Below are 106,869 nucleotides of genomic sequence, written 5' to 3' on the forward strand. Positions count from 1 at the left end.
TGCGCTCGCCGCACAAGATCAAGTTTGGCGTATCCGGCTGCACCCGCGAGTGTGCCGAAGCGCAAAGCAAGGATATCGGCATTATCGCCACGGAAAATGGCTGGAACCTGTATGTCTGCGGCAACGGCGGCATGCGCCCGCGCCACGCCGAACTGTTCGCCACCGATCTGGACGACGAGCAGCTGTACCGCACCATTGACCGCTTCCTGATGTTCTACGTGCGTACCGCCGATCGCCTCCAGCGTACCTCGGTATGGCGTGAAAACCTCGACGGTGGCCTGGACTACCTCAAGGAGGTCATCCTGGACGATAGCCTGGGCATCAACGACGAGCTGGAGCGTCAGATGCAGACCGTGGTGGATACCTACCAGTGCGAATGGGCGGATGCCATTAGCGACCCAGAGAAGCTCAAGCGCTTCAGAAGCTTCGTCAACGACGACCGCCCCGACCCGTCGATCATCATGACCAGTGAGCGCGGCCAGCTTCGTCCCGCTTGATCGACGCGTTGACTGACTCTGAATAAAAACGAGGTACCTCATGACCGCACCGGCAATGAAAAAAGCGATGGACACTGTGGATTCCGAAAACACTATGACGTGGCAAAAAGTCTGCACCCGAGCCGATCTGGTGGCGTTCTCCGGCGTGGCCGCCTGGCTTGAAACCCCAGACGGCGCCGCCCAGGTGGCGATCTTTTATCTTCCCGACCAGGGAAATGAGCTTTTCGCGCTGGATCATCACGATCCTTTTTCAAACGCCAACGTGATTGCCCGGGGGATTGTGGGCGACCTTAAGGGCGCGGCGGTGGTCGCCTCGCCCATCTATAAGCAGCACTTCCGCCTGGAAGATGGGCAGTGCCTGGAGGATGAGGACGTCAAACTGCGTACCTGGAAGGTCGAGTTCAAAGGTGAGGAAGTATGGATTGAGGGGTAGTGCCATCCCCCTCGTTAACGCGCGCTGCTGTTATACTGTCGCTTTTATCAAGCTCACAGGGCAGTGGCGTCATGAAAACCGAGTCTCGTACCTTAGCCTTTTCCGCCTTCATGGCATTGCTGATCGGCTGTGCAGGCATTGCCGCCACACTGGCCTCCAATTCCCAGGCGATTCTGCTGGATGGATTGTTCAACCTGATCTATTTCGGCGTGGCGCTGGTCACCATCAAGGTCAGCCGCCTTGCCACCCGCCCGGATAGCGAGTCGTACCCGTTCGGCTACAGCTACTTCGAGTCGCTGGTCAACCTGTGCAAGGGACTGTTGATCTTTGGCGTGTCGATATTCGCCCTGGTGGATGCCATTGCGGCGTTGCTGACGGGCGGACGCGCTATTGCGGCAGGTATCGCCATCGCTTACGCCCTCTTTGCGACCGCCGCGTGTTCACTGACGGCCTGGGTCATGCGCCGCAGTCTGCGCTCGGTCAGCAGCCCGCTGGTGGAAGCCGACAAAGCGAACTGGGTCGTCAACAGCGTTATTTCAGCATCGGTCCTGGCTGCTTTTTGCCTGGTGCTGATCTTCGAAAAGCTCAATTGGCAAAGCGTACTCACTTATATCGACCCACTGCTGGTCATTGCCGTGGTTGTCTTGTGCATGGGGGTACCGGTGCGCATGGCCTCCCAGGCATTGAAGGAACTGCTCAACAAGACGCCAGAAGAAGCCCTTGCAGAGCCAGTTCATCAGGCCGTCGGGCGTGCACTGGCGGATATCGAGACTCAAGAAGTGCGCGTGCGCATGGTACGCCCCGGTCGCCTGCTGTATGTCATTGTGCACGTGGTATTACCCACTACCCCTGACATTTCCATTGTGGCCCAGGACAAGCTGCGGGCGAAAGTCGATGAAGAAGTCAGGCGTTACTATTCCCCCGTGGTTTGCGACGTGGTGTTCACCGCCGACACACGCTGGGCGGCGCCATCTTGTGGGCTGCTGGTTGAGACATCCCGCTAAACCACTCAAGCTGCGGTATGCCCCAACTCAAACGCATAGCGCGCTGACCGTTTGACCAGCCAGGCTGCCGCACTAACACCCACCAGCAGCACACCGCCGAACAGCGTTAATGCGGCTGAGTGGCCGATGGCGTCGACCAGAACGCCCGTCACCACCACCGGCAGGCTGAACCCTATATAGGCCATTAAAAAATACCCCGCGCTGGCCTCGTTAGGTATGTCTTTTGCGATAGCCAACACACCACTCAACCCACCTAAATAAATAAACCCGTAGCAAGCACTACTGGCTCCGAGCGTGCCCGCTAATACGGCCGCTAAATAGCCTTCAATAGCGCCCCACGCGATCAGGCCGTATGACAAGGGTAAAATACATAAGCCCAGCGCCGTTGCGCGACGCGGCGGGAGTTTTCTCGCCCAGGGTTGAAACAGCACTCCGCCGCTGCAAACGCCGAAAGTGGCGAAACCACTCCAAGCACTTAATCCATGTTGGTTAAGCGTGGAGGGTAAAATGGCAATCACCAACCCCACCGTGGCCCACGCCAGCAAAATCGCCACCCCATAGCCTAGCGTACCGCGTGGGTAAGCTGGCAAACGCCACAGGGTGCGCCCTGTAGATCGGGCTGTCTCGTCTGGCAGGGAAATGACCATCATCAACGCCAAGCCAGCAGCCCCTAGGTAAATCCAAAAGCTGGGTGGTGTGACACTGGGCGCCCAAAGTATAAAAATGCTGGTCACCGCTGCCCCCAAGCCAAAGCCCAACGCTGTGCTGGCGGTCACATAATGCGTGGATGTCTGTTGAGCGTGGCGTCCCACCAGCATTTGCATATAGCCAGGCGCGATAGCCGTCGTGAAAGCGGTGCCAATGCCCAGCAGAAATCTTGCAAGAGCAAGCGCCCATAGTCCCGGTGCCACTAGCATTAACGTGGTGGCTATCAGGCACAGTAGAAGAGCCAGAAGAATTAACGGCTTGCGCCCTACTCGGTCGGCCAGACCGTTGAGCCCCAGCAGCACCGGCATAATGCCAGCAACGTAGCAGGCAAAGGCAAGCGTTGTGGCCCCAACACCCAGGCCATCACGCGCTGCCAACGCATCATAAAGCGGAGCGGGTAAATTAACCGCCGTCGTAATCATGCATAACGCGAACGACAGGCGAAACGCTTGGTAACGATTCATGGCAATATTCCTCTATACAATCAATCGAACCGTTACCCTCGCAGTTCTGCTGGCCAGCAGTAAGGTACACTTAGCCGCTATTAGCAAGACACTGTTTCGCCCTTTTCATGAACAGTTTAGGTGGACAAGTTTGTTATGAAATTCTCGATAGACCGGTGCGCGTCCACCCCCGTTGCCAAACAGCTTGAAGAGGGCATTCGTCAATGGATCCAGCAACATGACGCGACGGGTGGACGTCGCCTACCCTCGATACGCCATTTAACGGCAACACACGGCATCAGCCGCAATGCGGTCATCGACGCTTACGAGCAGTTAGTGGCACTGGGGCTTGTGAGATCGCAACCTGGCTCGGGGTTCTATGTAGCGGATAACGCGCAGAAGCTGGTTCAACCCGCGTCATCAACGCCATTGGACGAAGTGACAAATGGCTTATGGGGCGTGTTTAACGCCGATGAAAAGACGCTGAATCTGGGCTGCGGCTGGTTGCCTAACGATTGGCGCGAAGGGGAAGACCTCACTTACGCCATTCGCCAGGTCACGCGAAAGAGCCGTTCAGGTATTTTCGAGTACAGCACGCCGCAAGGGCCCCAGGTCCTGCGTCAATTGATAAAGGAACGCCTTCGCAACCTGACGATTGATGCTAGCGAACAGCAAGTTGTCACAACCGGCGGTGGCAGCCATTCGCTCGATTTATTAGTGCGCCTATTGCTGTCACCTGGCGATGTGGTGTTTGTTGAATCACCGGGCTATTACAACTTTTTTGGATTACTGCATTTGCAGCGGGTTCAAGTCATTGGCGTCCCTCGCTTAGCCGATGGGCCAGATATCGAGCGATTGGCCGACCTGCTCAATCAGTACCGTCCTAAACTGTTCTATACCAACAGCGTGTTTCATAACCCAACGGGCAGCACGTTAGCCCCCGCCATTGCTCATCGAGTATTACAACTTGCGGCTCAATACAATTTTCAGATTATCGAAGACGATATCTATGCCGATTTCCAACAAGCACCGACACCCCGTTTAGCAACGCTGGATGCCCTTGACCGCGTGTTCTATCTGGGGAGCTTTTCAAAAAGCCTATCCTCCTCACTGCGCGTCGGATTTATCGCCGCACCCGCCACCTGGGTTCAGCGCTTGGTGGATATCAAGATGTTAACCAGCATTTCTGCGCCCCACTTTGCAGAACAGGTCATCATCACCATGCTGCAAAATGGCAGCTATCGAAAGCTGACTGAACGGCTACGTAGTCGACTTTCCAATCAGATGTCGATCGCCCTGACCCAGTTGAAGCAAGCTCAATGGGAAATATTTACCGAGCCGACAGGCGGGATGTTCATTTGGGCAAAGCCGCCTGCTACGCGGCTTGAGACAATTGAGGCAACCGCAAAAAAATGTGGTGTGACACTTTCGCCTGGGCATTTATTTCTACCGGACCATCAAGCCACCCCTTGGTTACGTCTCAATGTTGCTTACATGCAGGACCCAAGAGCCAAGGCGTTTATCGAGGCCGATAGTCAGGAAGCCAACTAAAAAGCGGCCCGCAGGCCGCTTAACGTCATCATTACCTCTGGGATAATACAAAATACACCGTTATGACTTCCCTGCTGGCGGGGTTGATGGCGTTTCTGACTTCACCGGCCATACATCGTCATCGACCAGCTCGGGGCGTTTGAGCACCGAGGGATGAAAGATCGGCTCTTTGATGCCCTCTCGGCGTTGGCGCTCGTAGTCTTTGAGCACCGACACGGCGATGGGCCCCATGATCAGGATGGCAAACAGGTTGGTGGTGGCCATCAGCCCCATCGCCAGGTCGGCGAAGTCCCATACCACGCTGAGCTCGGCCACTGAACCAATGAGCACCATGGCGATGATGACAACTTTAAAGACGGTGACCGCTTTTTGCGCATGACGGCGGAACAGGTACTCGATATTCACCGCAGAAAACGAGAAGTTGGCCAGAATCGAGGTGAAAGCGAAGAAGAAGATGGCCACGGCGATAAAGATTTCCCCGAAGCCACCCAGGTGATCGACCATGGCGTCCTGGGTAAGCTGAATACCTTCGATGCTATCCCCCGCTGATTCAGACAGTAGCCGTTCGTACACGCCGGAAAGCAGGATCACGACCGCCGTACAGCTGCAGATCACGATGGTATCGACAAACACCCCGAACGATTGAACCAGCCCCTGGGCGGCAGGGTGTTTGACCGTGGCCTGGGCAGCGGCGTTGGGCGTCGACCCCATACCGGCTTCGTTGGAAAACAGACCGCGCTTGATGCCGTTTTCCATCGCTGCCTTGATCGCATAGCCCGCGGCGCCACCCACGGCAGGACCAAACCCGAAGGCGCTCATCACAATCAGCGAGAGCATATCCGGCACAGCGGAGAGGTTGGCAAACAGAATCCACAGCGCGACCAGCAGATAGGCAATCGCCATGACGGGGACGATTTTCTCAGCGGTACGCGCTACGGACTTGAGCCCGCCATAAATCACCAGGCCCGCCAGGACCGCAATAACGACCCCGGTTAACCAATTGGGTACGCCAAAGGCGCCATTCATGCCCTGGGCTATGGTGTTGGACTGGGCAGCGTTGAATGCCAGGCCATAGGCAATAATCAAAAATACCGCAAAGAGCGACCCCAGCCAGCGCCATCCCAGGCAGCGTTCGATATAGTAGGCAGGCCCGCCGCGAAATACGCCATCTTCATTACGGTGTTTGTAAACCTGGGCCAGCGTGGATTCGATGAAAGCGGTTGCGAAGCCCACCAGCGCCGTCACCCACATCCAGAAAATCGCCCCCGGGCCGCCAATCCATAACGCCAGCGCCACACCGGCAAGGTTGCCGGTACCAATACGCGCCGCCATTGATGTAGCAAAGGCCTGAAAACCGCTCACCCCTTCGCCGGCGCCCCGGGCCGTTACCGTGACGCGGGCCATATGGCCGAACATACGAAACTGCATGCCACGAGTGATGATCGTGAACCACACACCGGCGCCCAACAGCAGGTACACCAGAATATAGCTCCAGATAAAGTCGCTGACCGGCATCATGACGGCATAAAGGCCATCACGCAGCGGGCCGAGTACCGATTCGAGAATTTCCATGGCCATGCTCTCCAGATTGCTGAATAACGGCGGGAAGTGCCTTGCCCCGCAAGCGAGCGGTAGTCTAAATTCGCGCTCTTATTCGAGTCTAGTCAGTTTTTATTCTTGTCGCATCGTGGTCATTCTGGAGACTTACAGGCCCACCACCCAATCTGACTTAAACAGCGGCGGGCTGAACTCATCAGGATAGCCGCCAGGATTGGCAATAATTCTTGTGCCCTCGCGGCACATATCGACTGGCTCATGGACATGGCCGTGTACCCATAAATGCATTTTGCCCATTAGCTGTGGAAGATGAGATGCAAATGCAGGCGAAAGCGTATCGCCTGTGTACTGGTCAGGGATGCATTCACGCATTGGGGCATGGTGGCTAACCACGACCTTGGGGCCGTCAAACTGATCGTCGAGTGACGCTGTCAGCCAGTTCAAGGCCTCTTGGTGCAGCGCTTTACTTGCCCCGGGGGTCATGATGGTACCGGGATGTGATTCGACAATACGAAAATCAGGCATATAGCGCTTCGCTTTTGTGACCGTGTCTTCTGGATTACGTGTCGGGTTGTCAGCGTAAAGGGCAAAGTCTGTCCATAGCGTTGTGCCGTAAAAACGCACCCCATTGAGGGTGACGGCACGATTGTCCAGAAGCTCAATATCGAGCCGTTCGGCTTCGAGCGCCAGCTCTTCACGCAATAATGGCAGGCAAGTCCCGTAAAACTCATGGTTGCCGGGTACATAGATAATCGGCGTGTCAGGAAAGCGCTGCCGGGCCCAGGCCAAGCCTTCACACTGGCGATGGATATCTCCGGCCAGCACGACGACATCGGCCTCAACATCAGGCAATTCTCGGTGACCGTCAAAAAACTCCAGATGAAGGTCCGATAAAATTCGCAACCGCATCCATTTTCTCCTTTCTTTAATCAAGGCAAAACCCAACACCGCCCGATCCCTAATGGCGGTGCCAATACGACCGTTTGAAAATACTTTGCTGCAGTGCAGCAAAGTCGCTATACTGACGTTGTAGTCCGAATAGGAGGGCCACACATGTCTATATCCAATGTATTCTCGACGCGGGATAGCGAAGTACTCAATTTCTGGACACAGCGCGCATATTGGCAACGCGCCGCCAGTGATGCCCTCGCGGATTATTGCGAGTCATTGACTTATTCCTTGCCCCGTTAGACCAAAAGAGAATAATCGAAGCCGAGCTTATGCTCGGCTTTTTCATCTTGTGAAAAGCTTTTCCATCCAATGACATAGCCTGTTTAAGCCAGAATTGTAAGAATATGCTTACACACGTAAGCCAAAAGACTACGTTTTAAGTACTAGATTGCTGGTAAAAAAGTCCTTAATATCGTTTTTCCGCTAACCATGTTGCGAAGCAGCGCGGCTATTTCTATAACACCACGTTTCCACTCGCCACTCAGGAGTCAACCCCATGCCGTTATCACTCAACGGGGCCAACGTTGATGTTCTCGACGTATGGGCCTCGCGCGCCGAGAAACAGCGCGCTGCGGTAGATGCCATCGCGGCTTACCTAAGCTAGTGACGAACGCCTCTTGATGAGGCGTTTTTTATAAGTCCAATAGATCTGAGCTGTCGGTATCGGTCAACTGCGCCAGGAAAGCTTCCTGCAGGATATACATGCGTTTTACGTCGCGGTATTTGCCATTGATAAAAAACTCCTTCACCAGATGCCCTTCCTCCACAAAGCCGCTCTGCTGATACAGGTGGATCGCCTTAATGTTCTCCACTGCCACGATCAGAAATATCTTGTGTAAATTCAGGATGGTAAAGGAATAATGCAACGCTTGGTGAATCAAGGTCCGAGCAAAGCCTTGGCCCTGATAGTCCGGCGCAATAATGATCTGAAACTCCGCGCTACGGTGAATATAATTAATTTCAATTAACTCGACCAGGCCAATGGCGTTGCCCCTACTGTCCTCGGCAACGAAACGCCGCTCGGCATTGTCATGGATATGCTTGTTGTACAGTTCCTCCAGCTCATCAAAGGACTCATAAGGCTCTTCAAACCAGTACGACATGATGCTCTGGTTGTTATTGAGCTGGTGAACGAAACGCAGGTCGTTGCGCTCCAGGGCACGGAGCTTAAGGTCGGGTGCTGCCATTATTAACGCCTTATCCAAGTCTTTACGCTAGCGTAGCGCTTTTCGCGCTTGTACGGCATGCAGTATGCTCAAGAAAATGTTGTCGTCATTAATCCCGCCGCTCAGGAGATGCCCATGATTGATCTACGCAGTGACACGGTAACCCGCCCCTCCTCTGCCATGAAAGACGCCATGATGGCCGCCCCTGTGGGTGACGATGTGTGGGGCGATGACCCGACGGTCAACGCATTTCAAGCCAATCTGGCCGAGCAGGCAGGTAAAGAAGCCGCGTTGCTGTTTCCCAGTGGCACACAAAGCAACCTGGTGGCGCTCATGGCCCACTGCGAGCGCGGCGATGAGTACATCGTTGGGCAGTCGGCCCATACTTATCGCTACGAAGGCGGCGGTGCAGCGGTCTTGGGCAGCATTCAGCCACAGCCCATTGAGAACGCAGCCGATGGTTCGCTGCCGCTGCAGAAAATCAGCGCTGCCATCAAAGCCGACGATTTTCACTTTGCACGCACCAAGCTACTGGCGCTGGAAAACACCATTGGCGGCAAAGTGCTGCCTGCCGACTACGTATTGAAGGCCACCGAACTGGCACGCGAGCGCGGCCTGGCAACGCATCTGGACGGTGCACGACTATTCAATGCTGCTGTTGCCACCGAGACCTCGCTCAAGCAACTGTGCCTACCGTTTGACAGCGTGTCGCTATGCTTTTCAAAAGGCATGGGCACCCCTATTGGCTCGGCCCTGGTGCGGTTCGCAAGCACTGATCGACCGCGCACGGCGCTGGCGTAAAGTGGTGGGTGGCGGCATGCGCCAGTCAGGCATTATCGCCGCTGCCTGTCAGTATGCGTTGGATCATCACATGGCGGACTTAGCCGACGATCACCGCCGTGCAGCGCGCCTGGCAGAAGGTTTGGCGAGGTTGCCGGGCGTCGAGATTACCTCCCAGGCAACTAACATGGTATTCGCGCACTTTCCCGACGAACACGTTCAGCCGCTCTCCGCCTGGCTCAAAGAGCACGGCATTTTGATTGAACTACTCTACGCCACGCGCCTCGTCGCACACCGCGATATCAGCGATGAAGATATCGACAAGGTTACCGCAGTGATGGAGGCCTATTTTAGTCGCCACGGATGACTAGCTGGCGTTAAGCGCAAGATGCACGGCAATCCCAGCCATCATCAAACCAATCAGGCCATCGATAGTGCGCCACGCAATGGGCTTTGAAAGCCAAGGCGACAGTGCGGCACCGCCCCAGGCCAGCAAGCTAAACCACAGTATGGAGGCGGTGGAGGCCCCCGCCACAAAAACCCCGGCGCTCTCCTGCTGAGCGCCAATGGCAGGGATCAGCAGCAGCGTGTCCAGGTACACCTGAGGGTTGAGCACTGTGACGGCAAGGGTCGCGAAAATCACTTTGGTTAAACTGCGCGCCTTGCCCGCTTCCGCGTTCAGCCCCTGCCGCCCGCTAACGGCTCTAAACAGTGCCTGGGCCGCCAGCCAGCTTAAAAACACCACACCCACCCAGCGCATGACCTCCATAGCGCTGGGCATCGTCAGCAGGAAGGCGCTCACCCCAAACATCCCCGCCGTGAGCAGAATAATATCCGCGCTTATACACAGTCCTGCCGACCACCAGTGGTACTCACGACGAATCGCCAGCCCCAGGATGTAGGCATTCTGCGCGCCAATCGCCATGATAATACCGCCGCACACCACCAGTCCGGTGATATAACTTTCCCACATTGCCCTGCTCCCATTGCCGGAATTAGCGTCGTGTTGATAAATCCTGGCACTAAGGTAACGGGCAGCACTGATAACTAAAAATCATCCTGCTAATGGGGTATTAGTTTTTCTTATTTAAAAAAATTCCTCAGAGACTGCCTGAACCAGCCAATGGTGGAACTGATTTTAGCCATTACGATTTCACTCATTCACCCTCGCCACCGCATCGCGGCTGGCCGCTTCCCGCTGCTCACCGGTGAGTTCGACCAAATGCCCCTGGCGCATTTCCAGCAGGCGGTCGGCCTGGTCGAAGTAATGATCATCGTGGCTGATGACCACCAGCGTCTTGCCGAGTGCCCTTAGCTGCGGCAATAGCTCGCGGTAAAAGACTCGCCGGAACTGCGGGTCCTGGTCGGCGGCCCACTCGTCGAGCAGCAAGAGGTCGCGCTGCTCGGCCACCGCCAGCAGCATCGCCAGGCGCTTCCGCTGCCCCTGGGAGAGGTTGGCGTTGGTGACTCGATCGCCGTCAAAATCGAGCTTGCTGTGCATGCCCAGCGCTGCCAGCCACTCTTCCATCAGCGCCGGGTCGGGTGACTCGCCCGCTGGGCCGATCAAGCGGTCAAACAGGTGCAGATCGGTGTAGATCGCCGAGATGTGCTGGCGATAGGTTGTCCAGTCTTCCTCCTGAAGCGGCCTGCCATCGACCCTTATACAGCCGCTTTGGGGCTGGTATAGCCCAGTCAGAAGCCTTGCCAGGGTCGACTTGCCGCTGCCGTTACCGCCGATCAGAAATAGCACCTCGCCGCGTTTTAACGTCAGATCAATAGGGCCAATGGCAAAACCCGGCCGCGCCTCTTCCGCGGGGTATCGATAGGTGATTTGATCCAGCGCCAGCGTTTGCCACTCATGACGCTGGGTAGAATGTCCGAACGGTTCGTGGTGTTCGGCCAGATCGAGCGAGCTAATTTTTTCGAACGCTACCCGGGCGTTGATCAGCGGCGGAAAGGCGCCAATGGCCTGAATCAGCGGCGCGCGCAGAAATAGCAGCGTGAGCGAGAAGGTGGTCGCCACCTGCGCCGACGACCAGCCGAGGCCATTGGCCAGGAAGAACACCACGCCGATGGCGCCCAGCATCATGATGTTGAACCAGTTCACCGCGCTGAGATGGTAGGTATCGCCGCGAATGATATGGTGGCGATACGCTTCGGCGTTGGGGGTGTAAACGTCACGGTACAGCCACTCGGCGCGGTCGCGATTGAGCGCCAGTTCTTTGCGCCCTTCGATCACCGACTGGTAGTCCTCATAGAGGCGGTCTTCAGCATCGCGCAGCTTGGCCATGTGCCGATAGACCTTCGCTACCAGGCGCATGCCCACCAGAATCGTAAAGATCACCCAGAGCGCCGTCACGGCCAGCATGGCAGGGGCGAGCCAGGCCAGATAAAGGGTCACGCCCGCCGTCAGCACCCCACCCTGCACCAACTCCGGCAGGCGCACGAAGGCCACAGTGATATAGCGCACGTCACTGGATAAGCTGGCCAGCAACCGTGCACTGCCAATCTGTTCGATACGCTCGATATCGGTATCCAGAATGCGCTTGATCAGCTGCCCCCGCAGCCTATAGACGAAGTGGTGACCCAGGGTGGTCAAGGCTAATTGCGAGGCCAGGGTGATCGCCAGCAACAACGCCACCAGCGCCAGAAACTCAGGCAGGATTCGCCAGGGATCAGCGAAGGTGCCTAGCATCCGTTCATTGATATAGGCAATGACCCCGATGCCAAGGCCAGCGCTGACCAGGCTGAGCACCACCACCGCCACGAAGGGCCAGCGGTAATCACGCCAGACAATCCTCAACAACTCCATGAATAGGGCTCCTTGGCGATTCGGGGGTTAGCGCCGACGCTTGGTCGGCTTGTTTTCAGGTTTGAGTGGGCAGCCGCCACACAGGGGTTCGCCGGGCAACCTGTATTTGATGCAGCACAGGCGCCTCACCCTGGACGGCGTCTCAGCGCCCAGTTCAAGATAACGTACCGGCTGGTAGAGCGGATTGCGCCGCCCATCGGGAAGCGTCCTGGTGTCGAGATAATCCAGCAGCGGCTCACCCGCGCCAGTAAATTCCGGGTGCCGGGAGCAGGTCTTCCCCACAAACTCCACATAGTGACCAAGGTTGCTCCAGAACACCTTTTCAGACAGCCCGGAGACCACCGCCAGCGCTTCGATGAGCGGTGCACAGTGGTCATCGAATAGGCGGCTGAATCGCGCCTGGGGCGCTTTGGACGCCAATGGCACGCCCCCGTGGGGCAGCCAGATACGCGCGGTCTGGCCCTTATCGCCAAGCGCCAGCCGCAACGCATCCCCACCCACCGGTAAGTCGTAACCCAATAACAGATTGGCCACCAGCGTCGGGATCGAGACACTGCTGAAATGAAACTTCGACCAGATCGACGCAATGGCTTTGGGGTCAGCATCGTCACCGTGGCTGCGGCCATAGCGCGCCAGTTGCTCAATCAAGAAGCCTCGATCCAGCAACGCAGAGGCCGCCAGCGTCGGCTCATCAGGCGGACCAAACGCCGGGGCCTTCATGTTATCCAGCGGCGGCTGGCGGTAAAGCGCCAACAGCGCCTCCGCAGGATCTGCCGCTGCCAAAAGCTCACTCGGTTTGGTCGCCATGTTATTCATAGCCGCCGCAGCCCCCACATAAAGTAAGCCCCGCCAATCAAGGAGGCGACCAAGCCGGCCGGTATCTCATACGGGAAAATGATTTGGCGCCCCACCCAGTCCGCCAGCACCATCAATAGCATACCGATCAGCGCAGCCCCCAGCAGATGCTGCCCTGCCCGGGAGAAGCCGACCAGGCGCGCCATATGCGGCGCCAGCAGGCCAATAAACGAAAGCGGCCCTACCACCAGAGTGGCGCAGGCGGTGAGTAGCGCCACCAGTACCAGCAACGCCAAACGGGCGCGGTTGAGGTTGACCCCCAATGCCCGCGCGGTGGGTGCCCCCAAAGGCAGGATATCCAGCCAGCGGGTCAACGGCAGCGTCACCAGCGCCAGCGCGGCAGCGATTACGCCGACGATCACCGCATTGGTGATATCCACATAGTAGGTAGAGCCCGCCAGCCAGGCGATCACCTGCTGGCCACGTGGATCGCCACCCGCCAGCATCACGCTGCGCACCGCATCAAACAACGCACTGACCGCCACCCCGGTGAGCAGCAAACGCTCCGGGAGATAACCACTCTTGCGGTTAATGCCCACCAACACCAGCAGCGTCGCAAAAGCCCCCAGGGTACCTACGCCAATCAGCATCATATTGGTGGGCGCAGGCAGAAGGAAGATGCCCAGAATCAGCGCAATGGCACAGCCCCCGCTGATACCCAGCACTTCGGGGCTGGCCATAGGGTTGGCGGAAAGGCGCTGGAGAATCGTCCCGGCAGTCGCCAACATTAAGCCACTGGCGGCGGCCGCCATCACCCGGGGCACGCGCCACTGCATGACGTTCCAGTTATCAGGCGACAGCAAATACCAGCCATCAACTCCCTGTCCAACCAACAGACCAAGCAGCGTAGCCCCCAGAAGCGCGAGGATTAAAGCGGTGGCCAAGCGGGTAGGTGCGGGGTGGCGATGGGCGAAAACACCCGCCCCTTTCGGCGGCTGGTCGCCCTGCAGCTTCAGGCGTGGAATCAACCACATTAACAGCGGCGCCCCTAGGGCACCGGTAATTGCACCCGTCGGCACAAAGGCCGCCACCATCCCACCGAACTGCTGCAGCAGCAGATCCGTGGTAGCCAGCAGCACGGCCCCCAATAGCGTCGACCAGAGCAGCCGCGGTCCCAGGCGCCGCGCACCAGCCATGCGCACGATATTGGGCGCTGCCAAACCGATAAAACCGATGATGCCTACCACGCTGACAATGCTGCCGGTAATGAATACGGCCAACCCCATGCCCGCAAAGCGCAGATAGGCAAGCGATACCCCCAGGCTCTTGGCGCTGGCATCGTCAAGCTCCAGCACCGCCAGAGGGCGCAGCAGGAACCAGGCGGCGACACAGCTAATCGCCAGCCGCGGCCAGAGGGTGGCAACGCCGTCCCAGCCGTTTTGCGCCAGAGAACCCGCCCCCCAGATCAGCAGCCCCGAGAGCGCCTCGTGGTTGAACAGCAGTAGCGCCGTAGACAGCGCCCCCAAGTACAGATTGACCACCAAACCCGCCAGCACCACCACGATCGGCGCCAGCCCGCGCCGCCAGGAGAGCAGGAAAACCAGCCCCACTGCCAGCGCGCCGCCTAACAAAGCCACCCATTCGCGGCCAGCCACCAGCAGGCCCGGCGCCAGCAAGGTGGCGGCCATCAACGCCAAATTAGCGCCCGACGCCACTCCCAGAGTAGTGGGCGACGCCAAGGGGTTGCGCAGCACCTGCTGCATGAGCACGCCTGCCAGCCCCAAGCCGCCCCCGGCCAGCAGCGCGATCGAGAGGCGCGGCCACCAAGCATAGTGAAGCAGCAGCTCATCAACGTTCTCGAAGGAAGGCGCCACTAATGCCTGTAGCCCTATCGTAATTCCCCCTTGGCCCTGCAGGCCCAGCCAAAATAGCACCGCCATCGGCAGGCTAAGCAACAGGCAGGCTTTCGCGGGCGACATGCCTCCCACCCGATGGGCAACTTGCGAGGCGCCTAGCATAGTGGACACCCTCTTGTGAACACCGAACAGCTCGCCACGCGGGGCATAATAGGCAACAGCGTCATTGTCTAAGCCTTAATCGTTCAGGAGGTTAATGATTAAATTATTGACAACGATTCTAAATGATAATAATTAGCACTACAATTGACTCCTTATATAAAAAGGAGGCATCACAATGGCAACCAAACCGAGCTACCGGCTTTTTGATATCACCCTCGCCCGGCGCACCCAAGTCAGCGCCTCATTAGTCAGGTTTACTTTCACTGGCCCGGAAGTCAGCCAAATGGCGACCTACGCCCCGGATCAGCGCGTCAAGCTGTTCTTCCCCGAAGGCGGTGGCAGTCTCGACCCGCTGTTTGAGATCGCCAAGCTGGAAGAGCACGACTGGTACGGTGCCTACCGCGCACTGCCGGACGCCCAGCGCCCCTCTGCGCGCACCTACACCATCCGAGCCCTTCGCCCAGAGAAGGCTGAGGTGGACATCGAATTTGTACTCCACGGCGACAATGGCCCCGCGTCGCGCTGGGCAATGCGCGCCCGTCCCGGTGACCGACTCGCCATGACGGCCCCCGACGCCAATGCGGAAGGCCCCAAACTGGGCTTTGAGTGGAAGCCACCCCAGAACGTGCGCCGAATCCTGATTATCGCCGATGAGACCGCCCTCCCCGCGGCGGCTGGCATCCTGGAAACCCTCGATGACCTGCCGCTCAAACCCAGGGCCGAAGCGCTGTTCGAAGTGCCCCGCAGCGACGATGTCCAGCCGCTGCCCCAGGTCGCCAAGCTGAACTGGCTGGCCCGCGAGGCTGAGCCCGACTGCCAACACGGTGAGCTGCTGATGAGAGCGTTGCGTGATATCGATTTGCATACGGAAATTCAAGCACTAGGCGGCACGCCTGCTAACACCACTACCAGCGCCACGACCAACGACGAAAGCGACGATGAGGACGGCCCGCTCTGGGAATCCGCCACTCTGGACGATAGCGCGCCCTTCTACGCCTGGATTGCTGCTGAAACCAAGGTCGCCATGGAGCTGCGTCGCTACTTGGTTAACGAGTGTGGGCTACCCAAAAAGTACGTCACCAGCATGGGCTACTGGCGCAAGGACAAAGCCAATGGATAAAGGTGCAGTAAACGGCACAGCGCTCAGCAGTGATCACACAAGCAAGCCAGTTCAAGCGACCATTGGCTGGCGAGACAGCCCCAGCCACTACGGACGCATAAGCCGTACACTGCACTGGCTGACCGCCGCGCTGGTCACGCTGCAATTTACCGTGTTGCTGGCCTGGCGAGGGATGGGCGAAAACGCTATCACGCTCTTTTTGGCGAGCATCGGGCCTCATGGCTCCTTGGGTTTTATGCTCCTGATCGTAACCCTGACGCGACTTGGCTGGGCATGGGTCAACCGCAAGCAGCGTCCTCCGCAGCCGCCTGGATGGGGTGGTCGCATGGCGCGCCTTGTACATATCGCCTTTTATGGGCTGCTGATTTGGCTACCCGCTTTTGCCATTCTGCGTCAGTACGGGCGTGGCGGGGCGCTGCGCTTTTACGGTATGGAGCTACTGCCCGAAGTCGAGCGCGACATCACCTGGATGACCGCCCCCGCCGCTCTTCTCCACGGCCCACTCTCGTGGCTGCTGTGTGGGTTGGTCATCGGCCATATCTCGATGGCGCTGATTCACAGGTTCTGGCTCAAGGACAAGGTATTGGCGCGGATGGTGTCAAGTGGCCACTGAGGGTGCCACCTCCACCTCAGCGTCAGCCGACTGCTCTGGTGCCAACAGCTTACCGCTCTCCAACCGCACCAACCGATCCGCGAGGTGGAAATAGCGGTCATCGTGGGTGATGACCAGCACCGCCTTGCCCATGCGTTTTAGCTCGGGCAATACCTCGCAGTAGAACACTTCCTTAAATAACGGATCCTGATCCGCCGCCCACTCGTCAAACACCAAAAAGAGCCGATCCTCAAGGTAGGCAACCACCAACGCAAGACGCTTACGCTGCCCCTGGGAAAGCGACTGGGTAGTGAAGGCACCGTTCTCAACCCGCACCTTGTGCTGCAGGTGCAGCTTGGCCAGCAGGCGGTTGCCCTCTTCGTCGAGGTCTTCCCGCGGCGCTTCCAGCAGGCGCTCGAAAAGATGGAAGTCTGAAAAGACGACAGAGAAGAGCTGCCGGTAAGCATCCCAACCATCTGCCTCGACACGCTCGCCATTGAGCAATACCTCGCCACCCTCCGGCGGGTAAAGTCCCACCACGACTTTGGCCAGCGTGGTTTTACCGCTACCGTTGCCCCCCACCAGAAAGACCACTTCCCCCGGCGTAAAGCTCAGATTGATCAGCCCCAATTCAAAGACGTCATCGCTCTGCTCGTGATAGTACTGATGGGTGACGTCGCGCAATTCGAGATGTTGAAAATCAGGCACCTGAGGTGATGTTTGCCGCTCCTGCCCCTGGGGCATCTCGCGGGTGATGTCATCGATGCGGCTAGCGGCGACCCGCGCCATATTGATCCGCGGAATATTGATCAGTAAGCCTTCCAGGGGCGTCACCATATACACAAAGACCAGGGCAAAGCCGGTCATGACCTGGGTTTGGTTAGGCCCATTGCCCGCCAATACAAACAGCACCAGGCCAATAAAAGCGTACATCAGGAACTGCCCCCAACTGGTCGAGATCACGAACAGCGACATGCCATGGGTACGCAGCCGCCGCACGCCTTCAACCGACGCTCCCAGTACCTGATTCATGAACGTGTGGCGCTTGTCCTGATGCAGGCGAAGCTCTTTCGCCCCATCGGTCAGCGCACGGAAATGCCCAAATAAGCGATCCTGCTCTGAGGACGCACTCTGGAGGTAGTGAATAGCGCGTAAGTGCACCAGGTGATAGCCAACAGCGCCCAAGCCAATCACTCCCAGTGCAAACAAGAACACCTGCCATGACAGCATCGCCAGGTAGCCCAAGCACCCCACCACGATGACCGTATTGGTCAATATCACCGGCAAGCTAACGAACAGTACCGCCACATTGTTGCTGTGCTCGGTGAGCGCTGACTGGATCCGCGCACTGCCCACGCGCTCGAACTGAGCAAAGGGGGTCTCAGCCACACACTGGGCGACAAAACTACGCAACTCAGCCAGGGCACGCTGCCCTAACCGCTCAAACAGCGCCGTCGACACCATTCGACAGAGCATTAACGCCACAGCAATACCCGCGAAGGCCCAAGCCGCACTGGCATGACTGGCGGCATCGCTGGTCAACGCGGCATTAATTTGGGCAATCAGCAGTACGCTGAAAAGCCCCGCGAGAATACTGGCCAGCGCAGCGGCGGTCATCAGCCCGCGGGTTCGACGAATCAGATAGACAAGCACGTTCACCTCGTTGGGAAAGCAATTAGAAAGCGACACCTATCCATACAGACGAATCGTCAACCCCAAAAATTAACCCATATTTATGTAAACAAACCTCATTCTCATTCGTCTTTAGATAAGGAAATCAGTAATAACGCCTTTTTGTTGATATTTAATAGGAGCGTAGCGGTGTCCCGTTCTGTCCAGGCACAACCCCAGGTACACGTACCTTCCGAAAGCCACACGGTGGCCTCGCTGCTCTCACGCCCCGAGGGCTACACCTATCAAGTCATTGGTGATACCACCACGCAGTCGCTGATCGTAAAGGGTGATCACGAACGTCTTGAATGGTCATTAGTGGACGATAGCAACACCTTGACGCTGCGCTGGCCGCAGCGCTCAGCGCCACCACTCCCGGCATTGCTTGCCGCTATCGAGGGGGCTTTTGCCGTTTACCCTGGCAGTGTTGCGCTACGCCTTCAGCTACCTAGTGCTTTGCACACCAAGCTGTGTGCCACTGGCGTCGCGGTGAGAGATAGCCACGGAGCGCTGTGGGCCTATGCGGAGCTCTTTTGGCAGTTACCGACGCTTTGGCTTACCCCACCACCCACGCGCCCTTACCCGCAGCAGCCCATATTGGAGAATGGAAAACGACACCCACGTCGCCCGCCGCGCCCCAGTGGCACGGTGTATCAGCGCCATATTGCCTGGCTGGATGCCACCCTGAGTTTTCGCGTCCTTGACCTGGAACAGGACCTTGAACGCTTCAACCGCTGGATGAACGACCCGGTCGTCGCCCATTTCTGGGAAGAACAGGGGGATTTGGCGCAGCATCGCGAGCGGCTGGAAAGCACGCTCCAGAATCCCAGCGTGGTACCGCTGATCGGCTGTATCGACGGTGAACCCTTCGGGTATTTCGAGACTTACTGGGCCAAGGAAGACCGCATCGGCGCTTATTACGACGCCGATGATTTTGACCGCGGCTGGCACGTGCTGATCGGCGAAGCCGCTTTTCGCGGGCGGCCCTATGTCGCGGCCTGGCTGCCCTCTATCTCGCACTATTTATTCCTGGACGACTGCCGCACCCAGCGCCTGGTGATCGAGCCCCGCGTGGATAACGCCAAGATGCTGCGCAACCTTGCCCAGTGCGGTTACGCCCATGTGAAGGTGTTCGATTTCCCCCATAAGCGAGCCATGCTCGGCATGCAGCTACGCGAACACTTTTTTAACGAGCGCAGCTGGATTCCGCTGCCGCCCCACCCTGGGTCAGCGCCACGACCCGACCCACGCTTCACCTTATAAACACGTCAGCCACGAGGACGCTTATGCATATTCACGACTTGATCGGCATCGGTTTCGGCCCTTCCAATATTGCCCTGGCCATTGCGCTCGACGAACAGCGCCAGGCGGGGAACGCACGGGATGCCTTCTTTATTGAGCGCCAGCCCTGCTTTGCCTGGCACCCGCATATGCTGCTGGACAATGCCCATATGCAGATCTCTTTCCTCAAAGACTTGGTCACGCCCCGCAACCCAGGCAGCCGTTTCAGCTTTCTCAACTATCTTCACAGCAAAGGCCGTCTGCAGGACTTTATCAACCTGCAGACCTTCTTCCCCAGCCGCCACGAGTTCAATGACTACCTGAGCTGGACGGCCAGCCACTTTGAACACCAGTGCGCCTATGGAGAGGATGTATTTGAAGTACTGCCCGAAACGGATAACGACGAGGTCGACTACCTTCGCGTGCGTTCACGGGATGAGAGCGGTGCGGTGCAGGAAAGGCTCACCCGTTCACTGGTGATCAGCGTGGGCGGCGCGCCCAATGTGCCTGAATGCTTCGCCGGCCTAAAAGACGACCCGCGGGTCTTCCACTCCAGCCACTACCTTCGTGAGCTGGCCAAGCAAGACGCCCCCAAACGCATTGCGGTGATCGGTGCTGGCCAAAGCGCCGCGGAGATATTCCTGGATCTGCACGGCCGCGAAGGCATTCAGGTGGATCTTATTAGCCGAGCGTGGGCCTTTAAGCCCTCGGACGATAGCCCCTTCGTTAACGAGATTTTCAATCCCGAATACACCGACTATGTGTTCAACAACCCCACTGGGCAGCGGGAAGCGTTGCTGCAGGAGTACAAGAGCACCAACTACTCAGCGCCTGACTTGGCGTTGATTCAGGAAATTTACGATGTGTTCTACCAGCAAAAAGTGACCGGCCAGGCCCGCCACCGCTTCCGCCGCCGTCATGAGGTCATTGGCAGCGAAGCAACTAACGAAGGCGTCGAGCTCAACGTGCGAGACCTGGAGACGGGCCATACGGATATCACCCGTTACGACGCCGTGGTGTTAGCCACCGGCTATGTACGCGACACCTATAAAAAGCTACTGGCCCCGGTTGAAGACTACCTATCTGACTTTGCCGTCAACCGCCACTATCAGCTTTACACCAAGCCTGAATTCAAACCGGCTATTTTCCTGCAGGGAAGTTGCGAGCCCACCCATGGCTTGAGCGACACCCTGCTGTCGATTTTGGCGGCGCGGACAAGTGAGATTTGCGAGGCACTCGATCAGACAACCGCCTTGTCTACCTCATCCCCCTGTAAGCAAGAAGTTCCCGCGCCGTAGTGCCCAACCCCGGTGTTCACAAGGTGTTGACATCGGGTTACAGCTATGCATAATACAAACAATAACAATTAGTATTTACAAAAAGCCAAAACGATATACATCCAAGGAGAACACTTGTGAATCAACCTACTTTCCGCAAGCGGTGGTTAACAGCCGCTGTTGCTGTTGCTGCCTGCAGCTCGTCAACGGCGGTGCTTGCTCAGAGTAATACAAATTTATCGACAGACCGTGATGGCAGCGAGCTGTCTACACTTACTGTCACCGGGGAGCGCTTACCCTTCGGTATGACCGAAAATAGCAATTCCTATACGAGTGAAAGCGCTAGTATAGGTTTGGCTTCAGAGTCTGTTAAGGAAACACCGCAGTCGGTAAGCGTTGTGACACGTGAACGCTTGGATGATCAAGGGACGACCTCCCTGTCTGATGCCATGCGCAATGTGACGGGCATCACCGTTCGCGAATACGGCCCAAATCAATATGAAATTAAAGCACGAGGCTACAATATTGGCTCATTTCTAGTAGATGGTAGTCCAATTCAAGATACGGGTAGTGCCTGGGAAAGCGCTGGTGTATTCGATACGGCTTTGCTCGATCGTATTGAAGTGCTTCGCGGTCCTTCGGGCATTCTTCAAGGTGCTGGCGAGCCTAGTGGCACCATCAATCTGGCCCGCAAACGCGCCCTAGCGGAATCTCAAACATCTGTATCATTATCTGCTGGTACAGATGATGCTTATCGCGGCGTTGTCGATGTTACCGGCGCACTGGACAAGGAAGGGAACATAAGAGGTCGCTTCGTCGGCGTTTATGACGATAGAAATTCTTTTATTGATCAAGGTTATTCCGAAAACCAAGTAGGCTATGGCACAATCGAATTTGATTTGACCCCTGAAACAACACTTTCAATCGGGGCTACTGCTCAAGATGAAGAGTTCCGTCCTCACTCCGGATTGCCTACCTACAGTGATGGCACGCTGCCCAATGTAGATCGCTCGACCTACCTCGGATCTGACTGGGATAAGCAGACAGGAGACGCGCAACGCTATTTTATGGAACTGGATCACCGTCTAGCCAATGGAGGAGCCATAACATTCAAAGCGAACCGCCTGGATCGTGATGCAAGTCTTAGAAAAAGCAGTGAAGGCGTACTACAGGCCGACCCTACAACAGGGAATTTTGCTATACGCCAAATTGCATGGGATACGACTAAACAAGATGACTATTTCGAGGCTCAAGCTCAATCACCATTTACGCTGCTAGGATCAACACATGATGCAATCGTTGGAGCAAGCTATCAAAATAGTGAATTGAATAATCAGTGGGTATTTGGTGAACCAGTTTTTCTGCCTCAAAACCTTTTCGAACCCAACAATAGCTCTCCGGAACCGGCTTTTGACGGCACACCAGGTAGAACCCAGTTTAATACTGAGCAACGTGCCACCTATGGCAAGATAAATTTCAATGCTTCTGACTCACTTACCGTTTCACTTGGGGGCCGTGTTAACTGGTGGGAGACAGATAACTTTAGTGGGGGTGAGCCTTCAAGCGATACTGGCAGAGAGTTCACTCCTTATGCTGGGCTTATTTATAGATTAAATCCTGAGATAAATCTTTACACTAGCTACACTAGTATTTTTGAACTTCAAAACGCAGTAGACGAAACCGGGGATGCCATCAAACCCCGCGAGGGCGACCAAATTGAAGCTGGCATAAAAGGCTCACACTATGAAGGTAATCTAAATTGGCATGCGGCGATTTTCCGCATTGAAGATACAAACCGCGCCTTTTCAGATCCAGATAGACCTGGAGTCTCTATTCCCATTGGCGAAGCAAAAAGTGAAGGGTTCGAACTGGAAGTCAGTGGTCAGTTGATGCCTCGCTGGGATATCAGCGCTGGTTATGCTTATACGGAAACAGAATTCGTAAGGGATGCCAATTCAGAAGGACTTACGCTATCACCAGATACGCCGGAGCATAACTTAAATCTATGGTCACGTTATCGGTTCAGCGATAATCCAAATCAGGGTTGGCGCGTTGGTGCAGGCGTAAATACCTATAGTGGCATTTATGCTGAAAGTGGTGATGCCCGCACTGAACAAGGCGGCTACACAACAGTATCGGCATTGGTCGGCTACCAAGTAAATGAGAACTTAGATATCTCATTAAATGGCAATAATCTCACTGATAAAGAGTATTTCTCTACCGTCAGAGGTGCAACAAGACACAACTATTATGGCGCACCTCGTAACTTCATGATGACTATGAAGTATGACTTCTAAAAATTAAAAATAATTATTTTCCAGCCCTGTCCCAGCAGGGCTGAATCATATTCCTCCACTAAAAAATAAAAATCCACACACTCAATCTAAAAAAATGAAAATTTTATTGAAATAACCAAACTATTTCCTCAAAGGCGTTACTGTGAAACCTTTAAATCTTATTTCTATAAAATGGCGCTTTACTGCTTATACGGCATGCTTTTTATTAATAGCCAACTCATCAATGGCAGCTAAAGGCCCCTCCTCCATTTCAGTTTTTGATTGGACTATTGCAGAAACACTTCTCTCGCTTGAACCTGACTCTGCATCACTAGGTAATATTGATGCTTTCCACACATGGACTGGCGCTGAATATAAAGATACCGACATCACCGATATTGGAACACAGACTTTTCCAAATATGGAACTGCTCAGTAATATTTCACCAGAGCGAATACTTCTTTCTCCTAGCCAGACCCGCTTAGGCCAAAGGTTACAGGATATTGCACCTACCACTATTATCCAATCCTATCCCTATGTCAGCAATAGACACGACAGCCTGTGGGCAAGTCTCGATGCATTTACCCTTGAGATTGGCAGAGCCGTCAATCAAAGGGAAGAAGCGGAAAAGCTGATATCGAACACCCGATCTCATCTCGATGCATTGAAAAACGAGATAAAACCTCAGCCACCTTTGCTCATCGTTCAGCTAGTCAACGAGCATTATGTCCGCGTATATGGTGACAACAGTATGTTTCAGGGTGTACTTAAAAAGTTGGATTTAAGCAACGCATGGACAGAAAAAACCAATCAGTGGGGCTATTCATTGGTAAGCATCAGGGAGCTTTTTAATGTGGAAGAAGCGAGGCTGGTTGTCCTAGAAAGTGCCTTCCCGGTAGGTATAGAAAATCGTATCGATACTAGCGGTATGTGGCGTTATCTTCCCAGCGTCCGGCGTGGGGATTTTATCGTTCTGCCCTCTTCTTTTTGGATAGCCGGCGCCCACCCCTCCGCTCAACGCTTTGCCGATGCCTTGGCAAAAGCTTTGCAATAGGCTCAACTCAAATGAGCTACTCTTTTCTTCTCATTCGAATCAAGCCATGCTAGGCGAGTACAATAAACGATATAACTGTAGCGGCATACCGCTACAGTTATTCTATAAGCAAGAGGCCATCAAACCTTGACTCAAGCTGGCGCATGCTCACCGATATACCGGTGGACACTGGCTTGCAGTCGCTGCTTCACCTGAGATATCAAGTCCTCATCCCCCACAATTGAGAAGTGATCCTTAGGATTTTCAATTGAGGTTTTAGGAGTCCGATTCAACTGAGATGCTAACTCCTGCTGTTCCTGCCAGTCTCTTCTAGATGCCCACCAGCAATCCACTTCACAGCTCAACGCTGGTAAGGTATCAAGCTGTAGTGAAAGATGCTTTAAGTGCCTTGCCACACAGAATATTCGAGCAAGCTCCTCATTATCCAAAGCTGCGTAGCCCTCACGGCCAACTGCATCGAATGATTCCATTAGCCTCGACAACTTAATGGCAACCCTCTCCTCACTCGGTTCTTGTAGGCTCTCTTCAGTACCATCGTGCGTTTCAAGGTCTGCGCCTGGCAGTATTATCGATGCAAAGTTAACGAAATCTCTCTCCCAGCTATCCTCATTGTGCAGGCCTGGGCCAGGTATATAGGGATCTATCAAAGCCAAATGGCTTACATCTTGCTCCACCCCTTCAAGTCGTGCCGCAATCATCGCCGCCAATGCCCCACCAAGGGACCATCCCAATAGCCGATAGGGTCCCACGGGCTGTATGCGACGTATCGTTTCAACATAGGCATCCGCCATTGCCTCCAACGACGAGTCTTGATGTTCAGGATCAGTTAGCATCCGACACGGAAGTCCATAGACTGTGCATAATCCTTGCAGGTGTCGGGCCAACGGTTGATAGTCGAAAACCGTTCCCATTACAGCATGGATACAGAATAGCGGCGGCTGATCGCGACACTCGCCATTGAGCATGACAGCCCCTTTGGGCAGCGCCTCGCCGTTACTCCTCTCTCCCAACAGATCCCCAATAGTCGGTTTCTGCATCAGGTCGAACAATTTGAAGTTAAGCCCAGGTTTCCGTAGCGCTTGCACACGGCTCATCACTTTCAAGCTCAGCAGGGAGTCCCCACCCAACTCGAAGAAGTTGTCGGTCTCTCCGACTCGTTCAACACCCAATACCTCTTGCCATATCTCAGCGAGCTGTTGGGCTTCTTGCGTAGAGGGCGTCACATACTCGCGTTTTTCCTCGAAATTAGGTTCAGGCAGTGCTTTGCGATCTACCTTGCCGTTGGCGTTCAGCGGCAGTGCATCAAGCGAGACCAGCACTCCCGGCACCATATAGTCCGGTAGCGTTTGACCCAGCGCTTCACGTAATGAGCTGGTATCGAGTTCACTGTCGGCTTGAGGCACCACATAAGCGACTAACCTAGAGCCGCCCGAACCTTCTTGGGCGACAACCACGGCCTCGCGAATGTCTGGTTGCGATAGCAGTTCGGCTTCGATTTCACCGAGCTCGATACGCAGGCCTCGGACCTTCACCTGATGATCGAGGCGACCAAGATATTCGAGCTGGCCATCCTCTCGCCAGCGAACCAGATCGCCGGTGCGGTAGAGGCGTTCGCCCTCCGTGAATGGATCGGCGATAAAACGCTCCGCCGTGAGATCACTGCGATTAAGGTAGCCACGGGCCAGGCTTATCCCGCCCAGGTACAACTCTCCTGCGACGCCCTGTGGTACCAGGTTGAGTTCATCATCCAAGACGTAAGTGCGGGTACCGCTAATGGGTCGTCCAATGGGGATCTGGCGGTGGGCGTCATCACGACACCACCAGTGAGTAACATGAATGGTGGTTTCAGTAGGGCCATAGAGATCGTGGAGGTTGGCACCGTCGAGATACTCAGCCACATCCTGCTGCAGCGTGGCTGGAACGGCCTCACCACCACACATAATATGCTTGAGCCGCGTCTTGGCCTTCACATCGGGATAGGCCAGAAAGGCCTTGAGCATTGAAGGCACGAAATTGAGCGTGGTTACATCGTGCCGCTGAATCAGCTCGATGATGCGCTCTGGATCTCGATGGTCGCCTGGCTGGGCGATCACCAAACGCGCCCCGACACTCAGCGGCCAGAAAATTTCCCATACCGAGACATCGAACCCGAACGGTGCCTTGTGCAGTACGGCATCCACATCGGTGAGCTGGTAGGTCTCCTGCATCCAGACCATGCAATTGGTTAAGGCATCATGGCGGATGGCGGCGCCCTTAGGCCGACCGGTGGAGCCTGAGGTATAAATCACATAGGCGAGCTGCTCACCGTGCAGCGTCACCGAAGGGTTTGTCGAGGCATGATGCGCGACATCCAACTGATCCAACTCAATAACGTTCAGGCCATCAGCGACCGGCAGTGACTCGCGCAAGTGGTGCTGAGTCAGCAGCAGCTCGATACCACTATCCTCGGCTATGAAGGCCAACCGCTCGGCGGGATACTCGGGATCCAGCGGGACATAAGCACATCCCGCTTTCAGAATACCTAGCAATCCTACTACCATCTCAATGGAACGCTCCATTGCAATCCCTACCCGAGTCTCGGGTTTTACACCCAATCCAATCAGATAATGAGCCAAGCGGTTGGCACGGGTATTGAGTTCGGCGTAGCTGAGGTGCTGATCATCGAAGATGAGGGCCGCGGCCTCTGGAGTTGACGCTGCTTGGCGCTCAAGCAATTGATAAATAGGTGGAGCATCGAGGTGCTGATCTGGGTTCTCTCCCCACCCAATCAACAGTTTCAGTTCGTTTTTTCCTAGCAGGCTAATCTCACTTAGTGATTGCTGAGATGCAGTTTGCAGGCTTGCCACGATACCGGCTACGGCTGAACGCATGTAATCACACAGCCGCTGTGCGCCGATGACACGGCTCACCTGCCCCACCAGTCGAAAGCCTTCTCCCAGATCATCCACCGACATCCCAATGGGGTAGTTAGTACGCTCCTGCCCCCCTAGAGACTCCATGCCTTTCCATACATTAATGGGGCTACTTTCTGTCTTGGGAGCGTTGTAACGGTAGTTCAGCAAGCTCGTAAATAGTGGCATCCCCCCGGGCAACCCACTGCAGCGCTGTGCTAGCCCAAGGCTGGCATGCTCTTGGTTCAACAACGCACTAAGGACGCTATGAGTCTGCTGCAAGCACTTATCGACGGTTTGAGACCCTGTTGTGATGCGAACAGGCAAGGTGTTGATAAACATCCCCAGTGCACGCTCTGCCCCTTCAGTGCCCTGCATACGGCCGAACAAAACGGTGCCGAACACTACATCGTCCCGCCCAGTGGTTTTGCTGAGCACCAAGGCCCAGGCTAAGTGAAATAGGCTGGCCGCGCTGACTCCATGGCGCTGCGCCTGCTGCCGCACCTGTTGAGCCAACTCTGGTTCTAGCGGCAGCTGCATTTCCTCGATATCGCTGCCATCGCCACGTACCTCCAGCAGCCCGAAGGGCGCTGTCGGTTCTTCAATATCGCCCAACTGCTCTCGGAAAAAGGCCTCATGCTCTTCCGGGCTGACCCCTAGTCGGGTCTGGGCAACAAAATTACGGAATGGAAGTGGATGGGGTAGTTCATCTTCGCGGCCTTGCTGGATCAGGGCAATTTCTTCCACCAGTCGCTCAAGGGTGGTGTGATCCATGACGAGATGGTGGCTAGGTAGTTGCAACAGCCAGCGGTTTTGCTCGGCATCGTATGCCGCCACCGCTCGAAGCATGGGGGCTCGTCGCACATCAAGGCGATGATGCTCGGGATCCACCTCTGCATTCAGCCGTTCAGCTACGTTTTGTGATAGGACGCCATCCATGGTTAGCCACTCGAGGGCTAATTCGGCATACCGGTATACCACCTGCACCGGCTCACGCAGGTTTTCCCAAAGCACGGCCGTGCGCAGGATATCGTGGCGGGCAACCAGCTGGTTAAAACCGGCAGTAAAGGCTTCCAGCCGTTCTCGGCTGTCGAAGCCAAGCAGCCGAGGCGTCACATAGGCATCACCCTCTTCCTGCAGCCGGTGGTGGAAGAGAATCCCCTCCTGCAGTGGTGCCAGTGGGTAGATGTCCTGAATATTGCTAGCGCCACCAGGCACAGCGGCTTCGATCTCACGAAGTTCTTCGGCATTGAGCTCGATTAGTGTCAACATTTCAGGCTGGAGAACCTGACAGTCGTAAGGGATCAGATTGGGCGGGATATTGATTTCCTGCTGCTCTGATTTCTGCGTCAATACCTGGGCAAAGGCCGCTAGCTCTGGACATTGAAACAGCGTGCGTACCTGCGCCTTCAAGCCCCGATGCCGCATTTGCTCCAACACTTTCAGAGCCAATAGCGAATGGCCCCCCAGCTCAAAGAAGTTGTCGTGGCGGCCCACTTGGTCGACGCCAAGCACTTCAGCCCAGATTTCCGCCAGTGCTTCTTCCACCTCGCCTTGAGGCGGCTCATACTGCGAGCCACTGGCTAAATCCGGCTCAGGTAACGCCTTGCGGTCTACTTTGCCATTGGCATTCAACGGCAGTGCATCAAGAGCCACCACAACGCCCGGCACCATATAGTCCGGTAGTTTTTGTCCCAGTACTTTAAGTAGTGAATTGGTATCGAGTTCACTGTCGGCTTGGGGAACCACGTAAGCCACCAACCTAGAGCCGCTAGGGCCTTCTTGGGCGACCACCACCGCCTCGCGAACCGCCGACTGAGCGAGTAGTTCGGCTTCGATCTCGCCCAGCTCGATACGCAGGCCACGAATCTTCACCTGGTGATCTAGGCGGCCCAGGTACTCGAGCTGGCCATCGTCACGCCAGCGCACCAGATCGCCGGTGCGGTAGAGGCGCTCGCCCTTAGCAAACAGGTCGGCGACAAAACGTTCTGCAGTAAGGTCGGGGCGGTGTAGGTAGCCCCGAGCCAACCCAATGCCTCCGAGATAGAGCTCCCCCGCGACGCCAGGGGGTGCCAAGTTAAGATCGCCATCCAACACATAGGTACGAATACCAGCAATCGGTTGGCCGATCGCTACGTGATTGCGCCCATCGTCTTGGCACGTCCAGTGGGTAACGTCGATGGCCGCTTCAGTGGGACCATAGAGGTTATAGAGCGCCGTATGAGGCAACCGAGCAAATACTTGGCTCTGCAATTCAGCCGGTAGCGCTTCGCCGCTACACACCATGCGTGTCAGGCTGGTGCAGGTCTCGACCTCGCCATGGGCCAGGAAGGCCTGCAACATTGAAGGTACGAAATGTAGCGTGGTGATCTTGTGGGTACGGATTAATTCAACCAGTTGGGCTGGCTCACGGTGAGCGCCTGGCGGGGCCATCACTAGCCGCGCGCCCTGCATCAGCGGCCAGAAGAACTCCCACACAGAAACATCGAAGCTAAACGGCGTCTTCTGCAGCACCGCATCGTCGGCCGTTAGATCATACGCCTGCTGCATCCAGTGTAGGCGGTTAGTCAGCGCGTGATGGCGGTTGGCTGCGCCCTTGGGCCGTCCGGTGGAGCCCGAGGTGTAGATCACATAAGCAAGATTTTCGCTGTCCAGGGCCACGTTCGGATTGGTCGGCGCATGGTGAGTAACATCCAATCGATCCAGCTCAATGATGCTCAACCCATCAGCCACCGGCAACGTATCGCGTAGATGCTGCTGGGTAAGCAGCAACTCGATACCGCTGTCCTCGACCATATAGGCCAGCCGCTCGGCGGGGTAATCCGGATCCAACGGTACATAGGCGCCACCCGCCTTGAGGATCGCCAGTAGCCCCACCACCATCTCAAGGGAGCGCTCAACAGCTATACCCACCCGCGTCTCAGGTTTTACACCTAGGCCGATCAGGTAGTGGGCCAACTGGTTGGCGCGGGCATTGAGCTCGGTGTAGTTGAGCGACTGATCTTCGAATATTAGTGCCGTAGCCTCTGGGGTTGCCTCAGCTTGTAGCTCAATTAGGTGATGGGCTGGATGGGCATCGAGATTCCGTTGTGTGTTTACGCCCCATTCCTGTAATTTTAGCTGTTCATCTTTATCTAGCAGTTCGATATCGTTCAACGCACGCTCTGGAACCTCTGCCAGCGCCTTTAAAATGACCGTATAGTGCCGAGCTAGACGCTCAACAGTGGTTGCATCAAACAGCCCTTCTGAATAAACGAAGCTAGCCTCCAGACCATCATCCTTGCGTTCTACCACATTTAATGTCAGCTCGAACTGAGCTTCTCTCTTCTCTAGTGGCCAGGTGCTCAGTTCCAGCCCTGGCAGCGTCTGCAGCGATCCATGATCTTGCCGCTGGTGATTGAACATCACCTGGAACAGCGGCGTGTGGCTCAAGCTACGCTCGGGCTGCAGCGCTTCCACTAATTGCTCGAATGGCAGATCCTGATGTTCTTGTGCCCCCAGAGCGGCACGTTTGCCCTGCTCCAGCGCCTCGGTCAAGCGCAGGCGACCATAAAACGTATTACGCAGCACTTGGGTGTTGACGAAAAGCCCCACCACGCCTTGGGTTTCCGTCCGGTGGCGGTTGGCGATTGGCACGCCGACCCGGATATCCTCCTGCCCGGTATAGCGATACAGCAGCGCTTGGAAGCCTGTCAGTAGTGTCATAAACAGGGTGGCACCCTGTGCTTGGGTTCGCTTGCGCAGCCCATTTATCAGTGACTCTTGGAGCACCATGTGGCGGCGCGCAGCGTGATAATGTCCATCGTTACGGCGCGGGCGATCAGTCGGCAACTGCAGTACCGGGTGTTCGTCGCCAAGTTCCGCCTGCCAGTAGGCGAGCTGGCGCTCTTTCTCGCCCGCTTCCATCCATTGACGCTGCCAGAGTGCATAATCAGCGTACTGAATCGGCAGGGCTGGCGGCTGCCATGTTTCACCCGCTACCCGAGCGGAGTAGTCCGCAGAAAACTCATCGATGATCAACTGCATCGACCAGCCATCGGAAATGATGTGGTGCATCACTACCACCAGCAAGTGCTTCTCTGCTGCTAGGCGAAGCAGCCCCACCCGCAACAGCGGCCCCTGTTCCAGATCGAAAGGATCATCGCAAAGCCGATCAACCTGATTTTCTATTGCCCCTTCTCGTTCAGCCTTCGGCATATGACCTAGGTCGACTTCATGCAATGCGAAGTTGCTATCAGCCTGCACCACTTGCATGACCCCACCCTCGACATCGTCACGGAACACCGTGCGCAATGTTTCATGACGAGATATCAAAGCGGCAAAGCTACCCCGCAATGCATCAATATCCAGCGAGCCCTTAAGGGTCAGAGCACCAGTAATATGGTAAGCGCTGTTTTCGGGATCCAAACGCCACAGAAACCATTGGCGCAGTTGCGCATAGGAGGGTGAGCAAGTACTCAATTGGGAATCAGGGCGCCTAAGAATTGGGAACTGGCCAATGCCCAACCCTTGAGTACGAATTTTGTCGTACACCACACGGCGTTGTTCGGCTGACAATCCGGTGAAGCGCTCCGCAATACGACGGGTATCGATGTTACTCATTGAACGGTGTCCATGCTGTCGATGAAGGAATCAATGTCAGAGAGCGATTTCTCAAAGGAGTGGCCACTGCTTTGAGTGGTAATGCGTTTTGCTAAGTCACGGAGTAGTGGATTTTTAAACACCTGCGATATTTTGAGTTCAACTTGCATATCAGCTTGAACGCTAGCTGCCATTTGCATCGCAAGTAGCGAGTGCCCGCCCAGTTCGAAGAAGCTGTCGTGACGCCCCACTTGATCCATGCCCAACACATCAGCCCAGATTTCCGCCAGCGCTTCTTCCACCTCGCCTTCAGGCGGCTCGTATTGCGAGCCACTGGCTAAATCCGGATCAGGGAGTGCCTTGCGATCCACCTTGCCGTTGGCATTCAACGGCACTGCATCGAGGGCGACCACAACGCCCGGCACCATATAGTCCGGTAGCTTTTTACCGAGTGCTTCACGTAGTACGGCGGTATCGAGTTCACTGCCAGCTCGGGGCACCACATAAGCGACTAACCTAGAACCACCGGGTCCTTCTTGAGCGACTACTACTGACTCGCGAACCTCCGGCTGAGATAATAGCTCGGCTTCGATCTCACCCAGTTCGATACGCAGGCCGCGGATTTTCACCTGGTGGTCTAGGCGACCCAAGTACTCGAGCTGGCCATCCTCCCGCCAGCGCACTAGGTCGCCGGTGCGGTAGAGGCGCTCGCCCTTGGCAAACGGATCGGCGATAAAACGTTCTGCAGTAAGCTCTGGGCGGTGTAGGTAGCCCCGCGCCAACCCAATGCCTCCAAGATAAAGCTCACCCGCGACCCCGGGAGGCGTCATGTTGAGATCGCTGGCTAGTACGTAGGTGCGGATACCGGCGATCGGTTGGCCAATCGCTACCTGATTGCGCCCATCGTCTTGGCACGTCCAGTGGGTAACATCGATAGCTGCTTCTGTGGGGCCATAGAGGTTGTACAGTCCCGTTTGAGGTAACCGAGCCAATACTTGGTTCTGCAGTTCAGCCGATAACGCTTCGCCGCTACATACCAGACGCGTCAGGCTGGTACAGGTTTCGATCTCGCCATGGGCCAGGAAGGCCTGCAGCATTGAAGGTACAAAGTGCAGTGTAGTGATGTTATGGCTACGGATTAGCTCGACCAACTGTACCGGTTCACGATGGGCACCTGGTGGCGCCATCACCAGTCGGGCGCCCTGCATCAGCGGCCAGAAGAATTCCCATACTGAAACATCGAAACTGAAGGGCGTTTTCTGTAGCACCGCATCGTCGGTCGTTAGGCCATAGGCGTCTTGCATCCACTGTAGGCGATTGGACAGTGAATAGTGACGATTGGCCGCGCCCTTAGGCCGCCCGGTGGAGCCTGAGGTGTAAATGATATAGGCAAGGTGTTCACCATGCAGGGCCTCTTCAGGGTTGGTTGACGAATAAGGCGTCACATCCAACTGATCCAGTTCAATAACGTTCAAGCTTTCAGCTACTGGTAACGACTCGCGAAGATGTTGCTGGGTGAGCAGTAGCTCGATATCGCTGTCTTCGACCATATAGGCTAATCGATCGCTCGGATAATCTGGATCCAGCGGTACGTAAGCGCCACCTGCCTTGAGAATGCCCAGCAGCCCTACCACCATCTCGATGGAGCGTTCAACGGCAATGCCTACCCGAGTTTCGGGTTTTACACCTAGACCGATAAGGTAGTGGGCCAACTGGTTGGCGCGGTTATTGAGTTCGGTGTAGTTGAGCGACCGATCTCCGAGTACTAGTGCAGTAGCATCGGGGATTTCCGCAGCCTGCTTCTCAATCAGTTGATGGATTGGTGCAGCCTCGGAATAATGTTGGGTATTTTCTCCCCACTCGCTCAACCGTTGCTGTTCGTCTGTTCTGAGTAGGTTGATCTCACTTAATGGTTGTTGAGGCACCGCTTGCAGATTGTCTACAATACCTACAATGGCTGAGTTCAAATAATCACAAAGCCGCTGTGCTCCGATCGCACGGCTCACCTGCCCTACTAACTGGAAGCCGTTACCTAGATCGTCCACCGACATCGTGATCGGGTAGTTGGTGCGCTCTTGGCCCCCCAGCACCTCCATACCTTCCCAGGTATGAGCGATGCTTCCCTCTTGCTGAGGTGCGCTGTAACGATAGTTCAGCAGACTCGTGAATAGTGGAGTTCCGCTTGGTAACCCGCTGCAGTGCTGTGCGAGGCCAAGACTGGCATGTTCATGGTGCATTAGCACAGATAGAGCGTCGTGGGTTTGGCGTAAGCACTTATCGACACCTTGAGCACCCACTTTGATACGCACCGGTAGCGTATTGATAAACATACCCAGCGCCCGCTCGGCCCCTCCAGTGCCTTGCATACGCCCAAACAGCACAGTTCCAAATACTACGTCGTCATGCCCTGTGGTCTTGCTTAGCACCAAGGCCCAAGCCAAGTGGAATAGACTAGCCGTGCTTACACCATAGCGCTGAGCCTGCTGCCGAACTTGCTGGGCTAGTTCCGTAGTCAAAGGAACGCGCACTTCTTCGATATCGCTGCCATCGCCACGAACGTCTAGCAGCCCGAAGGGCGTTGTCGGTTCTTCAACATCGTTCAACTGCTCTCTAAAGAAGACTTCGTGCTCTTCCAGGCTTACTCCTAGCCGGGCCTGCGCCACGAAGTTGCGGAAGGGTAGCGGTGGAGGTAACTCGCTCTCGCGGCCTTGCTGGATCAGGGAAATTTCTTCTACCAGCAGCTCAAGAGTGGTGTGATCCATGACTAGATGATGACTAGGTAACTGTAGCAACCAGCGTCCCTGCTCAGCATCGTGGGCAGCCAGCGCCCGAATCATAGGTGCTTGGCGCACATCGAGGCGATGGTGCTCAGGATCCACCTGAGTGTATAACCAGTCGGCCACACCGCCGGTGGCCGCATCTGGCGCGGTCGGCCATTCGATATCCAGCATGGCATGTCGATACACCACCTGCACCGGTTCGCAGAGGCTTTCCCAGAGCACTGCAGTACGTAAAATATCGTGACGGGCAATCAGCTTATTAAAACCAGAAATAAATGCTTCCAGCCCCTCCCTGCTATCAAAGCCCAGCAGACGCGGAGTGACATAGGCATCGCCCTCTTCCTGCAGCCTATGGTGGAAGAGAATCCCCTCCTGCAGTGGTGCCAGTGGATAGATATCCTGAATATTACTCGCCCCACCGGGCACTGCCGCTTCGACCTCACGAAGTTCTTCGGCATTGAGCTCGATTAGCGTCAACATCTCGGGCTGGAGAGCCTGGCAATCGTGAGGAATCAAATTGGGTGGGATGGTGATCTCAGCTTGCTCGGGCGCTTGCATCAACGCGTGAGCAAAGGATGCCAGTTCCGGGTGTTGGAACAGAGTACGCACCTGCGCCGTCAGGCCCCGATGCCGCATTTGCTCCAACACCTTCAGAGCCAACAACGAATGGCCCCCCAGCTCGAAGAAGTTGTCGTATCGGCCCACACGTTCGACGCCAATTACCTCTGACCAGATTTCCGCCAGCGCTTCTTCCACTTCGCCTTGGGGCGGCTCATACTGCGAGTTACTGGCCAAGTCCGGCTTGGGCAGGGCCTTGCGATCTACCTTGCCGTTGGCATTCAGCGGCAGCGCATCGAGGGTGACCACGACGCCCGGAACCATGTAATCTGGCAACTGTTGACCCAGTCGATCGCGTAATTTACTGGTGTCAAGTTCACTGTCGCCTTGGGGAACCACATACGCCACCAGCCTCGAGCCACTATGGCTTTCTTGGGCAACCACCACCGCCTCGCGAATTTCCGGTTGCGATATCAGTTCAGCTTCGACCTCACCTAGCTCAATACGTAGGCCGCGTATTTTTACCTGGTGATCAAGGCGGCCTAGGTACTCGAGCTGGCCATCCTCCCGCCAGCGCACCAGATCGCCGGTGCGATAGAGGCGTTCGCCCTGCTCAAATGGATCCGCGACGAAACGCTCTGCCGTTAAGCCACTACGATTCAGATAACCGCGGGCCAACCCCATACCCCCCAGATACAGTTCACCCCCTATGCCAGTTGGCACAAGATTCAGATCGGGATCCAGCACTAGCGCCTTACGCGCCCCAATTGGCTGACCGATCGGCACTTGGGATGATTGTCCAAGGCCCGCATCATCCGACCATAGTGTCGGAGAAATAACCGTCTCGGCCGGGCCATAAGCGTTAAACAGGCGTTCCGGCTCACAAGTTCTACGTATGCCTTCGAAGTCTTCACGCGACCAAGCTTCGCCACCGGCGATACAAAGGCGCACCGGCAGGGAGCCTGCCTGCAAGCTTTGATGGAGATGGCGCAGATAGGCCGGCGGCAGATAGAGCACGCTAACGGCATGCTGTCGCACTAATGTGGCTAGCGTCTCAATTTCCAAGTGTCGACCCTGAGGAAGCACGAGGGCTGTACCTGCCAAGAGTGGAAGCAGCCACTGCTCGCCAGAGGCGTCGAAACTGATCGAAGCAAACTGCAGCAGCCGATCTTCAGGCGTCAGACCATAACGCTCTCCAATCGCTTGGAGGTGCATCGACAGGGGGCCATGACTTACTCCAACGCCCTTGGGACGCCCGGTGGAGCCCGAGGTGTAAATCACATAGGCGAGATGTTCACCGTGCAGTGCCACTTCAGGGTTGGTTAGCGCATGATGAGTCACATCCAACTGATCCAGCTCAATAACGTTCAGGCTCCCCACCACCGGTAAGATGTCGCGCAGGTGCTGTTGGGTAAGCAGCAGCTCAATGCCACTATCCTCGACCATATAGGCCAGCCGGTCGGCGGGGTAATCCGGATCCAGTGGCACATAGGCGCCGCCCGCTTTGAGGATACCCAGCAGCCCCACCACCATCTCGATGGAGCGTTCAACAGCAATGCCCACCCGCGTCTCAGGTTTTACGCCTAGACCGATCAGGTAGTGGGCCAACTGGTTGGCGCGGGTATTGAGTTCAGTGTAGTTGAGCGACTTCTCTTCAAATACTAGTGCCGTAGCCTCTGGGGTTGCCGCAGCTTGGCGCTCTATCACGTGATGGATGGGCTCGATCGGATTATCGGTTGCTTCGCGGCTTCCCCAATCGCGTAACAATGCTTTTTCTGCATTGTCAGGTAGCTCAATAGAGGAAAGCTGTGTTTCTGGCTTCTCTAATAAGATCCCAAGTACTTTCTGATAGTAACCAATCAGTCGATGGATGGTTTTGTCATCGAAAAGATCCGAATTGAACTCTAGAGCACCAACCACTTGTTCCTGTTCGATGAAAACATCCAGCGACAGCTCAAACTTTGCACTCGTCTGAGGAAGATCAATCAGTTCGACAGACGCATCATCTAGCTGAAGCTGGTCCTCATCAGATCTGAACTGGAGACCGAACATAACCTGAAACAGCGGCTGTCGAACGAGATCGCGCTTTTCTTTTCGATGTTCGAGCAAGACTTCCAACGGCATATCAGCATAGTTGAGCGATCCAACTGCATCCTTTTTGACCTGCTGACATACGTCACGCAGCGTCATGACTGGATTCACGCGTACTCGAAAAGGCAGTGTCGTGATGAAAAAGCCAACGACCTCCTGAAACTCCTCTTGCTGGCGGCCTGACGACGGAACGCCAATCGCGAAGTCTTGCTGTCCACAGTAGCGGGCCAAGACTACTTGCCAGGCCGCGAAGAGTGGCACGAAAGGAGTAAAGCGCTCTTGTTGGCAAAAGGCTTTTAGGGAACTGGCGAGGCTGTTATCCAACACGAAACGCTTTGTGGCTCCCCGAAATTCTTGCTGCTTGGGATAGACACGATCCGTGGTGATTTCCAGCGGCGGGACATCATCCCCTAGGTGTTCATTCCAATACTTAAGTTCCTTGTCAATATCGCCCGCTGCTACTCTCTTGTGTTGCTGCAGAACGTAGTCACCATACTGTACGGGCAAGCTTGGAAGCTGCGCATCTCCGTTTTGGCCCAACGCCTGACGATAGGCTTCACTCAGATCGGATTCGATGATGCGGTTAGACCAGGCATCTGAAATGATGTGATGAAGGCAGACAACCAGAACGTGTCGGCGCTCTTCTATCTTTATCAACCGAGCCACTAGCAACGGTGGCTCACCAAGATCGAAGACATGCTCCGCGACTTTCTCGATCGACCGCGCCAGCCTTTCGTCCTGCTCTGTTGCAGCCAGCTCAGAGAGATCCTGTCTATGCATAGTAAAAGAGACGCCGGGGAGTACGATCTGCTGCGGTACGCCGTTGCACTCAAAGAATCGTGTTCTAAATACGCTATGGCGTTGAATCAGTGCTTGAAAGGCACGCTCTAGCGCCCCTGCGTCCACGTTTCCGGTAAGTTGGTAAGCGCGCGGCTGGTTGTAGGCGGTAAGATTCGGCGAATAACGATGCAGGAACCAAAGCTGCTGCTGAGAGTAAGACAATGGCAATACAGCATCTTCACGAACTGCTTCAGACACTCCTTCTTGCCCTTCCCTGCCATTACCAGGTGCTGCCACATCTTGTGGATGAGCCAATTCCTTCATCGCTAAATCCTCTTCCTGTACCGCGTTACAAATGATGTTACTAGGCAAGTTTGTCTACTCAGTTGCTATCAAGCTCGGCTAGACCGCTCGTGCTGGCCTCAGCACAACGTTCGCGTAGAGCGGCACCCAGCTCAGCGACGGTGGGGTGATCGAATACCACGCCGGGGGCTATCTCGATGCCGAACTGCTTACGGATGCGGGCTACCAGCTTGATCACCAGCAAGGAGTGCCCACCCAACTCGAAGAAGTCGTCATCAACGCCTACCTCATCGCGACCAAGCAGCTCGGCCATGGCTTGACACAGGTTGGCTTCCACGGCATCCCGGGGCTTCACCAGGTTTTTACTTTCCGCTGTTTTTTGGGCCAAAGCTTCCAGCGCAGAGGTGTCTACCTTGCCGTTACCTAGGCGAGGGAAACGCTCAACAGGGATAAATCGAGAAGGACGCATGGACTCAGGCAGTAGCACAGCCAGCTGCTGGCGAAGCTGAGCTTGGCCCTCAACGGACGTTACCTCGGCGTCAGCGATCAGGAACGCTACGAGTTCCTGGGTATCACCGCCCCGCTCCATCAGGCGGACCAGGCTCTGCTTAATCCCTGGTTGTGCTTGCAACACGCTTTCGATTTCCGCCGGTTCAATGCGAAAGCCGCGCAGTTTGATCTGATCGTCGGCTCGCCCAATAAGGCGTACGCCCCCCTCGGGCATCACACACGCAAGATCGCCGGTGCGATAGAGCCGTTCATCGGCAATAAAAGGATCTTCGACAAAAGCGGAAGCATCGCTATTGAGATACCCACGCGCCAGTTGGGCGCCGCCCAGATACAGCTCACCCACGGCACCGGTGGGGGTAGCGTGCAAATTATCTTCAAGCACTCGATAGCAGCAGTTCGGTAGCAACTTGGTTAGCGGCAGCGGGCCTTGAATATCTTGCGACAGCGATACCGGGTGCACCATAACGCCCACTGTGGCTTCTGTAGGGCCATAGTGGTTGTATAGCTGGCACTCGGGCGAGATCCGCGCAATGCTCGAAAGTAAGGTAGGTGAAGCTGCCTCGCCGCCAAGAATCAGTGTTTTCGGCAACCGCGGGGCTTCGCACTCCAGCAGGGCTTCCAGGTGAGACGGCACTATCTTGAGCGCATCGATATCGGCCGCCGACATGAAGCGCGCAAAGTGGTCGCCATCCTGCATATCGTCAGGTGCGGCGATCACCAGGCGAGCACCATTGAACAAGGCACCGAACAGCGCTGTATTACCTAGGTCGGTGGCCAGCGACCCGGTCAATGCCCAGCGCTGGCATGCCGATAGCCCCATGGCCTTTGTGGCACCGGCGACGTAATTGAGCAGTTGGCTATGCTCAATTAGCACGCCTTTTGGCGTGCCGGTGGAGCCAGAGGTATAGAGAAGGTAAGCCACGTCGCTGAGGTCTTGCTCTGGAAACGACAATGCGCTATCCGCTTCTTCCACTTCCTGTGGCAGACCTACAGTGGGGATACCGGGAAGGGCCAGTGCTGCGAGTTCCGCCTCGGCGTTTTCAGCGCTCACCACTAGCGCGGTCTGGGCATCCTCAAGCACTCGCCGTTTACGGTCTATGGGCCACTCATCGTCGAGCGGCAGGTAGGCGGCGCCTACACGCCATACTGCTAGCAGTAGCACGACCAAATCGGTGGAACGGGGCAGGTTGAGCGCTACGTAATCTCCATGTTTAACGCCCTGACCATCCAGCCACCGAGCGATATTATTAACGCGGGCTTCTAGTTGAGCGTAACTCAGCGTACGGCCCTGCTCCTCAATGGCAATGGCATCCGGCGTCGAGGCCGCCCAGGCAGCGATATGGGTAGCTACGCTCCTCTCGCTCACGTCGAGCGCACTGTCCTCAATCGACTCCAACGCCAGCTGTTGTTCAGGGGAAATAAGCGGCACCGAAAATAGTTTTTGCTCGGGGTCGGCTAGGCCCACCTGTAGCAGCGTCTGGTACTGACCCAGCAGACACTCGGCCGCCGCTCGGCTATAGCATGAGGGGTCGGTATAGAGAGTCGCCACCGCGCCGCTCTTACTGCGGCCAATCTGCAAGGCAAGTTCAAACTCTGCCGATGGCCCAGGCAGTTCTCGCAAGCGCCACTGCAAACCTGCCGTATCTAACTCACTCACGCCTTCTGAAAATGCGAACCCCACTACGAGGTGGCGCTTATCAGGCAGAGCATCAATTGACCAATACTCTTGGGCTTGGGTATGCGCTTCTAACTGCTCTGACAAGCGGGCGATCCAGCTAGAGAAGTCGCTATCAGCGACACCTTCAACCAGTAACGGCAGTACCTTGTCGAAGAGCCCGATTGCCCCTTGCATCACCTCGTAATCCTGGCGGCAGTCGTGTTGCCAGCCGCCCAGCATGCTCTCGTTGTCGCTAATCCTGGCGAGTAGCGCCCACCAGGCCGCCTGCAATACTGCCTCTGCGGATACTTGAAGCCCATCTGCTAGGCTATCGATACGCGCTACTAGGCTTGATCCGAGCTGACAGACCACATATTCATGCTCTACCCGCACGTCATAGTGATTCGCTTGCCTTGCAGGTAAACGGCATGCGCCTGCCTGCTCGGCATGCTGCTGGTGATTTAGCCAATACTCACGACCCTCTTCGGCGTCATCGTCGTTTTCGAGAGAAGCGCGCCATTCGATAAACTGGGAATACTGTAGCCCCGACTCATCATCGACTCCGCCCCTCTGATCGTAAGTATCCACCAACGCTGAGAACAGCGACTGCAGACTGCCGCGATCCGCCACCAACGCCGAAACAGCCAGTACTAATACCCAGGTAGTTTCACCTGTTTGCAGCAGCACTGGTCGCAGCAGTTCGCCACTCTCAACGGCCATGGGCCGAAGCTTGAGTGCCTCGCTATAGTTTTTGAGAGCGTCGTTGAGATCGCCGTCGAGCAGTGGTTCCTGGTCATCGCTGCCGCGTAAGTCCTCATATCGCCACTCAATAGCAGGTAGCTCTTCAAGCGCCTGGTGTCGCAGCCCACGATACCCCGCCACGCTTTTCAGAGCCGTCGATAGGGCTTCATGCTGTTGTCTAACATCACCCAGTGCGTGCTCCAGCCGCGAGCTATCAAGTGCCCCTTGAATATCGACCACCATGACATTCGCCTGCGCCGATGCTACCTGCTGGATGCCACCTTCATTAGTTTCCGCCGCCGTCAGTACCGCGCGCTGCTCAGGGCTAAGCGGCCAATGGGCAAGGTTCTGCTGTTCCGTTGTTGCATTCATTTATAGACTCCCAAACCCTGTGACTTCATTGACCGACCAACTCGGCATCGGCACTTGCCCCTTGGGCCTCTTCCAGCATCGAACGCTCATAGATGTCTCCCATGGCCACCACAATCTTGCGTGGCCCTTCGTAGGGATCCCGGGCATGGGCCGCTAACATGTTGTCGACCATCACCACATCGCCTCGGCGCCAGTCGAAGCGCACGGCACAGGCTTCGTAGGCCTCGCCGACAACCTTCATCATCTCGTCGCTAATCACGGAGCCGTCACCGAAATAGACATTGCGCGGCAAGCGCTCCTGGCCAACCATGCCAAGCAGGTCTTCCCTCACATCTGGCTCAAGGCAACCGACGTGGTGGAGCTGCACCTGATTGAAGAACACCCGGTCACCGGTCACCGGATGGGTGACTACTGCAGGGCAGCGCGTACGCGTCTGCAGTTCGTCATCACCCAACCACTCCCACTCGATGCCCGCTTCTTTGAGCCGCGCTTCAACCTCCTCCCTGCTATCGGTTTTGAAAAAGTCTCGCCAGCTCACGTCCAGGTTGCGGGTGAAGGTGCGGACATAAAGCAGCCCTTTGCGCTCGAACTCCTCCACCACATCGGCGGGCAGTTGGCGCAACATCTCGCGGCAGTCAACGATCGGGGTGGCACCTCCCACAGGAGAAGGCTTCTCGCAGAAGAACAGTTGCTTACGCGGCCAGCGCTCCAAATGCGAACTTTCGTTGTGATAAAGAATCATCTGGCGCTCGGGATAGGGGGTTGAACGGTAGGTATTACGCCCCCCCTCTTTCTTGGGCAGATCACCATAGTTGCCGTAAAGGCCCGGCTGGATAGCCTCGGCAAAGGCCTCAAACTCTTGTGGCGTGGTAAGGTCAAAGTTACGGAACAGGATGCCTGCGTGCGTTCGTAAATGTTGCTCAATGAAGTCACGCTGGGACGTTGCCCACGCCACTGCATCAAGGTCAGCGTCCGTCGCTTCGATCACCAGGGGAAAGACCCTTTTTTCGTCAAACAACGCCGTTCGTACCGGTGAGTCACTGTTGGTCGAGGAGCGCGCACCTGGCTGGGATTTCAGGCTGCCAAGCTTGTTGAGTTTGGAACCTTTTGAAAGCTTGTTTTGCATAGCGTGTTTCTCCATTTGGGGTAAGCGAAACTCCTCGACAGGCGTGTTGGGAGCTTCCACGATCTGCGCTAATAGCGACTGCCAAGCACCGGTCAAGTGCTCAATAGTTTCGCGTCGGTACAAAGCAGTGGCGTAGACCCACTCGACTGATAGTCCGGTATCGCTCTCATCAACGAATACCGCCATATCGAACTTCGACTCTTGCCGCGGCTGGGACATTACCTTCACTTCCAAGCCCGGAATTGAGAACCGCTCGGTTGGCGTGTTTTGTAGTACGAAGAGGGTTTGTATGAGGGGAGAGCGATCGCGCTCACGGCTAATCCCCGAAAGCTCGACAATTCTGTCGAAGGGAACAGTTTGATGATCGAACGCATCCAGCACGCTGGTCTGTACTTGCTCAAGCCAGTGGCCGAAATCAATCTGTCCATCAGCCAAACGAGATCGCAGTGGGATCACGTTGACGAAAAAGCCAATTAGCGGCTCAACCTCAGGATGGCTACGGCCGGCGACATCGGTTCCCACCACTAGATCTTGTTGACATGTCTGGCGATGCATCAACAGCTGAAAACTCGCCAATAGAAGCGTAAATAGCGTGGTGCCATGCTGGGTGGCGAGCCGGTTTAAGGACGTTGACAGCTCAGGGCTTAGCGACATGCTCAGAGCACTACCGGCGTGCGATACTTGGCTGGGCCTAGCGAAGTCTCCCGGTAGTGTTGAGAGCGGAGGAGCATCGCTTAGATAGCGACGCCAGAAGGTTGCGCTTTTCTCGAAGGCCTCTCCTGAAAGGGCTCTCTCATGCCAAGCGGCATAGTCCACGTACTGAATACCCAGTTCGGGTAACCCAGACTCCTTCCCTTCCAGTAATTCCCCGTACAGAGAGGCAAATTCACGAATGAATACGCTCGTTGACCAGCCGTCGAACACAATGTGGTGAATGGTCAGCACCAAGACATGCTCTTGTGCGCCAAAACGCAACAAGCCCGCCTTTATTAAAGGGCCCGTAGCAAGATCAAATGGTGTGTTCGCATACTCGGCGAAGGTATCTTGCAGATATCGCTGTTGTTCCTGCTCTGAAAGATCGCTGCAATCCAAAACAGGGAGTTCGATGTTTCGCTGATCCTCGATAACCGCGACAGGATTACCCCCATCGTTTTCGGGATAGCGAGTACGCAATGCCTCATGCCGTGCAACGATGGCATTGATGGTTTTTTCCAGCACCTCCACTTGCAATTCCCCCTTCAGGGAAAACAGCGCTGGGAGGTTGTAGGCGGCTCGCTCACGGTCACACGCCTGACTCGCCAAGCGATCAACTAACCAGAGCCGACGCTGGATAGGTGCTAAAGGTAGTTCCGCATGGCGGGGGATCGGTATCAGTGGATTCTGGATAGCCCCCTGATGGAAGGACGAAGGATTCGCTAACCGCCGCTCTACTTCACCAACCACATCTCTAAAGCGCGGCTTTTCCATAACCGATCTGGTCGGGAAATCAATCCCCCAATGATCGCTAATGCGTGAAGCCAACTGCACCGCCGCCAGAGAATTACCCCCGCTGGAGAAGAAGTGAGCATCTTTTCCCAACGGCTTTTCCTTGCCGTCCCCCAGCACTTGGCACCAGAGCTTCGCCAACGCCTGCTCCGTTTCGCTCTCTGGTTCCGAGGTAGATGGCGATGACTTTCCTCCGCACTCAGCGTCGCCACCGCTGGCAAAATGCCCGAAGGCGTGAATGGCGTAGGCATCCAGGCTACCTGCCTCCCAGCCTTGGCGGCAGGCACTGCGCTGTAGCTTGCCGCTGGAGGTCTTGGGGAGGCCGCCGGGGTTGAGTAGAAGCGTGACAGAAAGTGGCTCGTGGCAAGCATTCCCTACCGCCTCGCTTAGCGCTTCGACCAGCGTCCCGACGGGCACCAGCTTCTGCATGCCTCGGGAGACCTCAGCCGCCACGCCGATCCCCTCGGTGCCTTCCGGTGTGGTCACGGCAAAGGCCGCTACGCGTCCTTTGCGCACTGCTTCCACTTCCGCCTCGATAGCGCTCTCGATATCCTGGGGGTAGACGTTATGGCCGCGCAGAATGATGAGATCTTTGATGCGCCCGGCGATATACAGCTGCCCTTTGTGCAGAAAGCCCAGATCACCGGTGCGCAGCCAGCGATCATCGCGAACGTCGTGAGCCTCTGCATCGGTGTGCTGCCAACTGACCCCATCGCGGGTGACAAAGGTGTTGGCCGTTGCCTCGGGGTTCCGCCAATACCCGTGTGCCACGCTGGGCCCATTGACCCAGATCTCGCCCACGTCGCCTTCGGGCAGCGAGAGAAACCCTTCGGGATCGACAATATCGATTGTGTGACCCGACTCCGGCGTGCCGCAGCCCACCAGAGTGTTGCCTTCAACGGCTGAAACAGCTTTACCTTCGGCCAGTGACTGTTGAGAAAAAGCCGTACCCACCACGCCCGAACCGCGTGGATTACAGCTGACCAATAACGTCGCTTCGGCCAGGCCATAGCAGGGGGCTGCGGCATCAGCGGCGAAGCCCGCAGGGCGGAAACGTTCGATAAAGCCAGTGAGGGTTGCGTGTCGCACCGGTTCGGCGCCTGAGAACGCGACCCGCCAGCTGGATAAATCGAGCGCTTTAATCTGCTCGTCGCGAATACGTTCAAGGCACAGCCGGTAGGCGAAATCGGGGCCGCCGCTGATGGTGCCCCCATGACGAGAAATTGCCTCCAACCAGCGTATCGGCCGCTGCAAAAAGAAAGTGGGGCTCATCAGTACGGCGGGGATACCGCGATAGATGGGCTGCAGCAACCCACCGATCAGGCCCATGTCGTGGTACAGCGGCAGCCAACTGACGAAGACATCGTCAGCGCCAATCGAGAAGCCCGTCTCGATGGCACGCTCGTTCGCCATCAGGTTGCCATGACTCACCATGACGCCTTTGGGCGTGGCCGTGGAGCCCGAGGTGTACTGCAAAAAGGCGATATCGTCACGCTGCGGGCGATGCTCAGCCCAGTACTCAGCGCGGCTCTCATCTACGGCATCCACGGGGATCAATTCGGCGCTACCGACGTCTTTTCCCGCTGAGGCGATCAGCTCGATAATCGCCGAAGAAGTGAGCACACAGGCCGCCTGGCTATCGTCGGCGATGGCCAGCAAGCGTGCCAGGTGCTGCTGCCTGGCCGATTCCGGTGGGAAGACCGGCACGGCAATCACACCGGCATACAGGCAGGCAAAGAACGACACCACGTAGTGTTCGTCGTTATCCAGCAGGATCAAGGCGCGCTCACCAACCGGGAACCGCTGCTGGAGCTCGCTGGCCAGGGCGCGGGAACGCCGCTCCAGCGTGGCGTAGTCGAGGATGGTCTCGCCTTGAGCATTTACGACGACCAGCGCTCTGTCGCCGGGTCTTTCCCGGGCCAGACGGCTCAAGTGCTCGACATAGCTTATAAAAACATCGTGATGGGCCGGGTGGCTGTTCATTGTCTGAGCGTGCCTTGTAGTCATGGGTATACCTGCTGGAATTCCTGGCCGTGGGATGAGGCGTTCAGTCGCTTGAGAGGTTGCCGTGGCCTTCCGCCATGGCGACAACGACTTTGCGTGGCCCTTTAAACGGCGTGCGCGCGTGGGCGACCAGCATGTTGTCGAGCATCAGCACGTCACCGGCCTGCCAGGGGAACATCACCGTTTCGTCGGCCAGCACACCGCGAACCTCGTCGAAAATGGCGTCGTCGATGGGGCTGCCATCGGCAAAGAAGACGTTGCGGGGCATGTCTTCGGGGTCGAGCATCTCTTCCAGCGACTCGCGTACCTCTGGCTGCAGGTTGGAGACATGGAAAAGATGGCCCTGGTTGAACCACACCCGCTCACCGGTAACCGGGTGAGTCTCTATGCCTTGACATAGCTGGGTGGTACGCAGGTCGCCGTCGGGTTTCCACTCGCAGCGAATCCCCGCCCGGTGGCAGAATGCCTCCACTTCAGCGCGGTCTTCGGTGTTAAACACCTGTTGCCAAGGCATATCGAAATCGCCGTAGTTGCGCACGTAGAGAATGCCGGGTTCGAAACGCTCGCGAATCTCTAACGGCATGCGACGGTAAATCGCGCGGCTATCGGCGATCGGCGTCTCTCCCCCTTCAGGGGCGGCGGTGACGCAGTGGAACCAGATTTTCATCGGCCACTCGCGGGTATAAGCCTGCTCATTGTGGAGGGGAATATGTTGATGGGCGGGGTATTCGGTCGAGGTATAAATACCCGATGACACTGCTGAACGCGGTGTTGAGGCAAACTCATAACTCAGCAGCGGATGACCTAAGGCGGCGGCAAACTGCTGAAAATCGTCCACGGTGGGCACATCAAAGCCTCTTAGCAGCACGCCGCCAACTCGGGTCACCAGGGATTCAATATCCCCACGCAACTCGCCAAAGGCTTCCAGCAGTGGCTGCCCCGGGTAGGCGGGGGATATCATGATGGGCAGCTCCGAGTCAGCAGGCCCCTGACGTTCGGGAATGGCGTTGGTGGGTTGCGTTGGGATTGCGCTTTGATTATCCATGATGGATCTCCTGAAAAGTCGTTGAGTCGCGTTGGCCCTGTGCGCCATGGGCATAGCAGGTACAGCCCGCGTCGACATAGCTTTTGTCGAGATAGCCCAGGGCGGCGGCATAGCCACTCGGCGCTGACAGCGGCCATGCTTGCAAAGAGGATGAAATGGGGAGCGAGTGCTCAAGGTGATAGGTGCCTGATGGCCCAGGAGCGGGCATAACCGAGAGCGCCTGCAAATGCTCTGCAATGCCCAGGCCCAGGGCTTTGAGCACCGCCTCTTTAACCACCCAGCGCTCCATGAAGGGCAGTGCGAAGCCGTCGCGTGCGTGGCCGAGCTGCTCACTCGGCGATAGCACCAGCCCTTGCAGCGGCGCCAGTTCGGCCTCGGGGCGGCAGCGCTCAATATCGATCCCCACCTCGCCGCTGGGGGCGAGGGCAATCAGGGCGACATGGCCCGAATGAGAAACGTTGAAGGTCGGCCCACCCGCGTTTTCCAACGCTGGCTTGCCGTAAGCGCTCTGAGTAAACATCAGCTTTTCTGGCGTTATACCAGTGTGCGCGGATAGCAGTCGCCGCAGGGCAGCACGTGTCGTCACAGCGCGGACGACATCGGGGTGACGGCGAAGCCGCTGGGCACGCTGCCACTCGGCCTGGCTCAGCAGCCGCTCGTCGTCGACGGCCACCGGGGCGTTCAGGTCAAGCGCCAAGCGCCAGACTTCAAGGCCCTCAGGGGTGCCTTCAGCTAACCGCAGGCGCTGCATGGGGCACCTCCTCAAGCCGTCGGGTAAGCGCGCGCTCGATGGTCGCCAGCACCTGGGCCTGCTGCTGACGAATAAAGAAGTGGCCGCCGCCAAACCAGTTCAACGCGAACGCACCACCCGCTTCCCGCTGCCAAGCGTCCAGGCGTTCGCTTTCGATATCGTCATCGCGACCGGCGAGCACCTGTAGGGGGTATGCAAGCGTCGCCCCGCCGCGATAGCGGAAACTGCGGCAGAGACGATAGTCCGCTGCCAACACATCGAGCGTGAGGCGTAGCAGTTCCGGGCTTTCGAATACCTCCTCTGGGGTGCCGCCCTGCTGGCGTAGATCCGCAATCAGGGCTTTGTCGTTATCAAGGCCCGCCAAGCGGTCTGGGTCGCGCATTGAAGGCGCCGGGCTGCCCGAGGCGAACAGCATCCGCGGCTGAGGGCGCCCCACATCGCGCAGGCGAGCGGCCATGCCGTAGGCCAGCAACGCCCCCATGCTGTGACCGAACAGGGCAAAGTCGCCGCGCATCCGCGTTGCCTGCTCTTCGCACAGCCTCACGACCTGGGTCTCGAAGTCATCGATGAGCGGCTCACCCAGGCGCTCGCCACGCCCAGGCAGCTCGACGGGATAGACCTCGACCCAGACGGGCAACTGACGCTTCCAGCGCAGATACATGGTGGCGCTGGCCCCGGCACAAGGCAGGCAGAGCAGTCTCAAGCGCTTAACCGGCATTCACCTGCTCCGCCTCGCTGTTGGCCTGCTCATCCATCCACTGACGTAGCGACAAGGGCCGCATATCGGTCCAGGTCTTTTCGACGTAGTCGAGGCAGGTTGGCTTATCGCCGAGCACACCGGTGTCGGTCCATCCAGGGGGAATCGCCTTCCACTCGGGCCAGAGGGAGTACTGCTCTTCGTGGTTGACCAATACGCGGAAGACGGCATCTTCACGATCAAAACAGCTTGTCATGGGACTAACCTCACCATTGTCTAAGGAATGAGAAATAAAACGCAATTGCTTCTCATTACATAATGACGAGTGAGGTATCAGAAAATTTAACGGGAAAGAAAATCAATCAGTCTGGGACCAGCAGCCTGTCGGACTTAAGGCTGTCCTGGTGCGCACAAGGCGCTAAACCGTCGTAGAGGGAGGAGTAGGCATGGAAAAGGAAACAGGAAGGAGAGAAAACCACCGTTTGTCAGCGACGCTCATCACTGCGCGGGACCATCCCCGTCAGCAACCATAGCTGTTCGGCTTCACGGAATACCCGGCAATGCTGGGAAGACGCCGCTAGCCATGCATGGAGCGCCTCGCGATCCGCATCACTCAACGTTTCTTCATGCTCGCGCATCAGCCAGTCCAGGGCTGTTTGCCACACGGCTTCATCGCCGCTGTCGTTATTCATCGTTACCGTCTAGCCTCGCTACTGCTGCCCGATCAATCATTGGACCGGAAAGCGCCTGCTACTAACAACGCTTTCACTATGTGCTGGCAGTGTAACAAAGCGACAACAAAAGCGGCACAGCGAACGTCTGCTTATCTGCCTGGCAACGACGTGCCTCGCAGCGACAGACGGCAATGAGTTAGCGCATCACGAATCATGAAGTTGACTGACGTGGTGGAAACCCCCAGCAACTGAGCCACTTCCCGTTGCGTATGGCTTCCCGAACGGTAGAGTTCAAAGGCGCGCCGCGTTCGCTCGGGCAGCTCATCCAGTGCGTCCACCACCTGGGCCAGAGACTGGCGATCAATGGCAATCACTTCTGGGGAGTGTGAGGCGCAGGAAGCGTTATCCCCCTCCTCCTCTTTTGCAAACAGCGTTGACTCAAAGGCCGAGCGGCGGCAGCGGTCAATGGCAAGGTTGCGCACCACACGCGACACGTAGGATATGGGCTGCTTCATCTCAAACAGCGTGGTGGCCTCTGAAATTTTCAGGTAGGCATCCTGCAATACATCATCGGCTTGATCGGTATTGCCCAGGACCCTTGCAGCGACACAGCGGAGCCGGGGGCGCTGATTGACGAAAATATCCTCTAATTCAGCGCTCCAGGGGTGGACATCCATAGCTCGGCCTCCTGCCTTGATTGACACTACGGAATAAATGGCAATAGTTATTATTTGCGTTAAATGGCAGTAAGTCAATCGGTGAGACCAATCTGAATCAACCCGAGGCAGGTGTCTGTCACCGGCGCGTCATGGATAGCGGGTTATCGTGAAGCTACCATGCGCTCAGCAAGGCGCATCAGTCGCTCTGCCCAGGGGAATAACGATGCTGGATAGCAATGACCTGCTCGAAACGCTCAAGCAAGCCGCTTATGAAGCGGGCACCTTGTTGCGCGAAGGATATTCGCAAAAGGGGCGGATTGCCTTTGAGCAAAAGGGCGCGTCTGATTTCGTGACTTACTACGATACAACGGCTGAAAATATCATTATCGACTGTATCGGCAGCGCTTTTCCCGATATTGCCTTTCTTGGTGAGGAAAGCGGCCTGACGCCCAGTTCCGATAGCGACTATACCGTGGTGATTGATCCGCTGGATGGCACCAATAACTTCCTGCACGGCGTGCCACATTTTTCGGTGTCGATCGCGGTCACCAAAGGTAATGAGCTCGTCATGGGCGTTGTCTATCAACCGCTGCTTGATGAAATGCTTTGGGCGGCCCAGGGCATGGGGGCTTTTCTCAATGATCGAAAGCTCACCACACCTTCGCCTCGCCCAATGACCGAAATGCTGGTGAGCACTTGTCTGCCCTACCATGACAAAGGCGACTGCGCCACGGCCCTCAACCAGCTTACCGTGCTGATGCCTCAAGTGGCTGGCATCCGCAGCCCTGGCTCGGCGGCGCTCGAGATCGCCTACGTCAGTCTGGGCCGTTTTGATGCCTTTTGGTCCCAGGGCGCCAAGCTCGAGTTCTGGGATATCGCCGCGGGCATTGTGATTGCCCGAGAAGCAGGCTGCAGCGTTACCGACCTCGCTGGTGAGGCACATCCCGGCGAATGGAATAGCTTGCTTGTGGCCCACCCCGAGCGGCATGGCCAACTGTTGACGTTGATGAAAAACGACTAAACCGCATTGCCATGCCTGATCGGCACCTCTCCTTCTGCCTACCGATAGCGCGCCTGCACAGAGCGCAGTCGCTCCCGCGTGATTTTTTTCCATTTCTTTGTTAAAAATGAGAACTATTAGCACTAGAATGGAGCCATGGTCATTAACGCATCGCTAGGAGTGATTCATGTTCGAGGTCAAAGGGGCCACCTTCGAAATCAATGGAAAACCGATTCTAACGCCCATTGAACATAGCTTTCAGGAAGGCAGGATTTACGGCCTTATTGGCCATAATGGCTCGGGCAAGTCGACCTTGATAAAGCTCATGGCCCAGCAGCAGCCTACCAGCCAGGGAGAGATCTACTTTGATCAGCGCCCGCTGAGTGATTGGGGCAACCGCGAGTTCGCGCGCCAAGTCGCCTACCTGCCTCAGCACCTGCCCAGCGCCGAGAGCCTGACCGGGCGCGAACTGGTGGCCTTTGGCCGCTACCCTTGGCACGGCCTGCTGGGGCGCCACACCCAGAAAGACAAATACGCTATTGACCGCGCCATTGCCCTCACCCACACCGAGGACTTCGCCGACCGTCTGGTCGATACGCTTTCCGGCGGCGAGCGTCAACGAGTCTGGCTTGCCATGCTGTTGGCACAGGGCAGCCGTTTTCTACTCCTGGATGAGCCACTTGCAGCGCTGGATATCGCCCACCAGATCGAAGTCCTGGCGCTGATTCGCAAGCTGTGCGATGAGCTAAACCTCGGGGTGATTATCGTACTGCACGATATCAACATGGCATCGCGCTATTGCGATGAATTGATGGCGCTGCACAGCGGCCGCCTACTGGCCTGCGGCGCCCCCAATGACATGATGTGCGACAGCACCTTGGAAGCGATTTACGGGCTCCCCATGCAGGTCATGAAGCACCCGAACGGGGAGCACAATATCGCCGTGGCGCAGTGACGCGCCAGCCAGTCACATGGCGTTTGTGCAATGCTGGATTTCATCCGCCATCTGGTTGAGCAGCGCGTCGTAAAGCTCGGGGCCAGGCGTTAGGTCAACGCCCAGGGGGTCCATGACGCCGATATAGGTATCGGTATCGCCAAAGACGGCATCGACAATTTGCGGGTTAAACTGCGGCTCGCTGAAGACGCAGTGAATGTCCTCTTCGTTGACCATTGTTTGAATAGCTTCAATGCGTGCAGGGCTGGGTGAGGAGGCATCGCCGATGGAAATCGCGCCCGCTGCCGTTACATCAAACGCCTTCTCAAAATACTGATAGGCGTCGTGGAACACGATAAAGCGAGTACTCTCGCTGGTAGCCAAGCGCTCTTCGATGTCTTGCTCAAGTGATTCAAGCGCTTGTCGACCTTTCGCCGCATTGTCACGGTAATAATCTGCGTTTTCCGGGTCCAGTTCACCAAGCTGCTGGGCAATGGCGTCGAGCCAACGCCGTGCGTTGTCAGGATCCATCCAACCATGCGGGTCTTGTCCGTCGTGATGATGGGCATGATCATGACCATGGTCGTGGTCGTGGTCGTGGTCGTGGTCGTGGTCGTGGTCGTGGTCGTGGTCAGCGACATCGAACGTCGCGCCTTCGCGATAGGCAAAGGTGTTGATGTCGGAGACGCGCATCAACTCCAGATGCCTGGCATCGCCGGCCAGATTCTCCACCGGGCCTGATAGCCATGGCGTTAGATCGTTGCTTACCCATACAACCAGATCGGCATTATCCAAGGCGTCTGCTTCCGAGGGCCGTAGTGAATAACCGTGGGGGGATGCGCCGGGCTGGATGAAAAGCTCGGGTGACCCACGATCACCCATCACCTTGGCCACCAGTGAATGCACCGGCGGGATATCCACCGCCACACGGGGAACATCGGCCAAGGCCGTCAAGGGAAGGCCCACCAACAGCGGTAAGGCGTAATGTGCCAAGCGATACGTCATGGCTCTCTCCTAATGGTCAACAGCAGGTAAATAATCGTCGTCTTATGGTCAGGCGCTTTTGGCCGCACTTTGTCTTGGCCGCCCACACCATATATGTTATAACATAACAATTAATACGTAAGCTAGAGTTTGCCTGCTGATGCTCCAATCTATTACCCCTAGCGCTCCCCTTTTGCGTGCCTGCCAGCTCAACGTACGCATCGGGGGAAAACCGATTCTTGAAGACATCCACCTGGCGCTGCATCGCGAAGAAATCGTCACGTTAATTGGCCCCAACGGGTCGGGAAAATCCACGCTGGTTAAAACGCTGGTGGGCGCCATCAAGCCAACGTCAGGCCGTGTGGAAATCGACGCAGGCCTGAATATCGGTTACGTGCCCCAACGGCTGCATCTAGACCCGACGCTCCCCATCACCGTCTCGCGCTTTATTAACCTTCCCCACCCCCACCTCCGGGACGATGTGCACCAGGCGCTGACAAATGCCGGGGTTGAAGGGTTACACAATGCGGCGATGAGCCAGCTGTCCGGCGGGCAGTTGCAACGCGTGTTGCTGGCCCGAGCGCTCATCAACAGGCCCGACATCCTGATTCTCGACGAAGCCACACAAGGGCTTGATTATCGAGGCGTCGCTGACTTCTATAAAAAGATCGAAGAGGTACGCCAATCCTATCGCTGCGGGATTTTGATGGTGAGCCATGACCTGCATGTGGTGATGCGCACCGCTGATCATGTGTTGTGCCTGAACGGCCACATCTGCTGCGAGGGCAAACCCGAGCGGGTTGCCTCCTCCCCCGACTATCAGGCGTTATTCGGCGAGCAGACAGCCCAAATGCTCGCCGTTTATCGCCACCAACACGAGGAAGCTGCCCATGCTGGATGATTTCATGTGGCGCGCGACCCTGGCGGGCCTTTTCGTCGCCCTTGCCGCCGCGCCACTCGGTTGCTTTGTGGTCTGGCGACGCATGGCGTACTTCGGCGATGCAACGGCTCACGCTGCCATTCTCGGCGTTGCATTGGCGTTACTGCTTGATATCTCTATTTTTGCAGGCGTGTTAATGATTGCCCTGACCATGGCCGCCTGCGTGACGTTGCTCAGCGGACGTGGCTATGCCATGGATACCCTGCTCGGGGTCATGGCGCACTCGGCCCTGGCGATTGGCTTGGTTGCCGTTTCGTTTATATCGGGCGTACGTGTCGACCTCAATGCCTATCTATTTGGCGATATTCTGGCCGTTGGCAAAGACGACTTATGGGTCATCGGGGGCGGCACGCTGATGGTGTTGGCGTTACTCGGCTGGCGCTGGTCGGCACTGCTGACCGCCACGCTCAGCGATGAACTCGCCCACGCCAGCGGCATTCAGCCACGCCGGGAGCAATTAGTTCTCACGCTCTCTCTCGCTATGGTCGTGGCGGTGGCGCTCAAGGTTGTGGGTGCCTTACTGATTGCCGCCCTGTTGATTATCCCCGCCGCAACGGCCCGGCCTTTCTGCCGAACCCCCGAAATAATGGCCCTGGTAGCGGCAGGCATTGCGTCATTGGCGGTCACCTCGGGGCTTAAAGCGGCTTACCTCTTCGATACCCCGACTGGCCCGACCATTGTCACCCTGGCCGCTGGGTTTTTCCTGCTCTCGACGATCGCCATGCAAGGCGTGCGCTACCTAGGTCAGCACTAAACAGGTCAGCGCTAATCAGGTCAGGTGGTTATCCCAGCGGATTTCCAGGCTGGCCAGCAGCTCGGGCGTTGCCGAGCCAGGGATTACCCGGTAGAGCCCGCCCTGGCCGGAGGAGACCAGAAAGCCGCCGTTGCCATCACAGCGGGCGCCGGCGGCGTCGGGCAGTTCCAGGCTGGTGGTCAGACGGCCTTGTTCAGCATCCAGCAGCAGCACCCGATTGCCGCGCGGGGCAGTCACCAGAACATTGGTCGAGACGCAGCTAAACGCGACGCTGGCGGTGTATTGGTGCAGGCTGGCGGTGACCTCATCGGGCAGCGCCAGTTCTGAAAAATGCCCGGCGGCATCCAGGCGGCAAATCAGCGGATGGGTCTCCCACTCGGGGCCTTCGAACTGATAACCCGCAATCACCGTGCCGTCCGCTGCCACGTCCAGATGACGGCAGCTTAACTGGTGGTGCGAGGGCTCGTGACGGGCCAGAATTTCGCCGCTATGGCGATCCATCAGCATCAGTGCCGGGGCCATGGTGTCCAGGTTGAGCTTTACCCGGCCGTAGTCGGGGTGGGTCTGAATGCCGCCCAAGCCAATGACCAGGGTGTCACCATCCGGCATCAACCGAAGCTCGTGAGGGCCAATGCCCTCCAGCGGCATATCACGCACATGGGCGTAGCCGTTGGCAGCGTCGTAAACCCGCACCAGCCCAGCGCTATCCGCCAGGCGATTGGCGGTGACATACAGATATCGCCCACTCAGATCGAACACGCCATGCCCGTAGAAGTGGTAACCCTCCCCGGCGTTGATGGTATGGGCGAGTTGGCGGCTGTCGCCGTCGATCACATGCATCCGCGTACCGGGGCGCCGGGCGAACAGCACTGCCTGGCGGGAATCTGGCCGTAAACAGCCTCCATGACAGCGCTCGGGCACCTCGATCATAAACCGGGCCTGGCCATCCAGCGCCACTCCGGCGATAAAATGCCCACCGCCGGGGTCATCCACCGCGCTAAACAGCCAATCCACTTCCTCACGAGCGGGCAGTGCCCAGCTCAACGGGGTCAGCGCCATGGCGACGCTGCCCAACCCTACCTTGAGTACCTGGCGTCGCTGCATGGCTCAATCCCCGTCGCTTGAATTGAAGCCGCGTACCAGGCCAAGTTCGCCAGCGACCTCGTTACCCAGCAGATGGCGTAACTGGCTGATATCCAGATAGAGCGACTGCAGACCGCGAAACACCGCTTCGTCGTCCAGAGCAGACACCAAGCCCGACGGCTGTTCGCTAGCCTGGGCGAGCGTCTTATCCAACTGATCACGAAACGCCTCGGCGAGCGGCAGCGCATCAACCTCACGCAACAACGCGGTAAGGCCGGGCAAGAAGCCGGTACGCAGGCCCTCCAGGCTGCTTTCTACCAAGCGGATCGAGTTGTCGCTGCGCCAAGCTTCCGCCAGATAGCCGTTGGCGGGAGCCCCTTTGAGGCCCATGGGTTCACCAAGGCGTTTATCTTCGAGCAGTTCAAGGGCCTGGATAGCGCTGGCCAGGGTGGTTTCGGTGTAGTCAGCGGTCGCAAGATAGTGTTCACCGAAGGCCTGCCAGTCGCGCTGCAGGGCACTGGTGGTATCCGCAAGATGGGTCGTGATGGCCCGCATGAGCGCACAGGCATTCGGCTCGCCAAGGGCCTGCTGATCCATGGCGTCGTCATAAAGCAGGTACTCCAGAGCGGGAAAGCCCTGGATCGCCACGCTGTCGCGGGCAATCGCCTGAGCATCCGGTGCGTCGGGCGCTTTCAGCCAGCCGTTCACCTTGCGGCCAACCAGGTTCTTGCGATCCGGCCAGAACTGCAACTGCCAGCCCCGGCTGTTCTGCTCCACCGGGCCAAACTGGATAAAGCGCACCGCCTGCCAGGCCTGATAAGCGCTCAGCCAGTCATCTTCTAGCCGCTGCCTGAGTGCTTGGTCGGGGCCCTGACAGAAACGCGCGGCGCTAGTCTCCAGACGCTCGGAGGCGGCGCTCAACTCGGCGTACTGCATCTCCACGGCGCTGTGCCACATTTCCCGCGGGGTGGTGTTCTCCGTAGCAAAAGAAAGCGGTGCCGCCAGAAACGCACAGGCCAGCAACCCCAGTCGTCGAAACGCAGCCATCATCTAAACTCCTTGGCAATCAAGCCTTTCAACCATTCAACGCCCTTTACAGGGATTCAAGAAAACGAATGAGCTCAGCGCGCTGGTCTTCGGGCAACTCAAGGTAGCCCTGGATGGCCTCGTCAGCTTCGCCCCCGTGCCAGAGAATCGCTTCTTCCAGGGTGCGGGCGCGGCCATCGTGAAGAAACCCCGCCCTGGGATTGACCGTTTGCGCCAGCCCGATGCCCCATAACGGCGGGGTGCGCCACTCACGACCATCGGCCTTGAACTCGCTGCGCTTGTCCGCCAGGGCATCGCCCATGTCGTGGAGCAACAGGTCGCTATAAGGCCATATTATCTGATCCGCCAGCGCCGGGCGGTCAGCATCCGCCGCCGTCCGCTGGCGGGGCGTATGGCAACTGGCGCAGCCCAGCGCGTTGAACCGTTCAGCCCCTCGCTGAACCGCCGGGTCATCCATATGGCGGCGCATGGGCACTGCCAGACTGGAGGCGTAGAAGGTCACGAAGTCGGCCACGTCGTCGCTGACTTCGGGGTTACCGCCGTTAGGGAAGTTATCGCAGCCCTGGCTTGGCATGCAGTCGGTTTGCGGTACCAGGCTGGACGTCAGCCCCATATCGCCGGCAAAGGCGTGCATGCCTTGCTGCTCGATGCTGGGCTCGCCGGCTTTCCAACCGAAACGCCCGACCACCGTGGTCCCTCGACGCACGTCCCACACCCGGTTGGCACGACCGGAAATGCCGTCGCCATCGGCGTCGTCAGGGTCGGCGGCCGCCAGCAGATCAGCGTCGGGAATCGCCGCCAGCAACCCCAGGCCAATCATCGGCGGTGCCAGCCGCGGCGAGGTCTGCAAATCCCCGGGCAGCTCGCCGTAGGCGGGCTCGGCAATCGAGTAGACCGGTTCCTGCAGGGTAACGCTGGTGCCATCGGCAAACGTCTCTTCCCGAGGGGGATAGTCGATCAGCATTTTGGCCTCTGGCTGCGCGCCTGATATCGCCGCCGTTTGTAGCTGCAGGCCGTAGTTGGGTACGGGGAGCGCGCCGCGCTGTTCCAGAACCTCCGGCTCCGCTTGCTGAGGAGGCAGCGAGAGGCGCAGAAACAGCGCGATAGGGTTTTCGTCGCCGGTCGGCGGGTGGCCGCGTCCATCTTTTATGTGACAGCCCTGGCAGCTATTGGTATTGAATAGCGGCCCCAGGCCATCGCGGGCCTCAGTGCTGGCGGGGGCCGCCACCCAGGGGTTACGGAAGAAGCTATTGCCGACGCTGAAATCCAGCCGTTTGGTCATGGACATGTTGCCCAGCGGCAGCGAGTAGGCGTTGTGGTCGAACTGCTCCACCGACCCATCACCGCCGCTCATGGGCGTGGTCTGAAGGGGATAATCCTGGTCAGGTGATTCGGCTGCCTGCGCGGACATGGTCATCAGCACCAGCAGAAGACCGGATAGCGAACACCGGCTTGGCGAGACACGGAATAAGCGGCACATGGGAATACCTTGAGGCGGATGTCGCGTGACACGAAGCGCAAAAGCCGCACGGTGACGAAGCCACCGGCGGCTCATGGGCATCAACAGGTTGAATTAAAACTGATGGCCAGCGTCATCCGGCTGCAGGGACGTCACGCCCAGTTCGCCGGCGGCCTGCTCGATGGAGCCCGTTTGCGCCACCAGGGTGAGAATCGCGTCGTTGATCAATTCGCTGCCCTGCTCATTGCCGGGGGCGATCATCATATCGAAGGCCATTGGCGAGCTTTCCGCTTCCGCCGCCTGTTTGATCGCGTCGAGGCGCGCCATCGTGGCGTCGAGCTGCTGACGAAGCTCACCGGCCAACTCGCTGTCTTCCTGCGCCAGCAGGTCTTCGAGGGACGGCCCCTCGACCACGCTGCCATCTAGCCGTTGATAGCGGCCGGTGTAGATATTCTGAATACCCAGGCCGTTGTAATAGTGGGAGTTATGGGTATTGTCGCTGAAGCAGTCGTGCTCATCCTCGAACGAGTTGGCTTCCAGCGCCACCTTCAAGCGCTCACCGGCCAGCTCGCCCAGCGACAGCGAGCCCATGCCGAACAGCATGCGCCGCAGGCCTTCCTGATCGCTTTCCGCCAGCAGTTCCTGGCGATAGTTGTCCTCGCTGTCCGGCGCCCACTGGGCGACCATCCACTCAAGATCGTCGACGAGCAGATCGGATACCGCGTCCAGATAGTCCCGGCGGCGGTCGCAGTGACCATGGGTGCAGTCGTCGCCGGTTTGATAATCGCTCACCGGGCGCTCGCCGTTGCCTGCTTCAAAGCCGTGCAGATCCTGACCCCAGAGCAGAAACTCGATGGCGTGGTAGCCGCTGGCGACGTTGGCTTCCGAACCGCCAATTTCATTCAGATCGGCGAGTAATTCCGGGGTGATCTCGCTAACGTCCAGGCTTTCGCCCCCCACATTGATTTGCTCGTTGGCAATGATATTGGCGGTGGCACCTTCGTTACCCAGTTCGTGCTGGTAGTCATCGCCTTCGACGTAATCGATCATGCCCTCATCGAGAGGCCAGGCATTCAACTGTCCTTCCCAATCGTCCACGACGGCATTGCCGAAACGAAACACTTCACTCTGCTGATAGGGAATACGCGCTTGCAGCCAGGCTTGCTTGGCGGCCTTCAGGTTTTCGTCGGTAGGGTTGGCCAGCAATTCGTCGATACGCTCGTTCAACACCTCGGCGGCGTTGAGCGCATCGGCGTAATTGGCATGCGCCAGGTCGGCATAGTGAGTCACCACCGCATCGGCGCTGACGGTATCGTCAGCGGTGGTGTCGGCAAAAACTGAGGCAAAAGGCAGTAGCGCGCTAAGCGCAACGATGCCTGCAAGAGGGCGACGGAGCATGGTGGCGGGCATGACGGTATCCTTTTAGGTTAAGGCATTACAGAAACGGCTAAAGTAAAATGCTAGGGTTGTTATTGAGCCTCAATGTGAAATGTAATCCATTAGCTCATGGGATTCAATCCCATTTGCAGGCCTATAACGCGTATTGCTGGATATAATCCCGCTTGTTTGCCTTACGTCATTTTCTTCAGCCCTGGAAACACCACTATGCTCGATTACAAACTGCTCCATGCCCTGGCGACCGTGGTGGAATGTGGCGGTTTTGAACGCGCAGGGGACGTACTGGGGCTCTCGCAGTCGGCCGTGTCACAACGATTGAAAGCCTTGGAAGTGCGTTTAGGACAGCCCGTGTTGATCCGCCACCCCCACCTGGCGCCGACCCCCGCCGGCCAGCGGCTGTTAACGCATTACCAACAGGTCCAGCTGTTAGAACGCGACCTGCGTGGCTCATTGCCCACGCTGGATGATCCCGCTCCTCGCCTTCGTATTGCGATTAACGCGGATAGCGTCGTGACCTGGTGGGCCGAGGCGATTGCCGACATCTGTCAGACCGAAGGGCTTTTGCTGGATCTTGTTATCGAAGACCAGGACGTCGGCCTGAAGCGCTTGCGCGATGGCGATGTCGCGGCCTGCCTTTGCGCAACACCGCAGCCGATTGCCGGGGCACGCAGCCTGGCGCTGGGCGAGATGCATTACCACCCGCTTGCCTCCCCCGCCTATGCGGTGCGGCACTTCCCTGATGGACCCAGCGATGAGGCTTTTCAAGAGGCCCCGGCCATCGTCTTCGGCCCACATGATCAATTGCAGCACCAATTTCTCGCCCAGTGCGGCTACCATGGCCGCTTTCCCTACCACCTATGCCCTTCGTCGGAGGGGTTTATTCGTTTGGCAGCGGCAGGCATTGGCTACGGCATGATGCCCGAGCTACAAACCCATACATTGATCGAAAGCGGCCAGCTGGTCAGCATTGCGCCAGGTCAAACACTTAGCGTCCCACTCCATTGGCACTACTGGCGGCATAGCGGCAACCTGGTGCAGCGTCTCACCGACCGACTTTCGCAAGTTGCGTTGACCTAGATCATCCATTTTTCCTATGCCACCACAAAACCGTTCTACAATGGCGTTAGCCCATTCGAGTTCGGCAGTCCCACGGTGAAAGGCTGAATTATCGTTGACGCAATCCATGTCATCAAAACGACGTAACGGCCAGAGTATCTTAAGCTTCCTTTGTACTTGTATGTACAGCATCGTACTGACGCCATACATAGAGGTTTGGCGATAACGAAGACAATACCCCGGCATCGGTAACAGCTTAAAGGGACATCAGCGCGGGGAGCAGAAGAACATAACCAAAGCGACCTCTTATGTATTCATGTTTTTTGCACCGCAAGGTTTGCGTGGGCTTGCTGCTGCTGATCTGGATAACCTGCTGGCAACCAGCTGTCGCTTCGCTGGTCACCTCTCCTGATCAGTCTCGCTATTCACTTACCGACCACACCCAGTTCTGGCAGAGCAATGAGTCTCTTACGCTTAAGGAGCTGCTTGAACGCAACCCATCATTCACCCAGGCTCAGCACAAAAGCGACTTGAATTTTGGCTATACACCCGACGAGGTGTGGCTGCGCACCCAGGTCGAGAACCCCACGGAACATTCCCAGCGTTGGATCGTTGAGTTTGAATATCCCTTTCTGGATCGCGTCATGCTGCATGTAATGCATGAGCGTTATAATGAACAAAAAATAAGCGGCAGCGCCGTTCCCATAGAGCAACGAGAACTTGCCCATCGCCAGGCTGTATTTCCGCTCAATCTGGCGCCAGGCGAAACGGTCACTCTATATGCCAGGGTCAGCGCGGCGGGCAGCAAGATGCTGAACTACAACCTTCTTTCTGAGCAGGCGTTCTACCAGCAGAATGATCGGCACAATTTCTGGCTCGCGACCTATTTCGGCATACTTTTGGGCCTTGGTCTTTATAACCTATTGTTATTTTTTGGTCTCAAAGAGCGCGTCTTTTTATATTACTCGCTATTTACGTTGGGGTTTACCGTCGCGATTTTAACCTTCAACGGCATCGGCACCCTGATGTTCTGGAGCTTCCTGGGCGAAAATACGTCACGGTTGGTCGCGATCGGCTTCATTTTTGCCTCTACCATGGGTACGTTTTTTGCCCAAAGTTTTCTTGAAACGAAAAAATTCACGCCCCGCTGGCATCGCCTGTTGAGCTATTTCCGCGTCTACTGCTTGCTCGCCCTCGTGGCAACTATGCTGCTACCTATTCAGCCAGCCCTGCGACTGATGGACGTGACCGGGTTCATGGCCGCACTGACGATCCTGATATGCGGTATTTACTGCGTCACGCAACGCGTGCCCAGCGCGCGGATATTTGTCTTGGCCTGGTCATTGTTTCTGGTTGGCGCCTGTGTGTTTGCACTGCGCAATTTAGGCATTTTGCCGGCCAATTTTATTACCTTGCACGGCATTCAGATTGGCTCGGCGATGGAAATGCTCTTGTTATCGTTTGCGCTGGCCGCGCGCTTCAACAAGCTGAAGCGACAAAAAGAACGCGCTCAGAACGACATGCTGACGACGCTGAAACGCCAGGAAGCGGTTCTGGAACAAAAGGTTGCCGATCGCACAAAAGCGCTTGAGTACCTAGCCACCCGCGACATGCTGACCGGGCTACTGAACCGTAAAGGCCTCACTGACTGCGCCGAAAAGGCCCTCCAGCGCAGTCAGCATATCGGGCAACCAGTGGCGCTATTCATGCTCGACCTGGACCGTTTCAAGCCCGTTAACGATCAATATGGGCATGAAGCCGGCGATTTTGTACTTCAGCAAGTCGCCAAGCGTATCGAACACCTGGCCCGCACGCACGACCACTGTGCACGCTTCGGGGGAGACGAATTCATTTTATTGATTGAGGGCATTGACGATGCCACCGTCCTCAACGATATTCGCCAACGCCTCAATGCCGCCATACGCAAGCCCATCAAGCTCCCTTGTGGTGAGCTGGTCAGCATTGACGTCAGCATCGGCATGAGCGTCAGCCAAGGTGATCACTATTGCCTGAAGAAACTTATCTACGAAGCCGATGGAAAAATGTACGACGTTAAAGCCAGCCGAGCCGACAGCGATATACGCTACTACTCAGCAAAGCCGTAAGACGAATAGCTTAGTCAAACAGGCTCATACGCTTCATAACGTTGTCACGCTTGATACGCCAGTGATAAAGCGCGCCCAATACATGCAGGGTTACCAGCACCACAATGGCCCAGCCGAGCCAACCATGCCAGGTAAAGAGCCGCTCGGAAAGCGCCGGATGCTCGCCAATGAGTCCTGGCAGGTGCCAATGAAAGAACTCGACTGGGAACCCCCCGCTGGCGGTGGCCGCCCAACCCAATAGCGGCATCACGACCAAGGCCGCATAGAGCAAATGATGCACGCTGGTACTGACGACACGCTCGAAGCCATTCAAGGGTGGGTCGTGGTCGGGTACCACGAACGCGATCCGGGTGATGATGCGTAGCGTCATCAGCAGCAGTATGGTCACGCCCAGCGTTTTATGGCTGGTATACAGCAGGTTGGTAACCCCCGTGCCGATCAACTCTACCGTCCGCTCAAAGCCCAAAAAACCCAGCGTCAAACCGCTCGCCAGCGAGAGTAGTGCCGCCCCCGCCACCAGCCAGTGGAGCACCCGGTGAGGGTAAATATAGTGGTCTAACTCATGCATGCTGTGCTCCTCTGCAACCGCCCAGAATTCGCTTATGTGTGCTTAGTTTAGCGAGTTCTGGGCAACTTCGCTGCTAAAGCCAACGGTCACCGTCAACGCTTGCTGTCATGGTGCCCAGGCATCAACCGGTGCGGCCAACTGCTCGCGGATCAGCTCGCCCAGTCGGCGGGCTGGTTCTGACGGGCGATGCGGTGCGCGGTGGAGTGCCAGTTCGATCATCGGTAGCGATGGCAGGCCACTGGCTTCGTCAAGTGGCCTTAAAAGCGGCGTCAGCATGCTCCGCGTTACCACTACCACAGCCAACCCGGCCGTCACGATCGGTGCCAGCCCTGCCATGGATTGGCTGGTATAGGCGACGCGCCAGTCACGCCCGGCGTTTTTCAGCGCCTGTTCGGCTATCTCACGAAACACATCCGCGCCGGGTGAATACAACGCTAACGGCAGCGGGTCGGTTAACGATGGCTGCTGGTTAACGCCTACCGCCCATATTAAAGGCTCGCGCCGAATGATCTCGCCGCCTGGTGAGTTACGCTGCCGGGTCACCAGCGCCAGATCCAGCTCGGCACGTTTTACGCGTTCCACCAGGTCACCGCTGGTACCACACCTGACCTGAAGCCCCACGCCTGGGTATAACTGGTGAAAGTAGGCGAACACGGAAGGCAATAGGGAGGCGTAATCTTCCGGGATGCCCAGGGTCAGTTCGCCGCCCACCTGACGCGCCTGCATGTCACTCCAGGCCTCGTCATTGAGTATCAACAGGCGGCGGGCGTGGTTAAGCAACCGCTCCCCATCCGGGGTAAAGCGGAGTTTGCGCCCTTCGCGCTCGTGAAGGGTCAGCGCCAGTTGGGTTTCCAGACGCTGAAGCTGCATGCTGACGGTCGACTGGGTATAGGCCAGGCGTTTTGCAGCCGCCGTCACGCTGCCGGTGTCGGCGATTGCCACGAGCGTGCGTAGTAACGTCAGGTCCAGCGTTGGCGCCCTCATACATCATATTCCTTGATAAAAACGATCAAAAAAGATCGATATTGTGATGTGTTGCCGATGAGTATGCTGTGCAGGTCACCTCAAGGCAAGGTCAGGAGATCGCTATGCATCATGTCAATCCACTCGTTGTGTTTCCACGTAGCTACAGTGTTGGGGCGGCGCTGGTGGCCGTGATGCTTTGGAGTGCCGCCCCCCTTCTGGCTGATTACGCCCGGGCCACGCCGCCTCTCCAGCTCACGGCACTGACGCTGTTAGCAGGCGCATTAGCAACGCTACCGCTCAGTCGACGGGTTAACGTCGCCACTTGCGGCCACGCTTGGCAGCTAAGCATTTGGCTGGGCATTCCGTTGCTGATCATTGGCGCCGTCAGCACGTATTTCATCGGCATGCGGCTGGCCCCCGCAGCTGAGGCGGCATTGATCACCTATACCTGGCCGGTACTGTTCGTGCTGCTCAGCCAGTGGAGCCGGTTTGGCCGTCTGCGGATGGACGGACTGGTCGGTGCGCTGATCGCCTTTTCCGGTGCCGCCCTGCTGCTGATCCCTCAGGCATCCGGCGGCGGTGGCGACAATGCACTCACCGGTTACGCGCTGGCGCTTTTAGCGGCCTGCTGCTGGGCACTTTATTCCTGGCTTAGCCAGGTGGCACCGGTACCGCTAACACCGCTGCTGCCGCGTTTATTGCTGATTGCCTGTGTTATAGCGGCGGGCGCGAGTGCGATTCTAGAAGGGCAGATCGCATTACCCAGCAACGAAGCGGTGCTGACCGGCATGGCGCTGGGCCTTGGGCCTTACGGCATCGCCATGGTGGCATGGGATAAAGCGTTGCGCTGGGGGCATACCAGCCTGGTCGGCAGCCTCGCCTATGGCGTGCCCATTTTAGCGGCGCTGCTGTTGGTATTAGCGGGAATGAGCACGCTGGACTGGCGCCTGCCGGTCGCAGGCGCCCTGGTGGTCGTGGGCTGTCTGAAAGCTGGCCGTTAATGTCAGGCATCTGGATTGCCAGGCGCCATGGTTAACGCCTTGAACTTAAAAGCCGCCTGGAGGGGCGGCTTTTAAGCTATTAATACTGTCGACATCCCGCTTACAGCTGAGGCTCTCCCTCGCTTGGCTCGGCGCGAGTAGCAAGCTCAAATAAACCACTGGCGGTATGGCTATAGCCCCGGGCGGTGACCGTGTAGGTACCCGGTAGCAGTTGTTCGGTGATTCGCGAATCCGTGCCGCCTGCGCCGTCATCATCGCTTAACGAAACGCCGTTGCCCTCAAGCTCAAGGTACGTATCGAAATCACTTGAACGCATGTCGAGCGTGACGCTGGATGTCTCGTCGAGTGTCAGCTCATAGGTCAACGACTCACCGCTGTACCAGCCATTGAGTGACTCACCCGGCGTCAACTCACCTGCATTACGCAGTTGGGTGTCGCTGGGCAACTCACGGGGCGTCAGCGCCAGCGTAAAGACACCTTCGCCGTCACCGTAGGCTGAACGCGCTGTCACCTGGTATTCGCCGGGCGCAAGAAAATCGGCGATACGCGCATTCAGGTTACCTGCGCTGTCGTCGTCTTCGCGGTAGTAGCCATTGGGCCCTTCCAGCACCAGATAGGTGTCGAATTCATCGGAGCGCATGTCAATGTCGTACATGCCCGCCTCTTCGACCGTGAACGTATAGTCACGCTCATCGCTCTGAAGCCAGCTATCCAGAGGCGTATCCAACGCCAGGGTATCCGTGTCGCTGAGTTCAAGGCGACGGCTTTCAAGGGTAAAAGGTCCATAGCTTTGAGCGTCAGCCCCACTGACCACCAGCATGTAGTCACCGCTTTGATCGATGCGCTGGCGCAATACCTCGGCGCTATCCAACAGTTGTAGCTGGTCATCATAGAGAGCCACTACGCCCTGAAGGGCGCCTTCCAGCGATACCTCAACCAAATCGTCTTCGTCCAGCGCGATGACATAGCGCTCGAAACGGCTGCCATCATTGCCGTTGAGCGCACTTTCAGAGGTCACCTCCCCTCTCAAGCGCTCCCCCAGGGTAGCGCGCTCAAGACCTGCCAAACGACTCGATTCAGCAGTGTCCTGGCCGTTTTGGGAATCAGGTGTTAGCTCGGACGGTATATTGAGCGGAATGGCCTGTGCCGCCAAAAAGCCGATAACACCGCCGCCAACGGCGACAAGCAGATAACCAAGCGGAGAAGATTTAGCCATGAGCAATCCTTGATCTTGTGGCAGATAGATATAGTCGAGTTGAAAACGGCATTATAAACGCATAATGGCCGCCATTGGGTTGACAGCCTCATCTGGTTTCGCTTTTTTACAGCCTCGATGTTTACAACAGCCTTGGATAAGCCGCTGAATTAAAAGGCGCCAAATATCACGGACAAGAGAGACCAATATGAGGCCATAAGCGCCGATCGTCTAAAAGCTTGCCCAGGGTACGGTCCAGCGTTACTATCGAGTAGCCAAATTGGCACCTCATCGATGGATGCGAAACCCGCGACACGACACACTGAGGTACTCCTATGGGAGCTATCAAACATACGTTATTGAATTTTTGCTTTGCCATAGCCGTATTCACCACGGCAGTGAATAGCGCTCTGGCACACGGTACACCCGCCGATACTCAGCGCGGCGTTGCGTCCTTCTACAGCGACCGCTTTCAAGGAGCAACCACTGCCAGTGGTGATGCCTTTGATCAACAGGCACTGACCGCCGCGCACCCAAGCCTTCCCTTTGGAAGCAAGGTGCTGGTAAAGCGCCCGGATACCGGACAAGAAGTCGAAGTCCTGATCAATGACCGCGGTCCTTACGTGCAAGGGCGTATCATTGACCTGTCCAAAAGCGCAGCGCGTGAACTGGGCATGCTGAAGCGTGGCGTTGCACCGGTTATGGTGACGCTGCTGAACTAGCAACACCTAACCACGACCTACTGCATTCGCATCAACGGGCGCTCAAGCGCCCGTTGTTTTTTTGTGCGTCCTTTGCCAGGATTCGTGACGAAACTATCAAGCACGCTAACGGTCTCTGGATAACACGGAACGTTATTCAAAACACCACTGTCACGAACACCGCTGTTAAAAACATCGTCGCTGGAGGCAACATGCAGTCTCGCTTTTTTACGCTAAGCCGTTATCCGGAAGGCCGCCCCGAACGCGAACTTTTTCAACTGGAAACCCAAACGCTCCCGGATCTCGCTCCCGGCGACGTCCGCATCCGCAACCATTGGCTTTCAGTAGATCCCTATATGCGTGGCCGCATGACCGGCCTGCACACCTATGTCCCCCCGTTTGAGCTGGGCAAACCCATGGAAGGCGGCGCTGTTGGCGAAGTCATTGCCTCGCGCGACGAGCGCCTTAAAGAAGGCGACCTGGTCGGCCATATGGGCGGCTGGCGCGATATTGCACAGATTTCCTCTGAGGGTGTTCAAGTGCTGCCGGATTTTGGGGTGGCCGAACAGGCCTACCTGGGCGTGCTGGGAATGCCGGGCATGACCGCCTGGACTGGACTCAACCGGATAGCCAACTGCCAGCCTGGCGATAACGTCCTGGTTAGTGCCGCCAGCGGGGCCGTCGGTTCACTGGCGGTCCAGTTAGCGAAAGCAAAAGGCTGCCATGTGGTAGGTATCGCGGGCGCGGCCAACAAACTGGCCTGGCTGGAATCACTGCATATCGAACCCGTAAGCTACCGCGACCGAAACGCCCAAGAGCTTGGCGATGCCATCCAGTTGGCAAGCCCCAAAGGTATTGATGTGGTGTTTGAAAACGTCGGTGGCACCTGCCTGGAAGCGGCTCTAAGCCAGTTAAACGAGGGCGCACGGATTGCGGTATGCGGCATGATTGACAGCTACAACGCCAAAACACCGGTCCCTGGCCCCAGCAATCTCGCCCAGCTTGTGGTACGCAAAGCGAGAATGCAGGGCTTCATCGTGGCGGATCATTGGCAACATTACCCGGACTTCCTCAAGGAAGTCGCTCCTCAGGTCGTCGCCGGTAAGCTCGACTATAAAGAAACCGTCAAAGAAGGGCTGGAAAACACCCCCGATGCTTTTCTGGCGCTGTTTGATGGCGGCAATACCGGCAAGATGCTGGTCAAGTTGAATTGATGCCGCACTGAACGCCACTCACTGTTGTGTATTTAAGCCGCGCCTGGTCTTCCAGCGCGGCTTTTTCTTTTACGTGACCCTTCATATCATTGAGAAACACATAAAATCGTTAGACCATTGATGTATTGACTCTTAAAATAGTTAGCGCGTTAAGCATATGACGCCTGATGATGGTTCGAGAGGATCGCCAAGCGATCCAGAGTTCATAAAAGGGGAACTTCATGGAAGACCGCAAGCGGGCAAAATGGCCCGCTGTTTTACTTGGCCTACTGCTTATCATCGCGGGCCTCGCCCTGGCGATTGGCGGAGGGAAGTTACTTAGCCTGGGGGGCAGCGCGTATTATCTGGTAGCGGGCGTTGCCATTATCACCAGCGGGGTATTGCTCGCCCTGCGCAAGGGAGCTGCTTTGTGGCTCTACGCGCTGGTTTTATTCGCCACCCTGGGATGGGCGCTGTGGGAAGTCGGCCTGGACTGGTGGCAGCTTGTTCCCCGGGTGGCCATCCCCTGTTTGATCGGCATTGTATTGCTGCTGCCGTGGTGGCGAAAATCCCTCGACTCGCGGGGCGGCAGCGTGGCGCTTGGCCTGGCCGTCATCGCTTCGATTGGTGTCGCCCTGGCCAGTCAGCTTGACGACCCGGCCACCGTTGAAGGCACCCTCGATACCCAGCGCAGCGACCACCAGGAGACCGTCAACCCGGCTCAGGTGGCCGGTGACGACTGGCCCGCCTATGGCGGCACCAACGCGGGCACGCACTACTCCAGCCTTGATCAGATCACGCCGGACAACATCGGCGAACTGGAAGAAGTCTGGCGCATTCAGACCGGCGACGAGGCAGGCCCCGACGCGCCGCCGGAAATCACCAACCAGAACACACCGCTCAAGGTCAACGACAGCCTGTATATCTGCACCTCGCACAGCCGCGCGATGTCGCTGGACCCGGAAACCGGCGAGACCCACTGGTCCTTCGATCCGGAGATCAGCACCATGGGCGCAGAGAACTTCTCCGGCTGGGCGCATATGACCTGCCGCGGCCTCGCCTATTACGATGCCGGTCGCTATGCCGATAGCGACGACACCCGCGAGACTGACACCAATAAGACGGATGGCACCCGCCAGACGCCTGAACTCTTCGATCGCGATACCTTTGATATTGACCTGGCGTTTCTACTCTTCATGAACCCAGGCAGCGACGCCGGGGATGACGTCACGCCCCGTATGCCAAGTGCCGCTGACGTGATGTGCCCGCGCAGGCTCTACCTGCCTACCGCTGATGCCCGCCTGATTGCGCTAAATGCGGATACCGGCGAGCGCTGCGCAGCGTTTGGCGATGACGGCGAAATCGACCTGACACGTAATATCGGCGACTTTGATCCCGGCGGCTACTATTCCACTTCGCCCCCCACGGTAACCGAGAACCTGATTATCCTTGGCGGCCACGTCACCGATAACAGCTCCACCGATGAGCCCTCCGGCGTCATTCGCGCCTTTGACGTGCACACCGGCGAGCTTGTCTGGAACTGGGACAGCGGCAACCCTCACGATACCGAGCCGATGGGCGATGGTGAAACCTACACCCGCAACTCGCCCAATGTCTGGGCACCGATCAGCGTCGATGAAGACCTGGGCATGGTCTATCTGCCCATGGGCAATGCCACGCCCGACCAGTACGGTGCCAATCGCAGCGTCAACGACGAGACCTACAGCGCAGGGCTGGTAGCCCTCGACCTTGCATCAGGTCAGGTCGAATGGGTCTACCAGTTTGTCCACCACGACCTCTGGGATATGGACACCCCCGCCCAGCCGGTGCTGATTGATCTCGCCACCGATGATGGTACCCAGCCAGCCGTCATTCAGCCGACCAAGCAGGGCAGCCTTTACGTGTTGAACCGCGAAACCGGCGAGCCGATTGTGCCCATTGAGGAAGTCCCGGCCCCACTGGGCGCCGTTGAAGGTGACTGGACCGCCGAGACGCAGCCGCGTTCTGACCTTAACCTGCTGCCACCGCCGCTCACTGAAAGCGACATGTGGGGTGCCACACCGTTTGACCAGATGATGTGTCGCATTCAGTTCAACGCCTTGCGCTACGAAGGCCAGTACACGCCGCCGTCGCTTGAAGGCAGCATTGTCTATCCGGGCAACGTCGGTGTGATGAACTGGGGTGGTGTCGCGGTCGATCCCGAACGCCAGGCGCTGTTCACCGGCGCCAAGTACCTGGCCTTTGTCTCGACGCTGGTTCCCCGTGAGGAGGTCGAAGACGGCCAGGGCTCGGCCAGCGAACAGGGGCTGCAAGTCAATGCCGGCGCGCCCTACGCCGTCAAGCTGGGGCCGCTACTGTCGGTGCTCGGCCTGCCCTGCCAAGCGCCCTCCTGGGGTGATGTGGCGGGTATCAACCTGCAGGAAGCCGAGGTAGCCTGGAAGCATCGTAATGGCACTACTCGAGACAGCATGCCCTTCGACCTGCCGATTGGCTTTGAGGTAGGCGTGCCAGCCCTTGGCGGCCCGCTGACCACCGGTGGCGGGGTGTCGTTCCTGAGCGGCACGCTGGATCAGTACCTGCGCGGTTACGATATCACCACAGGTGAAGAGCTGTTCAAGGCTCGTCTACCGGCAGGTGGCCAGGCAACCCCCATGACCTACACCGGGGAAGACGGCCGCCAGTACGTGGTGGTAACGGCAGGTGGCCATGGCACCTTTGGTACCCAAATGGGTGACTACGTGATTGGTTACGCGCTACCAGAGTAATATCGCGCATCCACCAACGAAAACGGGCGGCCTCGATGACCGAGGACCGCCCGTTTTTTTGCCTCAATGGCTGACGCTTTAAAAGCTGACTTCTACACCACCATAAACGCTGCGCCCTGGCGCGGGCTCGTAATAGCGGCCGAACCCTGCATTTAAACGCACGTTGGCGTAGTGCTCTTCGTCAAGCAGGTTGCGTACGCCGACATAAGCGTTGAGTCGGGTATCGTCCCCCAGGCGCCAGCCATTGCCCGCACGCAGGTTCAACAGCCAGTAGTCATCCACCTCTACCTCGTTGGCGTTATCGGCCACCATGTCGCCTGTATACTGGGTTTCAAGCGTGGCAAAGCGATCATCGCGCCCCTCCCAGGTTAGCTGGTTGACCCAGGTCTGCTCCGGCAAACCGGGGATCCGATTGCCCCCAAAGCGCTCGGCGGGAGTAGAGAAGCGGTCAAACTCGTAGCGTGCCAGCGTCAAGGCGCTATCCAGCCGCCATTGGTCGGCAAATTGCCAGCCCAGCGCCAGTTCAATACCATCGCGGTCGGTATCACCGGCGTTTTGGTAGAAAGTGCGATCCCCTTCGTCATAAGGCACCAATTCATCGCGTACGCGCACCGAAAACAGCGTCAGGTCATAATCCAGCGCCAACGGCCCCACATAGCCACGAGCGCCTACTTCCCGATTCCAGGCTTTTTGTGGCGACACCGATGGATTAAAGCCGCCGCCCGCCGGGTTGGCAAACTCCGAAAACGTTGGTGTTTCAAAGGCGGTGCCGGTATTCACGTAAACCTGATGCTGGGGGCGGTAGCGATAGCTTAGCCCCGCCGAGCCACTCCACTCATCAAAGCGGCGGTCGCCGCTCTGGTCACCGTCGTCCTGATAACGATCGTCCACCTCTAATTCAACGCGGTCAAAGCGCGCGCCGAGGGAAAGGGTCAGTTGCTCGGTCAGCGCCAGGTCGCCCTGAGCGAAAACGCCGGTCGAGGTGGCCGTCTGGGTTTCTTCGGCCAACTGCTCACCGACGACGCCCTGGGGATTCACGTCGTTGCGGAAGCGCTCGTCATCCTGCCGGGCTACCTCGGCGCCTGCGATATAACTCAGCGGCAGATTCCCCAAGGTCACCTCGTGGTGGTACTCGGCGCTCGCCCCCAGGTAATCCCGCTGATAGCCGATGCGGCTATCGCCGACGTACGGCAGCTGCTGCTCAAAATCCCGCTGGGAGATAAACCCTTTAAGGTATAACTCGCCAGGGCCAGCGGTCAGGTCCTCGTACTGTAGTCCCAGCAGTTGCTGGTCCACGTTTTGCCCTGCATCCAAGGCCAGCGAATTCGGCGCGGCCTGATCACGACCTTGCGCCACTTCGTCTGCGTTCAACGCACCGGGATCCTCTGAACGCGGGTTATCCAATAAATTGACGATGGCGGTTAACGCCCGCTCACTGCCCAGCTCCCGACGAAGCTTGGCATTCAACAGGTACTTTTCCGTCGAGCTTTGCTCGCGATAGCCATCAACATTGAGCGCCGAGACGCTAACGTGGTGCGACCAATCGCCTTGGCTCCCCCCGGTTTGCAGGGACGTTTTACGGTAGCCATCGCTGCCTGCCTCGGCGCGCACACTCGTACCGGGGTTATCGCGGCCGTCGGCGGTGATCACATCGATCACCCCACCTGCCGCGTTGCCATAGAGCACCGACGACGGGCCGCGAATCACTTCGATGCGCTCGGCGCTGTCCAGGTCAATCGCATCGAGCTGGGCCTGGCCGTCCGGCAGCGTATAAGGGATACCATCGACCATGACCGTGATGCCGCGCACGCCAAACGGCGCGCGGGCGCCAAAGCCACGAATCGAGATGCGTTGACCCTGGGCGAAATTATCGCGGTTTTGCAGGAATACACCGGGCACCCGCACCAGCGACTCATCCAGCCGAACGCGTTGCTGGCCTCGGGCAATGGCGTCCGATTCAAGCGTTGAGACGGCCGCGGGGGTTGCATAAAGCTCGCGGGCCAACCGTGGCGCAGTGACCTCAATCGTTGCCATTTCTGTGTCATTGGGCTGTGCCCAGACTGAAGGGGTTAGCAAGCAGCTGGCCAAGCAAACCGAGGTGGTGGTGAGTCTTTTCACAGGGATCCCTCCCGGGACATCAAAAGAGTGTGTATAACAATGCTGCATGACTGGATGGAACGATTTCTGATGGCACGCGTCATAACCGGCCGTTGGACTCGCTAGAAATGCTGGTGATGTCTACAGTTGAAAAAGCTCTCGTTACATTTCCGTAACCGCACTTGTGTAAAAGTGCTTGATAGAGCTATTACCTTGAAAGCAAAGGAGGCTTCATGGCGTTTACCGCGACTGACCCGATCAAGATGATATTTGCCGTCATTTTACCGCCCCTCGGCGTATTCTTTGAGGTGGGATTTAAAGGACATTTCTGGCTTAACATCATTTTAACGCTGTTTGGTTTCGTGCCCGGCATCATCCATGCGTTTTATGTGATATTGAAGCACTAGCTTTTCCCAGGTAACTCAAAACCGCCTGAGCATGCGCTCAGGCGGTTTTTTTATGCCTAGCGAACAGTGTCATGTCGCCGCAGATGCAAGGCGTGTACTTTTTCATCCCACCCATCGACCGGCCCTTCCACTGGAAGGCCTGGCACCACCTGTTGAATAGGCAGGGTTGCCACCGGTGGCGGTGCCACGCCTAGCTCGGCTAACCAAGCACCCAACTGCGCCGAAGAGCTGGCGTAGACGATACGCCCGAGTCCAACCCAGCCGTGAGCGGCCGCGCACATCGGGCAATGCTCGCCGGAGGTAAACACCGTGGCCTGTGCTCGCGCTTCTGGCGTCATGTGCTGGGCCGCCCAACGTGCCAGCGCAAACTCAGGGTGCTGGGTAGCATCGCCGCCGGCAATCCGGTTGCGATCTTCAGCCAGCACCTCGCCATCGCCTCCGACCAGCACACTGCCAAAGGGCTCATCCCCCGCTTTCAGGGCCTCTTCGGCAAGCGCCACGGCGCGTGCCAGGTAGCGCTGCTCTCGCTCGTCCAACATGGGCTCTCCTCATCTAGCGTGGTTTTCCAATCTATCCCTTTGCCGCCGCTACGGTCGCTTCGTCAGCGGGTGCTTCACTTAACGACTCGCCTTCGCTACGCGCAATAACAGAGGTGCCCACCAGATCGCCCGTGACGTTGAGCGCCGTACACCCCATGCCGACCAACGCATCGATAGCGGTCAAAAGCGCAACGGTTTCAATCGGCAGGCCAACCTGGGCGAAGACGGTGGCAATCATGATGATGCCAGCCCCCGGCACCCCGGCCGTGCCAATCGACACCAAAGTGCCTATCAGCACAATCTGCACCATGCTGACAAAGTCCAGCGGCGCGCCGATCACATTGGCGGCAAAGACCGCCGAGATGGCGATACGAATCGCCGCGCCATCCATATTCAAGGTAGCCCCCAACGGCAGGCTGAAACCATAAATACTTTTGGGGATTCCCAAGCGACTGGCGGCATTGACCGTGATGGGCAAGGTACCGGAACTACTTTGGGTGGCAAACGCCGTGAGCATCGGTGTGCGCGCTTCGCGGAAGAAACTACGCAGCTTTACCCCGAACAGCCGCATGATGCCGCAGTAAATCAACAGATGCGCCGCCAGCGCGATGTACAGCACAACGACCATATCGCCCAATGACAGCAGCGTCTCCAGGCCTTGGCGGCTCACCGTTTCGGCGACAATCGCAAATACACCGATGGGGACGTAATGCAATACGCCCGCCATCACTTTCAGCGTGACCTCGTTCAGCGATTCAATGACTCCATAAAGCCGCTCGCCCATGGCTTGCTGGCGCGCTGACTGGCGCATTTTCAGCAGTGCAATGCCGAATACCAGGGCAGTAAAAATAATCCCCAGCATATTGAGCTCGGAAAAGGCACCAATAATATTGTTCGGCACGATATTGAGCAGCGTATCGACAACGCCCGGATTGTCCGGCACCGAGAAACTGGCATCGTCATCCAGCGTCATGCCGCTGCCTGGGCTGAACAGCGTCGCGACGGTTAACCCCACCATAATCGCCAGGGCCGAAGACGCCAGATAATAGCCGAGCACCTTGCCACCGATGCGGCCCGCGCTGCCCTCCCGGGATTGGTTAACGCCCACCATCAGGGTAAACAGCACAATGGGCACAATCAGAAATGTCAGTAGCCGCAGGAGCAGATCGCCCAGTGGCGCCAACCAGGAAGCCACTGTTTCACCACCGACAAGCCCGACTACAACGCCCAGCACCAGCGCGATGGTGACGCGTAAAATCAACGACGCCTGAAAATAGGCTTTCCATATGCGTTTCATTGGGTGTCCTTTACAGGATTGAATATGCTCGCAATGCTAACATTATAAGCACGCTCATTATTATATCAGTGTGGCATAGCGATATTTGCCCTGAATACGTCGGTAACAAGGAGCACCAATGAACACGATTAATCCGAGCAAGCTGCACTATAGCAAATGGACGGCGGTTCACCCGCGCAACAAAGAAAAGCACTTCATGGTTACCCAACTGATCCGGGATGAGGATGAGAACGTGGTGGACGTTGTCGTCGAGGCTATCTATTCCCACCGGGAAACGCTCATGCCGTGGCAGCACTTGAAAGATGACAGCGTGTGGAAAATGGGCTGGCAATAACCGATGAGCGCCATGGGGTTTAGAAAAATAAAACCTGAAAGGTTTTGACACCCCAAACGATCCATGGCACTGTGTCGTCAGTGGTTAGCAAGCAGCATGGTTTCAGAAGTGTACGATCTATTTCGGCAGCCTGACATTGTATTCCTTGTTTCACCCGCTACTTAAATCTGGGTAATACCAGGAACTTAATTAAGGCGCAATTGCGCGAAAGGATCTACATCATGGCAACTGGCACAGTTAAATGGTTTAACGACACTAAAGGCTTCGGTTTCATCGCTCCTTCTGACGGCGGCGACGACCTTTTTGCTCACTTCTCTGAGATTCAAGCCGACGGCTTCAAATCTCTGCAAGAAGGCGCTAGCGTCTCTTTTGACGTTACCCAAGGCAAGAAAGGCCTACAAGCTTCTAACATCAAGCAAACTTCCTAACATCCGTTAGCAGTTTGCTCGAACCTTCCAAGGTTCGAACCACAAGGCCCGCTTAAGCGGGCCTTGTTGCGTTTGGCATCGATGAAAATTGCCTTTAAATACGCTCCCACCGCACCAGGCGCACGTCAACCGTCAAGGTTATTTCCCCAAGGGCCGCCGCTTTCTCACGACCTTCAGTAGTCGCACGGTAAAAATGCGGCGTCATCACCAGCAAATCGGAAATGGCTCCTGCATCGTCAAGCGCAAGAGTGTAGCGCACCGTCTCTGAACCCAGTGACGCAAACCCCGCTGGCGGCTCATCATCACTTGCCCGTTCCGGTTTTAACGTCGGGTAGATAATATCGCGTAATTCACGCAGATGATCCGGCCCCGCCTCCACCTGTATCAGCAGGCCGCCTGGTTTGAGTACCCGCGCGAACTCGTCAACGACCGGAAAACCAAACATGCAAAGCACACCATCGAGCGCCCCACTCTGAACCGGCAGGTTGGCATTGCTGCCCACCACCCAGCGGCTTTGCGGTTGCTGTCTATTATCCTGCTTGGCCGCCGCCTGCACGGCCCATTTGGAAATATCCAGCCCCATTAACGCCAACGACGCCTGGTTCGTCGCCGCCTTGGCAAGCTCCCGAAGGTAGTAGCCCTCACCGCAGCCGGCATCCAGGCAACTGAACAACGTATCGCGGGATACCCTCTGTTTTGCGTGGTCGGATACTGCCCGACTCACCGTCTCGGCAATCGGCTGATAGTGACCGGCCTCCAGAAACCGACGCCGCGCCGCCACCATCGACTTGCTATCGCCAGGATCGCTGGAGCGCTTTTGCTGAACCGGCAGCAGGTTCACATGACCTTGCTTGGCAATGTCGAAGCTATGCCCCGCCGAGCAGCGCCATGCACTATCCGATGGCGTTAGTGGCTTACCGTCTAACGGGCAGGCCAGCGCCTGAAAAGGAGAAGTGTTCATGCCAATAATGCCTATAGAAAGAAAGCGAACCAGGCGCAGCATGGTACCGCATCGTTAAAAGAAAGCTAGCGGACCGTGAACCAGAAACCCTCAATTGATAACGATTTGTATTAGACTCTGCATCATGCCATCATCCATGGCTTGCTCTCTCCGTTCGAACTCCTTGAAAACCGCGGCCATCAGGAAGCTGGAATGACGCGCCATCGATCAAACCACTGCATGCCACTATGGCTGCTAGGCATGCTATTGCTCAGCGTTAATATCTGCGCCGCACAGGGTATTCAAGACGTCCAACTAACCGTTGATGATACTGGCCCTTCTGCGCCACAACGCATTGTCACGCTTTACCAAGGCGCCACTGACAGCGCCGTGGCGCTCGGCGTCACACCGGTCGGCGTTGTTGAATCCTGGCTGGAAAAACCCATGTACCGCTACCTGCGCGACGCTCTTTCCGATGTCGAATACGTGGGCCTGGAAACCCAGCCTAATCTGGAGAAGATTGCCTGGCTTGATCCGGACCTTATCGTCGCCACCCGTTTTCGTCATGAGCGGTTGCTTCCAATACTCGAGAAAACGGCACCCACGGCCGTGGCTGGCCCGGTGTTCGATTTCAAAGCAAGCCTTTCACTGATCGCTGAGGCGACCGGCCGGGAAAACCGTGCCCGCCGCTTACTCAGCGAATGGGATCAGCGTGTGGCGGATTTTCGCCAAGAAATGCGTCTTTCGGGCTTAGCCTGGCCTCAAAAAGCCGCCGTGGCACGTTTCAAGAGTGACCACCTGCGCCTTTATTCGTCGGGCTTTGCTGGCTCGATTTTAAGCGAGCTGGGGTTTCAACAGCCTGACTCACTCACGGCCCAGGGTTGGGGAATGAAGCTAACCAGCGAGGAAAACATTCCCGTCATCAACGCCGACGTCATTTTTGTGATACTGGAGCCCGACGACCCGGCCATCATGGAGAACTACCGCCACTGGAGGTCACATCCCTTATGGCAGCGACTGGACGCGGTACAAAACGACCGTGTTTTTGAAGTTGATACGGTGAACTGGATCATGGGCGGCGGCATTCTGGCCGCCAATGCGATGCTGGATGACCTCTATACCCATTACGCCCTCACGCCTTCATCATCTCAATCGTCGCTCCCATGCCAGGCACGTCCGACGGGCGACATGGAGCCTGCTCAATGCTGAGCGGGCAAGCTGCCAAAGGCGCGGGGCTATGCACGGGCGGCATACTCATGCTGACCGCCTTTATCGCCAGTCTCATGTCGGGCCCTACCGATATACCGCCAGCCGCCTTGTTGACCTCTCTGAGTGACTACGACCCAACCCAGGTGGCCCACATCGTTCTACGCACCGAACGCTTGCCCCGGGCGGTGATTGCCGCCCTGGTGGGGGCAAGCTTGGCCATTGCCGGGGCACTGATGCAGACCCTGACACGCAATCCACTGGCCTCCCCCGGCATTCTGGGAATTAACGCCGGGGCGATGTTTTTTGTCGTCATCGCCGTCACGTTACTGCCGCTGCATACGCCTGCGAGCTATGTTTGGGCAGCCTTATTAGGCGCGCTGGTCGCTGCCGGATTGGTGGTCATCCTCAGCCGCGGCCGTCAGGGGGAACTTCCCCCGCTACGCGTATTGCTTGCCGGTGTAGCCGTCACCGCCATGTTTGTGTCGTTCAGCCAAGGGCTATTGATACTCGACCAGCAAAGCTTCGAAAGCGTCTTGTATTGGTTGGCCGGTTCCGTTGCGGGTCGGGAGCTTTCACTGGTGGCGCCCCTGCTCCCGCTATTCGGTCTTGCCCTGCTGTTGTGTGGTTTTCTGGTAAGGCACGCCAACGCCCTCATGCTGGGAGACGACATGGTCGCGGGGCTCGGGATGCGCGCAGGCACCATCAAGCTGTTACTTGGCCTGGTAGTGATTCTGCTGGCGGGGAGTTCAGTTGCGCTAGCAGGCATGATCGGCTTCGTGGGGTTGATCGTGCCGCACATGGCGCGCGGCCTGTTTGGCGTCGACCACCGTTGGCTACTGCCAGCCTGCGCACTACTGGGGGCGAGTCTGCTGCTGTTGGCCGATATCGCATCGCGGGTTTTGATGCCACCTCAGGAGGTTCCCGTCGGCGTGATGACCGCGCTGATTGGCACGCCCTTCTTTATCTATCTGGCGCGGCGACAGCAGGCCCAATGATGACCTCTTCTCCCCTTTTGAAACAGCAACACAATCTGACAAGTGACGTGTTGCCGACGCGTTTTTGGGCCACCATCGGGCTGCTTTCGCTGCTTCTGATCGCCAATATGGGGGTATCGCTAAGCCTGGGCAGTTTTCCCACACCGTTTGCAAACGTACTGCACGCACTCGTTTCACCGCAAAAAAGCGATATTACGTTTATTATCTGGGAGCTGCGTTTGCCACGTATCTTGCTCGCCGTTTTGGTGGGTGCTGCCCTGGCGATTGCTGGCGCGATTCTTCAGGGCATTGTGCGCAACCCGCTCGCCTCGCCTGATGTTATCGGCATAACGAGTGGTGCCTCGCTGGCAGCGGTCGTGTTTCTGAGCCTGTTAAGCACCTATCTAGGCAGCCAATGGCTCCCGCTCGCTGCCTTGAGCGGCGCGTTTTTTGCCGCGTTGCTGGTATTTTTTCTGGCCTGGAAAGGCGGCGTCAGCCCTTCGCGGATGGTGCTGGTGGGCATCGGGCTTTCCGCCGCCATGGGCGCGGCAACGACGCTGTTGATCGTGATCAGCGATGACGCGGCCGCCATGGTGGCCTACGTATGGCTCACCGGTAGCCTTTATGCCACCCAGTGGCCGGATGTAGCGGGCATGCTGCCCTGGTTGCTGGTTGCGGTTCCGCTATGCCTTGGCTACGCACGGCAGCTCGATACCATGGCGCTGGGTGATTTAGTCGCCCAAGGACTCGGGATAAACCTGCTCAGAAGCCGCCTGGTACTGATGGCCTGCAGCGTGGCGCTGGCAGGGGCTGCCGTTGCCTTTGCGGGTGGCTTGAGCTTTGTTGGCTTGATGGCCCCACATATAGCCGCCAAGTTGGTGGGCCGTCACTTTGTCAGGTTGGTACCGGCATCCGGCTTGATCGGGGCATTGATCGTGCTCAACGCCGACCTGCTAGGACGGGTGGCCTTTTTACCCCGTGACCTGCCAGCAGGCATTTTCGTTTCCGGTATTGGTGCGCCCTTTTTCGTTTACTTGCTGTATAGAACTCGCCAACGCCGTTATTAAGAAAACCATTCGTGAATAAAAAAACGGCACCCATGGGGTGCCGCCAATCAGCTTGCTAGTTAAGAACACATTTCAGTTCAGAAATCCAACTGGTAGCCCAAGGTGAAGGTGCGCCCACGGCCGGTGAAGTAATACTCGTCGCTGACACGTGCCGCCTGGGAGTAATAGGTGAGATAGTCTTCGTCGGTAACATTTTCAACGCCGACGGACATACGTCCCGCAGGCAGTCGATACGTCAGCGAGGCATCCACTAACCCATAGCCGTCAAAATCAAGTTTCGGGTCATCGACGCTTCGATCGAAGTAATAACGGCTCTGCAAGCGGGTCGACACCTTATCGTTCCAGGTAGCGCTCCAGCCCAGCTTGAGCGTATCCGGTGCGATATTGATACCGGTCAGTTCGGTCTCCACACGGCCATCACCGTCCTGATCCGACTCACCTTCGGCGTGGGTGTAGGAAAGCGACAGGTCATGATTGTCCGTTACCTGCATATCGCCGGTAATCTCGACACCCTGGATCTCGGTCTTCTCGCGGTTGCCTACCCAGGTGCCGTTTTCCTCCGTAAGACGCTGGCCAAAGTCAGAGTTTGATTGGTAGTAACTGACCTCCAAACCGTAGCGGTCCCAGTCGAATCGCGCGCCCACCTCGCGGTTATCGGTCACGATGGGCTGAAGCTGGAGCAGGTTATCGACGCTCTGCCCCGGCGTGCTGATGCCGCGAAGCACCCTGCCCACATCGGGCATACCAAACCCTTCGGAGTAGTTGGCGTAAAGCTGCGCCCAGTCGGTGGCCTGATAAACCAGGCCGGCGTTAAACAGCGTTTCGTCAAAGCTGGGCTTACCGCCCTCAACGGTCACGTTATCCTGGGTGACATTGTCGCGGTCGATACTTTGATAGGTATCCACCTCAAGATCGGCATGCTCGTGGCGAACCCCCGCGTGCAGGGTGAGCGGCTTGGCCAGCTCAAACTCGCCCTGGAGGAAAGGCGCAATATTATCGAATTGACTTTCCGGCACGTAGGTACGCCCGGTTTCCACCAGCATCTGACGCGTCTCATCGCGAAGAATATCCAACCCCGCGGTCAGTCCAAGCCGATCCCCCAGCAAGCCATCGCGGTTGACGGTGAACTTGGCACCTACCTTGTCGGATTCATTGCGCGTTTGGTCATACTGGGTATCACCGGCGCTATCCAGGTAAGGGAAGTAAGGGGTGGTGGCAAAGCGGGCGCGGAAGCGCTGATGATAAATCTGTGCATCGACCTCGTTGCCAAACCAGTCCGCGTGGGCGTAGGAAAGCCGCGCCGTGGTGACCTCATTGAAGCCAGGCTCACCATCACGCGTGCCCTTGCGCGCCGTGGTGGGAATGCCCGCATCGCGATCACCCGGTACCGGCACGTAATCGTTGCTTTCTTCCAAATCAAAATGGTTGAGCGACAGCTCAAGGTTCTGGTTGTCGTCTATCCAGTACCCCAGTTTGCCGAATAGATCGTAGCTTTCAGAGTTCTGCAGCTCACCGGGATAGGCGATACCGACAATGTCGTCGTTGCCATCGTAAAAGACACCACGCTCCTGGCGGGTGGCAGCAGCGACGAAATCCCAGTCACCCTGTTGGCCGCTTATGCGGTAGTCCAGCTTATGACCAAAGCCGTCAGACTCGAAGTCGTCATCAGTGGTGAGGCTAACGCCCGCATGCTGATTTATTCCTCCACCTTCGGCGCGCCGGGTGACAAAGTTAATCAGCCCGCCAGTGGCACCCAGGCCGTGTTCCGCGCTGGCACCGTGAATCACCTCAATGCTCTCGACCATCGACAAGTCAATGGTGTAACTATCACGCGAGCTGTCGCGCAACGGGTTGGACTGCGGCACACCGTCGACCAGAAAAGCCGCATCCCGGCCACGAAATGTCTCACCCGCATTTGATAGTTTCTGGCGGCTGGGGGAGTAAGACGGAATCAGGTTGCTAAGCACCTGGCCAGGGTCACTGCTGATGGCCATCTGCTGCTCAATCTGTTCCCGGCTAATCACCGTGACTTTTTGCGGCGTTTGGCCCGCCTCGCTCTTGCTCCGGGTTGCGGTGACAACCATGGTTTGGCTTTCACCGGTAGCACTGCTCGTTTCGCCGTTGGAGGAATCCTGCTGCGCGTAAACATTGCTGGCAGCCAGTAAACCGATCAACGAAACGGTAGGCCAAAGCACGTGATGCTTGTTGACGTACATCTTCTTTTTATCCCCTTTTTGCCTTGAAGAACCCTTGCTAATACAACTCATAATTAAATGAGAATAGTTATATTATGCATATAAGAAAGCATGAGGTCTACCAAACAGCCATAAGCAGTTAGGCTGCTTGCAACGGTGTTAGCCAGCGCTTTTGACTATCAACCCGGTCAAGAGGGCAGCCAAAAAGGAGTAATCGCTAACTTACAATGTTGAAAATGAGAATGTTTTGCCTTACGGTGCAGGCTGTTTTGATAACCCGTGAATGCCCATGCCAATCGCATCAGCCCCGCATGCTCGATTAACAGGCGAAACCCTTTACGCTGGCTATGACACCAAACGCGTACTCAATGGCGTGGACATCGCCGTGGCAGAAGGAAAACTGACCGCCCTGCTAGGACCCAACGGAAGCGGTAAATCAACCCTGCTGAAGACACTCGCCCGAACGCTGACACCCAGTGCCGGGCAAGTTTATCTGGATGGAAAAGACATTCATCGCCGCAAGACCCGCGACGTAGCAAGGCAACTGGGCATCCTTCCTCAAGGCCCTGTTGCCCCGGAAGGGCTGAGCGTGAGGCAACTGGTTGCCATGGGGCGTTTTCCGCATCAAGGCCTATGGCAAAAAGACGCCCAGCAGGATGCCCGCGCGGTTAACGAAGCCATGGCGTATACCCACGTAACGGAATTTGCCGAGCGTAACGTTGATGCGCTTTCCGGCGGCCAACGCCAGCGTTGCTGGATCGCCATGGTACTGGCGCAACAGACCGACCTCTTGCTACTTGATGAGCCCACCACCTTTCTCGACCTGAAAGTACAGGTTGACCTGTTGGAGCTACTGTCACGTCTGGCCCATGAAAAAGGCCGCACCCTGCTACTGGTCCTCCACGACCTGAACCTGGCAGCGGCCTACGCCGACCACCTGGTGATGATGCGAGACGGCCAGATCGTCACCAGCGGCGCGCCTGACGAGGTCTTTACCGCCGCTAACCTCAAGCGTGTTTTTGATCTGGACGCCCAGGTGATCCAGGACCCGGAAACTGGGCGCCCGGTTTGCGTACCGCGTAAACGGCACCACTCCCCCCACCGAGCCTTGCCTCTTTGCTCAAGAACATAGCGTGCCATGAATCATTTATTTGTGCAGACTTAAGCTAACAGCAGAAAGACCCGTTATTTGGAGGTACTTAAATGTTGGCAGTGGAATTTCTAGGCCAAAGCTTTCAAGCGTTATCAAAACACGAGCGATTTATCCTTACCGAAGTTGCCATGGAAACGGAAACAGAGGTTCGAGAGCTACTGCCTGAGCTGCCATCAAGAATTTGTCTAGTGGTATATACCGGCCCCGGTGTCATTCCAGAAATTGGTAGTGCAGGATCACCTCTAGCGCCGGGGCTCGTGAGCTGGACACTCGACCCATCGCGTCCGGAGGGCGTCCTCACCATGGTTCACTCTCACCTGCGCTCAACCTTATTTCATGAGTTTCATCACCTGGTGCGCGGCCACCTGATAACCGGAGGCAAACCGGTATCCTCTTTTATGGAGGGCGTTATCAGCGAGGGCTTGGCAACTGCATTCGAGCGTGATGCTGCAGGCAGTCAGCCCCTTTGGGGGCAATATCCACCGGAGGTGGAAGCCTGGGTTGATGAGCTTAAGTCCTTGCCACTTTCCGCCCCCTATGCTGACTGGATGTTCCGGCACCCTGACGGCCGACGTTGGATTGGTTATCGGGCAGGTACTTACTTGGTTGACCAGGCAATTGCCGCATCAGACGCTAGCGCCGCACAGCTCGTATCGGTTCCGGCGGCTGAGATCATCGAATTAACCAGCAGATATCGATGACTAGAACCAACACCAGAGCAGCACCCTCGCGTCAGCTTCAAAATGTATCGGGAATGCTGCGAGAAAATGGGAAGGCGCTCAAAGAATGACTTTATAAAGCGTTCTCGGCAAAAGCACGGACCACGGCTACCGATCTGTCGACGTCAAGACCTTGGGCTTCGGCCCACTCTCTCAGTTGTTCGCCATGATGAAGGTGCCGGACCAGGTGCTAATCGCAAGGAAATACTGTATTCAGGAATGGAAGGTCTTCCTTAGCTGGCTCAGGTAGATGAATTACCTGCGCAATGTAAGCGTTCATTCCAGGACGTCCTGCCACCCCGCTGAAAATCGCCCTACAGTAACCTCATATTTTCCAACACGAGGTTACCCCCATGAAAAAGCACCGTACGCCGGAACAGTGGCAGGCCCTGGTTGATCAGCAGCACGCCAGCGGCTTGTCAGCTCCGCAATTTTGTAAACAAGAGAGCATTGGCTATGCCAGCTTCTGCCACTGGCGCAAGCGTTTGTCCGGCCCCTCGGCCAAGGAGTCGGCAGGATCCGGTGACGCCAGCTTTCTGGATTTGTCATCGCTGATGGGGACGTCGCAAACCTCTGGCCCAGGCTGGAACATTGTGCTTAGCCTCGGCAACGGCGTCGAACTGCGGCTGAGCCAGAACGGATGATCGGGCTCGATAGCCAGGCGCGCATCTGGCTGTGCACCGAGCCCACCGACATGCGCAAATCGTTCCGGGGTTTGAGTGCCCTGGTCCGGAATCAGCTCCAACACGATCCACTCAGCGGTCAGTATTTCGTCTTCGTCAATCGCCGCAAGACCCAGATGAAGATGCTGTATTTTACCGCCACCGGTTATTGCCTGTGGGCCAAACGCCTGGAGCAGGGGCAGTTCCGGGTGCCGTTGTCCGCCTCCGGTCAGCGAGCCCTTACCCTGACGGATCTGCAACTGCTGATCGATGGCATCGAAGTGCAAAAATACCGCCAGTTCAAGCGTTTTCGAGGGGTATAGACGGTCAGCTTCCGGTATAATATTGGCCATGAATTCAACGGCCTTCACTCCTTCTTCTAACGCGCCTTCCTCCTCGGCTCTAGCCGAGGAGAATGCCGTGTTGCGGGAGCAGTTGGGTGCCCAGGCGGAGGCCATTCGTCAGCTGACGCATCAACTGGACTGGTTCAAGAAACAGCTGTTCGGCCCCAAATCCGAGAAGCTGGTTTATGATATTCCGGAACAGGACTGCCTGTTCCCGTCAGAGGATGCCCCGTTACCGAAGAAGCCTGCCGACGATGAACCACGTCCGGTTCGGGCTTATCAACGCGGTACCGCCAAGAAACAGCGGGACGACGACTGCCTGAACGACACCGGCCTGCGCTTCACCGCGGATGTGCCCGTAGAAGTCATCGAGCATCTACCGCCGGAGCTGACCGGTCCTGATGCCGATCAGTATGACATCATCGGCACCAAGATCACCTACCGCCTGGCCCAGCGGGCCGCCAGTTATGTGGTGCTCAAGTGCGAGCGCCCGGTGTTCCGACGCAAAGGAACCGGGAAGCCGGTGACGACGAGGGCGCCGTTCAACGTACTGGACAACAGCCTAGCCGATGTCAGCCAGAGTCTGTCAACGTAGATGTCGCGTTTAAGTCATCAGCTCTTTAACAATTGGCCGCCTTTTCCGGGTTCAGAGTGACTGATTCCGGCAAGCTGAAGTTTCGGATATCACCAGACCAGCGACGCGGGTTCTCGGCTTTCGCCGCTTCGATAATCTGTTTTCGCTGGGCCAGGATCTGATCAGCTTCGCCCGTATGGCGTTGCTGAGGTGTTACGTAGTTCAAGGCGCTGTGTCGGTGCTCGGTGTTGTACCAGCGCACGAACGCCAGTACCCATTTGCGGGCCTCCTCGATCGTTCTGAAGCCGTTTACCGGGAACCCCGGGCGGAACTTCAGGGTTTTGAACAACGACTCCGAGTAGGCATTGTCGTTACTGACCCGGGGGCGACTGTTCGAGGGCGTAATACCCAGATCGTACAGTTTCTCCAAGAAGGTCGAGGCCTTCATGGGGCTGCCATTGTCGGAGTGCAGCACTAGAGGCTTGTCCTTCGTCGCCAGGTGTTCACGCCAGTAGGCCTTCTCGATGAACTCGCTGGCAAGCTCACCGGTCTCACTGTAATAGACCTCGTGACCGACGATCTTGCGGCTGTATACGTCCAGCATCAGATACAGGTAGAACCAGGTGCCTTTTGCTGGCCCCGGCAGCCATGAGATATCCCACGACCACAGCTGGTTCGGTTCTGTGGCCTTGTGTGTAGTTGCCCTGCGCTTGCTCTGGGGCGCTTTTTGCCGACCCCTGAGGTGTACTTGATCCTTCTCCCGCAGAACCCGATAGAAGGTGGATTCCGAGGCCAGGTAGCGACCCTGATCCAGTTGATCCGCAACGATGAAGGCCGGCGGACAGCTTCGATATTCCTTCTGGTTGCACAGTGAGACCACGGCCTGACGCTCCGCCTCCGAGAGTTTATTGGTGGGTGCTGGTCTGGGCACCACCGGTCGTTGATCGGCGCTGACGGCCTTATCTGCCGTCCAGCGCTGATAAGTGCGTATACTCAGGTTCAGCAAGGCGCAGGCCTTGACCAGCCGGGCTCCGTTACCCTGAGCCTCTTGGATCAGGGTAACCGCCTGCTGGCGATCCGGGAGGCTGGTCATTCGTCCTCGTCTTTGGGGCCCCAGATCGCCTCGGCTTTTTTTGACAGCGTCAGTAGTGCAGCCGTTTCTGCCAGAGCTTTTTCCTTGCGTCGCAACTCGGCTTCGAGTTTTTTGACTCGTTTTTTCTCAGCCCTGGCCGCTTGCCGATTCTGCTTGGCCTGTTCATCCGACAGGGCATTGGCTCCCATGCAGGCGGCTTTCCAGGTTTCGATTTGTTCCGGGTAAAGGCCATTCCTACGGCAATATTCACTAAGTTCCGCCTCCGTCATCGGGGCGGTTTCCAGAACAATGCGGAACTTCTCTTCGCTACTCCACTTGTCTGGATGAGCTGAATTCGATGGCAAAACGGCACCTCGTCCTCTGGCGGCTTTACGCCAATTGTACAAGGTTGCGGTACTGATGCCTTCCTGGCTGGCCAACTCGGCAACAGTCAGACTGTGAGGTGGGGCCATCTTCTGGAGAATGGCTTCTTTACGTTCCGGTGAATAATGGGGCATGGTTGTCCTCTGAAATATTCAGGCGACAACTACGCTGACACATAGGGTTTTGGAGCCATGGGTTGCCGGCCTCAGTCTTCAGCAGCCGTATCGATGGCGTGATGACATATAGACTAATGCCCAAGTGTAGCGTTTATCTTCACTGTTTATAACTTTTAGTCATTGGTATCGACCATCAGTGTAGTCATGTCCGCCGGCCCCCGTTGTGGCCATCTTGTGCTTGCGTTAGTCACCGATAATGTCGCCTGCGTATTAGCTCAGCGCCATCAGCTTCGGTAGTCCCTTCAGCAAGGTGGGCCACCATTTGTCAGCGGCGTCACCGAGGTGAACGGTGATACGCCTTGCGTGCAGTGACAGCGTGGCGGCAACCTTGAGCACCTGTTCGCGCATTCGGCTCAGGCTCCAGCCTTGGCGGGTTTGTAGCACCAGAAGACAGCGCAAGCCATGCAGGATCTGGTAGGCGTAGAGGCTCAGTAGCAGACTCACTTCGTTTCGGGCCATCACGTTTTGAACGGTGGAGGCGCCCCGATCCGTCGAGGAGATATGCACGTCGAGTGCTGATTTCAACTCGCCCATGTGGGCTTCGGCACTGCCGCACTTACGGTAGAGCGCCAGGACTTTTTCTGGCTGCCAGTGGAACTTGCTGAGGTTGGTGACCAGGAAGAAGGCATGCAGCAACCCTGCCAAAGGACGGTTTCAGCGAGGTTTGAAACGCATTGCGTGGTGGTGTCGCAGAAATTGGCACTTGCCTCTCTTGGAGCAACATAAGATGTTGAGACGCAAGGTTCGGGAGCACTTCGCTTACTACGGAATACGCGGGAACATGAAAGCCCTGCAGGTATTTCGTTATCGGGTGGAGCGCACTTGGATTAAGTGGTTGAGTCGTCGATCCCAGAAAGCACAGATCACCTGGGATCGAGGTCACCAACTACTGCAGCGTCTGCCTCTTCCGATGCCAAAAATCGTGCAGTCTTGCTTATCCTTCAGCGAAACTGATGGTTGAGGAGCCGGATGCGTCAATTGCGCACGTCCGGATCTGAGGGGGCCGGGCCGAGCAATCGCCAGGTCTACCCGACTTACATAGCATGGCGACGATTGTTTGAAACGGCGAAGGCAAAAGAGTAAGCGTGGCTAAGAGCGGTGATAGGCGCTGACGGACCAACAACAGATACCAACATAGCCCTTTGATTACAGCTTTGTCTACGTGCTTGTGCTGTGCGCCTTTATGGGATTTGGCGATAATCGCAAGACCATTGTGTTTCGAGATTACAACGATTTGGGTTTGACGATATGTATAGATGCACCCATTTTTTATCGGGCAGTATATGTTTCATAATATGTCCCCCACCGTGAGTGAACACGGTGGGATATGATTCCTTATCTCAAAATTCAGTTGGCGTAATCACGCGAGAACGCCGCCAGTGATGTCTTCAGGTCTTTCTCAGCAATTGCGGCACCAATGCTGCGAAACTTCCAGCTGCTGTTATGACGATACACGCTACCCATGATCATGCTTACTTTGCCCGAGAACGTCGGGTCATTAGCCACGTCAAATTTTGCGAATTCGCTGCCAGTACCGGCTTTACCATTATGGATACGAATGCCTGCAAATGGGATATCACCGAAGTTCTGCTGTGAAAAAGAATTCAAGACCAATGCAAGTGTGGTGACGTCACCCGGCACTTGGTTTAGGTTGATCTTGATCACTTCATTGTCTTGGCCATCATCGCCGCCAGTGTCACCCGTGCGATCGTCGCCGCTGTGGTGAATAGAACCACACTTTGATTTTAGCTGACGAAACCATACCGTATCGACCAAATTACCCTGGGCATCAAACATGCCAACTGAGGCATCCAGGTCAACGGCGACGTGCTTTTTACCACCGAATAAGCCTCTCTTTTCGATGGCGCCCCAGTTTACGCCGATTTCGATGTAATCCAGGCTGCCACCGCCTTCTTTTTCAAGACTGATACGTTGGCCTTTGGCGAGGCTAATAGACATATTGAATACTCCATAAGTTGCGTAAATGCCGGTTGCCGGCGGGGTTAGCTAAAGGGCCACCGCTTATCGGTGCTCCTCTAAATGGATTAGCCGAACAAGCTACCCAAAAAGCCTTTCTTTTTCGCGGAGGTGACGTTTTCAAAGCGATAGGGAATGCGGAATTTCTTGTTGTATGGCTCTGACTCACTGGCCTGTGGTCCTTTAAATACCGCGGGGCCCACGATGTCGACATCAATGGCAGAGTCCCGCCAGAAGATCCAAGCGGTTTCTTCCTGACCAGGCGCTGAGGTTTTGCCAGAGGGCGCCAGGATCACTTCTTTTTCCGTGACGATCGCGTACCCAATGATGTAGGTGTAAATGGTGGGGTTACCGGCATCTGGTGCCTGGTTGAAGTCGAAGCTGCAAGTAACCTCGTCGTTGCCATAGGACATTTTCATTACTGGTCGCAGTGACGCCACCGACACCGCGCCATTACCCAGGGCAGAATAGACACTAAAACATAGCGCTACCGGCCCTCCGGCGCGCTTTGCGATGTCACGTGCTACGGTAATGACCTCTTCACCTGGCGCATCGAAGCTGGCGCTCTTTACATCGCCGTGATGGTGGGCAAAGGGCATCTCCTGCAATGCCCCTCGGTACTCCCCGTCAATCAGGTACATTTTGCCGTTCGGAGCCAGAAGCGAGCAGCGTAGGTCCAAGTCGTCATTCCCATCATCACCGTCACCGTTGTCTACCCACTGGGCCCGCACAATAATATCGGAGCTACCTTTGGCAAGGCTGATAGTGGCAGTCTGGTCTGCTTTGGTCAGATTAATCATGGTGGATCTCGCTGGCTTGAGAATTAAACCCGGATTTGCAATGCGGCTACCCGCTTTGCCCAATTGGTGTGGCACGTCGCTTCTAGCATCTGGCCACTGTCTTTAAATACCGCTTCCGAACTGCTGAGCAAGGCATGGGCCTGAGGCTGCTGGCGGGCCATGGCTTGAGTAAAATGTTCTTCAATCAGAGCAACTTGCGCAGGGTGAACGCAGGTCTTGGCATAAAACCCCCAAGCGATGTCTAGGGCGACTTCTCGAGATAGGGTGTCGGGTTCTCCTATCAGGTCACACACGGGGGCTGACAGCTCAAAGCCGGCGGGCCTGAACACAGTAATGAGCCGCTCCATAGTTGACCGCAAGGGTGTATCGTAGAAAGTTTGTCCCGGCTGTCGTTTTAGACCTATGGCACCTAATAGATCATTGGCGCCAATACGCAGGGCGATGACCGGGTTACATAGGTCTTGTACCGCGTCAAGTGTGGCGATCGCGCCGTCTTCACGAAACAACACAGGGGTTTCGAGCGTTGGCATGATGGCAAGCGTCTTATTACCATCCAGCACGTCGCGCCATGCGGGCATCGTTTTGTGGTCAAACTTTGGAATCACTATCCCATCGAGGCGCGCCACTGCGTCAGGCGACTCCAATAACTGGCGCAGCACAAAGGGATTACGCGGCCTAACAAAACGCAGAAAAGGCACGCTTTTAGGTGCGGCCTTTAGCGCTTTAATTAGTCGTTGCACTGCCCAGGCGACAGCATCGGGCACCACTGCATCTTCAGTACACAGAATGATTGAGCGCGCATCATTGCAGCCATCCACTAGAATCTGATCCAGTGTTTTGTGAGTGGCTGGCACATAAAGTGAGGCACCTAGCTGGCCATAACGGGGTGTCACCATTAGATAGTCTCCTGCCGGGCAACCGCTTTGATCAATGAACAGGCGTGGAAGGGCATATCAGCGCATACGTCAACCGGCACGCCTTTTTCCTCAGCCAGCAGCATAAGATGCTCTACATCCGGGTGAGCAGTATCACGCACCATCAGCAGCGCCGGCACGCGGCGTAGCATGACGCGTGTGGCCTCAGCAATGCCCGGTTTGATATAGTTAATGTCATCGACGCTATAATCGCGCTGGATCTTTGCGAGCATTTCTTGCATCAGGAAGCGCTGGCACGTGAGATCACTCTCAGTGGGTAGATTGGCGCCGTCAAAAGGTTGCGATAAATGGTTTGCAACACGGTCTATGAATGCCTGAGATTGGTCATATGGCGCTAAGTCGGTATACAGGACACAGCCATGAAAAGCGCCCTCTGGCACTTGATGGTTGAGTACCGAACGCGATACAAGTCCTGACACGGTAGCGTTGAGAATGCCAGAAGGGATGGCATAGTCCTCACAGGTGGCCGCATAATCGGCGGTACCGCCAATGTCAGAAATGACTGCCAACCGGGTAGGGATGAAACTCTTACCTTTGGTACGCCGTGCCGTGTTGTAACGCGACATGTCGGAGCGCAATTCACGGGTAATCACGCCTTTTGCGGTCCAAGCATCAACAAATACTATCCGCTTAGCATCAACGCCTACGTGATCCAGCAGATAATCCAGCGCTGAGGTATCGATGCCACGGTCACGAATAACGGAGACGCTGTAGTGCTGGCAGGCTTGATTTTCATAATCCACTAAGGCGCGTCGAAGTAGCGCGCCAGCCGGGGTGCCGGCGCGTACCAAGCTAACCAGCGTAATGGGTGTAGCGCTATTTCCCAGGTCGGTCACCAGTTGATTAGCGAGCTGGCGGACTTCGCGGGCTAGCCTCGGGGCGTAGCGTTCGCAAAGTGTCTCAAACAGCGCCAAGTATCGTGTGCTAGGAGCTTCCTCACGATGAATCATTTCACTATAGTGGGCTTGGTCTGTTTGAATGCGGTGCTCTTTCTCTTCAATCGAAAGGTATTCAGGCTCTATCGGTGTGAGAAGAAACTGGCAGTCATCCGGCTGGTAAGAACCGTTAAAGGGAGCAAGTGGGGCCATTACGGTCATTGGGCGAGTTCCTTTACAGCGTTCCAAACTTGGCTACCAGTGGGCATCATGGCCATATCGCTATGTGTCATGAACGGGAGATCCGATAGGCTGTCGCCAATCGCGATGATGGTGTCTTCTGGCTGACGGTACAGCTCCTCTTCGAGAAGAAAGCGACACGCCTCTGATTTGCTGGTGTAGGAGGGGCGTAGTGCGGCATTTCGGGTGTTGGCATGAAGCGATAGCCCATGGGCTTGGGCAACCTGCGATAGAAGCGTGTGAGCCACTTCAGGCAGCTCTCCCGTTGCTTTGATCGACAAATAAACAGGCACTGACAAGTCTTCTAGTTGGCGCAACGTAAACTGCAGGTGCGGGACTTCACGCTGCAGCGCCTCGCTAAGGTCAGCGTAGGCCCGACCAATGGCTAGGTATGCTTCATCCAAGTGCGGCGCCAGGCGGGTTTGCCATGCCGGCAATACGTGGCCTTCCGATATAACTAGCGCGCCATGGCTGACCACGGCATAGTTTCTTGGGAAGGACAACGCTACACGGTCCAGTGCATAGCTGGTTCTTCCTGTCACCGGAATAATGAAGTCGGCCGCACCACTGAGCAGTTCCCACAGCGTGCGTTGCTGGTGAGTCTGAAACGAAAGTGGAGCGCCGTTACCATCGACGGCCGCGAGTTGTACCCGTTCAGCATCAATAGGCAATGATCGTTCACTGGCAAACAGTGTATCGTCGAGATCTGTCAGAAGGATCAGTCGGCCCGGGCTCATGCCACTTGCTCCTGTTGGTCGTTAGCCTGTAGGCGGTGGGCGGTCTCAAGCGCTTGGCTTAAATGTGGCAGACCGATGCCATCAAAGGCCAGCGGCTCACGCTGTAGCGGTGCGTTGTAAAGGAAGTGGGTTTTATTGCTATCGCCAGGAGCGGGGTGCTCTAGCCGATTCGCTACTTCATCACCCAAGGCAATGGGTGAGCGTGTAGAGCTCTGAAACAGCACATCCATCCCAGTCGTTTCTAAAGCCAGCGCAACACAGAAGGGGATATCTAAGAATTCGCCCATGCCGTACACCACATAGGGTTTACTGATATGAAGTTTCCGCGGGAAAAATTCGTCTTCCAGTAATGCTTTGTAGGTACTAAACATCATGCCGTAAAGCCCTTGTCTCTCCAGTGGCAGCGGCGCTGACTGTGTGGAAAGTGCATCGCAGAAATCGACATCGACATTATCGGGTAGGGTGGCCCGATACTCTGGGTTGGCAGCGAAGGAAAAGGTTCCCGCCATCAGCTGTACGAAGTTGACCTCAATGCCCTGAGGTAATAGTGACAGGAATTTTACCCGTGCTTCATCGTCTAGCCAGCTCACGATTGACACAATGTGCAAACGCTTAACCCGTGAAAGCTCGGGTTGCTCCATAAGTGCATGGGCCAACTGCGCTAAGGTGCGTCCCGTGGATATTTCATCGTCGACAAGTACGAGATCTTCGGTTGATTTTACGGCCTGCAACGCTTCGCCCTGCAGACGGGCCATATGCATCGTATCAGCGTGGGAGTGTGCCTCGCGGATGCGTATCCAGGGTTCTGGCACCAGGAAGCGCGTGGTGTGATGAAAAACGCTATGTTTATGCAGTCGTCCCAGATGGCGGGCAACCCCTGCGCCTAAGCCAACAGCCGTTTCAGCCATGCCCACCACATACGCGGTACTCCCATGCAGCTGGATGGCTTGGGCTAACTCGGCGTGTATCGCTTCCATTTTAGAAGGCCGCACCGGAATATGCTTGCCAAGTACGCGGGAGACGAACAGGTAGCCGCGTCGCGGATTGAGACGAGACGCAAAAGCGATTAATTCGTCAAGGCGGTGGCCATTTTCGGTCATTGTCATCGTTAGCCGACCGGCCTGGATGTCTTTAATCAGACTCTGCGTGCTCATAGAACATATTCCAATCAGTATAAAAGGCCCTGACCCTCCCCCCTTTCCGCACCATAAGCAGCTTTTCAGAGCAAACAGCGCCCAACAACGGTAGTCAGTGTCATGTAATGGTCAGGGTAGGGTAGGGTGGGTTGATTTAGGTGAGTGGGAGCCGCCGCTCCCACTCGTACTCCAGCTTAAGAGGCGTTTAAGCCATACTTGGAGGCGAGGTCGCCCAAGCCACCGCCAAAGCCTTGACCAATAGCGCGGAACTTCCATTCGCCGTTGTTACGGTAGAGTTCGCAGAAAATCATGGCATCTTCAATCGAATAATCTTCTGACAGGTCGTAACGAACGACTTCTTGGTTGTTGTCTTCGTTGATAACGCGAGCGAAAGCGTTCTCAACTTGGCCGAAGTTTTGGCCGCGGTTAGCTGAGTCATGGATGGTGACGGTAACAGCAATTTTATCGACGTCCGCGGGTACCTTGGACAGGTCGACCTTGATGACTTCATCATCGCCCTCGCCTTCACCAGTGAGGTTATCACCCATGTGCTCAACCGAACCTTCCGTAGACTTCAGGTTGTTGTAGAAAATGAAGTCTTTATCACTGCGGCATTTGCCTTCGCTATTGACCAGGAAAACGCTGGCGTCTAGGTCAAAATCATGACCGGTGGTCACACGAGCATCCCAGCCCAAACCAATACGAATCTGCTTGATACCCGGGGACTCTTTACTCAGCGAAATGTTGCCGCCTTTGGAAAGAGAAATAGACATATGCTGACACCTCATCGTTAGTTAATAGATTGAAAGTGGCCAAGTTATAGCTTGGCCATAAAAAGGCCTTACTGTAGGCCGTAACCGGTTAGGAATGCTGCCAAGCCGCCCGCAAAGCCATCGCCTTTAGCTGCAAAGCGCCATTCGCCGTCTTTCTTGTAAAGCTCACCGAAGATCACTGCCGTTTCGGTGGAGTAGTCCTCTGAAAGGTCATAGCGTGCAACAGGATCGGTGCTGCCATCTTTTAAGATGCGTACGAAGGCATTGTTGACCATGCCAAAATTCTGTCCACGCGCCTCAGCGTCGTGAATGGTGACGACCAGGACAACTTTTGCTACATCGGGATTCAGCTTTTCAAGGTCAACGGTAATGGTTTCGTCGTCGCCTTCGCCTTCTCCAGTAAGATTGTCACCAGATGACACGACACCACCACACGGTGAGGATAGCTGGCTATAGAACACCAAGGCACCGGCTTCACCGACAGGCTTGTCATTAGCATCCAGCAACAGAGCAGACGCGTCTAGATCGAAGTCTGCACCATCAGTAATACGGGTATCCCAGCCCATGCCGAGGGTGAATTTTGTGGCTCCTGGGGCTTCCTTAGATAGGTTAATACGGCTACCTTTGCTCAGGTCGATCATGCAACTCTCCTTATTACGTCATATTGGTTAGTGCCCGGTAATAGGCACTGGCAAATGTCCTTGAGACGCTTGCCAGTATCTCCTCAGTGGGAGGCCTAGACGACTCGACTTTCATCTTGTATCCATAGAAAAACTGCAGCACTTTGAATCACCCGGTAGAAGCAGGAGGGCCTGTTTTAGAACGCTTCCCGCTTTACGACCAACGTGAAGCAAAGCATGGGATATCGACAGCTGACCCAACGATAACAGATGCACGCTTGGATTAGGGTAGGTATGAGCCAGCGACAGGTCGCCAGAAAACCTGACATCCATAACAAGATTATAAGCCGTAAGTTGATGACAATCGGCAATTCACGTTAAATTGAATTTTGAAACCCCTAAGGCATCATAAGGTGTAAGGTATTCTTAGTACACCCCTATCAATAGGATGAATAGAGGTGTGAATAAATTTGTGAGCAGCTAGGGTAGTTCAGTAACTCAATATGAATAAAAAAATAAAATTAATCAATCACCTGGCGACATTCAATAAAACGATTATCGATGCTTTAAGGGAAGAATAATTGATGGGTACCAAACTGATTGCAGGGCAGAATGCCAAACTCAATGACTCACAGCTCACGTTCAGTCTCGCCGTGGGAAACGACCAAGGGGCTGGCCTAGACGCCTCAGTCATTCTACTGGCTAACACAGGTAAGGTGTCGAGCGATGATGACTTCATCTTCTTCAACCAACCCAAGCATCCCTCAGGTGCCGTAGAACAAACAGATGGATCGACATTTTCGGTAGATCTGAGCAAGGTGCCTGGACACCTTGAGCGCATAGCCTTCGTCCTCACCGTTGATCCTGGGCTATTCGCGCTGTCCAGCGGCTACCGTTTTGACCTTAAGGGTGCCGGTGAAAATTTTGAATTTAGTGGGCAAGGCACTGGGCGCCAGGAAAAGTCGCTCATCGTGTGCGAGTTGTACCGCCGCAACGGCGATTGGAAAGTGAAAGTGGTTGACCAGGGCTTTGCCGGTGGCATGGCGCCGCTTGCCGAGCATTTTGGCGTCGATGTCGACAGTGATTCCAAGCCAGCGCACACGCCAACACCGTCCCCGGCGCCAATCTCTCCTAAGCCCCAAGATAAGCCTTCGATTAATCTCAGCAAGATCACCCTTGATAAAAAGGGCGATACGATTTCGCTTGAGAAAAAATCAGCTACCTTCGGCAAAATCCATGTGAACCTCAACTGGGATCAAACTGCGGGAGCGGGTGCCAGTAAAAAAGGTCTATTCGGGTCGTTACTGGGCGGCAGCCAGGGTGGAATCGATCTTGATCTTGGCTGTATGTTCGAATTTAAAGACGGCAGCAAAGGGATTGTTCAAGCCCTAGGGAATAGCTTTGGCAGCCTGGAAAGACCGCCCTATATCTTTCTCGATGGTGACGATCGAACGGGGTCAGTGAACCAAGGCGAAAATCTGTACTTGAACGGCAAGCACTGGGGTGACATCAAGCGTGTGATGGTCTTTGCCTTCATTTATGAAGGTGTTGCGAACTGGGCACAGACCAATGGTCGCGTATCGATCAAAGCCCCCGACCAGCCAGAGATCGAAATCCGCATGGACGCCAGCGGGAAAAACGAGAATTTCTGTGTGATTGCGATGCTGGAGAATCAAAACGGTGCCCTGAATATTTCTAAAGAGGTGAACTACTTCGGCAGTCACAAGCCAGCGGATAACCATTATGGTTTTGGCTTCCAGTGGAAAGCCGGCACTAAGTAACGACATAACGTTGCTTACTCCTACTGTGCAGTGCCGTTCTGCTATGGTACTGCTTCTCAATATGCTTGATAAATGCATTGAGGAAACCATGCGCCGACTCCCCGTATACCTGGTGCTTGATAAGTCCTATTCCATGGCTGGTGAACCGATTAATGCGGTGAACCAGGGCTTGCAGGCCTTAGTCGACATGCTGCGCCAAGATCCTTTCGCGCTTGAAACCGTTTATCTGTCAGTGATCGAATTTAGTTCAGAAGCCCGCCACACTGTGCCCTTGTGCGACCTGATGACCTTCCAGCCTCCGACGCTGAAGCCTGATGGTATGACGGCATTGGGCGCGGCACTCAAACTTACCGCTGAACGTATCCATGAGGAAGTTCAGTCTTCCTCCAGCAGCTCGAAGGGTGATTGGCGTCCTTTGGTGTTTGTCTTCACTGATGGTGTGGCCAACGACGACTTAGACACTGGCATCCAGGCTATGAAGAGTGTCAGTGTGGCTAAGTTGGTCGGGTGTGCTGCTGGCGCCGACGTCGACACGGGCGATCTGCAGCGCTTTGCCACCGACATTGTTCGGTTGAACGGTAACGACGCCGAATCTATCCGTGCCTTTTTTGCTTGGGTCTCAGCCAGTGTGTCAATGACTAGCCAATCCGTTGAGTCTGGTGGCAGCGATGGCAGTGCTGAGCTGCCGCCCCCGCCAAACGAAATCCGAGTCATCAATCTGAGCAAAAACTGAGCTAGGAGCTACCATGGATCGTCGTTTACCTATCTATTTACTCATCGACTCGTCGGGTTCAATGCGCGGCGAGCCCATTCAGTCGGTCAATGTGGGCTTGGCTGCCATGTTATCGGCGCTGCGCCAGGACCCTTACGCTCTCGAAACCGTTTACCTATCAATCATCACTTTTGATCACGAAGTGAAAGAGCTGCTCCCCCTGCAAGCCTTAGAAAGCGCCCAGGTGAATGACATTGAGCTGCCGCGCTCCGGTGCAACGCACATGGGCGAAGGCCTCAATATGGTTTGTGACTGCGTAGAGCGGGATATTCTAACGTCTACGTCCGATCAGAAGGGCGACTTCCGGCCCATGTTGTTCGTGATGACCGATGGATCACCCTCTGATCTGATGGAGTTTGAAGCGGCGGTGCAGCGTATCAAAGGTATGAGGTTTTCTGAGATTATCGCGTGCGCGGCAGGCCCCAAGGCTAAACAAGAGCACCTAAAAAAGTTCGCGACTAAAACGGTCAGTCTTGAACACATGGACAGCGCTGGCTTTGCGAATTACTTCCAATGGGTGTCAGCGTCTATTGCGGCTAGCGCCAGCGGCCAACACAACGGGGCAGATGACGATATCACGCTGCCACCACCCCCCGATGAAGTCCAGGTTGTCCTGTAACCGAGGTATTAATGAGACGCTTACCCATTTTCTTTGTACTCGATGTATCAGAATCCATGGCTGGAGAGCCCCATGCGCAACTGCAGCGGGCGGTGGAGTCTATCGTTGAGCAGCTTCGCCAGGATCCAAGCGCTCTGGAGACCGTGCATATTTCAGTGATCGCCTTTGCCGGGCAGGTGGGTACCGTGGTGCCTATGGTGGATCTTATGGGGTTCTATCCCCCGCGTTTACCTCTTGGCGGCGGGACGGCCCTAGGGGAAGCCTTGGATGAACTGATGACCCGTATTGAAGTGGACGTAAAAAAAACCACGCCCAACCAGCGGGGAGACTGGGAGCCTGTCATCTATCTATTGACCGATGGGCGCCCCACTGATCGCACCGATGCCGCTATCAAACGCTGGCGCCAGCACTATGCCAGCCGTGCCCATTTAATTGCGGTCACCCTTGGGGGGGCTGCTGATACACAAGTGCTCAAGCAACTGACCGATGACGTGGTTTCGCTAGATAACGGTACCGGTGAAGATTTGAGTCGCTTTGCCCGCTGGGTCTCTGCGTCCGTCGCCGCGCAGAGCCAAGCGCTGGATGTGGGCAAAAACGCGCCAGGGATCTCACTCTCCAAAGCGAGTGATGTGGGCATAAGCTTGGTAAAAGATAGTGACACGGCGCCGGTCGATGATCAGGTCGTGGTATTTACCGGACGCTGCCATCGCCAGAAGAAACCGTACTTACTTAAATACAACGCCGTTCCGGTACCAGGTAGTTTTGGGGTTCCAGCCGCCCGCGGTATTTATGGGCTTGAAGGTGTTTATCCACTTAGCGAAGAGTATTTTGAGTGGTCCTCAGAGGGCAGCACTAACGCAACTGTCAGCAGCGACCAACTAGAAGGGGTGCCGCCGTGCCCACACTGCGGCGCGGTCACCACGTTTGCATTATGCGGCTGCGGCAAACTGATGTGTTGTAACGGCCCCGGCAAGCAAGTGTGCCCTTGGTGTGACGCTAACGTAGCGTTTGGTCAAGGTGGCGGCGGGGGTGGCTTTGATGTGGGCAGGGGGCAAGGGTGAAGGAATCACAAGACTATTATCGTCGAGTCATTAACAGTTTATTTGAAAAGCCTGGGCAACGACTTCCCGATCAATTGATTGATAAAGTGATGCAGGAGACAAATGGCCCCGCTTTAATTGATGATTTTCGCGAGCGGTTTAAAATAACCATGGCAGAGCACTTTAAACAAGCAAAAGAGAACGGCACGAAAGCAAATCAAGCGGGTTCCGCCTTTACGCCAGGCATCCCCATCAGCGATAGCGAGAAACGCGCAGTGTCCGAAAAGAACAATGCTAATTCCGATAATGCACCCCAAAACCGGGCTGCGGGTGCGCCCCTAAAGCCTGGTGATATTCCCTCTTCGACTCCTAAAGATGCGCTTAAACCAGTGGTGGCGTCTCGTACTGAAAGTCTTCCCAATGGTCGTTCGGGGCAACCCTATGACGTTTGCCTTGATGATTTGCTTGAGAATTTGCCTGCGAAACTGCAGCTTGAAACTGACGGGGGAAGTGGACTGTCATTAACCAAAGATCGCCGTTTACAAGGAACACCGACTGCCCAGGGTACTCACCAGCTGGAAGTCCATGGACTTAATGAGCAGGGCGAGACGACATTGCATGCCACACTTAAGCTGGCGCTGATCCCTAGTTCCCGCGACTTATGGAAAGACCTGCCGTCTGATCGCAATGCTCTCTATGCCAAGCCTGATGAAGACGTTGAACGTTTAAGTGGTGATGATGGGTGGCACATGGTCATGGGATCACAGCGCGGCCGCTCTCATGCCCATCGGGGTGGTCAGCGTGATGATCATGGTACTATCGCACGGGCAACGACAGGCTGGAATATGTTGATCGTGGGGGATGGCGCAGGCTCCTGTGAGTACGCTCGTCAAGGGAGCTTGTTAGCAACGACTGTGGCCCGTGATGAGCTGTTGAAGTCATTGTCGGCGAGCGAGGGGGCAGCGTTAGAAGCTGCAGCGCTTTCGTGGTGGAAAGATGGTGATCGTTCCCGAATGTCTCAGGAATTACTTTTACCGCTGCAGCAGACGATGATTACCGCGGTGCATGCGGGCCATCGAGCGATTGCTGAAGAAGCCAAAGTCTCGGGGCACCCAGTGAAAGCTTTTTCGACAACTTTATTACTCGCGTTGCATAAAAAGACGCCTGACGGCCACATCGTGGTGTCGTTTGGGATTGGCGACGGCGCGGTTGCGGCTCTTTACGAGGGTCGACAAGCCCAGATGCTTAATACAGCTGATTCAGGCCAGCATGCCGGGCAAACCCGTTTTCTTGACGCACCACTTTTTCAAGAAAGCGAGGGACTGTACCAACGGGTGAAAATCAACGTTTTCTCTGCATTGGATGCCATTATAGTGGCCACCGATGGCGTGACGGATCCAAAATTCAGCTCTGATAACGATATGCACGACGGCGAAAGCTGGTGGGCGCTTTACGATGAACTGGCGCCAGCTCTTTTCACACCCGCAGAAGAGGGTAAGCGTGACCCGATACAGGAGTACTTGAGCTTTTTTGTTGAACGCCACCACGACGACCGTACGTTGGCAGTGCTTTATCGTGACAGTGTCGCTTCATCGGATATCCGCGACTTGGGGTTCACTGCATGAGCGCACCCATCATTACGTTGACAGCCTCCAACGGTGAGCAAGTCCAATTTCGTGACAAAATCATCGCAACGGGAGGTATGAAAGATGTCTACGCCAGCCCAGACAAACGCTATGTGGTTGCCTTTTACCGCGCGCAGCTAGATGACGCAGCCCGACAGCGCCTAGAGATGATTACCGGCGCTTACCGTGAGCGCATCTTTGACAATGAGCAGGGCGCTTATTGGGATCAACTGTACTGTTGGCCCACGGCAACGGTGGAGCATAATGGTCGTACCGGGGTAGTGGCACCGTTCTATCGTGACCATTTCTTTTTTGAGCATGGTTCGTTCAACAACGATATGCTTAAGATTCAGGGCAAGGATAAAGAAGGCAAGTGGTTTGCGTCGCCCAACAACCAATTCAAGTTTTTGGACGAACGAGAACGTGGCAACTGGCTTAATTACCTTCAGCTTTGCTTGCGGTTGTCTCGCGCCGTTCGACGGCTACACGCGGCAGGGCTCGCTCATAGTGATTTGAGCTACAAGAATGTGTTGTTAGCACCGACGACCGGCAACGTCTGTATTATCGATATGGATGGCCTGGTCGTGCCCGACCGGTTCCCACCAGAGGTAGTGGGCACCCCCGATTTTATTGCTCCTGAATGCGTCGCAACGAGCCACCTGCCTAAGACTGACCCACAACGAGTATTACCCAGCATTTTCACCGATAGGCACGCGCTCGCCGTTATGGTCTATTCGTTGCTGCTATTACGACATCCCCTGCGTGGACAAAAAGTGCATGCCGATGACCCAAGCGAGGATGAGCGTCTGACGATGGGCGAGCAGGCGCTGTTCGTGGAGCATCCCAGCGACAAGCGCAATCGGCTTAGCCCATCAGAATCAACGAAGCCGACTGAACTGCCATGGAAAGATCCTCAAAAGCTTCCCTACACCGTAACCGGTCCCTATCTAACTGCGTTGTTTGATCGTGCATTTATCGACGGGCTGCATGACCCTAGTAGTCGTCCCAGCGCGGATGAATGGGAGGTTGCGCTGGTTAAGACGGTAGACCTGATTCAGCCCTGCCAGAATAGCGCCTGCCAACAAGCCTGGTTTGTCTTTGATAACACCACGGTACCTCGCTGCCCCTTCTGCCAAACTCGATACCAGGGAAAGCTGCCGGTGATTAACCTCTATTCCTTGCGAGGAGATCGTTATCGGCCGGACAATCACCGCTTGATGGTGTATTCAAACCAGAGTGTTTTCCCTTGGCACGTCGATCGCACAATTATGCCTAACGAACGGCTTGGCGATGAGCATAAATCGCGTGTGGGCTACTTCGTGCAGCACCAGCAGCGGTGGTTTTTAGTTAACGAAAACATGCCTGATTTAAAGAATGCCACTACAGGAGATGCTGTGCCAATCGGTGGCAAGGTTGAGCTGGAGGACGGTCTCCAGCTGCTAACTGGCAAGTCACATGGTAGCCGGTTGTTCTATCTGCAGATGGTGTAGAAGTGCGCCTCTGGACTATCGGTATTTGTGGGCTTTCATGCTCATTTAGATAAAACCATTGTAACTATTCAGCAGATTCCAGGCTGCACTCGCCAACCTGTTGTTTCCTCTGGAATAGTAACGCCATTCAGCAACTGCCTCATCAGGTAACATGACCATCAGCGATATCAACGTCGACGAAGCCCTGGAACGGGTCAGGCAGCAGCTCAAGGAGACGACACGGTCTCGCCTTCGCTGCGTACTGCCATCGACGTGTTGATGCTGCTGGTCAAGCTGATGGCGGACCGGTTGGCGACTAGTAGCCGCAACAGAAGCAAGCCACCCTCGCAGGATCCCAACCGCCAGCGCCGTTCACAGGCTATCGGAGAGCGAAAGCCCGCCGGTAGCCTGGGCATGAAGGGACGACATTGGTGCCCGTCGATGATCCCGACGAGGTCGTGACGCTGTCTGTCGACCGTCGAACGCTGCCAAGGGGCGTACCTATCGCCCGGTCGGCATCGAGAAGTGTCAAGTCAAGGACATTCTCATCCAGTCGATGGTCACCGAGTATCGGGCCGAGGTGCTGAAAGATGATCTCGGGCGGCGCCATGTGGCCCCGTTCCCCGACGGGGTGAAGCGCCCGATCCAGTACGGTCCGCGGCTCATGTCGTCTATCTCTCGCAGTACCAGCTGCTGCCCTATGCCCGAATCCAGGCACTGCTGGCCTCGTAGTGCGGTCTCTCGCTGAGCACCGCCACCTTGTTTGCCTTCAATCAGGAGGCTTATCAGCGGGCCGAGCCTTTCGCCGAGTGGTTGATCCCGGCACTGAGGCAAGCGGCGACAGTTCATGCTGACGAGACAGGTATTCAAGTTGGCGGCAAGCGCTACTGGCTATACAGCGCCTCTAATCAGGCCCTGACCTGGTTGGCGCCGCATGCCAAACGGGGTCAGGAAGCCATGGATGCCATTGGCGTACTGCCTTGAAAGACCTTGTCTACCAAGCGCAGCGCATCTGGAGCAAGTGGTTGAGGCGTCGCTCTCAGAGAGGATATTTCTCCTGGACGAAGGCCAATCTACTGCTGAAGCGCCTACCGCTGCCGAAGGCGAGGATCATCCATTGGCTAGTCTTTCAGTGAAACTGATGATTGAAGAGCCGGATGCGTCAATCGCGCACGTCCGGATCTGAGGGGGCCGGGTCGAGCAATCGCCCGGTCTACCCGACCGTTTTATAAACATCAGGTTAAAGACTGTACTTATCACCTTGATAATTTTTTGAGGGGATTACTCACCAGAAGCAGGCCTCATCTCCGGTTCAATGGTCTTGCACTCAGATCACACTACCCTTGGTAAGCAATCGTACAATCTGAGTGCCTTGTTTGTGAAAGCTGTCGATTCGGTAAATCAGAGAGTATTAGCCAGGAAGCTGTCTACCACCGTGTACTGCGCAATGATGAAGGCGATATAGCACGCTGCCATTATCACGCCTGCTATGCGACCGATCTTGCCCACTAAGAGCAGAAAAACCGCAAAGATGAGTGTTACCAGCACGACCGCGTAGATGTCGAAAGATGCAAAACGTGGATCGATCAACAAAGGCTTGGCGACGGCAGAAATTGCCAAGACAGAGAGAATATTAAAGATATTGCTGCCAATGATACCTCCTACGATCATATCGTTCTGGCCCTTACGAGCAGCAGCTACGCAGGCTGTCAACTCAGGCAGCGAGGTACCAAAGGCGATAAGTGTCATACCGATCACGGCTTCGGGCACGCCGAGTGCAACACCTCCAGCAACCGCTCCCTGAACCAGAATCTCGGACCCAATCAGCAGAGTTAAGATGCCGACTAGCAGCATAAGTCCCGGAAAACGGCTGCCGGCATCATGCTCTTCCACTTCGTCTACGTCGAGCTTGCTAGCCTTGTACTGGTAGAGCACGTAGCCGGCAAGCGCGATGACCATCACCAGACCTCCCCATGCTGGCAGGATGCCGGCGACTACCGCCGCCGCCATACCGGCTGTAGCGACCAGCATTACGACCGTATCTAGAACTACATCGGCGCGGCTGAAGACGACAGGTGCAATCAGGGCCGACACCCCAATTACCATGAAGACGTTGGCAATATTTGAGCCAATCACGTTGCCGACCGAAACTCCGGGAAAACCAGATAGGTTGGCGTTGACAGAGGTGAAAAGTTCCGGTGCTGAAGTGCCGAACGCTAAAACGGTGGCGGCAATGAAAAGCTTTGATAATCCTGACCGTCCGGCGACCGTCACGGCGTTATCGACCGTCCAATCTCCTCCCTTGATCAACATCCAAATGCCAAACGCGATTGCGCCGAATGCAATCAGAGAAAGTTGGTAAGTACTGAGGTCGTGCATGTTTTTCTTGCTCCTGAAAAAAATAAAAAAGGCGGAAAGAGGAGACGGTTTGTGTTGATGAAGGGGTTAGTTATAGATCGAATTCTTCAGGCTTGAGGCCAAGCTCCCTTGTGATATCTCGCACCATGGCTTTCTCGTTGTCATCGAAATCCCCATCGGCCGCACCGATGGCGCACACGACACGAACAATGACCCGGGCTTGATCCTCCTTGCCGCGTACCTTTCCGACAGTCTGCAGAGCATTTGCCTTTCCGATTTCATGATCAAATTCGAAATCGCCAACGGCTTTATTAAACACCTCAATCACCTGTCGGATATCGAAATGCTTCAGCTCGTCCGAGCGCTCTAAAAACGCTGCCATTTTTTGTTTTTCTGAGGCATCGACTGTGCCGTCAGCCGCGGCTACGAGGGCGCAGCCGGAAACTACTGCTTCCATAAAATCACGGTTCTTGAACTTCGCTACCTCTACTGCCAAGTTTTCACGTGCCTTAGTAATGTTTTCTTTTAGCCAATTAAGTGCCATCTTGCTTCTCCAGTCTGGTAATGAGTCATTAAACCTGAATCCGTGAGACCGGCCCCCGGAAGCACTTCTAACCCACTGACCTGCATGGCAATATAGCCATTATCGCCATTCACCCAGACAGTGCCATGCCCAACATAAAGTTCCGCGCCAGTYGCCGCACCCTCACCAGCCACGCCGGGCTGTCCATCATCGGGCAATGCTTCGAGATCGCTGGCGTCGACAGCATCGACAGCCGCTTCCCCACCACGCTGGGCATGCGCACCAGTGACGTGATCAAGAGCTACCTGGGCCTGCTGTGTCTGGGCATGAGCGACTATGACGCTGTCGAGAACTTCCGCCGCGACAAGCCCTTCCAACAACTGCTGACCCTGCAGAAGGTGCCGAGCGCGGCGACGCTGCGACAGCGGCTGGAAAAACTTGCCGCCAACGACCTGCAGGCGCGCACCGCCACCTGGTCCACGACCCTGCTGTCACTGATCGAAGCACCGATCACCGCCGAGACGACGCACGTCTGCCTGGACATCGACACCTTCGTCATGGACAACAGCAACTCGAAGAAGGAAGGCGTCTCGCGGACCTACCAGAAGGTCGATGGCTACACCCCGATCGCCGCCTATCTGGGCAACGAAGGGTGGTGCCTGGGTCTGGAACTGCGGCCTGGCAAGCAGCACACCATGAAGGAGAGCAACGCCTTCCTGGAGCGGGTACTGCCTCGCGCCCAATGCYTGACCAAGCAACCGATCCTGTTACGCGAGGACAGCGGCTTCGACAGCCAGGCGCACCTGGCGCTTCTCGAACAGCAACGCCAGGTCTTTGCCGACGAGGGGCGCCGGCTCGACTATGTCGTCAAATGGAACCCGCGYGGCTCGGCCACGGCTGATCGAGATACCTGGCTGGCGGTGGCGGCGGACTACTGGGAAGAGCTGCGTCCTGGCAAGCGCCAGGCGCTGTGGMCGCAGACCGTCTCGATCCACGACGACAACAAGACCGAATACGTCGTCCAACGCGTGATGCGCCTGGTAGAGCGCACCGCCGATSGCGATGGCCAGTTGCTGCTCGAACCGGACTATGAGTTGGAAGGCTGGTGGACCAGCCTGGACGAGGCGCCGGAGGCGGTGATCAAACGCTACCAGGCGCATGCCACCCATGAGCAGTTT

83 protein-coding genes and 2 pseudogenes (1 of these 85 running past the window's edge) are annotated in these 106,869 nt (G+C 56.4%); 41 read left to right on the forward strand and 44 right to left on the reverse strand.

The annotated features are described in order from the left end of the window. The 3 genes from nirB to B7L15_RS06590 all read left to right on the forward strand — a co-directional run. Window positions 1–497 carry the 3' portion of a nitrite reductase large subunit NirB gene (nirB, locus tag B7L15_RS06580; protein WP_303393814.1) on the forward strand. 2,020 nt of this gene lie to the left of the window's left edge, so only the last 497 of its 2,517 coding nucleotides appear in the window; the start codon falls outside the window, past its left edge; its stop codon occupies window positions 495–497. Window positions 498–537: 40 nt separating this feature from the next. Next, entirely contained in the window at window positions 538–930 is a 393-nt protein-coding gene (gene nirD / locus B7L15_RS06585; protein WP_085918205.1) for a nitrite reductase small subunit NirD, read from the forward strand. Window positions 931–1,001: 71 nt separating this feature from the next. Continuing rightward, window positions 1,002–1,934 (forward strand): cation diffusion facilitator family transporter, encoded by a 933-nt coding sequence (locus tag B7L15_RS06590; protein WP_085918206.1) that lies wholly within the window; start codon window positions 1,002–1,004, stop codon window positions 1,932–1,934. Between the two features lie 5 nt (window positions 1,935–1,939). Here B7L15_RS06590 and B7L15_RS06595 read toward each other — a convergent pair whose 3' ends face one another. Next, window positions 1,940–3,106 carry an MFS transporter gene (locus B7L15_RS06595; protein ID WP_085918207.1) on the reverse strand — a complete coding sequence of 389 codons (1,167 nt, stop codon included), beginning with the start codon at window positions 3,104–3,106 and terminating at the stop codon, window positions 1,940–1,942. Window positions 3,107–3,241: 135 nt separating this feature from the next. Between B7L15_RS06595 and B7L15_RS06600 the strand changes: the two genes are divergently transcribed. Beyond that, window positions 3,242–4,636, forward strand: a complete 1,395-nt coding sequence (locus B7L15_RS06600) for an aminotransferase-like domain-containing protein (RefSeq protein ID WP_085918208.1) — start codon at window positions 3,242–3,244, stop codon at window positions 4,634–4,636. 60 nt (window positions 4,637–4,696) lie between these two features. Here the strand turns inward: B7L15_RS06600 and B7L15_RS06605 are convergent, their stop codons facing one another. Together B7L15_RS06605 and B7L15_RS06610 are read right to left on the reverse strand one after the other, a co-directional pair. After that, window positions 4,697–6,208: an alanine/glycine:cation symporter family protein gene (locus B7L15_RS06605; RefSeq protein WP_085918209.1), complete on the reverse strand. Its 1,512-nt coding sequence runs from the start codon at window positions 6,206–6,208 to the stop codon at window positions 4,697–4,699. A gap of 132 nt (window positions 6,209–6,340) precedes the next feature. After that, on the reverse strand, window positions 6,341–7,102 hold the full coding sequence (locus B7L15_RS06610) for a metallophosphoesterase (RefSeq protein ID WP_085918210.1): 762 nt from the start codon (window positions 7,100–7,102) through the stop codon (window positions 6,341–6,343). Window positions 7,103–7,246: 144 nt separating this feature from the next. On the opposite strand from B7L15_RS06610, the gene B7L15_RS19535 reads away from it, so the two are divergent. Beyond that, window positions 7,247–7,384, forward strand: coding sequence for a hypothetical protein (locus tag B7L15_RS19535; RefSeq protein ID WP_156524473.1), 138 nt, complete (start codon window positions 7,247–7,249; stop codon window positions 7,382–7,384). 392 nt (window positions 7,385–7,776) lie between these two features. On the opposite strand, the gene speG is transcribed toward B7L15_RS19535, so the two are convergent. Next, on the reverse strand, window positions 7,777–8,331 hold the full coding sequence (gene speG, locus B7L15_RS06615) for a spermidine N1-acetyltransferase (protein ID WP_085918211.1): 555 nt from the start codon (window positions 8,329–8,331) through the stop codon (window positions 7,777–7,779). 114 nt (window positions 8,332–8,445) lie between these two features. Between speG and ltaE the strand changes: the two are divergent. Beyond that, window positions 8,446–9,457, forward strand: a pseudogene (gene ltaE, locus B7L15_RS06620) (low-specificity L-threonine aldolase). On the opposite strand, the gene B7L15_RS06625 reads toward ltaE, so the two are convergent. The 4 genes from B7L15_RS06625 to fhuB all read right to left on the reverse strand — a co-directional run bounded on the left by B7L15_RS06625 (window position 9,458) and on the right by fhuB (window position 14,715). Further along, complete coding sequence (locus B7L15_RS06625) at window positions 9,458–10,063, reverse strand: LysE/ArgO family amino acid transporter (protein WP_085918212.1); 606 nt, start codon at window positions 10,061–10,063, stop codon at window positions 9,458–9,460. A gap of 180 nt (window positions 10,064–10,243) precedes the next feature. Further along, window positions 10,244–11,902 carry a multidrug ABC transporter permease/ATP-binding protein gene (locus tag B7L15_RS06630; protein WP_085918213.1) on the reverse strand — a complete coding sequence of 553 codons (1,659 nt, stop codon included), beginning with the start codon at window positions 11,900–11,902 and terminating at the stop codon, window positions 10,244–10,246. A gap of 27 nt (window positions 11,903–11,929) precedes the next feature. Beyond that, the gene (fhuF, locus tag B7L15_RS06635; protein ID WP_254902861.1) at window positions 11,930–12,709 is read right to left on the reverse strand and encodes a siderophore-iron reductase FhuF; all 780 of its coding nucleotides are present in this window, start codon (window positions 12,707–12,709) and stop codon (window positions 11,930–11,932) included. Window positions 12,710–12,714: 5 nt separating this feature from the next. Then, window positions 12,715–14,715, reverse strand: a complete 2,001-nt coding sequence (gene fhuB / locus B7L15_RS06640; RefSeq protein WP_085918215.1) for a Fe(3+)-hydroxamate ABC transporter permease FhuB — start codon at window positions 14,713–14,715, stop codon at window positions 12,715–12,717. A gap of 175 nt (window positions 14,716–14,890) precedes the next feature. On the opposite strand from fhuB, the gene B7L15_RS06645 reads away from it, so the two are divergent. Further along, complete coding sequence (locus tag B7L15_RS06645) at window positions 14,891–15,835, forward strand: siderophore-interacting protein (RefSeq protein ID WP_085918216.1); 945 nt, start codon at window positions 14,891–14,893, stop codon at window positions 15,833–15,835. Further along, window positions 15,828–16,448, forward strand: coding sequence for a cytochrome b (locus tag B7L15_RS06650; protein ID WP_085918217.1), 621 nt, complete (start codon window positions 15,828–15,830; stop codon window positions 16,446–16,448). The genes B7L15_RS06645 and B7L15_RS06650 overlap by 8 nt, the downstream gene beginning before the upstream one ends. On the opposite strand, the gene B7L15_RS06655 is transcribed toward B7L15_RS06650, so the two are convergent. Further along, a complete protein-coding gene (locus tag B7L15_RS06655; protein ID WP_176243647.1) occupies window positions 16,434–18,080 on the reverse strand; it encodes a cyclic peptide export ABC transporter in 1,647 nt (548 codons plus the stop codon). The genes B7L15_RS06650 and B7L15_RS06655 overlap by 15 nt on opposite strands. A gap of 168 nt (window positions 18,081–18,248) precedes the next feature. Between B7L15_RS06655 and B7L15_RS06660 the strand changes: the two genes are divergently transcribed. The 4 genes from B7L15_RS06660 to B7L15_RS06675 all read left to right on the forward strand — a co-directional run bounded on the left by B7L15_RS06660 (window position 18,249) and on the right by B7L15_RS06675 (window position 23,986). Further along, complete coding sequence (locus tag B7L15_RS06660) at window positions 18,249–19,361, forward strand: GNAT family N-acetyltransferase (RefSeq protein WP_085918219.1); 1,113 nt, start codon at window positions 18,249–18,251, stop codon at window positions 19,359–19,361. Between the two features lie 23 nt (window positions 19,362–19,384). Next, window positions 19,385–20,677 carry a lysine N(6)-hydroxylase/L-ornithine N(5)-oxygenase family protein gene (locus tag B7L15_RS06665; protein WP_085918220.1) on the forward strand — a complete coding sequence of 431 codons (1,293 nt, stop codon included), beginning with the start codon at window positions 19,385–19,387 and terminating at the stop codon, window positions 20,675–20,677. Window positions 20,678–20,793: 116 nt separating this feature from the next. Then, on the forward strand, window positions 20,794–22,953 hold the full coding sequence (locus B7L15_RS06670) for a TonB-dependent siderophore receptor (protein WP_254902862.1): 2,160 nt from the start codon (window positions 20,794–20,796) through the stop codon (window positions 22,951–22,953). A gap of 142 nt (window positions 22,954–23,095) precedes the next feature. Further along, complete coding sequence (locus B7L15_RS06675; protein WP_085918221.1) at window positions 23,096–23,986, forward strand: ABC transporter substrate-binding protein; 891 nt, start codon at window positions 23,096–23,098, stop codon at window positions 23,984–23,986. Between the two features lie 131 nt (window positions 23,987–24,117). On the opposite strand, the gene B7L15_RS06680 is transcribed toward B7L15_RS06675, so the two are convergent. The 10 genes from B7L15_RS06680 to B7L15_RS06725 all read right to left on the reverse strand — a co-directional run bounded on the left by B7L15_RS06680 (window position 24,118) and on the right by B7L15_RS06725 (window position 49,709). Continuing rightward, window positions 24,118–31,479, reverse strand: a complete 7,362-nt coding sequence (locus B7L15_RS06680; RefSeq protein WP_085918222.1) for an amino acid adenylation domain-containing protein — start codon at window positions 31,477–31,479, stop codon at window positions 24,118–24,120. Next, window positions 31,476–37,991: a non-ribosomal peptide synthetase gene (locus tag B7L15_RS06685; RefSeq protein ID WP_085918223.1), complete on the reverse strand. Its 6,516-nt coding sequence runs from the start codon at window positions 37,989–37,991 to the stop codon at window positions 31,476–31,478. Before B7L15_RS06685 ends, B7L15_RS06680 begins: the two co-directional genes overlap by 4 nt. Window positions 37,992–38,049: 58 nt before the next feature. Then, the gene (locus tag B7L15_RS06690) at window positions 38,050–41,250 is read right to left on the reverse strand and encodes a non-ribosomal peptide synthetase (RefSeq protein WP_085918224.1); all 3,201 of its coding nucleotides are present in this window, start codon (window positions 41,248–41,250) and stop codon (window positions 38,050–38,052) included. Between the two features lie 25 nt (window positions 41,251–41,275). Beyond that, complete coding sequence (locus B7L15_RS06695) at window positions 41,276–45,868, reverse strand: condensation domain-containing protein (protein WP_085918225.1); 4,593 nt, start codon at window positions 45,866–45,868, stop codon at window positions 41,276–41,278. Between the two features lie 40 nt (window positions 45,869–45,908). Further along, complete coding sequence (locus B7L15_RS06700) at window positions 45,909–46,910, reverse strand: TauD/TfdA family dioxygenase (protein WP_085918226.1); 1,002 nt, start codon at window positions 46,908–46,910, stop codon at window positions 45,909–45,911. Beyond that, window positions 46,903–47,661: a 4'-phosphopantetheinyl transferase family protein gene (locus B7L15_RS06705; RefSeq protein WP_085918227.1), complete on the reverse strand. Its 759-nt coding sequence runs from the start codon at window positions 47,659–47,661 to the stop codon at window positions 46,903–46,905. The genes B7L15_RS06700 and B7L15_RS06705 overlap by 8 nt, the downstream gene beginning before the upstream one ends. Then, window positions 47,639–48,379, reverse strand: a complete 741-nt coding sequence (locus B7L15_RS06710) for a thioesterase II family protein (protein ID WP_085918228.1) — start codon at window positions 48,377–48,379, stop codon at window positions 47,639–47,641. Before B7L15_RS06710 ends, B7L15_RS06705 begins: the two co-directional genes overlap by 23 nt. Beyond that, window positions 48,369–48,614, reverse strand: a complete 246-nt coding sequence (locus B7L15_RS06715; protein WP_085918229.1) for an MbtH family protein — start codon at window positions 48,612–48,614, stop codon at window positions 48,369–48,371. The genes B7L15_RS06710 and B7L15_RS06715 overlap by 11 nt, the downstream gene beginning before the upstream one ends. A 229-nt stretch (window positions 48,615–48,843) precedes the next feature. Continuing rightward, window positions 48,844–49,050, reverse strand: a complete 207-nt coding sequence (locus tag B7L15_RS06720) for a FecR/PupR family sigma factor regulator (protein ID WP_085918230.1) — start codon at window positions 49,048–49,050, stop codon at window positions 48,844–48,846. Window positions 49,051–49,181: 131 nt separating this feature from the next. Continuing rightward, entirely contained in the window at window positions 49,182–49,709 is a 528-nt protein-coding gene (locus B7L15_RS06725) for an RNA polymerase factor sigma-70 (RefSeq protein WP_176243648.1), read from the reverse strand. Between the two features lie 205 nt (window positions 49,710–49,914). Here B7L15_RS06725 and B7L15_RS06730 point away from each other — a divergent pair, with 205 nt between their 5' ends. Together B7L15_RS06730 and B7L15_RS06735 are read left to right on the forward strand one after the other, a co-directional pair. After that, the gene (locus tag B7L15_RS06730) at window positions 49,915–50,712 is read left to right on the forward strand and encodes an inositol monophosphatase family protein (protein WP_085918232.1); all 798 of its coding nucleotides are present in this window, start codon (window positions 49,915–49,917) and stop codon (window positions 50,710–50,712) included. A 166-nt stretch (window positions 50,713–50,878) separates the two neighbouring features. Continuing rightward, a complete protein-coding gene (locus tag B7L15_RS06735) occupies window positions 50,879–51,646 on the forward strand; it encodes an ABC transporter ATP-binding protein (RefSeq protein ID WP_085918233.1) in 768 nt (255 codons plus the stop codon). Window positions 51,647–51,658: 12 nt separating this feature from the next. Here B7L15_RS06735 and B7L15_RS06740 read toward each other — a convergent pair whose 3' ends face one another. Then, a complete protein-coding gene (locus B7L15_RS06740) occupies window positions 51,659–52,630 on the reverse strand; it encodes a zinc ABC transporter substrate-binding protein (protein WP_085918234.1) in 972 nt (323 codons plus the stop codon). Between the two features lie 139 nt (window positions 52,631–52,769). On the opposite strand from B7L15_RS06740, the gene B7L15_RS06745 reads away from it, so the two are divergent. Next, a complete protein-coding gene (locus B7L15_RS06745; protein ID WP_176243649.1) occupies window positions 52,770–53,510 on the forward strand; it encodes a metal ABC transporter ATP-binding protein in 741 nt (246 codons plus the stop codon). Beyond that, window positions 53,500–54,303, forward strand: a complete 804-nt coding sequence (locus B7L15_RS06750) for a metal ABC transporter permease (RefSeq protein ID WP_085918235.1) — start codon at window positions 53,500–53,502, stop codon at window positions 54,301–54,303. The genes B7L15_RS06745 and B7L15_RS06750 overlap by 11 nt, the downstream gene beginning before the upstream one ends. A gap of 15 nt (window positions 54,304–54,318) precedes the next feature. Here the strand turns inward: B7L15_RS06750 and B7L15_RS06755 are convergent, their stop codons facing one another. The 4 genes from B7L15_RS06755 to B7L15_RS06770 all read right to left on the reverse strand — a co-directional run bounded on the left by B7L15_RS06755 (window position 54,319) and on the right by B7L15_RS06770 (window position 59,302). After that, a complete protein-coding gene (locus B7L15_RS06755; protein WP_085918236.1) occupies window positions 54,319–55,407 on the reverse strand; it encodes a DUF1513 domain-containing protein in 1,089 nt (362 codons plus the stop codon). Between the two features lie 3 nt (window positions 55,408–55,410). Further along, window positions 55,411–56,436 carry an imelysin family protein gene (locus tag B7L15_RS06760; RefSeq protein ID WP_085918237.1) on the reverse strand — a complete coding sequence of 342 codons (1,026 nt, stop codon included), beginning with the start codon at window positions 56,434–56,436 and terminating at the stop codon, window positions 55,411–55,413. A gap of 43 nt (window positions 56,437–56,479) precedes the next feature. Next, entirely contained in the window at window positions 56,480–57,913 is a 1,434-nt protein-coding gene (locus tag B7L15_RS06765; protein WP_176243650.1) for a di-heme oxidoreductase family protein, read from the reverse strand. 93 nt (window positions 57,914–58,006) lie between these two features. Next, window positions 58,007–59,302 (reverse strand): imelysin family protein, encoded by a 1,296-nt coding sequence (locus B7L15_RS06770; RefSeq protein ID WP_085918238.1) that lies wholly within the window; start codon window positions 59,300–59,302, stop codon window positions 58,007–58,009. A 195-nt stretch (window positions 59,303–59,497) separates the two neighbouring features. Here B7L15_RS06770 and B7L15_RS06775 point away from each other — a divergent pair, with 195 nt between their 5' ends. Both B7L15_RS06775 and B7L15_RS06780 read left to right on the forward strand, forming a co-directional pair. Then, a complete protein-coding gene (locus B7L15_RS06775; RefSeq protein WP_085918239.1) occupies window positions 59,498–60,367 on the forward strand; it encodes a LysR family transcriptional regulator ArgP in 870 nt (289 codons plus the stop codon). A 287-nt stretch (window positions 60,368–60,654) separates the two neighbouring features. Continuing rightward, window positions 60,655–62,451, forward strand: a complete 1,797-nt coding sequence (locus B7L15_RS06780; protein WP_085918240.1) for a sensor domain-containing diguanylate cyclase — start codon at window positions 60,655–60,657, stop codon at window positions 62,449–62,451. A 10-nt stretch (window positions 62,452–62,461) separates the two neighbouring features. Here the strand turns inward: B7L15_RS06780 and B7L15_RS06785 are convergent, their stop codons facing one another. After that, window positions 62,462–63,019 carry a cytochrome b gene (locus B7L15_RS06785; RefSeq protein WP_085918241.1) on the reverse strand — a complete coding sequence of 186 codons (558 nt, stop codon included), beginning with the start codon at window positions 63,017–63,019 and terminating at the stop codon, window positions 62,462–62,464. A gap of 105 nt (window positions 63,020–63,124) precedes the next feature. Further along, window positions 63,125–64,003, reverse strand: a complete 879-nt coding sequence (locus B7L15_RS06790; protein WP_085918242.1) for a LysR substrate-binding domain-containing protein — start codon at window positions 64,001–64,003, stop codon at window positions 63,125–63,127. 104 nt (window positions 64,004–64,107) lie between these two features. On the opposite strand from B7L15_RS06790, the gene B7L15_RS06795 reads away from it, so the two are divergent. Then, the gene (locus B7L15_RS06795; RefSeq protein WP_085918243.1) at window positions 64,108–64,986 is read left to right on the forward strand and encodes a DMT family transporter; all 879 of its coding nucleotides are present in this window, start codon (window positions 64,108–64,110) and stop codon (window positions 64,984–64,986) included. Window positions 64,987–65,086: 100 nt separating this feature from the next. On the opposite strand, the gene B7L15_RS06800 is transcribed toward B7L15_RS06795, so the two are convergent. Beyond that, window positions 65,087–66,202: a hypothetical protein gene (locus B7L15_RS06800; RefSeq protein ID WP_085918244.1), complete on the reverse strand. Its 1,116-nt coding sequence runs from the start codon at window positions 66,200–66,202 to the stop codon at window positions 65,087–65,089. A 314-nt stretch (window positions 66,203–66,516) separates the two neighbouring features. Here B7L15_RS06800 and B7L15_RS06805 point away from each other — a divergent pair, with 314 nt between their 5' ends. The 3 genes from B7L15_RS06805 (at window position 66,517) to B7L15_RS06815 (ending at window position 70,840) form a co-directional block, all read left to right on the forward strand. Then, complete coding sequence (locus B7L15_RS06805; protein WP_085918245.1) at window positions 66,517–66,903, forward strand: septal ring lytic transglycosylase RlpA family protein; 387 nt, start codon at window positions 66,517–66,519, stop codon at window positions 66,901–66,903. Window positions 66,904–67,094: 191 nt separating this feature from the next. Next, the gene (locus B7L15_RS06810; RefSeq protein WP_085918246.1) at window positions 67,095–68,096 is read left to right on the forward strand and encodes an NADP-dependent oxidoreductase; all 1,002 of its coding nucleotides are present in this window, start codon (window positions 67,095–67,097) and stop codon (window positions 68,094–68,096) included. Window positions 68,097–68,317: 221 nt separating this feature from the next. Beyond that, the gene (locus B7L15_RS06815; protein ID WP_085918247.1) at window positions 68,318–70,840 is read left to right on the forward strand and encodes a membrane-bound PQQ-dependent dehydrogenase, glucose/quinate/shikimate family; all 2,523 of its coding nucleotides are present in this window, start codon (window positions 68,318–68,320) and stop codon (window positions 70,838–70,840) included. A 78-nt stretch (window positions 70,841–70,918) separates the two neighbouring features. Here B7L15_RS06815 and B7L15_RS06820 read toward each other — a convergent pair whose 3' ends face one another. Continuing rightward, window positions 70,919–72,874 (reverse strand): TonB-dependent receptor family protein, encoded by a 1,956-nt coding sequence (locus B7L15_RS06820; RefSeq protein ID WP_254902863.1) that lies wholly within the window; start codon window positions 72,872–72,874, stop codon window positions 70,919–70,921. 296 nt (window positions 72,875–73,170) lie between these two features. Between B7L15_RS06820 and B7L15_RS06825 the strand changes: the two genes are divergently transcribed. Further along, entirely contained in the window at window positions 73,171–73,344 is a 174-nt protein-coding gene (locus B7L15_RS06825) for a YqaE/Pmp3 family membrane protein (RefSeq protein ID WP_009722289.1), read from the forward strand. A gap of 56 nt (window positions 73,345–73,400) precedes the next feature. On the opposite strand, the gene B7L15_RS06830 is transcribed toward B7L15_RS06825, so the two are convergent. Beyond that, window positions 73,401–73,883: a nucleoside deaminase gene (locus B7L15_RS06830; protein WP_085918249.1), complete on the reverse strand. Its 483-nt coding sequence runs from the start codon at window positions 73,881–73,883 to the stop codon at window positions 73,401–73,403. A gap of 31 nt (window positions 73,884–73,914) precedes the next feature. Then, a complete protein-coding gene (locus tag B7L15_RS06835) occupies window positions 73,915–75,180 on the reverse strand; it encodes a dicarboxylate/amino acid:cation symporter (RefSeq protein ID WP_085918250.1) in 1,266 nt (421 codons plus the stop codon). Between the two features lie 118 nt (window positions 75,181–75,298). On the opposite strand from B7L15_RS06835, the gene B7L15_RS06840 reads away from it, so the two are divergent. Further along, complete coding sequence (locus B7L15_RS06840; RefSeq protein WP_085918251.1) at window positions 75,299–75,514, forward strand: TIGR02450 family Trp-rich protein; 216 nt, start codon at window positions 75,299–75,301, stop codon at window positions 75,512–75,514. Window positions 75,515–75,735: 221 nt separating this feature from the next. Further along, window positions 75,736–75,942 (forward strand): cold-shock protein, encoded by a 207-nt coding sequence (locus B7L15_RS06845; RefSeq protein WP_027336479.1) that lies wholly within the window; start codon window positions 75,736–75,738, stop codon window positions 75,940–75,942. A gap of 94 nt (window positions 75,943–76,036) precedes the next feature. Here the strand turns inward: B7L15_RS06845 and B7L15_RS06850 are convergent, their stop codons facing one another. Beyond that, a complete protein-coding gene (locus tag B7L15_RS06850; RefSeq protein WP_085918284.1) occupies window positions 76,037–76,903 on the reverse strand; it encodes a putative RNA methyltransferase in 867 nt (288 codons plus the stop codon). Between the two features lie 192 nt (window positions 76,904–77,095). On the opposite strand from B7L15_RS06850, the gene B7L15_RS06855 reads away from it, so the two are divergent. The 3 genes from B7L15_RS06855 to B7L15_RS06865 are packed head-to-tail and all read left to right on the forward strand — an operon-like array spanning window position 77,096 to window position 80,132. Beyond that, window positions 77,096–78,091: an ABC transporter substrate-binding protein gene (locus tag B7L15_RS06855; protein ID WP_254902865.1), complete on the forward strand. Its 996-nt coding sequence runs from the start codon at window positions 77,096–77,098 to the stop codon at window positions 78,089–78,091. Then, window positions 78,085–79,086 (forward strand): FecCD family ABC transporter permease, encoded by a 1,002-nt coding sequence (locus B7L15_RS06860; protein WP_085918252.1) that lies wholly within the window; start codon window positions 78,085–78,087, stop codon window positions 79,084–79,086. The genes B7L15_RS06855 and B7L15_RS06860 overlap by 7 nt, the downstream gene beginning before the upstream one ends. Further along, entirely contained in the window at window positions 79,086–80,132 is a 1,047-nt protein-coding gene (locus B7L15_RS06865; RefSeq protein WP_085918286.1) for a FecCD family ABC transporter permease, read from the forward strand. The genes B7L15_RS06860 and B7L15_RS06865 overlap by 1 nt, the downstream gene beginning before the upstream one ends. A gap of 77 nt (window positions 80,133–80,209) precedes the next feature. Here B7L15_RS06865 and B7L15_RS06870 read toward each other — a convergent pair whose 3' ends face one another. Next, window positions 80,210–82,348, reverse strand: coding sequence for a TonB-dependent receptor (locus B7L15_RS06870; RefSeq protein WP_085918253.1), 2,139 nt, complete (start codon window positions 82,346–82,348; stop codon window positions 80,210–80,212). 268 nt (window positions 82,349–82,616) lie between these two features. Between B7L15_RS06870 and B7L15_RS06875 the strand changes: the two genes are divergently transcribed. The 5 genes from B7L15_RS06875 (at window position 82,617) to B7L15_RS06895 (ending at window position 85,800) form a co-directional block, all read left to right on the forward strand. Continuing rightward, complete coding sequence (locus tag B7L15_RS06875; protein WP_085918254.1) at window positions 82,617–83,459, forward strand: ABC transporter ATP-binding protein; 843 nt, start codon at window positions 82,617–82,619, stop codon at window positions 83,457–83,459. Window positions 83,460–83,608: 149 nt separating this feature from the next. Continuing rightward, window positions 83,609–84,181 carry a DUF2268 domain-containing putative Zn-dependent protease gene (locus B7L15_RS06880; protein WP_176243651.1) on the forward strand — a complete coding sequence of 191 codons (573 nt, stop codon included), beginning with the start codon at window positions 83,609–83,611 and terminating at the stop codon, window positions 84,179–84,181. A 371-nt stretch (window positions 84,182–84,552) separates the two neighbouring features. Beyond that, a complete protein-coding gene (tnpA, locus tag B7L15_RS06885) occupies window positions 84,553–84,843 on the forward strand; it encodes an IS66 family insertion sequence element accessory protein TnpA (protein ID WP_085918256.1) in 291 nt (96 codons plus the stop codon). Beyond that, window positions 84,840–85,184, forward strand: a complete 345-nt coding sequence (gene tnpB / locus B7L15_RS06890; RefSeq protein WP_085918257.1) for an IS66 family insertion sequence element accessory protein TnpB — start codon at window positions 84,840–84,842, stop codon at window positions 85,182–85,184. The genes tnpA and tnpB overlap by 4 nt, the downstream gene beginning before the upstream one ends. Window positions 85,185–85,212: 28 nt before the next feature. Continuing rightward, the gene (locus B7L15_RS06895) at window positions 85,213–85,800 is read left to right on the forward strand and encodes a hypothetical protein (protein WP_254902866.1); all 588 of its coding nucleotides are present in this window, start codon (window positions 85,213–85,215) and stop codon (window positions 85,798–85,800) included. Window positions 85,801–85,825: 25 nt separating this feature from the next. On the opposite strand, the gene B7L15_RS06900 is transcribed toward B7L15_RS06895, so the two are convergent. The 10 genes and pseudogenes from B7L15_RS06900 to B7L15_RS06950 all read right to left on the reverse strand — a co-directional run bounded on the left by B7L15_RS06900 (window position 85,826) and on the right by B7L15_RS06950 (window position 95,525). Next, window positions 85,826–87,369 (reverse strand): IS3 family transposase gene (locus B7L15_RS06900; RefSeq protein ID WP_139839356.1). Its coding sequence is split into 2 segments (ribosomal slippage): window positions 85,826–86,898 and window positions 86,898–87,369, totalling 1,545 coding nucleotides; the frame shifts between segments, so codons are not numbered across the junction. Window positions 87,370–87,621: 252 nt separating this feature from the next. After that, window positions 87,622–88,062: pseudogene (locus tag B7L15_RS06905) on the reverse strand (transposase); the annotation flags it as partial. Between the two features lie 696 nt (window positions 88,063–88,758). Then, window positions 88,759–89,370: a TerD family protein gene (locus B7L15_RS06915; protein WP_085918259.1), complete on the reverse strand. Its 612-nt coding sequence runs from the start codon at window positions 89,368–89,370 to the stop codon at window positions 88,759–88,761. Window positions 89,371–89,456: 86 nt separating this feature from the next. After that, entirely contained in the window at window positions 89,457–90,188 is a 732-nt protein-coding gene (locus B7L15_RS06920; protein ID WP_085918260.1) for a hypothetical protein, read from the reverse strand. A 23-nt stretch (window positions 90,189–90,211) separates the two neighbouring features. Then, window positions 90,212–91,084 (reverse strand): aldolase/citrate lyase family protein, encoded by an 873-nt coding sequence (locus B7L15_RS06925; RefSeq protein ID WP_085918261.1) that lies wholly within the window; start codon window positions 91,082–91,084, stop codon window positions 90,212–90,214. Next, on the reverse strand, window positions 91,084–92,220 hold the full coding sequence (locus tag B7L15_RS06930) for a cysteine protease StiP family protein (RefSeq protein WP_085918262.1): 1,137 nt from the start codon (window positions 92,218–92,220) through the stop codon (window positions 91,084–91,086). Before B7L15_RS06930 ends, B7L15_RS06925 begins: the two co-directional genes overlap by 1 nt. Next, entirely contained in the window at window positions 92,217–92,975 is a 759-nt protein-coding gene (locus tag B7L15_RS06935) for a hypothetical protein (protein ID WP_085918263.1), read from the reverse strand. The genes B7L15_RS06930 and B7L15_RS06935 overlap by 4 nt, the downstream gene beginning before the upstream one ends. After that, window positions 92,972–94,129 (reverse strand): phosphoribosyltransferase domain-containing protein, encoded by a 1,158-nt coding sequence (locus B7L15_RS06940; RefSeq protein WP_085918264.1) that lies wholly within the window; start codon window positions 94,127–94,129, stop codon window positions 92,972–92,974. The genes B7L15_RS06935 and B7L15_RS06940 overlap by 4 nt, the downstream gene beginning before the upstream one ends. Before the next feature lie 176 nt (window positions 94,130–94,305). Further along, entirely contained in the window at window positions 94,306–94,884 is a 579-nt protein-coding gene (locus tag B7L15_RS06945) for a TerD family protein (protein ID WP_085918265.1), read from the reverse strand. A gap of 68 nt (window positions 94,885–94,952) precedes the next feature. Next, on the reverse strand, window positions 94,953–95,525 hold the full coding sequence (locus B7L15_RS06950) for a TerD family protein (protein WP_085918266.1): 573 nt from the start codon (window positions 95,523–95,525) through the stop codon (window positions 94,953–94,955). A gap of 563 nt (window positions 95,526–96,088) precedes the next feature. Between B7L15_RS06950 and B7L15_RS06955 the strand changes: the two genes are divergently transcribed. The 7 genes from B7L15_RS06955 to B7L15_RS19745 all read left to right on the forward strand — a co-directional run bounded on the left by B7L15_RS06955 (window position 96,089) and on the right by B7L15_RS19745 (window position 103,794). Continuing rightward, complete coding sequence (locus B7L15_RS06955) at window positions 96,089–97,285, forward strand: TerD family protein (RefSeq protein WP_085918267.1); 1,197 nt, start codon at window positions 96,089–96,091, stop codon at window positions 97,283–97,285. Window positions 97,286–97,373: 88 nt separating this feature from the next. Beyond that, window positions 97,374–98,018 (forward strand): vWA domain-containing protein, encoded by a 645-nt coding sequence (locus B7L15_RS06960; protein WP_085918287.1) that lies wholly within the window; start codon window positions 97,374–97,376, stop codon window positions 98,016–98,018. 13 nt (window positions 98,019–98,031) lie between these two features. Beyond that, a complete protein-coding gene (locus B7L15_RS06965) occupies window positions 98,032–98,676 on the forward strand; it encodes a VWA domain-containing protein (protein ID WP_085918268.1) in 645 nt (214 codons plus the stop codon). A gap of 11 nt (window positions 98,677–98,687) precedes the next feature. After that, the gene (locus tag B7L15_RS06970; protein ID WP_085918269.1) at window positions 98,688–99,737 is read left to right on the forward strand and encodes a TerY-C metal binding domain-containing protein; all 1,050 of its coding nucleotides are present in this window, start codon (window positions 98,688–98,690) and stop codon (window positions 99,735–99,737) included. Beyond that, window positions 99,734–101,341, forward strand: coding sequence for a protein phosphatase 2C domain-containing protein (locus B7L15_RS06975; protein ID WP_085918270.1), 1,608 nt, complete (start codon window positions 99,734–99,736; stop codon window positions 101,339–101,341). The genes B7L15_RS06970 and B7L15_RS06975 overlap by 4 nt, the downstream gene beginning before the upstream one ends. Continuing rightward, entirely contained in the window at window positions 101,338–102,831 is a 1,494-nt protein-coding gene (locus B7L15_RS06980; protein WP_085918271.1) for a helix-hairpin-helix domain-containing protein, read from the forward strand. The genes B7L15_RS06975 and B7L15_RS06980 overlap by 4 nt, the downstream gene beginning before the upstream one ends. A gap of 738 nt (window positions 102,832–103,569) precedes the next feature. Beyond that, window positions 103,570–103,794: an IS66 family transposase gene (locus tag B7L15_RS19745; protein ID WP_254902867.1), complete on the forward strand. Its 225-nt coding sequence runs from the start codon at window positions 103,570–103,572 to the stop codon at window positions 103,792–103,794. Window positions 103,795–104,211: 417 nt separating this feature from the next. Here B7L15_RS19745 and B7L15_RS06995 read toward each other — a convergent pair whose 3' ends face one another. Further along, window positions 104,212–105,189, reverse strand: a complete 978-nt coding sequence (locus tag B7L15_RS06995) for a calcium/sodium antiporter (RefSeq protein WP_085918273.1) — start codon at window positions 105,187–105,189, stop codon at window positions 104,212–104,214. A 70-nt stretch (window positions 105,190–105,259) separates the two neighbouring features. Beyond that, window positions 105,260–105,712 carry a tellurite resistance TerB family protein gene (locus tag B7L15_RS07000; protein WP_085918274.1) on the reverse strand — a complete coding sequence of 151 codons (453 nt, stop codon included), beginning with the start codon at window positions 105,710–105,712 and terminating at the stop codon, window positions 105,260–105,262. Between the two features lie 125 nt (window positions 105,713–105,837). On the opposite strand from B7L15_RS07000, the gene B7L15_RS07005 reads away from it, so the two are divergent. Continuing rightward, window positions 105,838–106,869: IS1380 family transposase (locus tag B7L15_RS07005; protein ID WP_085918275.1), on the forward strand; the 1,032-nt coding region annotated here is incomplete at its 3' end.

The organism is Halomonas sp. CSM-2, assembly GCF_002119345.1.
GTDB lineage: Bacteria > Pseudomonadota > Gammaproteobacteria > Pseudomonadales > Halomonadaceae > Vreelandella > Vreelandella janggokensis.

Coding starts and splice junctions, on each gene's coding strand:
- B7L15_RS06920 (WP_085918260.1), bottom strand. CDS start 90,188: ATGATTAATCTGACCAAAGCAGACCAGACTGCCACTATCAGCCTTGCC.
- B7L15_RS06645 (WP_085918216.1), top strand. CDS start 14,891: ATGGCAACCAAACCGAGCTACCGGCTTTTTGATATCACCCTCGCCCGG.
- B7L15_RS06705 (WP_085918227.1), bottom strand. CDS start 47,661: ATGCAGCGCCTGCGGTTAGCTGAAGGCACCCCTGAGGGCCTTGAAGTC.
- B7L15_RS06760 (WP_085918237.1), bottom strand. CDS start 56,436: ATGATGGCTGCGTTTCGACGACTGGGGTTGCTGGCCTGTGCGTTTCTG.
- B7L15_RS06605 (WP_085918209.1), bottom strand. CDS start 6,208: ATGGAAATTCTCGAATCGGTACTCGGCCCGCTGCGTGATGGCCTTTAT.
- B7L15_RS06930 (WP_085918262.1), bottom strand. CDS start 92,220: ATGACCGTAATGGCCCCACTTGCTCCCTTTAACGGTTCTTACCAGCCG.
- B7L15_RS06845 (WP_027336479.1), top strand. CDS start 75,736: ATGGCAACTGGCACAGTTAAATGGTTTAACGACACTAAAGGCTTCGGT.
- B7L15_RS06780 (WP_085918240.1), top strand. CDS start 60,655: ATGTATTCATGTTTTTTGCACCGCAAGGTTTGCGTGGGCTTGCTGCTG.
- B7L15_RS06690 (WP_085918224.1), bottom strand. CDS start 41,250: ATGAATGCAACAACGGAACAGCAGAACCTTGCCCATTGGCCGCTTAGC.
- B7L15_RS06865 (WP_085918286.1), top strand. CDS start 79,086: ATGACCTCTTCTCCCCTTTTGAAACAGCAACACAATCTGACAAGTGAC.
- tnpA (WP_085918256.1), top strand. CDS start 84,553: ATGAAAAAGCACCGTACGCCGGAACAGTGGCAGGCCCTGGTTGATCAG.
- B7L15_RS06775 (WP_085918239.1), top strand. CDS start 59,498: ATGCTCGATTACAAACTGCTCCATGCCCTGGCGACCGTGGTGGAATGT.
- B7L15_RS06625 (WP_085918212.1), bottom strand. CDS start 10,063: ATGTGGGAAAGTTATATCACCGGACTGGTGGTGTGCGGCGGTATTATC.
- B7L15_RS06980 (WP_085918271.1), top strand. CDS start 101,338: ATGAGCGCACCCATCATTACGTTGACAGCCTCCAACGGTGAGCAAGTC.
- B7L15_RS06755 (WP_085918236.1), bottom strand. CDS start 55,407: ATGCAGCGACGCCAGGTACTCAAGGTAGGGTTGGGCAGCGTCGCCATG.
- fhuF (WP_254902861.1), bottom strand. CDS start 12,709: ATGGCGACCAAACCGAGTGAGCTTTTGGCAGCGGCAGATCCTGCGGAG.
- tnpB (WP_085918257.1), top strand. CDS start 84,840: ATGATCGGGCTCGATAGCCAGGCGCGCATCTGGCTGTGCACCGAGCCC.
- B7L15_RS06715 (WP_085918229.1), bottom strand. CDS start 48,614: ATGACAAGCTGTTTTGATCGTGAAGATGCCGTCTTCCGCGTATTGGTC.
- B7L15_RS06700 (WP_085918226.1), bottom strand. CDS start 46,910: ATGGATAATCAAAGCGCAATCCCAACGCAACCCACCAACGCCATTCCC.
- B7L15_RS06630 (WP_085918213.1), bottom strand. CDS start 11,902: ATGGAGTTGTTGAGGATTGTCTGGCGTGATTACCGCTGGCCCTTCGTG.
- B7L15_RS06830 (WP_085918249.1), bottom strand. CDS start 73,883: ATGTTGGACGAGCGAGAGCAGCGCTACCTGGCACGCGCCGTGGCGCTT.
- B7L15_RS06825 (WP_009722289.1), top strand. CDS start 73,171: ATGGCGTTTACCGCGACTGACCCGATCAAGATGATATTTGCCGTCATT.
- B7L15_RS06685 (WP_085918223.1), bottom strand. CDS start 37,991: ATGAAGGAATTGGCTCATCCACAAGATGTGGCAGCACCTGGTAATGGC.
- B7L15_RS06875 (WP_085918254.1), top strand. CDS start 82,617: ATGCCAATCGCATCAGCCCCGCATGCTCGATTAACAGGCGAAACCCTT.
- B7L15_RS06835 (WP_085918250.1), bottom strand. CDS start 75,180: ATGAAACGCATATGGAAAGCCTATTTTCAGGCGTCGTTGATTTTACGC.
- B7L15_RS06610 (WP_085918210.1), bottom strand. CDS start 7,102: ATGCGGTTGCGAATTTTATCGGACCTTCATCTGGAGTTTTTTGACGGT.
- B7L15_RS06935 (WP_085918263.1), bottom strand. CDS start 92,975: ATGAGCCCGGGCCGACTGATCCTTCTGACAGATCTCGACGATACACTG.
- B7L15_RS06720 (WP_085918230.1), bottom strand. CDS start 49,050: ATGAATAACGACAGCGGCGATGAAGCCGTGTGGCAAACAGCCCTGGAC.
- B7L15_RS06970 (WP_085918269.1), top strand. CDS start 98,688: ATGAGACGCTTACCCATTTTCTTTGTACTCGATGTATCAGAATCCATG.
- B7L15_RS06940 (WP_085918264.1), bottom strand. CDS start 94,129: ATGAGCACGCAGAGTCTGATTAAAGACATCCAGGCCGGTCGGCTAACG.
- B7L15_RS06725 (WP_176243648.1), bottom strand. CDS start 49,709: ATGGATGTCCACCCCTGGAGCGCTGAATTAGAGGATATTTTCGTCAAT.
- B7L15_RS06915 (WP_085918259.1), bottom strand. CDS start 89,370: ATGTCTATTAGCCTCGCCAAAGGCCAACGTATCAGTCTTGAAAAAGAA.
- B7L15_RS06995 (WP_085918273.1), bottom strand. CDS start 105,189: ATGCACGACCTCAGTACTTACCAACTTTCTCTGATTGCATTCGGCGCA.
- B7L15_RS06740 (WP_085918234.1), bottom strand. CDS start 52,630: ATGACGTATCGCTTGGCACATTACGCCTTACCGCTGTTGGTGGGCCTT.
- B7L15_RS06730 (WP_085918232.1), top strand. CDS start 49,915: ATGCTGGATAGCAATGACCTGCTCGAAACGCTCAAGCAAGCCGCTTAT.
- B7L15_RS06600 (WP_085918208.1), top strand. CDS start 3,242: ATGAAATTCTCGATAGACCGGTGCGCGTCCACCCCCGTTGCCAAACAG.
- B7L15_RS06745 (WP_176243649.1), top strand. CDS start 52,770: ATGCTCCAATCTATTACCCCTAGCGCTCCCCTTTTGCGTGCCTGCCAG.
- fhuB (WP_085918215.1), bottom strand. CDS start 14,715: ATGCTAGGCGCCTCGCAAGTTGCCCATCGGGTGGGAGGCATGTCGCCC.
- B7L15_RS06955 (WP_085918267.1), top strand. CDS start 96,089: ATGGGTACCAAACTGATTGCAGGGCAGAATGCCAAACTCAATGACTCA.
- B7L15_RS06590 (WP_085918206.1), top strand. CDS start 1,002: ATGAAAACCGAGTCTCGTACCTTAGCCTTTTCCGCCTTCATGGCATTG.
- B7L15_RS06765 (WP_176243650.1), bottom strand. CDS start 57,913: ATGTGCCGCTTATTCCGTGTCTCGCCAAGCCGGTGTTCGCTATCCGGT.
- B7L15_RS06850 (WP_085918284.1), bottom strand. CDS start 76,903: ATGAACACTTCTCCTTTTCAGGCGCTGGCCTGCCCGTTAGACGGTAAG.
- B7L15_RS06750 (WP_085918235.1), top strand. CDS start 53,500: ATGCTGGATGATTTCATGTGGCGCGCGACCCTGGCGGGCCTTTTCGTC.
- B7L15_RS06810 (WP_085918246.1), top strand. CDS start 67,095: ATGCAGTCTCGCTTTTTTACGCTAAGCCGTTATCCGGAAGGCCGCCCC.
- B7L15_RS06950 (WP_085918266.1), bottom strand. CDS start 95,525: ATGATCGACCTGAGCAAAGGTAGCCGTATTAACCTATCTAAGGAAGCC.
- B7L15_RS07000 (WP_085918274.1), bottom strand. CDS start 105,712: ATGGCACTTAATTGGCTAAAAGAAAACATTACTAAGGCACGTGAAAAC.
- B7L15_RS06860 (WP_085918252.1), top strand. CDS start 78,085: ATGCTGAGCGGGCAAGCTGCCAAAGGCGCGGGGCTATGCACGGGCGGC.
- B7L15_RS06945 (WP_085918265.1), bottom strand. CDS start 94,884: ATGTCTATTTCTCTTTCCAAAGGCGGCAACATTTCGCTGAGTAAAGAG.
- B7L15_RS06840 (WP_085918251.1), top strand. CDS start 75,299: ATGAACACGATTAATCCGAGCAAGCTGCACTATAGCAAATGGACGGCG.
- B7L15_RS06795 (WP_085918243.1), top strand. CDS start 64,108: ATGCATCATGTCAATCCACTCGTTGTGTTTCCACGTAGCTACAGTGTT.
- B7L15_RS06960 (WP_085918287.1), top strand. CDS start 97,374: ATGCGCCGACTCCCCGTATACCTGGTGCTTGATAAGTCCTATTCCATG.
- B7L15_RS06895 (WP_254902866.1), top strand. CDS start 85,213: ATGAATTCAACGGCCTTCACTCCTTCTTCTAACGCGCCTTCCTCCTCG.
- B7L15_RS06735 (WP_085918233.1), top strand. CDS start 50,879: ATGTTCGAGGTCAAAGGGGCCACCTTCGAAATCAATGGAAAACCGATT.
- B7L15_RS19535 (WP_156524473.1), top strand. CDS start 7,247: ATGTCTATATCCAATGTATTCTCGACGCGGGATAGCGAAGTACTCAAT.
- B7L15_RS06870 (WP_085918253.1), bottom strand. CDS start 82,348: ATGTACGTCAACAAGCATCACGTGCTTTGGCCTACCGTTTCGTTGATC.
- B7L15_RS06710 (WP_085918228.1), bottom strand. CDS start 48,379: ATGCCGGTTAAGCGCTTGAGACTGCTCTGCCTGCCTTGTGCCGGGGCC.
- B7L15_RS06790 (WP_085918242.1), bottom strand. CDS start 64,003: ATGAGGGCGCCAACGCTGGACCTGACGTTACTACGCACGCTCGTGGCA.
- B7L15_RS06695 (WP_085918225.1), bottom strand. CDS start 45,868: ATGACTACAAGGCACGCTCAGACAATGAACAGCCACCCGGCCCATCAC.
- B7L15_RS06880 (WP_176243651.1), top strand. CDS start 83,609: ATGGAAACGGAAACAGAGGTTCGAGAGCTACTGCCTGAGCTGCCATCA.
- B7L15_RS06805 (WP_085918245.1), top strand. CDS start 66,517: ATGGGAGCTATCAAACATACGTTATTGAATTTTTGCTTTGCCATAGCC.
- B7L15_RS06800 (WP_085918244.1), bottom strand. CDS start 66,202: ATGGCTAAATCTTCTCCGCTTGGTTATCTGCTTGTCGCCGTTGGCGGC.
- B7L15_RS06925 (WP_085918261.1), bottom strand. CDS start 91,084: ATGGTGACACCCCGTTATGGCCAGCTAGGTGCCTCACTTTATGTGCCA.
- B7L15_RS06650 (WP_085918217.1), top strand. CDS start 15,828: ATGGATAAAGGTGCAGTAAACGGCACAGCGCTCAGCAGTGATCACACA.
- B7L15_RS06785 (WP_085918241.1), bottom strand. CDS start 63,019: ATGCATGAGTTAGACCACTATATTTACCCTCACCGGGTGCTCCACTGG.
- B7L15_RS06815 (WP_085918247.1), top strand. CDS start 68,318: ATGGAAGACCGCAAGCGGGCAAAATGGCCCGCTGTTTTACTTGGCCTA.
- B7L15_RS06855 (WP_254902865.1), top strand. CDS start 77,096: ATGACGCGCCATCGATCAAACCACTGCATGCCACTATGGCTGCTAGGC.
- B7L15_RS06680 (WP_085918222.1), bottom strand. CDS start 31,479: ATGAGTAACATCGATACCCGTCGTATTGCGGAGCGCTTCACCGGATTG.
- B7L15_RS06965 (WP_085918268.1), top strand. CDS start 98,032: ATGGATCGTCGTTTACCTATCTATTTACTCATCGACTCGTCGGGTTCA.
- B7L15_RS06820 (WP_254902863.1), bottom strand. CDS start 72,874: ATGGCAACGATTGAGGTCACTGCGCCACGGTTGGCCCGCGAGCTTTAT.
- B7L15_RS06595 (WP_085918207.1), bottom strand. CDS start 3,106: ATGAATCGTTACCAAGCGTTTCGCCTGTCGTTCGCGTTATGCATGATT.
- speG (WP_085918211.1), bottom strand. CDS start 8,331: ATGGCAGCACCCGACCTTAAGCTCCGTGCCCTGGAGCGCAACGACCTG.
- B7L15_RS06665 (WP_085918220.1), top strand. CDS start 19,385: ATGCATATTCACGACTTGATCGGCATCGGTTTCGGCCCTTCCAATATT.
- nirD (WP_085918205.1), top strand. CDS start 538: ATGACCGCACCGGCAATGAAAAAAGCGATGGACACTGTGGATTCCGAA.
- B7L15_RS06770 (WP_085918238.1), bottom strand. CDS start 59,302: ATGCCCGCCACCATGCTCCGTCGCCCTCTTGCAGGCATCGTTGCGCTT.